The following is a 115,343-nucleotide window of genomic DNA, read 5'->3' as shown; positions in this document are numbered from 1 at the left end:
GGTCTCGCGGCGGATACGGCTTTCGGCGAAGGCGACGTCTTCGGCGATGCTCGGGTCGAGGTGATGGCAGACCATCAGCATGTCCAGGTGTTCGTCGATGGTGTTGCGGGTGAAGGGCCGTGTCGGGTTGGTGGAGCTGGGCAGCACATTCGCAAAGCCGCAGGCCTTGATGATGTCCGGCGCGTGGCCGCCACCGGCGCCTTCGGTGTGGTAGGTGTGGATGGTGCGGCCCTTGAGCGCGGCGAGGGTGGTTTCGACAAAGCCGGACTCGTTGAGGGTGTCGCTGTGGATCGCCACTTGTACGTCGTACTCGTCGGCCACGCTCAGGCAGTTGTCGATGCTGGCGGGGGTGGTGCCCCAGTCTTCGTGCAGCTTCAAGCCGATGGCGCCGGCCTTGACCTGCTCGATCAATGGCTCGGGCAGGCTGGCGTTGCCTTTGCCGGTGAAGCCGATATTCATCGGGAATGAGTCGCTGGCCTGGAGCATGCGCGCCAGGTGCCACGGGCCAGAGGTGCAGGTAGTGGCATTGGTACCGGTGGCGGGGCCTGTGCCGCCGCCGATCAGGGTGGTGACGCCGCTGTTCAGGGCCTCTTCGATCTGCTGCGGGCAGATGAAGTGCACATGGCTGTCGATGCCGCCGGCGGTGAGGATCATGCCTTCACCGGCGATCACTTCGGTACTGGCGCCGATGGCCATGGTCACGCCGGGCTGGATATCCGGGTTGCCGGCCTTGCCGATGGCGTGGATGCGGCCATTTTTCAAGCCCACGTCAGCCTTGACGATGCCCCAGTGATCGATGATCAAGGCATTGGTGATCAGGGTGTCGACCACTTCATGGGCGAGCAACTGGCTTTGGCCCTGGCCATCGCGGATCACTTTACCGCCACCGAATTTCACTTCTTCGCCGTAGACGGTGAAGTCCTGTTCGACCTCGACGAACAGCTCGGTGTCGGCCAGGCGGACCTTGTCACCGACGGTGGGGCCGTACATGTCGGCGTAGGCTTGGCGGCTGATTTTCATGTGGTTGCCCTGAAGATATGTGTTGAATGTGAGATCGCTATCGGGGGCAAGCCCCCTCCCACCTTGATGTGTGAACACGGTCAAAATGTGGGAGGGGGCTTGCCCCCGATAAGGCCCTAAAGATCACCCATGATCCGACCTGCAAACCCGAACACCCGCCGCCCACCGCTCAAATCCACCAACTCGATTTCACGGCTTTGACCAGGTTCAAAGCGTACCGCCGTGCCCGCCGGAATATTCAGGCGCATGCCACGACTCGCCGCCCGGTCAAACGTCAGTGCGTCATTGGTCTCGAAGAAATGGTAGTGCGAGCCCACCTGAATCGGCCGGTCGCCACTGTTGGCCACGCTTAGAGTGACGGTGCGCCGGCCCACGTTGAGTTCGATGTCGCCAGGCTGGATCCGGTATTCGCCAGGAATCATGCAGGTTGCCCCAGTTTCTTGAAGTAAATGGCGGTCGGGCTGTAGCGCCCGTCCGGGCTTTGGCAGTAGTCGGGCAGTTCACCGAGCCTGGTGTAGCGCAGCGACTGGTAGAAGGCTTCGGCCGGTGAACCGGCTTCGGTGTCCAGGTACAGCAGGCCGCGCTGGTGCTGGCGTGCGGCGAGCTCCAGGGTGTGCATCAGTTGCTGGCCCAGGCCATGACGCCGCGCGCTGCTGTGTACCAGCAACTTTTGCACTTCGGCGCGGTTGAGGCCGTTGGCTTTTTGGCACAAGGCCAATTGCACACTGGCGATCACCTGTTCGTCGCGTACCACGACCCAGAGCAACAGGCTGGCGTCTTCAATACTCGCCTGCACAGTGCTCAGGTAAGCACGCGCCTGGGCCTCATCGAAGTCCGCCATGAAGCCGACCGATGCGCCGTGCCTGACGGCATCCAGCAACAACTCGATCAAGCCCGGGCGGTAATGGGCAAAACTTTCTGCATTGACTCGACGCAGGTGCGTGGCGTTCATCGTTTTCACTCCTGGGGCGGTTCGGCGCCCGGGTTCAAGGCCAGTTGCATGAAGGTCAGGTCCAGCCAACGGCCGAACTTGATGCCTACCTGCGGCATTTGCCCGGTGGTCACGAAGCCCAATCGTTCATGCAGGCGCACGGAAGCCAGGTTGCCGCTTTCGATGGCGGCGACCATCACGTATTTACCGCCTTCCCGCGCACGTTCGATAAGCGCTTGCATCAGGCGTGGGCCGAGGCCTTTGCCACGCTGGTCGTGACGCACATACACCGAGTGCTCGACGCTGTAGCGGAAACCTTCGAAAGGGCGCCAGTCGCCGAACGAGGCATAACCGGTGACTTCATCGTTTTCCAGCGAGACCAGGATCGGGTATCCCTGGGCATGCCGCGCACTGAACCAGGCCTGGCGATTGCCCAGGTCCACCGGCTGTTCGTTCCAGATCGCTGTGGTGTTGAGTACCGCATCGTTGTAGATATCGCGGATCGCCGGCAAGTCGTCTTGGGTCGCATCACGAATCATGACCAGGCCTCACGCGATGGGTTGGTGGACGGTGACCAGTTTGGTGCCGTCGGGAAAGGTGGCTTCCACCTGGATGTCCGGAATCATTTCCGGGATGCCTTCCATCACCTGTTCGCGGCTGAGCAACGTGGTGCCGTAGTGCATCAGGTCGGCCACGGTGCGGCCGTCGCGGGCGCCTTCCATCAGCGCGGCGGAGATGTAGGCGATGGTTTCCGGGTAGTTGAGCTTCACTCCGCGCGCCAGCCGGCGCTCGGCCACCAGGCCTGCGGTGAAGATCAGCAGTTTGTCTTTTTCCCGTGGGGTCAGGTCCATGGTTCAGGTACTCCAGATTCGTGGTGAAACGGCTTCCCGGCCGAGCACCGCCGGGCGCAACAAGCGCCATAAATCGATCAGCCATGCCCGCGCCAGCAGTGCTTCACTGGCCAGGCAACGGGCGACCAGCAAGCCGGGCAATTGGGTCAGGTCGCCGCGTACTGCATGGGGCAGGGTGCGGCAGTGTTCCAGTAAGTCTGTGTCGATTTCACCGGTGAGCAGCAGCGTCGCGAACACCGGCTGGCCATCCAGCCCGATGGGCGACTCCAGCAAGCCGTCGGCGCCCACAATGCGCTGGCGTTCATGCCAGAGCAACCGGCCGTCGCGGCGGATATCCAGATGAGACTGGAAATGCCCCAGATCGAAGCGCTCGCCACTGGCCGGGCGACCCAGGGCGACCACGTCCCAGTAAAACAGACGGGCATCGCCCTGCAGGTCGATGCGCGTGGTGAGCTCGGCCTGGGCCGCACTGAACACGATGGTTTCCTGGGGCAGCCATTCCAGGGTGGCGCCGGCTTGCACGGTGAGTTTCAGTTGCTGATAGGCAGGGCCGCTGGCGCGATACCACTTGGCCGCGCCGGGGCTGGTCAATTGCGCCCAGGCGCCTTCGGCGACATGCGCGCGGATATCCAGGCGGTCACCGCCGGCAATCCCGCCGGGCGGGTGCACGATGATGTGCTGGCACACTTCGGGGCCCTCGGCGTACAGGTGCTTCTGCACCCGCAGCGGGCCCAGGTGGCGACGCATCACCGGGCGGGTGGTGTCACCGATACGGGCGTAGCCGAGTTCCAGCTCGGCATGCCAGCTGGGGGTGAACAGGGCGGTGGAGGCGGGCAGGTTCATGGTGAATGCAGGTGGTCTTTTTTTAGGCCGTGCCTGGGTAAAGCAAAGGACGTGCCGGGGGCAAGCCCAACGTCACGGTGGGCAGGCGCAGTGAAGTGCGCCGTATTGGTGCGCCATGCTCGAGCACGGCCCGCTCGCTGAGCCGTTATGGTGCGCGCACATTAGTTATCTAACGCCTGCTCTCTGCGCCCCTCGCCAAGATGGTGGCACTGTAAGGGTGGTGGTCCACCCTTTTATCAAGGAGTGAACTGCATGACCTATTCCGCCCAGACCCTGTTGCACCGCCTGAGCCCACCTTTTGGCGCGTTGAATGATGCCGCACGTTACGCGGCGGCGCAGATCGACAGGACCAAGGGCCGATCCTGCGGCGGGTATATCTTTACCGACGCGCAGGGCTACTGTCGCGCTTCGTACCCTCAAGAAGGGCGGTTGGAGGATTTTCTGTTCAGCGATGTCGAGACCATGGTCCCGGCCTTCGTTCAGATGCGAAACCATGGCTATCAATACGAGGCGTACTACTTCTGTGATATCGACCGTCATGCCCAGATCAGCCGCCTGCGCCCGGGCTGGTCGGCCTCCCGCATTACCCTCACGCAAAGTGTCCCCTGCTTCGAGGCCGTATTGGCGACCAGCTTTTTAAGGGTGTTCTACACCGTTGGGCCGCAAGGCTCCCTGGTCAGGTTCGTGCTCAATGAGGGGCCGATGCCACAGGACTTTGTCCTGCGCATGCGGGCTCGGCTGAAGGGGCAGGCGACACCGGCGCTACCCTTGGACAGCGAGCCGGTCGAAGCCTACATCCAGGAATTGCTGGCGGTCGGCCAAGTATCGGTGGTCGTCAGCTCGCCGGTCTGGGCGGGGTGGCGTGCAGACCTGTCCAGCCAGTGGCGTGCCTACTTGCCCAATCCGAACCCCATTGTCCAAGAGCCTTACCTGGGGCCGATCCTGGACGACCCCGAAAAGGTCATGGCGCTGGTCCATGAGCAACTGCTGCGTAATCCCGACGCGCAGCAAGTCGGATTCATCCTCAAGCACCGCAGCCGCCAGGCATTCATGGCGACCGAGCCGGTAGTGGTGGCTCAGGTGCAGTTCGATCCAGCGGTTGTGTTTCGGTCGGACAACGACGGCAATTTCTTTATCCCGCATATCTGGACACTTGTGGGGGCCTATACATTGTGTGCCGATGTGCCCGCGCCGCCGAAGGTCAGGCAACCGTGGTTGTATGAGCGCTTTATCCAACCGCTGCCGTTGGCCCATGCTATCAATTTGTCCAGGGTGGTCACCGGCGGGCCCGGGTTCGGGTTTTATCTGAGCACTTATGACGGTGCGCAACTCAAGTTGCTGTTCGCCAATGCCCAGGCGCAGTCGCCATTTTTCAATCCAACACCGACGTCGCAGCGCGGCATCGACAACAACCTGAATGCGGGGTTGGTGGCGGGCGTTATGACGCCCCTGGAGTTTGTACGGAAAGTGGCTGCAGCCAGCGAGCTGACGGTGCTGCGCACCAGCCTGTTGTGGGACGTTCCCGGACGCGTCGGTGCGCAGTGGAAACCCTATGCCCGTCATGCCCTGACCTTTGGTCCGGCGTTCGTGATGGCTGATGATGCCGCGCGCTACGCCCACGAGCAAATCGGCAGCCGGCGCGATCACAGCTACATCGGCCTGATTCTGCAGCGTGATGATCACCGCTTCGTCGCGACCGAGCCGTTGGCAAACCCAGGCGGGCGTTTCGACTTGAGCCAGGTCTACCCGCTGGACCGCCATGGCCAGCTCATCTTGCTGCCGAAGGGGCATCGTGTACGGGGTATCTATAGCTCGCGCAGACGCGCCGAGAACGGCGCTTTCAAGTGGTCTGAAGAGGAAGCGGCAATCGCGGGCCAGATGTTTACGGACACGGATTTGCATGCTGTGTTCGGCCTGCAACAGGACGTCCCGCTGGCCTACCTGTCGGGCTCGGCGGACAGCCTGCTGTGCTATGAGCCGTTTGCGCCGGGCATGGCCCATGACCTGCGTGCCCGCGTCGCCCCTGGCCCCGGTGGCAGTGAAGTGCAGCACCAATTGCAGGACGGCACGTTGCAGCCTGGCGACCTGGTGCGCGAAACGGTCTTGGGCGGGTTGCTGCGGGTGGTGGTGGGCAGCCGGGTCTGGGGGCCTGCGGGCAAGGTGGAGAGCGACTGGTCCGGGCCGTTCGAACCCGATGAGTACCGGGTTGCCTCACCACCGGAACTGGGCCCCGTGTTTGCCACTGCCGCCCAGGCCGTGGAGCACGCCTGTGCCCGTGGGCGCACGCGCTACGCCATCGGCGCGAGTGGCCTGGGGTTGGTGATCAAGCATGTGACGCTGGATGAGTTCGCTGCCACTCCCGTCCTGCCGGGGCACTTGCTGGATCGCCTCTATCACGCTGCAGAGTTCGGCGCCCCGGTCCTGATCGATGAGTTTCGAGTGTATGCCGTGTACTACGCCTGCCAGCGCATGGCCCGCGCACTGGTGGGGCAGGAGGCCTGGCTGGCCCGCCATTTCATCGATGCGCAGGCGCTGTATCAGGCCCTCTACGATGAGCGTGGCGTGAGGCGTGGAGGGCTGATGTCACCGTTGCCGCTGTACTGTTCGCCACTCGATGGCGCACTGCTGGAGTTCCACACCCGGCAAGATCCGTTTCCCCTGTTTGTCGACGACTCCGGCCAGGTCGATCCGCAGGTGCTGCCGGCCAAGCTGGCGCTGACATTGACGCCACGCAGCTATGTCCGCCAAATGGCGGCAAGTGGTCAATTGTCTGTGCGGGTGCCCAGTGAATGCTGGGACGTGCCAGGGCGGGTCGGAGCCGACTGGCTGGCGTTCGCGCACATCAGCCGTCGCCTGTTGGGCCCGGTATTCAGTAACGCGGATGACGCCGCGCGTTATGCCCTGGAGCGCCTGGGCGCGCGGCGCGACCAAGTGTACGGCGGGCTGATCCTGCGGCGTACCGACGGCTTGTTCACTGCCACCGAGCCGTTGCCGGTGCAGGTCGAAGACTTCGCGCCGGGTTGGATTCGCCTTGATGAACTGGTGACGCAGGCTATGTTTCTGCACGCCAGTACCTGTGTGGCGCGTTACCACTCGCGGGTGGCGGGTGAGGTGCCCTTTGCGCTTCCCGAGCAGGAGCGCGCGGTGTACTGGAACATGTTTTCCACGGCGTTCCTGGCGGCGATACTCAGCCCTTCGACGGTGCCGTCCAGGCATTCGGTCGGGCCTGAATACCTGTTGTGCGACGACGATGCGCTGTTGTGCTACACGCCCAGCCACAACGCGCTTGAACAGAGCCTGGAGCATAAAGTGTCGGTGCGCGGCCGCGACAAGGATCACCCCGAACGCAACGACATCGAACGCAGCTTTCGCGACGGCACCCTGACCCCCAGCGAGTTCGTCAATCGCGTTGCCCGTGCGGGTGAGCTGCGGGTTGTCCAGGGCAGTGCACTGTGGGGGGCCGCGCGCACGCTCACGCACTGGGTACCCGGTGCTGTCTCGGCCATGACGGGGCCTGTCACGGCGGATACGGAACTGACGCCGGTGTTCGCGCAACGCATTGACCTGCAGGCTTATCTGCACCGCCTGGCTGGCCCGCGTGAGCGTCTGCAGTTCGGCCTGCTGTTGAAGGCCAGGCATGTCGAGCGGTATGTGGCCAGTGTCCCGCTGCCCGGTGACAGTGGGGCATTGAGCCTGGACCGAGTGATGCTCGACGGCCTTGCGCCCCAGGGCTTCGAGCTGCTGGGGCTCTACCTGTGCCCGCCGGCAAGGGCGGACATTCTGGAGCACGACCCGTTGTACAGCCGTTTCGTGTCGCCCCAGGACCTGGCGCGCGCCTGGGGCGTGCGAACGCCGACCCATCATGCCTATTTGCCGATCTATGTGGGGTGTGTGGACGGCGCCTGGCTCAAACTGAACCCCACCAGCGCCACGCCGTTCGCCGCGGGCATGCCTTCGACCGAGATCTGGCGGCAGCTTAAGGCCGGACGCTTGCAGGCCTTGGCGTATGTGCGTCAGTTAGCCGGTGCCCTGGAGATTCAGGTGGAGCAGGTCAGCACCACGTGGAGCGTGCGCGGCAAGGTCGACGCCGACTGGGTTGCCGGCCCCAAGGCCGCAGACTCGCGGCAAAACCGTCCATTACTGTTCGGCCCGCTGTTTTCACACCCGGACGACGCTGCCCGCGCGACCGCCCACCGCATGGGGACATTCCAAAAGGAGCAAGGGCTGGGGGCGATTCTGGTGGATGCTGCGCGGGCTTCGTTCATTGCGGCCGAACCCCTTGAGGACCACGGTATCGAGTCATCGGTGCCGCAACGCCTGTTTCTGTATGAAAGCACGTTGCTGTTTCCCGACCCGCCGACACCGGACTATCCCAAGGGGTACCAACTGCAGGCTTGCCATCTTTTCTACAAGACAATGGGCGAGGGCTCCGGCAATGAAGACCTCGCGGCTCATTTCGTCAGTCGGGACGAGTTGGGGTTTTATCGCAACCTGTTGAAAGTGGGCGGCGTCCAGGGCGCCTTCTGCTACCTGACCACGCGTCAAGGTGCTTTGCTCAAGTACCAACCCAGGTTTACCCCGCGGGAGGAGGAGCTGTTCACTGGCCAGTTGTTTTTCGGCCCTGTCGATTACCAGCCGACTGAATGGCTGTCGCGCCTTGCCACCGATGGGCACCTGTACGTGCTGGAGCCGGATGACTACTGGACACTCAGCGGCTTGTTGCATGTGGATTGGTCGGTGCGCGACGGCCAGCAGCAACCGCACATGGAGGTGCAGCCCCAGCGCCCGGCCAAGGACGAATTCTGACGCCTTGGCGCACCACACATAGTTAAGACCCTGCGGGAAGGACGGGCGCTTTAAATGTCCGTTTCCCAGATCACGCCCGAGGGGGCTTCACGATGGATACCCATGCTTCGCCGCACGCCGATGACAGTCGGCAAACACCTGCCTCAGGCGCTGGCCTGCCGGCACTCAGCCCGCCGTTCATCACCGCGGATGACGCCGCTTATTGGGCCCACCGGCACATCGGCAAGAAACGCGAGGGGGAGTACGGCGGTGCGATTCTCAAGTACACAGAGCGTTACTTCGCGACGGTGCCAAAAAGGGGCGCCGCCAAACAGATTGCCCTCGACAGTGTGATCCCGATCGTGGACGGCAAGCCGATCCTGCCGGCGGGCTATACCTGCTACGGGTTCTACCACTCCCATCCCGATACCGATGACGACTTTCCCGCCAGGCTGTTCCCGCCCCGGGAGCGCACGCTCCTGCGGGGTCTGTATTCGTATCCGGACATGCAGGTCATCGAGCGGTTGAGCGGCCACGTGGCTGCGAGCTACCTGTCCGGGCCGGATGGCACCTTGTTGAAATTTGTAGTGCGCACCCGGGGGAAGCTGCAGGCGTTCCTCTCCCAGCTTGACCCGGTCAACCACCCGAACATCGATTTTTTCAAGGACTACGTGCCGGCGCTGGCCGAGGCGGGTGCACTGTCGGTGCTGGTGGCCAACAGTGCCTGGGGCGGCGTGCGGGGGCGGGTGAGCAAGGCATGGGTACTCAACGACTGGGCCCTGAGTCGGCCCTTGACGGGCGGTGACCGGATGCAGCCGTTCTTCTCTCCGGTCATGCCCAAGCCGCTCGTGTCCGAGTTGATTCCCGCCACCGACAAGGCACTCGACCAGCCCTTTTTCGGGTATCTGCTCAAGGCCACGGGAGAGGACGCCTATGTCTGTACCCTTGGCGAACGGTTGACCCCGGAAGGCGCGCTGCCCCCGCAGGTATTTCCACGGGGCAACGATGGCCAGGCGCAGTTGCCGCCAGGCTTTTTGATCGAGGGTGCCCTGCTGGGCCGGACCTCGGCGAGCCTGCCGGCGATTTCACCGGTGTTCCTGGCGAGCCTGGCCGAGATGCTGGCATCGGCGCCGGCGCTGTTCGACCCACAGAGGTCGCCGACCCTGTATCAGCGGCTCATTGATAAAAGCCTGATGAGCTATACCCTCTCGGGGACGCATGCCGAGCGTTCGTTTCTGGGGGCGGATGGGGCGGCGGCACAACCGCAACTCGAGGACGGTACGCTGACCGAATACCGTTATGTCGACCGCTTGGCGAGCATGGGCGAGTTGAACGTCCGCGAGGGCGGAACGATCTGGCGCAGCCTCGGGAAAGTCCAGCCCTGGTTTGAACGGCAGCAGGCTGACCTGAGCCCGGCCTTCTTCAGGGCCGATGACGCGGCCCGTTATCTCTATGAGCGCGTGCGTCAGCGCGACATCCTGCAACTGGGGTTTATCCTGCAGCGCAGCGACGGCAGGTTCGTGTCGACGGCGCCTATTGGCGACACCGAGCTGCTCGCGCAAATGGGCCTGTCATTCGGTACCGTGCTCGATGCCATGGCCTTGCCACCGGATTACCGCTACCACGGCTTTTTCATCGCCGTGGACACCGACGCGGAAAAAATACGCAAGATATTGGCCGCTGGCTCGGATTATGACGATGAATGGACGCTGGACGAACGACTGCTGTTGACCCTCAATGTCCCTTTGCGGACGTATGTCGCCAGTTTCACCAGGCGTGGGCAACCCATTCCCAGCCTCTACTATTCGGGCACGGCGGGTTCGCTGATCAAATATGTACGCAGTGGCAGTGCGCTGGAACTTGATCTTCATGACGCGCTGCAGGAAATCCAGCGCACCGGTACCATCAAGCCGCGGCTTGACCGGTTCCGCGGCGCGCCCCCGCATGTCCTCGATAAGATGGTGCGCGCGGGCGAGTTTCATGTCATCGAGACAAACCCGGTGTTCGGCAATTCCCGGGGCCGGGTGCCTGTCACATGGCAACCCTTTGAGCCGTTTGTAGCGGTGACTCCGGTGGAGCCGGCGTATACCTGGGTCGTGTCTCACCCGGAACTGGCGGCTGAAGTGGTGCACGCCCGGTTCAACCTCAAGCCGGGAGTGAGGCAGGTCGCGTTCATTCTCAAAGACACCCAGGCCCCAGCGTATTTCGCCACGTTGCCCCTACCCTTGACCGAGGCGGTCGGCAGGTCGTTGTTTTCGCCTGCATCGGTGTTCGCACGCGATGCCAAGGGCGAGCCAGTGATACCCGAGGGGCATGAACTGCACGGCATTTGCTATCAGTCGCTCCCAGCCCTTGGGATGAATACTCGAGAGCATTGGCTGTACGAGAGCTTTGTGGCGCCCGAGGACCTCGGCGCGGCGATCGCCCAGGCACGGGCAGCGGACCGGACGCTGCGTTCGTTTTACCTGAGCACCCGAGATGGCGCGCAACTGCAATACCGGTTCAGCGGGACCGGCCTCGAGAGCCAGTTGTATGGGGTCACGCCTACCGGTCGCGTCACCGATAACGGTCACCAGGCCAGCCTGCTCTCCGGTGCGGTAACGCCCACTGAGTACGTGCTGCGGGTTGCGGCGGCAGGGGCGCTGTCGGTGCAGGTGGCCGGCCGGCTCTGGGACGTGACCGGGCGCGTGGAGCAAACCTGGAAACCCTTCGCCCGGTATCGGACGCCGGTGTTCAGCGCACCGTTCCTGCATGCCGATGATGCGGCGCGGTTTGCCCATGAACAGGTGAATGCCGCTCGGTACGCGCAGTACTGCGGCTGCATCCTCAGGACGCCGGACCAGCGGTTTATCGCCACCTTGCCGATTGCTTGCACCGACGCCGGGCGCTTTGCCCTCGAGACAGTATTCCCCGTGGATCATGCCGGCGTGCTGTTGGTCCCCGAACCCTACACGCTGCATGGACAGTACGCCTCATGCCGTTCGCTGGCGCGCCTGGATCGGGGGCATATGCAGCGCCAGGGCTGGACGCGGGAAGAGGCCAGCGTGGATTGGCAACGGTTCAGCGATGCCGACCTGCACAGCCTGATCGGCAATCGACACTGGGTCTCCACCGGGTATCTCTCCTGTGATGAAGATGGCCTGATCGCCTTTGATCTCACGGGGGCCAAGGAACAATTAGCGCTGATGGCCGAGGTGGCGCCCGGTAGTGGGTTTGAGGCACGCGAGCCGCTGGCCATGGTGCGACACGTATCCGCCCTGGGCCTGCGCATTGTGCTCGGCAGCCCATTGTGGGGACCGCCGGGCAATGTCTTGGCAACCTGGCGCCCGTACCCGGCCTCGGCACCTTTTGCAAGACCGCAACAGGTGGCTTTCGGCGCGATATTTTCCACTGCCCGGGATGCCGTCACGGACGCCCACCGACGCCTGCGACGGGGCTATCACCCGGCCCAGACGGCGTTTGCGTTTTTGCTCAAGCACGCCGACAAGGATGAGTACGTGGTGAGCGAATTTGTCCCCGCAGACGCGGCCAACCCGTTGTTCACCCAGGCAAGTCTGTTTGCCGCCCAGGAGGACGGGGCGTTCATCTACCCCGCGCCGTTCGAGTTGCACGGTTTGGTGTACGCGCGCCGGTGGATGCCCGAGGCACTGCAGAATCCACAGCGCTGGCTGGCCAGGCACTTCCTGTCCTCGGCTGACTTGTACAGCGCCTTCCTGGCCGCCAGGCGTTGGCGGGATACCGGCAGCGAGGTGACCCTGCCTGTGTTCATTTCCACTCTGGATAATGCCTTGCTCGAGTACCAGGCAGACATTTCGACGCGGCTCTTCGACCCGGTCAAACAATCGTCCGGTATTTTTGAGGACGTACACACCCGACTGAGTTCGGGTCAGTTGTCAGCCCAGGCCTTTATCAGGAATGTCATCGCCACCAGCTGGCTTGGCGTGTTGGTGACCAGCGAATGCTGGGACGAGGAAAGCAACAGGCTGGGAGCGGACTGGCTGCCCTATGCGGACTTCAGTCGCAGAGCGTTGAGCCCGGCGTTCTTTGATCAGAACGACGCCGTGCGCTATGCACACGAACGAGTGGGTGAACGTCGTGACAAGATCTACGCAGGCTTGCTGCTCAAGCGTGTCGATGGCCTGTTTGTCGCCACCGAGCCGTTGCCCGTGGCGACGGAGAATTTCGATCCCAAGTGGATCCTGCCGGATGAGGATGTGCGTGCCGACTGGCTGGCTCCTGGCCTGACGCTGGTGGGGCGCTACCGTTCGCGCCGCGATGTATTGCCCGGCTTCATCCTGGATGAGGACGGCGAGGCGGTTTACCGGGCGATGTTTTCCACCGAGGTGCTGGCCACGGCACTCACCTGCCAGCACCTGTGGAGCCATGAGTATCTGTTCGGGCTCGACGGTTCGGTAGTCGGGTTCAGTTGCAAAAACGCATTGGGCACGACGCAGCAAGGCCGGCTGGCAGACGACCTTGAGGCACTCAGGCAAGCCGTGGCACCGGCCGGGCGGACACCCCACGACCCACTGAGCAATCAGCTGGAGCAACAGATGCGCGATGGCCGCCTGACGCCTGTCGAATACGTCAACCGGGTACTTAACGTCGCGTCCCTGTCGGTGGTGCAGGGCAGTGCGTTGTGGGGCAATGCACAGGCCCTGGGCAGCGCCTGGCTGCCTGCCCGTGGGTTCCTGAGCCCGGATCGGTTCATCCACGCCACGGCGGACCGTGCCATGGGGCCGGTGTTCAGCCATATCGACGACGCCGCACGCGATGCCCATGAGCGGGCGGGCGGGCACGAGCGCCTGACCTACGGATTTATCTTCAAACTGGCCAACGGGCATTGGATGGCCAGCCTGCCGGTGGAGGGTGAAGACAAGAGGTTCCCCTATGATCGGGTGCTGCTGGGCGGGCGCTTGCCGGTGGGCTGTACGGTGGCGGCACTGTACCTGTACGCCCCGGCCCGGCAGCCGCAAGAATTGCGAGCGTCCCCGGTGTATCACGCGTTCATCCCGCCGAGTGTGCTGCGCGCCGCGTTGGGGGTGGTGCGTACGAGAAAAAATGCCGGCGCAGCGGCCTTTCTGCCGCTGTACCTGTCCTGCGCCGACAGCGCCTTGCTCAAATACCAGGCCACGCGGCTGGACGATGATTGGGATGCCGAGCCGCAGTTGCAGGCATACATCAAGCGGTTGAATGGGGACTTCAACCCCCGTGAATACATCCTCCAGGTCGCCCGTGCGGGGCAGCTCGATGTGCTGGTGACGGGTGATATCTGGGCCGGCAAGGGCCCCGTCCTGCAAACCTGGAGCGAGCGTTCCGGCTCTACGGCCGCTGAGGCGCTGGATGCCAGGGTTGCCCTCGGGCCGTTGTTCTCCCATCCGGACGACGCCGCGCGCGATCTGTGGCGCCGCTACCCGGCCGCTCCAGGCAAGGCGTGGATGGCCGCCATCCTGCAAAACCCGGCAGGCAACAGTTACCTGGCCAGTGAACCGGTGGACGACAGCGGGCCCAGTGTCTATGTGGGACTGCGCAGCGGCACGCGTGCCTACCAGCGCCTGTTTGGCGGGGTGATGAACCTGGACCCACGCACCACGCCGCGCCCCAAGTACCCGGCGGGTTATCGCGTGATGGGCGTGCAGCAACTGCACAAGTGGGAGGTCGGTCTGGAGCAATCGGCGGATCGGTATGAACAGGCCATCGCCGACAACTTCATCTCACAAAAAGAGTGTCGGTTCGTGGTCGATATGCTGAGGCAGGATAACGTGGTGGGTGCCCGTTACTACTTCACCCCCAGGGCGGGCGCGCTGTTGGTCTATGCGCCCAGCTTCGAGCGTGCCGAGCACGACTTGTTGCTGTTCGGCTGGGTCGATCCCGAATCGGACAAACCCAGGGTCAGCACCCGCGAGGCCCTCACGACGCTGTTCAATTCCGGCAGGTTGTATGTGCTGGAGCCCGATTCATTCTGGCAGCCGAGGGGGCATGTCGCGTCGCGGTTCTTGATGGAGCTGCGCAAAGTGCCGCACGGTTGAGCGTTGAAGGGGGGCGGCTCAGATCGTCACCAGGCCGCGCACGCCCTCGCTTTCCATCTGGTCTCCGCGCCCCTGCTGCACGATCTCGCCCCGGGACATCACCAGGTACTGGTCGGCCAGCTCGGCGGCGAAATCGTAGAACTGCTCCACCAGCAGGATCGCCATGTCACCGCGTGCGGCGAGCTTCTGGATCACCGCGCCGATTTCCTTGATCACCGAAGGCTGGATGCCTTCGGTGGGCTCATCGAGGATCAACAGGCGCGGCCGGCTGGCCAGGGCCCGGCCGATGGCCAATTGTTGTTGCTGGCCACCGGACAAGTCGCCGCCGCGCCGGTGTTTCATTTGCAGCAACACCGGGAACAATTCGTAGATAAAGGCCGGCACCTCCCTGGCCTCCTTCGCGCCAAAACGCGACAGCCCCATCAGCAGGTTTTCTTCCACCGTCAGCCGGCCAAAGATTTCCCGGCCCTGGGGTACGTAGGCGATACCGGCGTGCACCCGCTGGTGCGGCTTGAACGCCGTGATGGCCCGGCCTTCCCAGGTCACCGCGCCTTCCTTGGCCGGCAACAGGCCCATCAGGCACTTGAGCAAGGTGGTCTTGCCCACGCCGTTGCGCCCGAGCAGGCAGGTGACTTCGCCGACCTTCACATCAAAGGACAGCCCGCGCAGGATGTGGCTACCGCCGTAGTATTGGTGCAGCTTGTCGACTTGCAGCATTCTCAAACCTCCTTAGATCCCACATAAAGCAAGCCAGTGTCCTGGTCAGCGACCGAGGTAAACCTCGATCACCCGCTCGTTTTCCTGCACCTGCTCCAGCGACCCTTCGGCCAGCACGCTGCCCTGGTGCAACACCGTCACGTGGTCGGCAATCGAGCCGACAAAACCCATGTCGTGCTCCACCACCATCAGCGAATGCTTGCCCGCCAGGCGCTTGAACAGTTCGGCGGTGAACTCGGTCTCGGCGTCGGTCATCCCCGCCACCGGTTCGTCCAGCAGCAACAGTTGCGGGTCCTGCATCAGCAGCATGCCGATTTCCAGGAACTGCTTCTGGCCGTGAGACAGCAACCCGGCCTGGCGCGGTGCGCAGGCGGTCAGGCGGATGGTGTCGAGCACTTCATCGATGCGGTCTTTCTGTTCGCCGCTCAGGCGTGCGCGCAGGCTGGCCCACACCGATTTGTCGGTCTTCTGCGCCAGCTCCAGGTTTTCGAACACGCTCAAGGCCTCGAACACCGTGGGTTTCTGGAACTTGCGACCGATGCCTGCCTGGGCGATCTGCACTTCGCTCATGCCGGTCAGGTCGAGGTTTTCGCCAAACCAGGCGGTGCCGTGGCTGGGGCGGGTCTTGCCGGTGATCACGTCCATCAGCGTGGTCTTGCCCGCACCGTTGGGGCCGATGATGCAGCGCAGTTCGCCGACGCCGATGTACAGGTTCAGGTCGTTGAGGGCCTTGAAGCCATCAAAGCTCACGCTGATGTCTTCCAGGGTCAGGATGGTGCCGTGGCGGGTGTTCAGGCCCTTGCCGGCTGCCTGGCCAAGGCCGATGGCATCGCGGCCGCTGCCCGCATCGAAAATGGGTTCCAGCATGACGTTCCTCATTTCTTCAACAGGCCGATAACGCCCTTGGGCAGGTACAGGGTGACGAGGATGAACAGCGCCCCGAGGAAGAACAGCCAGTACTCCGGGAAGGCCACGGTGAACCAGCTCTTCATGCCATTGACCACGCCAGCGCCGAGCAATGGGCCGATCAGCGTGCCGCGCCCGCCCAGGGCCACCCACACGGCGGCTTCGATGGAGTTGGTCGGCGACATTTCGCTGGGGTTGATAATGCCCACCTGCGGCACATACAGCGCCCCGGCCAAACCACACAACACCGCGCTCAACACCCACACGAACAGCTTGAAACCACGCGGGTCGTAGCCGCAGAACATCAGGCGGTTCTCGGCATCGCGCAGCGCGGTCAGCACCCGGCCGAACTTGCTCTGCGCCAGGCGCCAGCCGATGTACAGGCTGGCCACCAGCAAGGCGACGGTGGCGACAAACAGCACCGCCCGCGTGCCCGGCTCGGTAATGCCAAACCCGAGGATGCTGCGGAAATTGGTGAAGCCGTTGTTGCCGCCAAAGCCGGTCTCGTTGCGGAAAAACAGCAGCATGCCGGCGAAGGTCAGGGCCTGGGTCATGATCGAGAAGTACACGCCCTTGATCCGCGAACGGAAGGCGAAGAAGCCGAACACCAGCGCCAGCAACCCCGGCGCGAGCACCACCAGGCACAAGGCCCAGAGGAAGTGTTCGGTGCCCACCCAGTACCACGGCAGTTCGGTCCACGACAGGAAGGTCATGAACGCCGGTAGCTCATCGCCGGCGGCCTGGCGCATCAGGTACATGCCCATGGCATAACCGCCCAGCGCAAAGAACAGGCCGTGGCCGAGGGACAGCATGCCCGCGTAGCCCCACACCAGGTCGAGGGCGAGGGCGACGATGGCGTAGCAGAGGATCTTGCCCACCAGGGTCAAGGTATAGGCCGAGACATGAAAGAGATTGTCCGGCGGCAACAGCGACAGCAGCGGCAGCGCGAGCAGCACCGCGAGGATCATCGCGCCGAGGGCAATCGTCAGCTTGGGGCCGGCCTTTTGCGTGGCCGTGAGCATCAATGGCTGGTTCATCAGTCGATCACCCGTCCTTTCAGTGCGAAGAGTCCCTGCGGGCGTTTCTGGATAAACAGAATGATCAGCGCGAGGATCAGGATCTTGCCGAGCACGGCACCGATCTGCGGTTCCAGGATTTTGTTGGCGATGCCCAGGCCGAACGCCGCCGTGACGCTGCCGGCCAACTGACCGACGCCGCCAAGCACCACCACCAGGAACGAGTCGATGATGTAGCTCTGGCCCAGGTCCGGGCCGACGTTGCCGATCTGGCTCAGAGCGACCCCGCCCAGACCTGCAATACCCGAACCCAGGCCAAACGCGAGCATGTCCACGCGCCCGGTGGGCACGCCGCAGCAGGCGGCCATGTTGCGGTTCTGGGTGACCGCCCGCACGTTGAGGCCCAGGCGGGTCTTGTTCAGCAGCAACCAGGTCAGCAGTACCACGCATAGCGCAAAGGCGATGATCACGATGCGGTTGTACGGCAGCACCAGGTTGGGCAGCACCTGGATACCACCGGACAACCACGCCGGGTTGGACACCTCGACGTTCTGCGCGCCGAACACCAGGCGCACCAGTTGGATCAGCATCAGGCTGATGCCCCAGGTCGCCAGCAGGGTTTCCAGGGGCCGCCCGTAGAGGTGACGGATCACCGTGCGCTCCAGGGCCATGCCGATGGCGGCGGTGACGAAGAACGCCACCGGCAGCGCGACCAATGGGTAGAACTCGATGGCCGCCGGTACGTAGCGTTGCATCAGCAGTTGCACCACGTAGGTGGAGTAGGCACCCAGCATCAGCATCTCGCCGTGGGCCATATTGATCACGCCCAGCAGGCCGAAGGTGATCGCCAGGCCCAGGGCCGCGAGCAGCAGGATCGAACCCAGGGACATGCCGCTGAAGGCTTGCCCGAGCAGTTCGCCGATCATCAATTTGCGCTTGACCTGGGCCAGGCTGGTTTCGGCGGCGGTATGCACGGCGGCATCGCTTTCAACGCCCGGCGCAAGCAGGGCTTCCAGGCGCGTGCGGGCCAGCGGGTCGCCGGTACTGCCGAGCAAACGCACGGCATTCAGGCGAATGGCCGGGTCGGTGTCGACCAGTTGCAGGTTGGCCAGTGCCAGGCTGAGGGCGCTGTGCACCTGCTCATCGGTTTCCGTGGCGACTTGCTGGTCGAGGAATTTCAACTGCGCGGGTTGCGCGCTTTTCTGCAAGGTCTTCGCGGCGGCCAGACGCACCTTGGGGTCGGCGGCGAGCAGTTGCTGGCTGGCCTGCACGTTATCGATCAGGCCGCGCAGGCGGTTGTTCAGGCGTACGGTCCTGGTCTCACCGTTGACGGTGAGCTGACCTTGTTGCAGGGCGTCCACCAGCTCGATGCGCGCCGGGTCAGGCTGGGCGGCCCAGTCCTGGAGCAGTTTGGCTTGTTGGGTGGGGTTGGCGGACAGGAAGTCTTCGGCGTCGCTGGCGTGTGCGGCCAAAGGCAGCAACAGCAGCAAAGCCAGTAAACAGCGGTAGAGGGCAGTGGGCATAAACAAATGTCCTGATCACGCGCGGACAAGCTTGATGTGGGAGGGGGCTTGCCCCCGATGGCGGTGGGTCAGTCAGCACATGCAGAGCCTGACACTCAGCTATCGGGGGCAAGCCCCCTCCCACATTGTTATCTGCGCTTGGGGCTTAGTTACTTTTCACCGCATAGTCCGGCTTCTTGTCATTGCCGGGGATGTACGGGCTCCACGGTTGTGCGCGGATCGGCTCCTGGGTCTGCCACACCACCGAGAACTGCCCATCGGCCTGGATCTCGCCGATCATCACCGGCTTGTGCAGGTGGTGGTTGGTCTTGTCCATGGTCAGGGTAAAGCCCGATGGCGCGGCAAAGGTCTGGCCGGCCAGGGCTTCGCGCACTTTGTCGACATCGGTGGACTTGGCTTTCTCGGCAGCCTGCGCCCACATGTGGATGCCCACGTAGGTGGCTTCCATCGGGTCGTTGGTCACGGCTTTATCCGCGCCCGGCAGGTTGTGTTTCTTGGCGTAGGCTTTCCAGTCGGCCACGAACTTCTTGTTCACCGGGTTCTCCACTGACTGGAAGTAGTTCCAGGCCGCCAGGTTGCCCACCAGGGGCTTGGTGTCGATACCACGCAATTCTTCTTCGCCCACCGAGAACGCCACCACCGGTACATCGGTGGCTTTCAGCCCCTGGTTGGCCAGCTCTTTGTAGAACGGCACGTTGGAGTCGCCGTTCACGGTGGAGATCACCGCGGTCTTGCCGCCGGCGGAGAACTTCTTGATGTTGGCGACGATGGTCTGGTAGTCGCTGTGCCCGAACGGGGTGTAGACCTCTTCGATGTCCTTATCCGCGACGCCCTTGGAGTGCAGGAACGAGCGCAGGATCTTGTTGGTGGTGCGCGGGTACACGTAGTCGGTGCCCAGCAGGAAGAAGCGCTTGGCCGCACCGCCTTCTTCGCTCATCAGGTACTCCACCGCCGGGATCGCCTGCTGGTTGGGCGCCGCGCCGGTATAGAACACGTTCGGCGACATCTCTTCGCCTTCGTATTGCACCGGGTAGAACAGCAGGCCGTTGAGTTCTTCGAACACCGGCAACACCGATTTGCGCGACACCGAAGTCCAGCAGCCGAACACCACGGCGACCTTGTCCTGGGTCAGCAACTGGCGGCCCTTCTCGGCGAACAGCGGCCAGTTGGACGCCGGGTCGACCACCACCGGTTCGAGCATCTTGCCGTTCACGCCGCCCTTGGCGTTGATCTCGTCGATGGTCATCAGCGCCATGTCTTTGAGCGAGGTTTCGGAGATCGCCATGGTGCCGGACAACGAGTGCAGGATGCCGACCTTGATGGTCTCGGCGGCCTGGATCGTCCAGGTCATGCCCATGGCGGCAATGGACGCCGAAAGAGTGAAAGCCTTGATCAAGCTACGACGCTTCATGGTGCGATCTCCGTGAACTCAAGATTGTTATGAGAGGGACAAAGTCGAGGAGGTGATTGCAAGCGCTGTGCCTAGTCGGGAAAAGGCATGAAATAGTCGCCTGGCCGCGTGTTGCGCTCGGGTTGCGCACCATCAAATGGCAGGGCTGCGTGCCAGGTGCATCGCTATGCGCTACAACGGGGCGCGGTCAGCGCTTGCGCATCAGCCCGATGAAAAACACCCCGCCAATCGCCGCCGTGGCCACGCCGATGGGCAGGTCTTCAGGGGCGATCAGCGTGCGGGCGGCCACGTCGACCCAGACCAGGAACAGACTGCCCAGCAGCACGCAGATCGGCAGCAGGCGGCGATGCTCGGCACCGACGAGACGCCGGGCGATGTGCGGCACCATCAGCCCTACAAAACCGATGGAACCGCTGATGGACACCAGCACACCGGTCATCAATGAGGCCACCAGGAACACCTTCAGCCGCACGGTGCGGGCGTTCAGGCCGAGGGTCACGGCGGTCTGTTCGCCGGCCATCAGCGCGTTCAACGGGCGTGCCATGCCCAGCAGCACCAGAAGTCCCAGCAGTACCGTCAGCGCCGGAATCGCCAGCAGCTCCCAGCGCGCCAGGCCGAGGCCGCCGAGCATCCAGAACATCACCGCCGAGGCGGCGCGATGGTCGCCCATGAACAGCAGCAGATTGGCCGCCGCCATCATCACAAAGGACACCGCCACACCGCACAGCAACAGACGATCGCTTTCCAGGCTACCGTTGCGACTGGCCACGGCCAACACCACCAGCATGCTCGCCAAAGCTCCGACAAACGCGGCGATGGGCAAGGTCAGCAGGCCGATGACTTCGCCCACATGCAGCACCACGATCACCGCGCCCAGGGTGGCGCCGGACGTGACACCAAGCAGGTGCGGATCGGCCAGCGGGTTGCGCGTGACTGCCTGCAACACCGCGCCGATCAACGCCAGCCCGGCGCCCACCAGCGCGCCGAGCAGCATGCGCGGCACACGGATCAGCCACACGATATGTTCCTGCCCGGCCGGCCAATTCGCTTGACCGATGCCGAGCGCTTTGTACATCAGGATGCGCCACACGACGTCCACTGGCACCCGTGCCGGGCCGAAGCCCAGCGAGAGCACGCAGGAGACCAGCAGCACCGCGCCAAGCGCGGCGAGCAGCAGCCCATAGCGACGGGTGATCATTCGCCGTGGAACCCCTTGGCCAGGGTTTCCACCGCCAGCACGTTGTCGATACCCGGCGTGGCCTGCACGTAAGGGATCACGATAAAGCGCTGGTTGCGGATCGCATCCACCGCTTGCAGCGCCGGGTTGTTGAGCAGGAATTGCTCCTTCTGCTCCGCAGTGACTTCGCTGTAGTCGACGATCACGATCACCTGCGGGTTGCGCTCCACCACGGTCTCCCAGTTGACGCGGGTCCAACTGGCGTCGATGTCATCGAGAATGTTGCGCCCGCCCGCCGCGTCGATCAGCGCCTGGGGCATGCCCAGGCGGCCGGAGGTCATGGCGCGGTCTTCACCGCTGTCGTATAGGAACACCCGGGGCTTGTCGGCGGGCAGGTCCTGTTGCACCTCGGCGACCTGCGCCTGCATCTGCGCGATCAAGGCATTGGCGCGTTCCTGCACATCGAAAATCCTGCCCAGGTTGCGCAGGTCGTTATAGGTGTCTTCCAGGGTCGCGGCCGGGCGCTTCATCACGAAGGCGCAGGATTCGGTCAGCTCATACACGTTGATGCCCAAGGGTTGCAGCGTGCTTGGCGTGAGGTCGCCGCCCACGCGCATGCCGTAGTCCCAGCCGGCGAAGAAGAAATCCACATTGGCGTTGAGCAGGGTTTCCACCGAGGGATACTTGCTCGCCAGCTCCGGCAGGCCGTCGAGCAGCCCGGCCATTTCCGGCGTGACCGACTTCCAGCCGGTAACGCCGCTGTAACCGGCCATGCTCGGTTTGAGGCCGAGGGCGAGCATCATCTGGGTCATGTTGATGTCGTGGCTGACCGCGTGTTTCGGCGCTTCCTGGAAGGTCACGTCGCGGTTGCAGCTCTTGATGGTCACCGGGTAGTGGGTCGCTTCGGCGAGTGCCCCGGTGGCATTGAACAACAAGGTAGTGGCAAGCAGCGAACGCAGGATCATGGTTGGGTTATCCAGGTGATTCGGGGGTAGCCGGACAGCGGGTGGGGATCGATCAACGCTTCGACGCCAAACACATCGCGCAGCAGTTCGCGGGTCAGCACCTCATGGGGCGTGCCGCTGGCGACGATGCGCCCGTGGTTGATCACATACAGGCGATCGCAGAAGGCGGCGGCCAGGTTGAGGTCGTGAATGCTCGCCAGGGTGCCGATGTGCAGGCGCTTGACCAGCCGCAGCAGCTCCAGTTGGTAGCGCGGGTCGAGGTGGTTGGTCGGCTCGTCGAGGATCAGCAACTGCGGTTGCTGGGCCAGGGCGCGGGCCAGGATCACACGTTGCTTTTCACCCCCTGACAGGGTGGCGAAAGCGTGATCCTCGAAGCCGTGCATGCCGACTGACGCCAGTACCTGGTGGATCAACTGCCGGTCGTGCAGCGTGTCGCCGTCGAACAGGCCCTTGTGCGGCGTACGGCCCATGGCGACCACTTCATCGACGCGCAGGCCGAACGCATCCGGGAACTCCTGCAGCACCACGGCAATGCGTTGCGCGCACCACTTCGAACTCTGTTTCCACACGTTCTGATGGTCGAGCAACACGTCGCCGCACGCTGGTTTGCTGAACCGGTAGGCGCAGCGCAACAGGCTGGTCTTGCCGCTGCCGTTAGGCCCGATCAGGCCGACGAACTCTCCCGCACCGACTTGCAGGCTGGCGTCACGCAGTTGGAACTGGTGATGACAATGGTCATGCCCCGGCGGGGTCCAGGCCAGGTCGCTGAGGGTGAGTGCGGTCATCAGAAGGTGTAGTCCGCCGTGACAAAAAACGAGCGTGGTTCGCCGAGGATCCACTGCTGGCCGTCGTTGTATTGGCTGACGGCGTAGGTGCGGTCGAACAGGTTGTTCAACTGCAGGCCCAGGGTGGTGTTGCGCAGGGCTTTCCACGACACGGTGGCATCGACCACGGTGTAGCTGGGCAACTCATTCTGGTTGGCCATGTCGGCATAACGTGCATCCACATAACGCACACCGGCACCGGCGCGGATATCGTCGGTCACCGCCTTGCTCAGCCACAGGTTGGCGGTGCGACGTGGTACGTCCACCGGGCGGTTGCCGTCGCGGGACACTTGCACGCCGTTGACGTCCTGTTTGAAGTCGTCGTACTGCGCATGCACGATGGCCGCGTTGGCTTGCAGTTGCCAGGCGTGGGGCAGTTGCAGGTCGAGGCTGGCTTCCAGGCCACGGGAGGATTGTTGGCCGACTTGCTGCTGCAGGCTCGGATTGCCCGGCACGTCGGTGAGCAGTTTCTTTTTGACGATGTGATACGCCGCCAATGTCCATTCGCCGCGCTGATCCCAGAAGGCCTGTTTGATGCCGATCTCGGTCTGCCTGGCCGTGGACAGGTCGAACTGCTGCTGGCCCGGGCTCAGGGAAATCAGGCCACCGACGCCGTCGGTGCTGGTGGCGTACTGGCCATAGACCGAGGTGTCGGGCGTGATCGCGTAGACCAGGCCCGCCTTCCAGTTATTGCCGGTAAGGGTCTTGTCGGACTGGCTGCCGGTGCGCAGGTCATCACGGTCGATGTGCGCGTAGTCGCGGCGGATGCCGGTGATCAGCGACAGTTGGTCGGTGAGCTGCAGGCGGTTTTCCGCGAAGCCGGCGACGGTTTTGGTGGTGCTGGCGAACAGCGGCTTGAACGGGTCGTTGCTGGCGAACTGGCCCGGCGCGGGGTGGTTCACGTCGATGGGTTGGCCGCTGGCAAACGTGTCGGTAAACGGCGAGTTACTGGCCAGGCGGAAGCGGATACGGTTGTATTCCACGCCGGTCACGGTCTGGCTGTCGAGGCCGAACAGGCTGTGCTTGAAGGTGAAGGTCTGGCGGTCGCCCAGCTGTTCCTGGTTGTGCTTGATGCCATAGTTGCCGCTGCGGGTCAGTTGGCCGCCGATGAAGTTGTAGTTCTCCGCGTTCTGCCAGCGACGCTGGTTTTTCAGGTAATACAGCTCGTTGGTGGCGCTGACGCTGTCGTTGATCTGCCACTCGCTGGTCAGGCGTGTCCACTGGTCGTTGTAGTGCTGGGTGTCGTTGCTGACGTTGTAGTTCTTGTCGCGCAGGCCCTTGTGCAACTGGCCGTTGATCAGCGGCGTGCCGAAGTAGTTCTGCGGGCGCTGGTCGCCGTAGTCGCTGGCGAAAGTGAAGCTCAGGTTGTCTGCCGCCTGCCAGCGCAGGGCACCGCTGACGAAGTCGCTGCTGGAGTCGCCGCGGTCGATGAATCCGTTGCTGCGCAGGCGATTGAGGTTCAGGCGGTAGCTCAGGGTGTCGGTCAGCGAGCCGCCGCTGTCCAGGGCTTGTTGCTGGCGATCATACGAGCCGTAGCCGAGGCGGATGTGGTTTTCGATCTCGCCCTCGAAAGGCTTTTTCGGCACGGTGTTGATCACCGCACCGGTGGCGCCTTCGCCGTACAGCACCGAGGCCGGGCCGCGCAGTACGTCGACGCGCTCCACCGACCAGGTGTCCACCGGGAAGGTCGAGGTGCCCATGCCCATGTACATGCGGTTGCCGTCATACAACTGCATCACCGAGCCCTGGCCGGTAAAACCCCGGGCCGACAACGAGGTGCCGCCGTCGCCCGGCGTGCCGGTGCGGCTGATGCCGGTGGCGCGGGAAATCGCGTCCTGCACACTGGCGTCGCCGCGTTCGCGGATCTGCACGCCCGTCTGGCTCTCGACGCTGCCGGGGGTTTGCAGGGCGCTGAGGTTCAGGCGCGAACCGGCGGTGGTCGGGGTCTTGAGGTCGACGTGGTCATCGTCCACGGCAGGTGCAGTGACGGGGCTGGCGGGCAGGGTCAGGGCCTGGGCGCTGGTATGCAGGGCGAGCAGGCACAGGCCGGACGCGAGGTACTTGTTCATCGGACGAAAAAGTCTTCTTGAAGGCAGTGCTCGCCGCTGGGCGCGGCGAGCTGGAGTAAGCAGTAAGTGTTATAAGTTAACACTTACTGCGGCGTGGGCGAAAGCCCGCGTAAGACTACATAACGCCTCTATGTAGGGCATCTCGCCGACTTCATGTCGAACCTGAGGCAGATTCACGTTGTGCGAACAGCCGCGCCAACACCAGGCGGTCCAGCACCCACACCACGATCAACGACGCACCCACCAGCGGGAAAATGATCGCCAGCCCGAACATGATCACCATCGCGGTTTTCCACTTCGGCAGGTCGTGGCGCAGCGGCGGCACGCCCAGCCCGCCCACCGGACGACGCTTCCACCAGATCACCACGCCGCTGACCGCGCTCAGCAGGATCATCAGGCAGATCAGCAGCACGATCAGCTGATTGACCCAGCCGAACATCTTGCCTTCGTGCAGCATCACGCCGGTCTCGGTGGCGCGCGCCACCAGGTTGTAATGCTCCCAGCGCACATCGGCGAGGACCTTGCCGGTGTACTGGTCGACGTGCAGGGTAGCGTCGTTGCGTGGGTCGTTGGCGAACACCGCGACGGTGAACACACCTTCGGCGGTGGTGGGGAAGGTGACGCTGTAGCCTGGCTCGACGTGGCGTGCGTTGGCTAGGTCGACCACCTGTTGCAGGTGCACCGTGGGTGCAGCGGGACCGGCGTGCATGGCGCCGTGGTTCATGTGCTCGGCGTGGTCGCCGGACATCGGCATCGGCGTGTTCTCCATGGCCCAGGGCACGGTCTGTTGGCTGGCGGTATTGAGGCTGCGCGCCTGCTGGTCGGACTGCGGCACGTTGTTCCACATCGCCGCTGGAAAGCGATTCCATAGCTCGGCGTACTGCTTGCCCCAGAAGCCGGTCCAGGTCATGCCGCTGAGCAGCATCACCAGCAACAGCGAGGCGCCCCAGAAACCGGTGACCGCATGCAGGTCGCGCCAGAACACCCGGCCACGGGTGGTGAAGCGTGGCCATAGAACACCGGCTGATGATTTGCCGCGCGGCCACCACAGGTACAGGCCCGACACCACCAGCATAACGCCCCAACCGGCGGCGAGTTCTACAAGACGGTCGCCGACCGTGCCGATCATCAGCTCGCCGTGCAGGGCGCGGGCGATGGCTTGCAGGTTGTATTTGGCATCCTGCTCGCCGAGGACCGTGCCGCGATAGGGGTCGACAAAGACCGTCACTTCGCGGCCGTCCTGATGCGTCACGAATTGCGCGCTGCTGGTGGCGTCGGCGGGGGGCAGGTATTTGCTGATCGCGGCCTTGGGGTAGGCCGCCTGGGCGCGTTGCAGTTGCTCGTCGGCGCTCAGGGCGTGCGCGGCGCTCTGCACCTTGAGCAGGTCGCCGTACATCAGCGGGTCGAGCTGGGGTTTGAACAGGTAGATGATGCCGGTCAGGGCCAGCAGCACCATGAAAGGGGCGACGAAGAGGCCGGCGTAGAAGTGCCAGCGCCAGGCCAGGTTGTAGAAGGATATTTTTTGAGTGCTCATCATTGGGCTCCGCAAGGCTTTGAATTTTTTGTGTCTGGTCGGCCGTCATCGGGGGCAAGCCCCCTCCCACATTTGATGGTGTTCACAACATCAAAAGTGTGGGAGGGCGCTTGCCCGCGATGCTCTTAGAAGCTCATGTCGACTTTGGTCCAGAGTGTTCGGCCTGGCTCCTTGATGGCTTGCGGGTCACTCGCCGGGTAGCCGAACCCGGCGTTACCGGCCAGGTTCAGGTGCTCGGCATAGGCCTTGCCGAACAGGTTGTCGACGCCGGTGCTGACCTTGAAATGCTTGTTGATGCGGTACGCCGCATTCAGCGAGAACACGCCAAAGCCGCCGCTCTTGTCGAAGTCCTTGCCGACCACATTGCCTTTGTTCTGGTCGATGCGGTTCTGCGCCGCGACCACGCGCCACAACGCACCGGCGCTCCAGTCGTCTTCGCTGTAGGTCAGGCCCAGTCGTGCATCCAGCGGCGGCATCTGCGGCAGCGCCTTGCCGTCGCTGCTGTTTTTGCCCCAGGCATAGGCGAGGGTGGCGTCGGCTTTCCAGTTGCGGGTGAGCTTGTAGGCCGCGCCCAATTCGCCGCCCACGATGCGCGCGTCGACGTTGCGGGCCTGGGAGGTGGTGCCCATCATGCCGGGCCTGTAGTCGAACAGGATGAAGTCCTGCACCCGGCCGATGTAACCCGAGGCCCAGGCTTCAAGGGCGTCGGCTTTGTATTGCGCGCCGAAGTCGAGCTGGGTGGTTTTCTCCGGCTTCACGCCGTCGAAGGCATTCACCGAACCGACCGCGCCGGTGTTGGGGGAAAACAGCTCCCAGTAATCCGGGAAGCGCTCCGAGTGGCCCAGGCCGGCGTAGAGGGTGGTGGGGCTGTCGGCCAGGTCGTGTTCATACCGCACGAAGCCCGAGGGCAACGTGTCGGCGCGGGTGTCGTCGGCGGTCGGGTTGGGGCGGGTCATCATCCCCGAGCCGCTGGTCTGGCGCAGATCCTTGGCCGAAACGCGGTCCAGCCGCGCACCGGTGATCAGGCGATCGCGGTCGGCGGCGTACCAGGTCAGTTCGCCGAACGCGCCGTAGTTGTGGAAGTTGGCGTCCTTGACCCGGGGCAAGTCCTTGTAGGTGTCGATGCCCATGCTGCTGCGCTGGCGGTGTTCGTTGGTCTGCGCGTCCAGGCCGCCGATCAGTTGCACATCGGCCCAGCGCCAGGTGGCCTTGATACGTGCGCCGAGGGTGCGCCGGTCGACGTTGGACGCCATGGGCCCCGCCATCATGCCGGTGCCGGATGGCGTGCGCAGGCTGTAGTTGTCCATCACGTGGTCGGCGTAGTTGTAATAGACCTGGGCCTCGACCTTATCCAGCACCTCGCCGATGTTGGACTTTTCAAAGCGCAGCCCCAGGCTCTCGCGCAGGAACTGCGAACCGTCCATACCGCGCCCGGCATAACGCGCCTCGCCATCGCCACGGCCGGCGGTGAGTTCCAGCAGGGTGTCGGCGTCGGGGGTGAAGCCGACCGCCACATCGCCATTCCATTTGTCATAGCGCGAGGCGACGGTGTCGTTGTTGCCGTCCTTGTAGTCATCGGCGTGGGCCTGGTTGCCGATCACCCGCACGTAGCCCAGTGGCCCGCCGGCAGCAGCGTCGATGACCTTGTCGAAGCGCCCGTTGGAACCGGCCAGCACACTGGCGTTGAGACGTGTGCCGAGTTCGCCGAACTGCTCCGGCTCGCGCTCGAACAGAATGGTGCCGGCCGATGCGCCCGGGCCCCAGAGCACGGTTTGCGGGCCTTTGATCACGGTGAGCTTGTCGTAGGTCTCGGGCGAGATGTACGAGGTGGGGGCGTCCATGCGGCCGGGGCAGGCGCCGAGCATCATGCTGCCGTTGGTGAGGATGTTCAGGCGTGAGCCGAACATGCCGCGCAGCACCAGGTCGCCATTGGTGCCGCCATTGCGCACCAGGGCGAAGCCGGGGATGGTCTTGAGGTAGTCGCCGCCATCGCTGGCGGGCACCGGTTGGCGTGGGTCTTTCGGGTTGGTGATAACGGTCAGCGGTGAGCTGGGGGCGATCGCCGTGATCACGGTGGGCGTCAGCTCATGTTCGGCGTGGTCATCGGCCTGAGCGTGAGGGGCAAGCAGCGCGCCGCACAGGGCAGCGAGCACAGGGGTATATCCCATACGGGAGTCAGCAGGAAACCTGGACATGACACATTCCATCTAGCAATCGTAAACAACACGGCCAGCAGCCTGCGGCTGTCTGTCTAAAGTCGGCCGGTGTGAAGTAACGGTGTTAAGTGCCTACGAAGCGATGGGCGGCGCGCGGCTGCGGGCGCCGGGGAAGATGCTCTGCCGGGCATGGCCCAGGCGTGTGGCGGGGGTGAGGGCGCTGGCGGGCGGCGGGCTGCTCAGGGTGAAGATTGAAACGCCGCCGGGCAGGGCGGGGCAGCTATAGAGCAGGTCGCAATAGCCGCACTTGGACCAGAGGGCGTGGTGTTCGTCAGGCGCCTTGGGGTGATGGGAGGCGCCGTGGTCCATCGGCATGTCCATCGACATACCGGCGTGATGGTCCATCGGCATCGCTTGGGAAATCAGCGGACCGATAAAGATCATCAGCATGGCGAACAGGCTGATCCAACTGCCGCGCTTCATACGCGAATGTGGAGACAACCTGGCGCGAGGGGCGCCCATCGAGTGTCAGCCTATTGGGCGTGCTTGTGCTCGTGGGTGGCCATCGGCGGCACTTTCTGCACCGACACTTCCACCTCGACCTTGCCGGCTTTTTCGAAGGTGAGGGTCAGCGGGAATTGCTTGCCGTCGGCCAGCAGGCTGCGGTCCTTGAGGCCCAGCAGCATCACGTGATACGCCATGGGCGCGAAGGTCAGCTCGCCCTTGGCCGGTACGGCGACGCTGGGCACCTGCTGCATCTTCATCAGGTCGCCCTGCATTACATGCTCATGCAGCTCGGCCTTGTCCGCCACGGGGGTGTCGACACTGAGCAGGCGGTCCGGGCTTTCTCCGGTGTTGTGAATCACAAAGTACGCCGCGACGGTTGGCGCATTCGGTGGCAATTCCTGGGACCAGGGATCGCTGACCAGCAGGTCGCCGGCCTTGTAGTCATCGGCATTGGCAGCACTGAACACCGGCAGCAACAACGCAGCCAGAAGCAGGGAAGATTTGAGCATGGCAGTTCTCCAGAACGGTTCTAAACGCAGTTCACTTGCGAAGAAGATCAAGCCGTTGGAGAGGCGCGGGGGTTGAGGCTTGGCCATTGCTGACGCGGGGGCGGGCTGTGCAGCCGGGGCGGCGGCAAGCGCTGTGAAGTATTGAATTGGGTGAGATACAACTGCGGCACATGCCCCGGCAACGCCACCAACGGTGCCGAGCCCGAGCAACACCAGCAATGCTGCATGGTGGAATGATCGTCCTGCTGCGGCGCCGGGATCTCCAGCTTGCCTAGGGCGATGGTCTTGAGGCTTGCGCCATTTGAGGAACAGAAACTGCCCCACAGCAATTGCCGGACCGGATCGCTGGACTGCTGCATCGCGCTGGCCATCGGCATGGCAAAGGCATTGAACAGCACTGCAAGGCAGGCGATCCAGGCAATTGCAAAGCGTTGACGGGCCATGGCGGACAATCCGTAGGGTTAAACGATCAGGCGGGTATTTAGCCTGATCGGTGGGGATAAGTAAAAAGGGGCGGTGTGGTTTGGTGTCGCAGTGACTGGTTTGAGGATAGACGGGGAATCGAGTGTATGCCGATCTTCAAAGCTGCACAGTTCAAATGTGGGAGGGCTGGTGCAACGATTCACTTGCCACCGCTAGCGCCAGCCCAGCCAACAAACCAGTGGCTGACACGCCGCCATCGGGGGCAAGCCCCCTCCCACATTTTGCCAGTGTTCGGCTATCGCTTGGTGTTGAGCCTGCGGGTTGCGCGAGCAATGTCGTCTCTCCCTATTTTGATCAAAGAACCATCGCCTGGGTCCTCTTCGATGCAGGCTTCGAGGAAAGCATCCATATCTTCTTGCGTTAGGAGATAGTCAGCGGCGTCGAAACGAGTGAATCCTGTCTTTCTGTCAGGGAGGTATTGGGCCTTTTCCAGCCATTGGTTTAATCGCGCTGCTACTTCAGGTTCATCCGATTTCAGGGCTTCGGCTTCAACGCTGAGTGCGTCCGCAAACTCGGAATTTGCGATCATGTGTTCGATAATCGTCTGTTCGGCAGGTCGAGTTGAGGGTGGCTTACAGATCTTGTCAGTAATGGCGAGCCCTCAGGGATGGACCCGTCCGGCTTTTCACCGTGTCCGATGGAATCAGCAGTGAAGACCTTTTGGTCAACCTCAGCGAAACCCTGGCCTCAGCCAATGCGCTGAGTTGTGACATTGCCTTCAACCTGGAAGGCGCGCCACGCGAAGCATTGCTCGGCGTCGCGCAGTTGATTGAGCTGACGCAGTTGCTTGCGGGGCGTGTACACGATGCTGCCGGGCAAACGAAAAGCGCTGCATGATGATGCCGTTCTAAATGTGGGAGGGGGCTTGCCCCCGATGGCGATGGACCCGTCACAGATGTTTAGACTGATACACCGTAATCGGGGCAAGCCCCCTCCCACACTGAATCGATGGTGTTTAGAGAGTGGCGATTGCCTGTAGTACCGCAGGCACAGTAGTGAATTCTCGATCTACCATCGCCAACACCGGCCGCTTCAACACCAACACCGGCACGCCGCGCTCCCGTGCCACCTCCAACTTCGGCTCCGTTGCCGTGCTCCCGCTGTTCTTGCTGATCAGCACATCAATGCCGCGCCGCTCGAACAACGCACGCTCATCCGCAATCAAAAACGGCCCGCGCGCGCCAATCACTTCACACTGCGCATTCCCCGGATACACATCCAGTGCGCGCAGCGTCCAGAACTGCTCCGGCGGGATTTCATCCAGATGCTGCAACGGCTCGCGGCCCAAGGTGAACAGCGGGCGTTTGAAGGGCTTCAACGCTTCAATCAACGAAGCCCAATCACTCACCTCACGCCAGTCATCCCCCATCTGCGGCTGCCACGCCGGTCGGCGCAATGCCCAGCAAGGCACGCCGCACGCGCGCGCAGCTTCGGCGGCATTGCGGCTGATCTGCGCGGCATATGGATGGGTCGCGTCGACAATCAGCCCAATCCCTTCATCCCGAACAAATCGCGCCAAGCCCTCGGCACCACCATAACCACCGACTCGCACCTGACAGGTCAGGTCGGTGGGCACACGTCCAACCCCGGCCAGGCTGTAGATATGTTCCGGGCCCAGCGTACGAGCAATGGCCAGCGCTTCAGTCACGCCACCCAACAGCAGGATGCGTTTCATAGCGGCTTGACCACTTCCAGCAAGGTAATCGGCAACGCCTGGCGCCACGTATCGAATTCCCCCAACGGCTGCGCCTGCGCCACGTGGATGCGCGTCAGTTCGCCGCCATGCTGGGCACGCCAGTTCATCAGGGTCATTTCGCTTTGCAGGGTCACGGCATTGGCCACCAGCCGACCACCGGGGCGCAGGTGTTGCCAGCAGGTATCGAGCACGCCGCTGCGGGTGACGCCGCCGCCGATGAAGATGGCGTCCGGGGCTTCCAGGCCGCTCAACGCCTCGGGCGCCTTGCCGCGAACCAGTTGCAGCCCGGGCACGCCAAGGGCGTCGCGGTTGTGTTCGATCAGGCCTTGGCGGCCTTCATCGGCTTCAATCGCCAACGCGCGGCAGCTCGGGTGCGTACGCATCCACTCGATACCGATGGAACCGCTGCCCGCGCCCACGTCCCACAGCAATTCACCGGGCATGGGGGCGAGGCGGGCGAGGGTCATGGCGCGCACATCGCGCTTGGTCAGTTGGCCGTCGTGCTTGAAGGCTGAGTCGGGCAGGCCTGCCAGGCGCGACAGGCGCGGTGTTGCCCCAGAAGCGACGCAGTCGATGGCGAGCAGATTCAAATCGGCGACGCAGGCGTGCTGCCACTCATCCGCCAAACCTTCGATACGCCGCTCATCCGTGCCGCCCAAGTGCTCGAACACGCTCAACCGGCTCTGGCCGAAACCGGACTGCGCCAATAACGAGGCAATCAAGCCAGGACTGCGACCGTCATTGCTCAGCACCAACAAGCGCACGCCACTGGCCAGGTGCGCATTGATCGCGGCCAACGGTCGGGCCACCACGGACAACGTCACCACGTCCTGCAAAGGCCAGCCCAACCGCGCCGCCGCGAGGGACACCGACGAGGGCGCCGGTAAAATCAGCAACTCTTCAGCGGGCACCTGCCGCGCCAGGCTGGCCCCCACGCCATAGAACATCGGATCGCCGCTGGCCAGCACGCACACCGGCTCGCCGCGCCGCGCCAGCACCGGTTTCAGGGAAAACGGGCTCGGCCACACCTGGCGCTCGCCACGGATACACACCGGCAACAGGTCCAACTGGCGCTGGCCGCCAATAATCCGCGTGGCGTGCAACAGGGCATGCCGGGCGTTCCTGCCCAGTCCCTTGAAGCCGTCTTCTCCGATGCCTACAACCGTCAGCCAGGGCGACATATGAATTCCTTGAACGACATCCGACGGGCAGGCTTTTCATGCCGCCGGACAAAGCAGGCATAATACCGCGCCTTTACCCACCAACCGGTAGCCCCGTGAACCCAACGCCCGCTGTGAATACCTTGCGCCCCTCGGCTTGTCCGGGGTTGCTGCGCATTGTCCAGGCGTTGGACGGCGGCATTTGCCGGATCAAGTTGGCCGGTGGTTCGATCAGCGCTACACAAGCCCATGCCGTGGCGGACGCGGCCCAGGCCCATGCGGGCGGGGTGATCGAGGCGACCAACCGGGCCAACCTGCAGATTCGCGGGATCGGTACCCAAGAGCAGGCATTGATCGCCCTGCTACTGGCCGCAGGCCTGGGTCCCGACAATGCCGCCGGCGACGATGTACGCAACCTGATGCTCAGCCCCAGCGCCGGGATCGACCGGCAGATGCTGTTCGACACCCGCCCGTTGGCTGAGCAGATTCTCGCCACCCTGCAAAACCATCCCCGTTTCCATGAACTGTCGGCCAAGTTCGCCGTACAACTGGATGGCGGCGAAGCCCTGGCGATGCTCGAACATCACCACGACCTGTGGCTGTCGGCCTTTATTCGCAATGGCCAGACGCTCCTCGCCTTTGGCCTGGCCGGTTGCCCGGGGCTGGATGCGCCGCTGGCCGCCGTGCCGCTCGAGCAGGGTCATGCGCTGGTGGTGGCCGTGCTGGAGGCGTTCCTCGAACTGGCCGGCCCGGAACAAACCCGCATGCGGCATCTGGCTGTGGATAACTTGCTGGGGCATCTGCGCCTGCCATTGCTGTCGGCTGAAGGCTTCAGACGCCCGCCCAACGGGGCTTTGCTGCACCTCGGCACTTATCCACAGGTTCAAAAGAATCAGTTCTACGTCGCCGTCATCGCACCCTTGGGGCGCCTGGACGCGACGATGCTCAAAGGCGCCGCACACCTGGCCAGTGAGTACGGCGACGGCACCTTGCGCTTCACCCCTTGGCAAGGCGTGCTGTTGCCCAACATCGAAAAACCGCACGCCGTGACCGAGCGCCTGGCGCAACTGGGCTTCCTTTGCTCCATCGACCAACCCCTGGCGCGCATGACCGCCTGCACGGGTTCCAGCGGTTGCGGCAAGGCCCTGGCCGACACCAAGGCTGACGCCGTGCAACTGGCTGCGCTGAACCCCGGCCATGACGTGCACCTGTCCGGCTGCCCCCGTTCCTGTGCCGCCGCGCATGTCGCGCCGGTCACCTTGCTGGCGGTGAGCCCCGGCCACTACGACCTCTATTTCCGCGAGGCAGCCCAGTCCGGTTTCGGCCGGCTGCACGCGCGCACCCTTTCCATTGAAGCGGCGGGCGCCCTGTTGCGCGCTCGTCCACGGAGCAACACCGATGATTGATTACATCCGCGACGGTCAGGAGATCTATCGCAACTCCTTCGCCATTATTCGCGCGGAAGCCAGGTTGGAGCGCATTCCGGCCGACCTGGAGAAACTCGCGGTGCGGGTGATTCATGCGTGCGGCATGGTCGAGGCCATCGACGGCCTGCAGTTTTCCGAAGGCGCGGGCAAGGCCGGGCGCGATGCGTTGGCCGCTGGCGCGCCGATCCTGTGTGATGCGCGGATGGTTTCCGAAGGTGTGACCCGTGCGCGCCTGCCGGCCAATAACCCGGTGATCTGCACCCTGCGCGACGACAGCGTACCGGAGCTGGCGCGTGGACTGGGCAACACCCGTTCCGCCGCCGCGCTGGAGCTGTGGCGCCCGCATCTGGAAGGCAGCGTAGTAGTGATCGGCAATGCGCCGACCGCGTTGTTCTACCTGCTGGAAATGCTCGATGCCGGTGCGCCTAAACCTGCCTTGATCCTTGGCTTCCCGGTCGGGTTTGTCGGCGCCGCCGAATCCAAGGCGATGCTGGCGGCGGACAGCCGTGGCGTGCCGTTCGTGATCATGCAGGGCCGTCTGGGCGGCAGTGCGATGGCCGCCGCTGCGGTGAATGCCCTGGCCACGGAGGTCGAATAATGCCGGCACGCGGACGTTTGATCGGCCTGGGCGTAGGCCCCGGTGACCCGGAACTGATCACCCTCAAGGCCCTGCGCCTGCTGCGCGAATCGCCAGTGGTGGCGTACTTCGTGGCCAAGGGCAAGAAGGGCAATGCCTTCGGCATCATCGAAGATCACCTGGTGCCGCAACAGACCTTGATGCCGCTGGTGTACCCGGTGACTACCGAGGTACTGCCGGCGCCGATGTCCTATGAGCAGGTGATCAGCGATTTCTACGACGCTGCCAGTGTCGACGTTGCCGCGCACCTGGATGCCGGTCGCGATGTGGCGGTGATCTGCGAAGGTGACCCGTTCTTCTACGGTTCCTACATGTATCTGCATGACCGACTTGCCGAACGCTATGAAGCGCAAGTCATCCCCGGCGTGTGCTCGATGCTCGGCGGCGCCTCGGTGTTGGGGGCGCCGCTGGTGTATCGCAACCAGAGCCTGTCGGTGCTTTCGGGCGTGTTGCCCCATGAGGACCTCAAGCGCCGCCTGGCGGACGCCGACGCGGCGGTGATCATGAAGCTGGGGCGCAACTTCCCGAAAGTGCGCCTGGTGCTCGAAGAACTCGGCCTGGCCGAGCGTGCCCTCTATGTGGAGCGCGCCACGATGGCCAACCAGAAGATCGTGCCGCTGGATCAGGTCGACCCGGCGTCTTCGCCCTATTTCTCGCTGATCATCGTGCCGGGTGAAAGGTGGCAAGGTTGATGAGCCCGGCGATTGTCATTCTGGGCCAGGGCAGCCTGGCCACCGCGCGCAGGATCCAACAGGTTTATCCCGAGGCGCTGATCCACGGTCTTGCCGGCCGCGTTGAAGGTGCTGACCAGGCCTACAGCGAGTTCGGCACGACCCTGCGCCAGTTGTACCAGCAGGGCACGCCGCTGATTGCGCTGTGCGCGGCCGGTATCGTGATCCGCACCCTGGCGCCGCTGCTGCTGGAAAAAGGCGAAGAGCCGGCCGTGCTGGCCGTGGCTGAAGACGGCAGCGCCGTAGTGCCGTTGCTGGGGGGCCTTGGCGGTGTGAACGTCATGGCGCGCGAAATTGCTGCTGCGTTGAATGTGGCCGCTGCGATCACCACCAGTGGCGAACTGCGTTTTGGCACCTGCCTGCTCAACCCGCCGCAGGGCTACGAGCTGGCCGACCTGGAGTTGGGCAAGCGTTTCGTGTCCGACTTGCTGGCCGGTGAAAACGTGCGCATCGAAGGCGCAGCGCCTTGGCTGGACCAAGCCAATTTGCCGCAGGACCCACAAGCGCGCCTGGCGATTCATGTCGGCAGTGCCGAGCGCCAACCCACCGCCAATGAGTTGCTGATCTACCCGAAGACCGTCAGTGTGACCTGCAAACCCGGCGCGCAATTGGCCGAGCGTGTACGCACGGCGTTGCATGAAGCGGGTCTGGCCGTGCAATCCCTGGCGTGCCTGCTGGCCAGCGAAACGCAGATGGCCGAAGCGTCGCTGCATGAGGCGGCGTTGGCGCTGGGTGTGCCGTTGCGTTTTACCAGCGTTTGCCAGGACGCCGATATCGTGGTCAGCGTGGCTGAACAGCCGCTGGAGTTGTCGCAGATTGGTCGTGTTCGTGGCCGCCTTGCCGTGATCGGCCTTGGCCCCGGTGCCGCCGAGTTGATGGTGCCTGCGGTGAAGGCTGAGTTGGCGCGTTGCACCGATGTGCTGGGTTACGAAACCTATGTGCGCATGGCCGGCCCGTTCCGCGATGATCAAGTGCAACACTGCACCGATAACCGCGAAGAAATGCAGCGGGCCCGCCACGCCTTCGAGCTGGCGGCCCAAGGTCGCTCGGTGGTGGTGGTGTCCTCCGGTGACCCGGGGGTATTCGCTATGGCGGCTGCGGTGATCGAAGCGCTGCACGAATCCAGCGATCCGGCCTGGCATCAGGTCGACCTGGAAATCCTGCCCGGGGTCTCGGCCAGCCTGGCCACTGCCGCCCAGGCGGGCGCACCGCTGGGCCATGACTTCTGCGTGATGTCGCTGTCGGATAACCTCAAACCCTGGTCGATCATCGAAAAACGCCTGGACCTCGCGTCCCAGGCCGACCTGGCCTTGGCGTTCTACAACCCGATCTCGCGTGCGCGGCCGTGGCAACTGGGGCGCGCCCTGGAAATCGTCGCCCTGCATCGCACGCCGCAAACGCCGGTGGTGCTGGGCCGCGATATAGGTCGCCCGGGGCAGACCCTGCGTGTCACCACGCTGGGGCAACTGACGCCGGATCAAGTGGACATGCGCACCATGGTGTTGATCGGCTCGTCCACTACCTGCACATTTCCCCGTGCCGATGGTGGCGAATGGGTCTACACACCACGATGGTACGGTGAAAAACCCGCTTCCTGAAAACGGCCTGTCGGTTGCCTGAAAGCGCCGAATAGCCCAGGGATTTTTCTGGCGTTATTCGGCGTTTTTTCTTTTTTTTACAACGAAATATGGAGGCACGCCGGTCATGCCGCGTTATTGCTGGGCGTTACGGTTTAACGCCTTGCGCCAAGGGATGTTTATCGCCTGGAAAGCCCATCGGCCGGTGAACTAGGGTGGACACAAGCCCCACTTTGGGGTGCTTGTGGAGAATCAAAATGGAGCGACATCACAGACGGATCAACACGACAAAAAGGCGCAAGTTGATTGCCGCCTACAAATTACCGGGCGCGTCAGGCAAGCACGCAGCTGTACCGCTGGACACCGAAGATGACTTCAACGCAGCCGTGGTCAACAACGGCGTGATTTCGTTTGCCGAAGGCCTGTCGGGTCTGAAGCGAGAATATGTCCGTAAGAGTTATTTGCTGGCCAGCAGTTACGTCAGCGATGTATTGAAAATACACCGCGGTACCGAGGACTGGTACGACGAATTCATCAAGGTGATGGTCAGCCTGGGGTGGCTCCCGGTGCGCAGCAGCTTCGAACGGGTCTCACGTTCGGGCAAGGGGCTGACCGTGCAGCTGGCGGCGCTGAATCTTATTGCCACGCTGTTGGCTTCCACGTCCTTGTCTGCGCCGCTGCTGGGCATGCTGCCGAAACTGGCGGCCAATGCATTGGAGGCGTTGAAGCAGACGCCGGCGTCTTTTGAATTGTTCAAACGCAACAGCTCGGTGCACCAGGGCGGTGATTTCGGCCTGGCCTCTTGTGCCGAAATCGATGGCGAATTGACGATGGTGCTGGTGACCTACAGCACTCACGGCGTGAGCAAACAGACAGGGCTGCCCTTCTTGGAGTGGGACAGCTCTTCCTTCGAGGCCTTCAGCGGGCAGACGTGCCTGGTGCTCAATACCTCGGTGATCAATGAAAAGACGATCCAACTGATGCGCGAAAGCGCGGGGGACAAGGTACAACTGGCAATTGCCAAATACCGGATCTAGGGCACCAGGTAGCCGCGCACGCCGGTAAAGATGATTTGTGCGGCCAGGGCACACACGAACAATCCCATCAGCCGACTGACAATCTGCAAGCCCTGGTCACCGAGGATGCGTTCGATACGGTTGGACAGGTACAGCACCACGCCCACCGTGAGGCTGGCCAGGGCGATGCTGAGGATGGCGGTGAGCTTGTCATCCCAGTGCGGTTGGCTGACGCCCATCACCAGCAGCGCCCCGATGGTGCCGGGGCCGACCGTGAGGGGGATGGTCAGCGGCACGATGGTCACGTCCTGCTGCACGTTGTCGGTCTGCACCGCCGACTTGCCCTGGGCCATGCCCAGGGCGGAAATGAACAGCACACTGCCGGCGCCGATGCGGAAGGCGTCGACGGTGATGCCGAACACACTGAAAATCACCCGGCCGAACAGGTAGAGCAACACGCTCGAGACCAGGGTCGCCAGCGCCACTTTCCACGCCAGGCGCCGCCGCTCTTTGCTGGAATAACCACGGGTCAGGCTGATAAAGCAGGACAGCACGAAGAACGGGCTGTAGAGCACCAGCATTTTCAGGTAGACGCTGAATAACACGTGGAGCATGGGGGCGGCTCGCAGGAGGAAAGTGTGGAGAGTCTATCAGGCGAAAGAGATCAAAGGCGGGAGGGGCGGTGCGACGATTCGACTTGCCCCTCCCACATTTGACTGCATTTCAAGTTCAGGAAGGTGCGTGTTCTGGGCGCTGTTGCCGCTGGGCGACCCAGAATTCCACCAGCTCGCGCAACTGCGACAACTCCACCGGCTTGGCCATATGCCCATCCATTCCGGCCTGGCGCGCACGTTCCTTGTGTTCCGACAGAATGTGCGCCGTCAACGCCACCACCGGCGTGCGGATGCGCTGGTGGCTGACTTCCCACGCGCGCAGTTGCTGGGTCGCCGAGAAACCATCGAGGATCGGCATTTCACAGTCCATCAACACCAGGTCATAACGCTGGGCCTTCATCGCCTCCAGCGCTTCCTCGCCGTTGCTGGCGGTGTCCGGGTCGAGGTTGAGCTTGCCGAGCATGCCGCGGATCACCTTGGTGGAGATGCTGTTGTCTTCGGCTACCAGGATGCGGAAATCCGCCGGCACGGTGATGGCGGCCGGAGTGCTGAGGACCGGACGTGGCGGCACGTTGCCTTTGCTGCGCTGAGTCAGTTCGTCGGCCAGGGTGGTCTTGAGCGTATAGCCGGCCACCGGTTTGGCGAGGATGCGCTTGATCCCGCAATTGCGCGCAATGATCTTGCTCGGCGCATTGCTGATGCCGGTAAGCATGATCAGCAGGATGTCGTGGTTCAGGCTCGGGTCTTCCTTGATCTTCGCCGCCAGTTGCATGCCGGTCATGCCGGGCATGTTCTGGTCCAGCAGCACCACGTCGAAGTAGTCGCGCAGGTGCGCCTTGGTGCGCAGCAACGCCAGGGCTTCCTTGCCCGAGGGCACGGCGCTGACGTTGAGGCCCCAGGCGGAACATTGTTGCACCAGCACTTTGCGGCAGGTGTCGTTGTCGTCCACCACTAGCACGCGCGCGCCTTTGAGCGGGCCGTCGAGGTCGGAGGTCGGGTGTTCCAGGCGCTCCGGGTCCAGCGGCAGGGTCAGCCACAGGGTGCTGCCCTGGTGGCTGCCGCTCTTGATGCCGAACTCGCCGTTCATCAACAGGATCAACTGGCGGGCGATGACCAGGCCCAGGTGGCCATTGAGGCGGGTGGCCGAGAAGAAATTCTTGCTGTGCAGCTCACTGTGCAGCAGGGCGTCGCGCTCCGAGGCTTCCATGGGCAGGCCGCTGTCCTGCACGGCAATGCGCAGGCGTGGCTTGGTGCTGCGGTCGTCCAGTGCCACCACGATCAGCACTTCGCCTTCGTCGGTCTTTTGCAGGGCGTTTTCCAGCAGGCTCAACATGGCCTGGCGCAGGCGCGTCGGGTCGCCGCTGATCACGCGGGGCACCTGGGGCTGGATAAAGCTGATCAGTTCGACATTCTGCTGCTCGGCCTTGGCGCGGAAGATACTCAGGCAGTCTTCGATCAGCGCATTGAGGTCGAATTGCACATCGTCCAGTTCGATCTGGCCGGATTCGAGCTTGGAGATATCGAGGATTTCATTGATCAGCGTAAGCAGTTCGTTGCCGGCGCTGTGGATGGTCTGCACGTAGTCGCGCTGTTTCACCGACAGCGGCGTACCCAACAGCAGTTCGGTCATGCCCAGCACACCGTTCATGGGGGTGCGGATTTCGTGGCTGATCTTGGCCAGGAACTCGGCCTTGGCCGCGATTTCGGCATTGCTCGCCGCCAGGTCGCGGCTGAGGCTGAAACGCGCCTCGACAATCGCACGCTGGCGTTCGCCCAACGCCAGGCTCATCAGCAGGCCGCTCAGGCAGATAAACGCCAGCAGCGTGACGATCAGGCCCTGGGGCGAGACCATCGTCAGGCCCAGCAACGCTGGCAGGATGATCAGCGTACCGATGTTGAACACCACCATCGCCACCACGAACAGACGTGCCGGGCGGTAGCCTTTCTGCCAGTGATAGGCCGAGACAAACAACATGCTCAAGCCGGCCAGGGCCACCAGGGCGTAGGTGATGATGTTCAGCGGCAGGGTGTTGACGAACAACAACAGCAGGCCGCACAGCACGATGAACAGGATGTCCGCCATCAACAGCTTGTTCAGCGGGTGCGGGCCCAGGGGCATGAAGAACCGGTAGGCAAACATCAGCCCGCACGGCGCGGTGAGCAATAGCGCCAGGTAGGCGCCGGGCGTCTGGATCGCATGCCAGTTCGGCAGCCATGGGCCCACCAGGTTGAGTAGCAGCGCCAGGCTGAGCATCAGCAGCACTTCGCAGGCCGCCAGCCACAGGCTGCTGCGCGAGCGGTGGTAGGCGAAGCGCGTGAGGTTGTGCAGGATCAGCATCAACAGGCAGCCGAACAGCAGGCCGTAGATCAGCGTCTGGGTCTGGTCGGCGGCGGCGAGCACGGCCGGTTCCAGGGTGATGTAGGGCCGCAGTTCGTGTTCCGAGACCAGGCGCAGGTAGACCTCGAGGGGGTTCTGGCTCTGGGGCATCGGCAGCATGAAGTCACTGCTGGGCAACGGCCGTTCAGCCTGGGGCTGGCGTGTACCGGTGCTCTGTTGTTCCACCAGGGTGTCGCCGTCCAGCACGTAGAGGCTCAGGTGCGACAGGTCCGGGGCGAATACCCGCAGCACTTGTTCGTGCTTGCCGGGTTGCAGCTTGAAACGTACCCACAACGCACCGTCCGGTTCCGCGGCGGTAATGCGGTCCAGGTCGATGGGGCTGAATTGGTTGGTGTAGCGCGAGGAACGGATGTCGCTCAGTTGCAGGTCGGCCTGTTCATCAAGCAATACTGCCCAGCCACTGCCTTGCGCGGCGGCCTGGGCCGGGAACAAGCAGAGCAGTGTCAGCAGACTGACAGTGAAACCTATGGCGATCCTGAGCCAGCGCACGGCGAAATCCCTTCGTAGGTTGATGCACGGTTAACTATGCGCGGGTAGGCCTGCATACGGCAAGGGCCAGCGGCCCCTGCCTAGCCGAACGGATAGCTGCTTACTGGTTCTCGCCACGCTCCCGCGCAATGGCGCGATAGCCGATGTCCTTGCGGTAGAAGCAGCCTTTCCAGTCGATCTTCGCGGCCAGCTTGTACGCCTGTTGCTGCGCGGCGTCGACGCTGGCGCCCATGGCGGTGGCGCATAGCACACGGCCACCGGCCGTCACGACCTGGCCATCCTTGAGCGCGGTGCCCGCATGGAACACCTTGCCTTCCAGCGTAGCAGCCGCGTCCAGGCCTTCAATCACATCGCCCTTGGCGTAGTCGGCAGGGTAGCCACCGGCCGCCAGCACGATGCCGACGCTCGGACGTGGATCCCACTGCGCTTCAACCTTGTCCAGGGCCTGGGCCAATGCCGCCTCGACCAACAGCACCAGGCTCGATTGCAGGCGCAGCATCACCGGTTGGGTTTCCGGGTCGCCGAAGCGGCAGTTGAACTCGATGACTTTCGGGTTACCGGCTTTGTCAATCATCAGGCCGGCATACAGGAAACCGGTGTACACATTGCCTTCGTCGGCCATGCCGCGCACGGTCGGCCAGATCACCAGGTCCATGACGCGCTGGTGCACATCGGCCGTGACCACCGGGGCAGGGGAGTAGGCACCCATTCCACCGGTGTTCGGGCCGGTGTCGCCGTCGCCGACGCGCTTGTGGTCCTGGCTGGTGGCCATCGGCAAGACGTTCTTGCCGTCGACCATCACGATGAAGCTGGCTTCTTCGCCGTCGAGGAACTCCTCGATGACCACGCGGGAACCTGCGTCACCGAAAGCGTTGCCGGCGAGCATATCGCGCACGGCGTCTTCGGCTTCCTGCAGGGTCATGGCGACGATCACGCCTTTACCAGCAGCGAGGCCATCGGCCTTGATCACGATTGGCGCACCTTTTTCGCGCAGGTAAGCCAGGGCCGGCTCGATCTCGGTGAAGTTCTGGTAGTCGGCAGTCGGGATCTTGTGGCGGGCCAGGAAATCCTTGGTGAAGGCTTTGGAACCTTCCAACTGGGCCGCACCGGCGGTAGGGCCGAAGCAGTCCAGGCCACGGCTGCGGAACAGGTCCACGACACCGGCCACCAGCGGCACTTCCGGGCCGACGATGGTCAGGGACACATTTTTCTCGGCAAAGTCCGCCAGTTGCTCAAGTGCCAGCACGTCGATGGCAACGTTTTCGCACTTGGCTTCAATGGCGGTGCCAGCGTTGCCGGGAGCGACGAAGACTTTCTGGACACGCGGGTCCTGGGCAACTTTCCAGGCCAGGGCGTGTTCACGGCCACCGCTGCCAATGATCAAAACATTCATGTCAAAAACCTCAAATTCTGTAGGCGCTCAGGGTGCGCTTCAATGTGGAGCCGAACTCATGTGGCAAGCCCGATCGCCACACAAGCCCGCTCCCACATTTCGATCGAGTTGAATCAGTGACGGAAGTGACGCATGCCGGTGAAGACCATGGCGATGCCAGCTTCATCCGCGGCGGCGATCACTTCGGCATCACGCATCGAACCACCCGGTTGGATCACGGCGGTTACACCGGCTTTCGCGGCGTTGTCCAGGCCGTCACGGAACGGGAAGAACGCATCGGAAGCCATCACCGACCCCACCACCTGCAAACCGGCGTGCTCGGCCTTGATCGCGGCGATACGCGCCGAGTTCACACGGCTCATCTGGCCGGCGCCGACCCCGATGGTCTGGCGGTTCTTGGCGTAGACGATGGCGTTGGATTTAACGTACTTGGCCACCTTCCAGGCGAAGATCAGGTCGTTGATCTCCTGCTCGGTCGGGGCGCGCTTGGTCACGACTTTCAGGTCTTCGCTGCCGATCATGCCGATGTCGCGGCTCTGTACCAGCAAGCCACCGTTGACGCGCTTGTAGTCCCAGGCCGCTGCACGCTCGGCCGACCACTCTCCGCAGGCCAGCAGGCGCACATTGGCTTTGGCTGCCACGATGGCGCGGGCTTCTTCGCTGACGCTTGGGGCGATGATCACTTCAACGAACTGACGCTCGACGATCGCCTTGGCGGTCTCGGCATCCAGTTCGCGGTTGAACGCAATGATGCCGCCGAAGGCCGATTCGGTATCGGTGGCGTAGGCCAGTTCGTACGCCTGGCGGATACCGCCTTCAGCATCCGGGCTCACGGCCACGCCGCATGGGTTGGCGTGCTTGACGATCACACAGGCCGGCTTGACGAAGCTCTTCACGCATTCCAGCGCGGCGTCGGTGTCGGCCACGTTGTTGTAGGACAACTCCTTGCCTTGCAGTTGGGTCGCCGTGGCGATGCCGACTTCGGCAGGCTTGGCTTCCACGTAGAACGCCGCGCTCTGGTGCGGGTTCTCGCCGTAGCGCATTTCCTGGGCCTTGATGAACTGGCTGTTGAAGGTGCGCGGGAACTGGCTGCGGCCTTCGGTGCTGAGGGTTTCAGCGGCCTGGTTCACGGTGCCCATGTAGTTGGCGATCATGCCGTCGTAGGCGGCGGTGTGTTCGAACGCCTTGAGCATCAGGTCGAAACGCTGGGCGTAGGTCAGGCCACCGGCTTTCAGGCTTTCCAATACGTTGGCGTAATCACTGGCGTTGACCACGATGGCCACGTCTTTGTGGTTCTTGGCCGCCGAACGCACCATGGTCGGGCCGCCGATATCGATGTTTTCGATGGCGGTCGGCAGGTCGCAGCCTGGCTTGTTGATGGTGGCTTCGAATGGGTAGAGGTTGACGGCCACCAGGTCGATCGGCTTGATGCCGTGCTCGGCCATGATCGCGTCGTCGGTGCCACGACGGCCGAGGATACCGCCGTGGATTTTCGGGTGCAGGGTCTTGACCCGACCGTCCATCATTTCTGCGAAGCCGGTGTAGTCCGCCACTTCCACTGCGGCCACGCCATTGTCCCGCAGCAGTTTGAAGGTCCCGCCCGTGGAGAGGATTTCCACGCCCAGGGCTTCCAGCTCCCGGGCAAATTCGAGGATCCCGGTCTTGTCGGAGACACTGATCAAGGCGCGGCGGATCGGCAGGCGGGTAGTCTGGTCGGTCATTTCAATTTCCATCAAAAGCAAAGGAGTCAGCAAAAAAGGCGACCGGTTTTACGCGGGCGCCTTTCTGGTTTGATTGAATGCTTACAGCAAATCGTATTGCTTGAGCTTTTTGCGCAAGGTGCCACGGTTGAGGCCCAGCAGCTCACTGGCTTTGGTCTGGTTGCCCTTGACGTAGTTCATCACGCTTTCGAGCAAGGGCGCCTCGACTTCGGAGAGCACCAGGTTGTACACGTCCGTGACGGAAGCGCCCTCAAGGTGGGCGAAATAATTGTGCAGCGCCTTCTCGACACTCCCGCGAAGGGTCTGGCCTTCTTCGCTCGGCGTGTTGAGGTGCTGTTTCAAATTGACGTTGTCGCTCACGGGTGTTGTTCCACTCACTAAAGTCTCGGTCATCATCGTCATGCGGCCACCCCCTCTCCGTCCCCTGTCCCCAGGCTCTTTTCACGCTCGCTGAAGTACTCTCGAACGGTGGCGACCTGTGCTTGCGTATCATCCAAACGATTGAAGTGGGCGCGAAACTCCCTGGCGCCCGGCAGGGTTGCGAGATACCAGCCGACATGCTTGCGAGCAATGCGTACTCCCATCACGTCCCCATAGAAGGCGTGCAGGGCGGCCAGATGCTCTAGCAGAATACGTTCCACTTCGATCAGCCCCGGTGCCGGCAACACTTCGCCGGTACGCAGAAAATGATCGATCTCACGAAAAATCCACGGACGCCCCTGGGCGGCCCGGCCAATCAACAAGCCATCGGCACCGGTGGCATGCAGCACGCGCCTTGCCTTCTCGGCGGAGTCGATGTCGCCATTGGCGAATACCGGCATCGATACCGCCTGCTTGATCGCAGCAATGGTGTCGTACTCGGCTTCACCGGTGTAAAGGTCGGCGCGGGTACGGCCATGCACCGCCAGCGCTGTAATGCCTGCCTGTTCAGCGATCTTCGCCACTGTCAGGCCGTTCTTGTTGTCCCGGTCCCAACCGGTACGGATCTTCAGGGTAACCGGCACATCCACTGCGGCGACAACGGCCTGCAGGATCTCGGCCACCAACTGCTCATCTTTCAACAGGGCCGAACCGGCGGCCTTGTTACAGACCTTCTTGGCCGGGCAGCCCATGTTGATGTCGATGATCTGCGCCCCCAACTCCACGTTGGCCCGGGCCGCATCCGCCAGCATCTGTGCATCTCCACCGGCGATCTGTACCGAGCGGGGCTCGGGATCACCTTCGTGGATCATGCGCATCCGCGATTTGCGGGTGTTCCACAAGCTCATGTCGCTGGTGACCATTTCCGAGACTACTAGACCCGCGCCCAAACGCTTGCACAGCTGACGAAAGGGCTGGTCGGTGACGCCCGCCATCGGGGCGAGGATCAAGCCGTTCTGCAATGTGTATGGGCCGATGCGTACCGCCGACATAGGACTTCCCTGTTGTGGGGCCGGATCATTAGAGTTCGAAAAAGGGTTGGCATGATACCCGCTCTCGATGACTGGATAAAGGCTGAATTGGATAAAATCTGAACAGTTATTTCTTTATCGCCAGCGGTTTGGTTACGCAGGGGAAAGTCAATAACCTGCCGTCAAACTTCAACGCGTGAACCGATTCACTCGGGCGAATGGAAGCTCAGGCTGTAATTCACGGCTTTGTTGCCCGGATCGAGGATATCCAGTGAGATATGGATCGGGGTTTGCGATGGCATTTCGCTAACGCCGGCCAGCTCACCGCTGAGGTATTCGGCGGGTTTGAAGCGACGGCTGGCAATCAGGTTGCCGTTCAGGTCGGCAAAACGCAGCTCCAGCAGCGGGAAGGGCTGGGAGAAGGTGGCGCGGTTGTAGATGATCGCGTCCACCACCAGCGCCCCGGCGAAATCCGGGTGGCTGCGCACTACCAGGTTACTGCTCTTGATATGGGCAATATCGACCCGCGATGGCACGGTGCAACCCAGGGTGGGGCACAGTTGCTGGAACCACGGGCGATAGGCGTCCTGGCGGGCCAGGTCGTCGAATTGGTAGGCGATGTATTGGCCTGCGAGGCCGGCGGCGGCGATCAGCACCAGCAGCAGCCAGACCAGGCGACGGCCCAGGCCTGTCGGGCGTTTTTGTGCGTAGAGGTGCAGTGGATCGTCTTCCAGGTCCTGCAGCAGGTCGTCATGGGCGCTGGTTTCAGCGCGTGGGCGCTTGCGGCGGGGGGGCAGGCGATCGTCGGGTTCGGCCGCTTTGGTCAGCGGTGTAAACGGTGGGTCGATGTCGTCATCGTCTGGTGTTGAACGCAGGGGGGGCTCATCGTCGCGATGGTCGGTGTGGAACGACATGGACGGTTCGGTACGCTGCCTGGTCGCAGGTTCTGGCTGGTCTTCGGTGACGTGGAGGCGCTCTTCAGGCGGCTCGCTGAACAGGCTTGCCGCCCATTTTTCTTCTTCGGCCTTGACCGTGTCGCGGCTGGCGCTGAAGGACTCATCCTTTTGGCGGCGGTCGGTGCCGGGCTGGCGACGATCTGCGCCAACAGGCTGCGTGTGCTGAATCTCGCGGCGTTCCAGCTTGGCCAGTTCTTCATCCAGGTCCAGGTTGTCCAGGTCCAGCTCTTCGGCGCTCCACTGTTTCTGGCTGATGGCGCGCGGCGCCTCGGGAGTCGCCTCGGGCTGCGGTGTCGGCGCCTGGGCGCGTTGCTCCAGCAGCTGGCGAGCCGCATTGAACACTTGCAGGCACGAGCCGCAGCGCACCACGCCACGGGCCACGCTCAATTGAGCGTGGTTGACGCGAAAGCGTGCTTGGCAATGCGGGCACTGGGTGACGAAACTGTCGGTCATGCGGCCATCCGATTCAGGCAAGCGCTCATTCTAGCGCCGACGACCGCTGATGCGTACCCAGCCATCGCGGTTGGCGATCGGGTCCAGCTCGAAATCCTTGGCGTAGGCAGCGGCGACGTCTTCGCCCTGCTCGGCCAGGATGCCCGACAGCGCCAGGCGGCCGCCCGGCTTGACCAGGCTCGACAACTGCGGCGCCAACGACACCAGCGGGCCGGCGAGGATGTTGGCCACCAGCACGTCGGCCTGTACCTGGGGCAATTGCTCCGGCAGGTAGAGTGGGAATTTGCCTTCAGGAATGTTGTTGCGCCCGGCGTTATCGCGAGAGGCTTCCAGGGCTTGCACGTCGATGTCGGTGCCCACGGCTTCCTTGGCGCCGAGCAACAGGGCGGCAATCGCCAGGATCCCCGAGCCGCAGCCGAAGTCCAGCACGTGGCTGTCGGTCAGGTCCTGGCCGTCCAGCCATTCCAGGCACAGCGCGGTGGTCGGGTGGGTGCCGGTGCCGAACGCCAGGCCCGGATCCAGCAGCAGGTTGACGGCGTCGGGCTCGGGCGCGGCATGCCAGCTCGGTACAATCCACAGGCGCTGACCAAAACGCATCGGCTGGAAGTTGTCCATCCAGCTGCGTTCCCAGTCCTGGTCTTCGATGACTTCGCTGTGGTGCTCTGGCAGCGGGCCGCCGGTGAGCAGCTCCATATGGGCCAGGACGCTGGCGGCATCGGTGCCGTCTTCGAACAGGGCCAGCAAATGGGTGTGGGACCACAGCGGCGTGGTGTTGAGTTCGGGTTCGAAGATCGGCTGGTCTTCGGCGTCCATGAACGTTACGGAGACAGCGCCTACTTCGAGGAAAGCGTCTTCATAGGTTTCGGCTTGTTCTGGGCTGATGGCGAGACGGACTTGCAGCCAAGGCATGGCGGGCACCTTTGAAAAAATGAGTGTGCAGCGCGGTGGGGCTGCGAAAGGGCGCAAGTTTACGCGAGCAGCGGTCAGAAGACGACTGTGCTGGCGATTTGCAGTATTCAAAATATACACAGGACAACTGTGGGAGGGGGCAAGCTCTTTGCCACATTGGACCCTGTACATCCAGGAAATCCGGGGCCCGTAAACAACAAAGCCGCCCGGAGGCGGCTGTGTCGTTTGGCGCACTTACTGGTTGGCCAGCTTGTGTTCCAGGTAGTGGATGTTCACACCACCTTCGCAGAAGCCTTCATCACGGACCAGGTCCCGATGCAGCGGGATGTTGGTCTTGATGCCGTCGACCACGATTTCGTCCAGGGCGTTGCGCATACGGGCCATGGCCTCGTCGCGGGTAGCGCCCCAGGTGATCAGCTTGCCGATCAGCGAGTCGTAGTTGGACGGCACCTTGTAGCCGCTGTACAGGTGCGAATCCACACGTACGCCGTTGCCGCCGGGCGCGTGGAAATGCTTGACCAGGCCAGGGCTTGGGATAAAGGTTTTCGGGTCTTCGGCGTTGATGCGGCACTCCAGGGAGTGGCCGTGCATCTTCACGTCGTCCTGGGTGAAGGACAGCGGGTTGCCGGCGGCGATGCTGAGCATCTCCTTGACGATGTCGATACCGGTGACCATCTCCGACACCGGATGCTCTACCTGCACACGAGTGTTCATCTCGATGAAGTAGAAACGACCGTTCTCGTACAGGAACTCGAAAGTACCCGCGCCACGGTAGTTGATGTCGATGCACGCCTTGACGCAACGAGCCAGTACTTCCTGGCGCGCTTTTTCATCCAGACCCGGTGCTGGCGCTTCTTCCAGGACCTTCTGGTGACGACGTTGCAGCGAGCAGTCGCGGTCGCCCAGGTGGATGGCGTGGCCTTGGCCGTCGGACAGTACTTGCACTTCCACGTGACGTGGGTTGGTCAGGTACTTCTCCAGGTAGACCATCGGGTTGCCGAACCAGGCGCCCGCTTCGGAGCGAGTCTGCTTGGCAGCTTCGATCAGGTCTTCTTCCTTATGCACCACGCGCATGCCGCGACCACCACCGCCACCGGCGGCCTTGATGATCACCGGGTAGCCGACTTCGCGACCAATGCGCAGCGCGGTTTCCTCGTCTTCCGGCAGCGGGCCGTCGGAGCCTGGAACGGTTGGCACGCCGGCCGCGATCATGGCGTCCTTGGCCGACACCTTGTCACCCATCAGGCGAATGGTTTCGGCTTTCGGGCCGATGAAGGCAAACCCGGACTTTTCCACCTGTTCGGCGAAATCGGCGTTTTCCGCGAGGAAGCCGTAGCCAGGGTGGATGCCATCAGCGCCGGTCACTTCCGCGGCCGCGATGATGTTCGAGACTTTCAAGTACGAGTTCGTGGCCAGTGGCGGGCCGATGCAGATGCTTTCGTCCGCCAGTTTCACGTGCATCAATTCGGTATCGGCCGTCGAGTAAACAGCGACGGTCTTGATGCCCTCTTCCTTACAGGCGCGCAGGATACGCAGCGCGATCTCGCCGCGGTTGGCGATCAGGACTTTTTGCAGTTTCTTCGCAGGTTTCAACATCGAAGGCGCTCCGCGGTTCAAACGATGGTGAACAGCGGCTGGTCGTACTCAACCGGCTGACCGTTTTCTACCAGGATGGATTCGATGACGCCGGCTTTTTCAGCGGTGATGTGGTTCATCATCTTCATCGCTTCAACGATGCAGATGGTGTCGCCCACTTTCACGGTAGCGCCGACTTCAACGAAGGCTGGCGAAGTCGGTGCCGGGGTGCGGTAGAACGTACCGACCATTGGCGACTTGACCACGAAGCCGTTCAGCGCCGGAGCGGCTGGGGCGGCAGGTGCAGCGGCAGCAGCAGGCGCGGCGGCCGGAGCAGCAGCGGCCGGAGCCGGCGCTTGCATCTGTGGTGCATAGAACTGCTGGGCCGGGGTCTTGCTGTGGCGGCTGATCCGTACGGACTCTTCGCCTTCCTTGATTTCCAGCTCGTCGATACCGGATTCTTCCAGCAGTTCGATCAGTTTCTTAACTTTACGGATATCCATGAATCATCAACTCCCAAGGGTCGGTCAGGGGCGCTTGGCCGGTTGTTCAAGTTGTTCCAGGGCGGCCTCCAGGGCCAGTCGGTAACCGCTGGCGCCAAGGCCGCAGATCACACCTACCGCTACATCGGAGAAGTAGGAGTGATGGCGGAAAGCTTCGCGTTTGTGCACGTTCGACAAATGCACTTCGATGAATGGGATGCTCACCGCCAGCAGCGCGTCACGTAATGCAACACTTGTATGCGTAAAAGCGGCGGGATTGATCAGGATGAAATCCACGCCTTCGCCGCGCGCGGCATGGATGCGATCAATCAATTCGTACTCGGCATTGCTTTGCAGGTAGAGCAGATGGTGGCCGGCTTCACGCGCCCTGCGTTCGAGATCAAGGTTGATCTGGTCCAGGGTGACTGCCCCGTAGACGCCCGGTTCACGGGTGCCGAGCAGGTTCAGGTTGGGTCCGTGAAGAACCAGTAAGGTCGCCATCGGCTGTTCCTTGTTATTGATGGGGGTACGGCAGAACCCGGCGACTATGCCGCAAAGCCTTTGTGACTGTCCAGTTCTATGCAGTAGGCGGCACGATTAGCGAGGATAGCGCGAAATTTGTGACTGTGGCCGGTGATCCGGTCATGGGTAATACGCTACTGAATGCCATGAAGGTCAAATGTGGGAGGGGGCTTGCCCCCGATAGCGCTGGGTCAGTTACAGACACTGAGGCTGACACACTGCAATCGGGGGCAAGCCCCCTCCCACATTTGATCTCTATAAGGTTGAAGATCGTGTCAGACGCGGAAGGCTTGAACGGCAGTGTTGAGCTGCCCACCTAGCACCAGCAAGTGCTCACCCTGGCTGCGGCCCTGGCCGATTCGCAGCAAGTTGTCCTCACCCAACTGATGAATCCGCTCACTGTTGTCGCGAATCTCGCTGACGGCACCACTCTGCTGCGCGGTCACATCGGCGATGCGCACGGCGGTGTCGGAAATGGTCTGGATCGCGCCGACAATCTCATCCAGCGCACCGTCCGCCGCCTGGGCTTGCTGGGCGGTGGCTTCGGCGTGTTCGACCTGGGCCCGCATGCCTTGCACCGATTGGTGGGCGGCGCTCTGCAGCCCGGCGATCAAGGTCTGGATTTCTGCGGTGGCGCCAGCGGTGCGTTGGGCCAGCGAGCGCACCTCGTCGGCCACCACGGCAAAACCGCGTCCGGCTTCACCGGCACGGGCGGCCTCGATGGCAGCGTTGAGGGCCAGCAGGTTGGTCTGGTCGGCAATCGAGCGGATCACCGTGAGCACGCCGCCGATGGTGGCGGATTCCTCAGCCAGTTTTTCGATCATCTGCGCGTTTTGCTGCACTTCGCCCACCAGGGCACGCAGGCCGGTGAGGCTCAGGCCGATCACGCGCTGGCCTTGTTCCACGGCCTGGCCGGCACTGCGACTGGCGCCGGCAGCCTGGCTGGCATCACCGGCGACTTGCTGGATCGTCGCCTCCAGTTCACCCAATGAATCTCGGATTTGCGCAGTATCCCCTGCCTGGCGTTCGGCGCCGTCGTGCAGGCCGCTGCTCAGTTCGGCGAGGGTACGGCTGCTGCTGGCAACTTCTTCGGCGTTGCCGCGAATGGTGCCGACCAAGTCCACCAGGTAGGTGCGCAGGCGGTTCAGAGACGCTTCGATATCGTGCAGTTCGCGATTGGTCTTGCCCAGGGCAATCGGCTGGCTGAAGTCACCCTCGGCCCAAGTCGACAGGGCCGGCGCCAGATTGGTCAGCACCCGCGCCAGCTTGCGTTGCAAGGTGTCGATCAGCAGCGCGATCAACAGGATCAGGCCAATCATCAGCCCTTGCATCAGGCGCACTTCACCCTGGATTTGGCCATGTTGCGCGCGCACCACCGGTTCCAGTGCGGCGATGGCTTGCTGAACGGAGTTGATTTTCTGGTGGGTCTTGGCGGCCAGTTCGGTGCGTTGCTGGATCTGGTCGCGGGTGCGCTTGAGTTCGGCGGGGTAGCGGGTCAGCAGGCTATTGAGTTCACGCTTGAGGTCGACGCCGGTGTCCTGGGCTTCGGTTTTTTCGCTGTTCTGCAGCCCCATCAGCGCGGAAAAGTCATCGGCGCTGGATTCGGCGCTGGCCTTGACGCCGAGCAACGGCAGTTGCTCCAACAGGTCGGCCTGGCTGCGGATAGCGCCGACTTCGCGTTCCACATCGTCGGCCAGTTCCGCACGCCCGCTGCTCACCAGTTTGTCGCGGGCCAGGGATAACTTGCCCAGGTGCTGGGAGGCGGCCAGCAACGGCGGCAGATAGCGCGCGGCTTCGGGAGAGTTCACGCCGATGGCGTACTGGCTCAGTTGTTCCAGGTTCGCGCCCAATTCACGTTCGGCCTGTAGCAGCAAGGCTTGCGGGTCGCCTGCCAGCTTACCGGCCGCCAGCAACTCAGTCTTGCTGAACGCATCCAGGTCCACCAGGCTCGGGCGCAGGTTCTGCGCAAGGTCCGCAGGCAACTCGTCCAGATGCTGCAACAGGCTCTCCAGGCTCTGGCCCGCGCTGCTCAAGCGCAGGGCGTCGCCGCTGGCCAGGTAATCGTCGATATTGCGTGCGGCTTCATTCTGGAACGTCTGCGACAGGCCCAGGTAGCGCTCCATCAGCAAATAGGGTCGCTCCAGCGCCCGTTGCGACCACCACAACGTCGCCCCCAGCGCCAGGCACACGGCCACCAGAAGAAGGGTATTGAGATTGGTCAGCAGCTTCAGGCGCATGCGGGGTTTCAACCGACAGCAAAAGATAAGTGCCTGAAGTTATTGCGTTTCCATTACAGCGTTATGACGGATTCAGTGGATTCCGGTGAAAAGATGGCACTTTGCTTTGATGCGCGTGCGGGTTGTACGCGATTGCGTCCGGCGTCCTTGGCGCGGTACAGCGCCTCGTCGGCCTGGGCGGCCATCATCAGGCTGTCGGAGCCGTCGCACAGCTCCACCACCCCGGCGCTGAAGGTGCACCACAAATCCTGGGGTTGGGCCGGGTAATGGATTTCGGCAAAGCGCCCACGGATTTCATCCAGTACTTTGCAGGCGGCTTCCAAATCGGTGTCAGGCATCACAATGGCGAATTCTTCACCGCCGTAGCGCCCTATGTAGTCGGTCTTGCGCAGGCGCTGCTTGAGAAACAGCGCCAGGCTCTTGATCACGCGGTCGCCCATGGGGTGGCCGTGGCTGTCGTTGACCCGCTTGAAGTGGTCGATGTCGAGCATGGCGAAGCTCAGCGGCTTGTTCTCGCGGCGTGCGCGGAAGCTGCAGTCTTCGAGCAGTTGCAGGATATGGGTGTGGTTGTACAGGCCGGTCAGGCTGTCGCGCACCATCCGCGCCTTGAGGTTGCGCGCCCGCGCCGCACGGTTGCGCACGGTGGTGATCAGGTGGCGCGGTTTGATCGGCTTGGTGAGGAAGTCATCGCCGCCTTCGCTCATGGCGTCCAGTTGCTTGTCCAGGTCGTCTTCGGCCGACAGGTAAATGATCGGCACGCTGACGTAACGGTCGTTATGGCGGATGACCTTGGCCAGTTCGGTGCCGGTACAGGCGGGCATATACATGTCGAGGATGATCAGGTCGGGCTGGAAGTCCGCCAGCTCGGCCATTGCCTGGATCGGCTCGATCAAGGTGCGGGTGACGATACCGGCGCTGTTGAGCAGCCGTTCGGTGTGCAGCGCCTGGGCCCGCGAGTCGTCGATGATCAGCACTTTATACGGCTCGTACTGGGCGACGCAGGTCAGCACTTCGATCTTTTCCAGCAAGCTGGAGGCTTCCAGCGTACCGGTGAGGAATTCCTGGCCTCCGGCGCGCACGGCGGCGAGGCGGGTCGGGGTGTCGGTTTCGTGCAGGCTGAAAAACAGCAGTGGCAGCTTCTGCTCCAGGCCTTCCTGGGCCTCGGCGGCGAGCTTGAGGCCCAGGCCGGCACCGCAGAAGTCCACGTCCATCACAATCGCCGACGGCAGGCGCTCGGCCATCGACGCGCGAAACGCCGCGACACTGTCCAGGGACTGGGCGCTCATGCCAAAGAACTCCAACTGCTTGGCCAGGCGCTCGGCACGGTCGTGATCAGCCAGCATCACGTAGATCGGCTTGCGCATCGGCGGCAGGAAGGTTTGCTCAAGCTGGTCGCCCTGGCGCAGCCCGGTGCGGGACAGGCGTTGCATCAGGCGGTTGAGTTCGGTGATCAGTTGGCTGCTCAGGCGCCCGCGGTTTTCGTCCACGGCCTTGAGGGATTCGCCGATGTGCTGCGCCAACTGGCTGTGTTCCGGCTGTTCGAAGCGTTCGGCAAAGCGCAGCAGGCGCAGATTGGCCTCGCTGAGTTCGGAAAGGTCGGTGCCGGACCACTCGCTGCGTTGCAGGCGCTGCCAGATCTCAAGAATTTGACGTGCCTGATGAATTACCCGCTGGGCAAAATGCTGCTTTAGGCGCTCACGGCTGGGGTCTTCTGGCTCGGTCATATCCTGACTACTAGTGAGGGTGCATGCTGAGGTCGACTGATGGCTCTATGCTAGCACCTCTTTCCCGTGGGATGAGTGTCATACGTCAATAAACTGTACGTGCGGAGTATTCAGTTGCTGACCCGCTGGTCGCGCGGCGTAAAAAGCGTGCATTCTTTATAGTCGAACAGCCTCTGTGCGCCAGTTTGGCGAAAAGCCCCGCACGGGCGGGCACGATGGGGTAGGGTTGTGGTCGGAGTGTTTGAACGCACGCCATCAATTCAAGTGCATGAACTCAAGTGATTGAAAGGATATCGCCATGCTGGACTGGAAAAACCGTGCAGGCAGCGCCAAAGGCCCCGCCCCTGAGCCCAAGTCGGCCAACCGCAGCTATTTTCGTACCCTGCTGATGAGCCGCGCCGTGCTCAGTGTGCTCGGCCTGTACCTGTTGGTCACAGGCGCCTTGGGCTGGTACTGGAGCGAAGAGCCGGCGCTGTTCCCGGTCCAGCAGAACGCGCAGATTGCCGCCGAAAAAGACGGCAAGCAGATGGTGGTGGGCTTTACCACCGTCGAAACCCTCAAGACGGTGGTTGGCACCTTGCTGAACAAGCCGGGTGGCTACATTTCCAACGACCGCTTCCCGCCAGGCCTGTGGATGGACAACATGCCGAGCTGGGAATACGGCGTGCTGGTGCAGGTACGCGACTTGACCCGCGCCCTGCGTAAGGATTTCGCCCGCTCGCAGTCGCAGTCGGCCGAAGACGCCGACTTGGCCAAGGCCGAGCCGCGCTTCAACTTCGATAACAAGAGCTGGGTGCTGCCATCCAGCGAGTCCGAATACCAGGAAGGCATCAACTCCCTGAGCCGCTATGAAGCGCGCCTGTCCGACCCTAACCAGAAAGGCGCGTTGTTCTATGCGCGGGCCGACAACCTGAACAACTGGCTGGGCGATGTCGCCACCCGCCTGGGCTCGCTGTCGCAACGCCTGTCGGCCAGTGTGGGCCGCGTGAAGCTGAACACTGCGCTGAAAACCGAAGCGCTGGCGCCGGGTGAAGTGCCGCAGGTCGATGAAGAAGTGGTGGAAACTCCATGGATGCAGATCGACAACGTGTTCTACGAAGCCCGTGGCCAGGCCTGGGCCTTGTCCCACCTGTTGCGCGCCATCGAAGTGGACTTTGCCGACGTACTGGCCAAGAAAAACGCCACCGTCAGCGTGCGCCAGATCATTCGTGAGCTGGAAGCCTCGCAGGAACCGGTGTGGAGTCCTATGATTCTTAATGGCAGTGGCTTCGGCGTACTGGCGAACCATTCGCTGGTGATGGCCAATTACATTTCCCGGGCAAACGCTGCAGTGATCGACTTGCGTCAGCTCCTCAACCAGGGTTGATGATGGACGCTACTCAAAAGGAGGCCGCCCACCGTGCGGCTTCCGACGCTGAACTGATCTGCTGGGTCGATGAGCATGACAACCTGCTCGGCGACCTTGTCAGGTCCGACCTGCGCCAGCGCGGCCTGATCGGCCGTTGCACCTTTATCTTTCTTTTCAATAGTGCCGGTGAGTTGTGTGTGCATCGGCGCACCTTGAGCAAAGCCCTGTATCCCGGTTACTGGGACACGGCGGCAGGCGGGATGGTGGCGGCGGGTGAGTCCTATGCCGTGTCGGCAGCCCGTGAGCTGGAAGAAGAGCTTGGGGTCAGTGGGGTGGCGTTGGTCGAACATGACCACTTCTACTTCGAAGATGGCGATAGCCGGCTCTGGTGCAAATCCTACTCAGCCGTGTGGGACGGGCCGCTGCGCCTGCAGCCGGAAGAGGTCATGGAAGCGCGCTTTTTACCTATCGACACCGTCCTGCAGGAGGCTGAGCAAAAGCCGTACTGCCCGGACGCCCAGGAAGGCTTGCGCCGCTATCTGGCCTCACGTCGCTAAAGTTGCATAAATTGGCGCCATTTGGCTCTTAGCAAGTCGGCTTTTTGTGGTTACACTGCGCGACTTTTCACCCGAACCGCCTTGGCGGTTCGGTAGCGCTGCCCCTGCCTGAGTGGGGCTTCGCGGTCGGTCAGTCTGATCGATCAGTCTTCATCCTCCCAAGAGGATTGCCGGTGGCCAAAAAAGCCGCATCCTTCGCCGCCCTTGGTGGCCTGGTATTTTCCACCGACGCAGGTCGACACTGCCCGGACTGTCGTCAGCCCGTGGACGCTTGCACCTGCAAACAGACCCTGATTCCCGAAGGCGACGGCATTGCCCGCGTGCGACGCGAGAGCAAAGGCCGTGGCGGCAAGACGGTGACCACCATCACCGGCGTGCCGCTGGCCGAAGACGCGCTGAAGGAGCTCGCCACCACGCTGAAAAAGCGCTGTGGCACCGGTGGCGCGTTGAAAGACGGCGTTATCGAGATTCAGGGCGATCACGTCGAGTTGCTGTTGGCCGAGCTGATCAAGCTCGGGTACAAGGCCAAGAAGTCCGGCGGCTGAAAGCCTCTTCCCGACCTGTGTCTAAACTCTGTCCTGCGCGCGGGGTCCTACCTTGCACGCAGGCAAATCGTCATTTTCATTCTTTAGACTGCGCCAGCCTCAACCAGAGGCGGCGCTTTCGCCTTCATTTATAGGGGACTTCGATGTCCGTACGACGCACACGCAAAGACGATGGCAGCCAATGGACAGTTGCGGACAGCCGCAGCGTTTACGGGATCCGCCATTGGGGGGCCGGGTATTTCGCGATCAATGAAGCCGGTCGCGTTGAAGTTCGTCCGAACGGCCCGAACAGCACGCCCGTCGACCTGTACGAGCAAGTCGACGAGCTGCGCAAGAGCGGCCTGTCGTTGCCGTTGCTGGTGCGCTTCCCCGACATCCTGCAAGACCGTGTACGCCAACTGACCGGCGCTTTCGATTCGAACATCGAACGCCTGGAATACCAGAGCAAGTACACCGCGCTGTACCCGATCAAGGTGAACCAGCAGGAAGCGGTGATCGAGAACATCATCGCCACCCAGAACGTGTCCATCGGCCTGGAAGCCGGCTCCAAGCCCGAGCTGCTGGCCGTGCTGGCCCTGGCGCCGAAGGGCGGCACCATCGTCTGCAACGGTTACAAGGACCGCGAATTCATCCGCCTCGCGCTGATGGGCCAGAAGCTCGGCCACAACGTGTTCATCGTGATCGAGAAAGAATCCGAAGTTGAGCTGGTGATCGAAGAAGCCGCCAGCCTCAAGGTCAAGCCACAGGTTGGCCTGCGTGTGCGTTTGTCTTCCCTGGCGTCGAGCAAGTGGGCGGACACCGGTGGCGAGAAATCCAAATTCGGTCTGTCGGCGGCGCAACTGCTGTCCGTGGTCGAGCGCTTCCGTGCGGCCGGCCTGGACCAGGGCATCCGCCTGTTGCACTTCCATATGGGCTCGCAGATCGCCAACCTGGCCGACTACCAGCACGGTTTCAAGGAAGCCATCCGTTACTACGGCGAGCTGCGCAACCTCGGCCTGCCGGTGGACCACATCGACGTGGGCGGCGGCCTGGGCGTGGACTACGACGGCACGCACTCGCGTAACGCCAGTTCGATCAACTACGACATGGATGACTACGCCGGCGTGGTCGTGGGCATGCTCAAGGAATTCTGCGACGCGCAGAGCCTGCCGCACCCGAATATTTTCTCCGAAAGCGGCCGTTCCCTGACCGCCCACCACGCCATGCTGGTGGTGCAGGTCACTGACGTCGAGAAACACAACGACGAAATCCCGACCATCGAAAACAAGGAAGCCCTGCCGGAAACCGTGCAATGGCTGGTGGACCTGCTCGGTCCGACCGACATCGAGATGGTCACCGAAACCTACTGGCGCGCCACCCACTACATGAGCGACGTGGCCACGCAGTACGCCGACGGCAAGCTGACCCTGGCCGAAAAAGCCCTGGCCGAGCAGTGCTACTTCGCCGTGTGCCGCCGCCTGCACAACTCGCTCAAGGCCCGTCAGCGCTCGCACCGCCAGGTGCTGGATGAGCTCAACGACAAATTGGCCGACAAGTACATCTGCAACTTCTCGGTGTTCCAGAGCCTGCCGGACACCTGGGCCATTGGCCAGGTATTGCCGATCCTGCCGCTGCACCGCCTTGACGAAGAGCCGCTGCGTCGCGCCGTACTGCAAGACCTGACCTGCGACTCCGACGGCAAGATCAAGCAGTACGTCGATGAGCAGAGCATCGAGACCAGCCTGCCGGTTCACGGCTTGAACGAAGGTGAGGACTACTTGCTGGGGATCTTCCTGGTAGGCGCTTACCAGGAAATTCTCGGCGACATGCACAACCTGTTCGGTGACACCGATTCGGTGAACATCTACCAGCGTGAAGACGGTTCGGTGTACAGCGCCGGTATCGAGACCCACGACACCATCGAAGACATGCTGCGCTATGTGCACTTGTCGCCGGAGGAGTTGATGACGCACTACCGTGACAAGTGTGCGAGCGCGAAGATCAGCGCCAGTGAGCGCACGCAGTTCCTGGATGCACTACGGTTAGGGCTGACGCGGTCGTCGTATCTTTCGTCGTAAGCTATGAGAGGGTAGGAGCGAGCACATTCGCCCCTACCCTGCTGTGGGGCTTGAGCGCCGAGTACGGGTCTTCATTTGAGCTATGTCACCTCGCCGGATGGGGCAGGTCAATCTACCCTGACGCATTGAGCGTACACACAGTTGCCTGGGTTATATCCAGCTCAATAGCTTGTCCCGGCGCCAGATTGCGTATCTGAGTTCCTTGCGTTACGGCCAATATGACCGGGATGCCAAACGAGGGTCGAACCATCCATTCGCCCGATTGATTCGCCTGGCGATGACCCAAAGCAACAGACTGCGCACCGACATGAACACCAGGAAGGTAATCCACAGCCCGTGGTTGCCCAGGCCCTGCAATGCCCAGGCAACCGGTAGCACTGAAACCACGGTCAACAGCATCCCATTGCGCATTTCCCGCGCCCGTGTCGCACCAATAAACAAGCCGTCGAGCAAATAGCTCCACACCGCAATCAAGGGCAATACGGCCAGGTAGGGCAGGTAGATATCTGCCGTTTCGCGCACGCTGGGGATATCGGTTTGCATGGCGATAAACAGGTGGCCGCAGACCGTGAACAGCAGGGCAAAGCCGACGCTGGCAATCAGCGACCAACCGCCAGCGACGACCAGTGAACGTCGCATGGCCTGGCGGTCGTGGGCGCCGATGGCGTGGCCGCACAAGGCTTCCACCGCATGGGCCAAGCCGTCCAGCGCATGGGCTGTCAACAACAGGCCGTTGAGCAGCAGTGCATTGGCCGCCACGGTGGCATCGCCCAGGCGTGCACCTTGCACCGTGATCATGAAAAACACCGATTGCAGCGCAAGGCTGCGGATGAAGATGTCGCGGTTCACCGCCAGCAGCGGGCGCCAGCTTTCCCACTGTTTCAGCGCCGCCCAGGCGATATGGCCGGGGTAGGCGCGCAGGGCTTTTTGCGTCATCGCCAGGCCCAGCAAGGCGCCGGTCCATTCGGCAATCACGGACGCCCGCGCCGAACCGACCACCCCCCAATCCAGGCCCAGCACAAACCACAGGTTCAGCGCGATGTTGACCAGGTTGGTGGTCAGCAGGATCGCCAAGGGCGCGCGTGCGTTCTGCGTGCCGAGGAACCAGCCGACCAGTGCGTAGCTGGCAAGGGCGGCAGGCAGGCCGAACAGGCGCGTGTGGAAAAAGTCCTGGGTCAGTTGATTGAGTTCGGGGGAGGGTTGCATCCATTCCAATGCCAGATGGCTGAACGGAATGCCCACGCTGCCCAGCAGCATGGCCAACCCCAACGCCAGTAGCAGGCCCTGCAGGAGGATTTGTCGCAGCGCGGCCCCATCATTGCGCCCGGAAGCCTGTGCGGCAAAACCGGTTGAGCCCATGCGCAGGAAACCCATGGCCCAGGCCAGAAAGGTATACAGACTGGCGCCGACCGCCACGGCCCCCAGTTGATGGGCGTGGGGCAGGTGGCCGATGACCATGCTGTCGACCAGGGCCACGAGAGGCACCGAGATATTCGACAGGATCATCGGCGCGGCCAGGGCCCAGACGCGGCGGTGGGTAGGGCGGTGGCGCCAGTCGGTGAGTAGGGTGGGCATGGAGGCTCCTTGGGGGAGCGGCATTGTAACGGGCCCTTAATCTCACTGCAGAACCAATGTGGGAGGTGGCTTGCCCCCGATAGCGGTCTGTCAGCTGGAAATGTATCGGCTGACATACTGCCATCGGGGGCAAGCCCCCTCTCACATTTGGATCTCCAGCGTTTGTGGGATTTGGCTCCGTTCGCGTTCCTTCAAGAACCAAACCACCCTCCGTCGGTCAATGTGACCAGCACCACATCGGCCCCCTGCGGGCTGATATATAGTTCACCCCTCGGACCCCTCTCACAACGAGTGCCCCATGCTTAACAAAGGACTGTTCCTTGCTTGTGCGCTGGCCCTGCTGAGCGCCTGCGATTCCTCCGATAAACCGGCTGCCCCGACCGCTCCAGCAGCGGCGACGGTTGCACCCAAACCGGCCAAGGCGGCGGTGGACGTGGCGGCGCTGAAGCAGCGTTATGCCGGCCGTGAGTTGAGTGTGGTGGATGTGTCCGAAGTGCAGCTCGATGGGGCCAGCACCCTGTCCGTGAGCTTTTCCATTCCGCTGGATCCCGATCAGAAGTTCGCCGACAAACTCCACCTGGTGGACAGCAAGTCCGGCAAGGTCGATGGCGCCTGGGAAATCTCCGACAACCTCATGGAATTGCGCCTGCGTCACCTGGAGCCACAGCGCAAACTGGTGCTCACGGTGGATGCCGGGGTGAAGGCGGTCAACGGCAATACACTCGCCGCCGAGTACAGCGCCCGCCTGGAAACCCGCGACCTGCAAGCCACCGTCGGCTTCGCCAGCCGTGGCACCTTGCTGCCGACGCGTCTGGCTGAAGGGTTGCCGGTGATCGCGCTGAACGTCGACAAGATCGACGTCGAATTCTTCCGCATCAAGCCCGAATCCCTGCCGACTTTTCTCGCGCAGTGGGGGCGCAACACCAGCCTGCAGAGCTATGAGTCCCGCGAACTGCTGCCACTGGCAGACCTGGTCTACGGCGGCCGTTTCGACCTGAACCCGGCGCGCAACACCCGCGAAACCCTGTTGCTGCCGATCGCCGGCCTCAAGCAACTGCAGCAGCCGGGCGTGTACCTGGCGGTGATGCGCGCCTCCGGCACCTACAACTATTCCCAACCGGCCACGTTGTTTACCTTGAGCGATATCGGCCTGTCGGTGCACCGCTATGCCAATCGCCTGGATGTGTTCACCCAGGCGTTGGATGGCGGCAAGGCGCTGGACGGTGTAGACCTCGAGGTGCTCGACGCCGAGGGGCGTGTGGTCGGCCAGGGCAAGACCGAGAAGGGCGGCCACGCCGAGTTGCCGTTGCCGAAAAAGGCCCAGGTGTTGCTGGCCAAGCAGGGCGAGCAGACCAGCATGCTGCGCCTGGACAGTGCCGCATTGGACCTGGCCGAGTTCGATATCGGCGGGCAACCGTCCCACCCCTTGCAGTTTTTCGTCTTTGGCCCGCGTGACCTGTATCGCCCCGGCGAAACCGTGCTGCTCAACGCCCTGCTGCGCGACAAGGATGGCAATGCCGTCAAACCGCAACCGGTCAGCGTCGAAGTGCGTCGCCCGGATGAGCAGGTGAGCCGCAAATTCGTGTGGGATGCCGACGCCTCCGGTCTCTATCAATATCAACTGCAATTGGCTGGCGAAGCGCCAACCGGGCGCTGGCAGCTGGTGTTCGACCTGGGCGACGGCAAGCCGCAGCTGTATGAATTTCTCGTCGAAGACTTCCTGCCCGAGCGCCTGGCGCTGGAACTCAAGGGCAGCGATACCGCATTGAGCCCGGCGGATAACCCGGTGATTCAAGTCACCGGGCGCTATCTCTACGGTGCGCCGGCATCGGGCAACCGGGTCAGCGGGCAGGTTTATGTGCGGCCGTTGCGCGAAGCGGTCAAGTCGCTGCCGGGCTATCAGTTCGGCTCTGTCACCGAAGAAGAGCTGAGCCAGGATTTCGAACTGGACGAAAGCGTGCTCGATGCCAAGGGCCAGGAAGCGTTGACCCTGGAAAGCAAGTGGGCCGAGGCCAAGTCGCCGCTGCAACTGATCGTGCAAGCCAGCCTGCACGAGTCGGGCGGGCGGCCGATCACTCGGCGCCTGGTACAGCCGATCTGGCCGGCCGAGCAACTGCCGGGCCTGCGCGGCTTGTTTGACGGCAAGGAAACCAATGGCGATGGCCCGGCGGAATTCGAAGTGCTGCTGGCCAACCAGGACGGGCAGAAGCTCGCCGCGCAGAACCTCAAGGTGCGCCTGGTGCGCGAGCGCCGTGACTACTACTGGAACTACTCCGAGAACGACGGCTGGAGCTACCACTTCAACGAGAAATTCCTCAACCTCGACGAGCAGACCCTGAACATCAAGGCCGGCGATACGGCCAAGGTCAGCTTCCAGGTGGAGTGGGGCCCGTACCGCGTCGAAGTGGAAGACCCGCAGACCGGCCTGGTCAGCAGCTTGCGCTTCTGGGCCGGCTACCAGGCCCAGGACAACACCGAAGGCGGCGCCGTACGCCCCGACCAGGTCAAGCTGGCGCTGGACAAACCGGCCTATGGCGACGGCGATACCGCCAACGTCACCGTCACTCCGCCCGCTGCCGGCAAAGGCTACCTGCTGGTGGAGTCCGCCGAAGGGCCGCTGTGGTGGCAGGAAATCGATGTGCCGGCCGAGGGCAAAAGCTTTGCCGTGAAGCTTGACCCGAAGTGGTCGCGCCATGACCTGTACGTCAGTGCCCTGGTGATTCGCCCTGGCGAGCGCAAAGCCAACATCACGCCCAAACGTGCCGTGGGCCTGCTGCACCTGCCGTTGGATCGCACCCAGCGTAAACTCGGCGTGACCCTGGCCGCGCCGGAAAAAATGCGTCCCAAACAGCCGGTGACGGTGAAAGTCGCTGCGAAAAACGCCGATGGCAGCGTGCCGAAACAGGTGCACGTGCTGGTGGCAGCGGTGGACGTGGGCATCTTGAACATTACCGAATACCCGACGCCGGACCCTTACTCCAGCCTGTTCGGCCGCAAGGCTTATGGCGTGGACCAGTTCGACATCTACGGCCAGTTGATCGAAGCCGGGCAGGGGCGCTTGGCCAGCCTGGCATTCGGCGGTGACGCCGCGCTGGCCAAGGGCGGCAAGCGCCCGGACACCAGCGTGACCATCGTCGCCCTGCAAAGTGCGCCGGTGACCCTGAACGAGCAGGGCGAGGGCGAAGTCAGCGTCAATATCCCGGACTTCAACGGCGAACTGCGCCTGATGGCCCAGGCCTGGAGCGACGACCGCTACGGCATGGCCGAAGCCAAGACGGTGATCGCCGCGCCTTTGATTGCCGAGCTGTCGGCGCCGCGTTTCCTGGCCGGTGGTGACCAGACCACCTTGGCGCTGGACCTGTCCAACCTGTCGGGCAAGGCCCAGAAGCTGGATGTGCAACTGAGCGCCGAAGGGCAGTTGGAGTTGGTCAACGCTGGCGCGCAGACCGTCGAGTTGAAACAAGGCCAGCGCACCACCCTGCGCATCCCGGTGAAGGCCTGGGGTGGTTTGGGGCAGGGCAAGGTCAAGGTCACCGTGAACGGGCTGGACTTGCCGGGTGAAAACCTGCCACCGTTCACTCGCGAATGGACATTGGGCGTGCGCCCGGCGTACCCGGCACTGCTCAAGCATTACCGCGCGGTGCTCAAGGATCAGCCGTGGAGCCTGCCGGCGGGCACGCTCGATCAGTTCGATTCATCGGGGCGCCAGGCACTGTTGAGCCTGTCGAGCCGGCCGCCGCTGAACCTGGGTGCTCAGATCAGCGCACTCAAGGCCTACCCCTATGGTTGCCTGGAACAGACCGCGAGCGGCCTGTACCCGTCGCTGTATGCCGACGATGCGCTGCTCAAGCGCCTGTCGATCAAGGGTGAGTCGGACAGTGAGCGTAAACGCAAGATCGAGTTGGGCATCGAGCGCCTGCTGGGCATGCAGCGCTACAACGGCAGCTTCGGGTTGTGGGGCGCCGATGGCGAAGAAGAATACTGGCTGACGGCCTACGTCACCGACTTCCTGCTGCGTGCCCGCGACCAGGGTTTTGCCGTGCCGCCTGAAGCGTTGAAGAAAGCCAGCGAGCGCCTGTTGCGCTACGTGCAGGAACGCAATCTGATCGACGTCGACTACAGCGATAACGCCGACCATACGCGCTTTGCCGTACAGGCCTACGCTGGCATGGTGCTGGCGCGCAGTCAGCAGGCGCCGTTGGGGGCGCTGCGCAGTATCTTCGATCGACGCAGCGATGCGCGCTCCGGTTTGCCGCTGGTGCAGTTGGCTATCGCGCTGCAGAAGATGGGCGACCAGCCGCGTGCGGACCAGGCCTTGCTCGCTGGGCTGGCGACGCAGCGTAACGCCAATGAGTGGCTGGCCGACTACGGCAGCCCATTGCGCGACCAGGCTATGATCCTGGCCTTGCTGGAAGAGAACGACCTGGCCAAAGGCAAGCGTGAGGAGCGTTTGTTTACGCTGTCGGATCAACTGGCGGCCAGCCCGTATCTGTCGACCCAGGAGCGCAACTCGCTGTTCCTGGCGGGGCGCCTCGGGTTTGCCAGGCCGGATGCGAACTGGCAGGTGTCGCTCACTGGCAGTGGCGGCGTGCAGGAGTTGAACAATCAGCAATCGACGCTGGAGCTGGAAGGCAAGCTGCTGTCCAGCGATTTGACCTTGAGCAATCAGGGCGAGACGCCGGTGTACCAGCAATTGACGATCTCGGGTTATCCACAGGTGCCCCCGGCTGCCAGCGGCGACAACCTGAGCATCCGCCGCGAATACCTGGGCATGAACGGCCAGCCGCTGAACCTGCGCAACCTCAACAGCGGTGAGCTGGTCCTGGTGCACCTGGCGGTCAGCGCCAAGCAGCGTGTGCCGGATGCCCTGGTGGTAGATTTGCTGCCGGCCGGCCTGGAACTGGAAAACCAGAACCTGGCGCAAAGCGCCGCCAGCCTGGAAAACGCCAGCAGCCAGGTGAAGGAATGGCGTGAGTCGATGCAGAACGCCTCGCTCAAGCATCAGGAGTTCCGTGACGACCGCTATGTGGCAGCGATCAACCTGGACGGTTCCGGTACCACGCACCTGCTGTACCTGGCGCGGGCGGTGACGCCGGGGACTTATCGTGTGCCGCCGCCGCAGGTGGAGTCGATGTACCGGCCGAACTGGCAGGCGGTGGGGGAGACGCCGACCGATCTGGTGATCAAGGGGCGTTAATGTAAAACGGGGCCTCAATGTGGGAGGGGGCTTGCCCCCGATGGCGGTGGATCAGTCAGCTTATCTGTAGCTGACCCACCGCTATCGGGGGCAAGCCCCCTCCCACAGGTGATTTGCGGTGTTTTGGGGTCAGTGGACGACCCAGCTCAGAAGCCACAGGCCCAGCAGCAACCAGATAATCCCCATGATGATCGACGCCCGCATGAAGGCGCGAACCGCCGAGTACAGCAGCATCAGGCCGATGATCAGGGTGAGGATGCTGATGATCGAGGTATCCATGCCCAAGGTGCGGGACAGGCCATCGATGAAGTTGCCACCGGCATGGGTCAGCGCACCAAACAGGCCGCTGAGCCCGTCGACGATAAAACGGATGACCGAACCGAGCGCCTGGCCCAACCATTCGAAAAAGCTTTCTACCTGCATGTGTGTGTCCTGATGAGAAGGTGGGCGTATCTGTGCCTTTGGTTGTTATTGCAACAGGCTAGTTCCCTACCAGCATAGAGGTTTGCCCGTTTGAGTTTGCGTTTAGTTGCCCGCTGGACCCTGGCCAGCCTTTTGTTGGTGATCGCCCTGCTCTGGCTGGCCGACCGCATCTGGCCGTTGCCCTTGCCCAAGGATGACCTGGCGCGGGTGGTGCTGGCCGAGGATGGCACGCCGTTGTGGCGGTTTGCCGATGCCAACGGTGTGTGGCGCTACCCCGTGCAGACCCGCGAGGTGTCGCCGTATTACCTGGATGCGCTGCTCACCTATGAGGACCGTTGGTTCTACCAGCACCCCGGCGTGAATCCGCTGGCGCTGGTGCGGGCGACCTGGCAGAACCTGACCGGCGCGCGGGTGGTGTCTGGCGGCAGCACCTTGTCGATGCAGGTGGCGCGCTTGCTGGATCCGCATTCGCGCACTTTCCACGGCAAATTGCGTCAGTTGTGGCGCACGGCACAGCTGGAATGGCACCTGTCCAAGGAAGAAATCCTCAACCTCTACCTGAATCGCGCCCCGTTTGGCGGTACGTTGCAGGGCGTGGCCGCCGCCAGTTGGGCGTACTTGGGCAAGTCGCCGTCACAGCTGACCCACGCCGAAGCCGCCTTGCTCGCCGTGCTGCCCCAGGCGCCCAGCCGCTTGCGTCCGGACCGCCACCCCCAACGCGCCCAGGACGCCCGCGACAAAGTGCTGCGCCGCCTCGCCGAATTCCAGGTGTGGCCGCAAGCCGCCGTCGATGAGGCCCTGGAAGAACCGCTGTTGCTCGCGCCGCGCCTGGAACCGAGCCTGGCGCCCTTGCTCGCACGGCGCCTGAACCGCCCCGACAGCCCGTCGCTGATCCGCACCACCCTGGACGCCACCCTGCAACGTCGCCTGGAAGATTTGCTGTTGGGCTGGCGCGCGCGTTTGCCGGAGCACACCTCCGCCGCGATCTTGGTGGTGGAGGAGGAAACCATGGCCGTACGGGCCTACCTCGGTTCGGTGGATATCAACGACGCCAAGCGCTTCGGCCATGTGGACATGATCAGTGCCCTGCGTTCGCCGGGCTCCACGTTAAAGCCGTTTTTGTACGGCATGGCGTTGGACGATGGGCTGATCCACTCCGAATCCCTGCTGCAGGACGTGCCCCGACGGTATGGCGATTACCGGCCGGGCAACTTCTCCATGGGCTTCACCGGTGCAGTGCCGGCCAGTACGGCGCTGTCCAGCTCGCTCAACCTCCCGGCGGTACAGTTGCTGGAAGCCTATGGGCCGAAGCGGTTCGCCGCCGAAATGCGCATCGGCGGCGTGCCGCTGGCATTGCCTGCATTGGCCGAGCCGAACCTGGCGCTGATCCTGGGGGGGGCGGGCAGCCGCCTGGAAGACCTGGTGAGTGGTTACAGCGCCTTCGCCCGGGACGGCAAAAGCGCCACTCTTCGCTTGCAGCCGGACGATACACTCAGGGAACGGCCATTACTGTCGCCAGGGTCCGCCTGGATTGTGCGGCGCATCCTCAGCGGCCAGGCGCGACCCGACCGCGACCCGCGTGCCGAGTTGGTGCAGCGCCCGGTGCTGGCCTGGAAGACTGGCACCAGCTACGGCTTTCGCGATGCCTGGGCGATCGGTGTGGGGCCGCGTTACCTGATCGGCGTGTGGATCGGCCGCCCGGATGGTACGCCGGTGCCGGGCCAGTTCGGCCTGGCTTCGGCCGCACCGCTGATGTTGCAGGTGCACGATGTGCTGACCAACCGCGACAGCCAGCGCGGTATCACTGCACCGGTCAAGCCGGTGCCGGCGAATGTCGGTGTGGCCGCGATCTGTTGGCCGCTGGGCCAGCCGATGAACCGCAGCGATCCCAACTGCCGCCGCCAGCGCTTTGCCTGGACCCTGGACAACACCACGCCACCCACTTTGCAGGCGTTGGACCAACCGTTGAGCGTGGGTTTGATGGAAAGTGTGTGGGTCAATGCCAAGGGCTTGCGGGTGGACGCCCGTTGCCCCGGTGCCGAGCCCAGGAGCATCGCCCTGTGGCCCGCGCCCCTGGAGCCTTGGCTGCCCAGGGCCGAACGCCGCGAAGCGCGCATTCCCGCGGCCGACCCCGATTGCCCGCCACCGGCGCTGGCCGCCTCTTCACCTTTATCCATCGTTGGCGTGCGTGAAGGTGACCAACTGCGCCTGCCCGCCGCCAGCCAACAGGCGCTGCGCCTCAAACTCTCTGCGTTGGGCGGCAGCGGCCGGCGTTGGTGGTTCCTTAACGGCGCGCCCCTGGGCGACAGTGCCAACCAGGACTTTATCAATGCCAGTTTTGAGCAACTGGGGCGCTATCAACTCAGTGTCCTCGACGAAGCCGGGCAGACCGCGCGCGTCGAGTTCAGCGTCGTTGATTAGATCGCTATCGAGGGCAAGCCCAAAGGTTCACTTGCCTTGAAGGCCATTCCCCCCGAAGCTATCCACCTTCAGGAGCCTGCCACATGAACCTCGAACACCTCACCGAACGCCTGCACCGCATCCGCGATACCAACGACTGGAAGCAGTTCCACAGCCCCAAAAACCTGGCCATGGCCGCCAGCGTGGAAATGGCCGAGCTGGTGGAGATCTTCCAATGGCTGACCGAAGACCAGTCGCGCCAGCTGCCGGCCGACAAACTCGCCCATGCCGGGCAGGAAGTCGGCGATATCGTGCTGTACCTGCTGTTGCTGTGCAGTGAGCTGGGCCTGGACATGAACGAAGTGGTGCGCGCCAAACTGGCCGACAGCGAACGGCGGTTTGCCCATGAGTGACCGTCATTTCGACCAGTTGGCCACGCGCTTCGCCGAGAAAATCTACGGCGGTGCCAAAGGCGCGATCCGCCTGGCGGTGCTCCAGGCCGACCTCACCGAAGCCTTGCCAAGGCGCCCGCTGCGTGTGCTGGATATTGGCGCGGGCCTGGGCCATATGTCGTTGTGGCTGGCTGAGCAAGGGCATCAGGTGACCCTGGCCGAACCCGCCGAACCGATGCTCGAAGGCGCCCGCCAACGTTTCGCCGAGGCGGGGCAGACCGCGACGTTTATCCATGCGCCCTGGCAAGACCTGCTCGGCCAGCTCACCGAACCCTACGACCTGGTGCTGTGCCATGCCGTGCTGGAATGGCTGGCCGAGCCCCATGCAATCCTGCCGGTACTGCACCAACTCGCGGCGCCGGGTGGGTGGCTATCCCTGGCGTTCTACAACCGTGATGCGCTGATCTATCGCAACCTGCTCAAAGGCCACTTCCGCAAAATGCGCAAGAATGACATGGCCGGCGAAAAGCAGAGCCTCACGCCGCAACAACCGCTGGACCCACGAGAATTGGCGGCGCAACTCGAAGGCCTTTGGCAGGTCGAAAGCCAAAGTGGCGTGCGGGTGTTCCACGACTATATGCCGGTGGAATTCCAGGCCCGTGCGGATTTGCAGGACCTTGTAGAGATGGAACTCGCTCACCGTCGTCACCCAAGCTTTGCCGGACTTGGGCGTTATTTGCACTGGATCTGCCGTCCGGTTTAAGCGGCCCAGTCTGCGGAGGTCGAAATGCGTCGTCTCTGTTTGATCCTGTTGTCCCTGGGGTTGGGCGCCTGTTCAAGCCCCAATCCTTATGTTGCCGCGTCGGCGCCGATCCCACCGGCGCCGCCCCAGGCCGCCCACACCTTTGATGCCAGTGCCTACCCGGCGCCGGTGCGCGATTACGGTGCCTACCGCAATTGGGCCTGGCGCAACGGCCAGCTTCCGGCGGGCACGGCCTGGGCCGACTCGGCGCAGATCGCCGAGGCGGTCAGCGGCGCCCTCGACCAGCGCGGCCTGCGCCCCTTGCATGACAACCGCCCGGCGGACCTTTTCGTCAGCGCCGACGTGCGCCTGGATAAGCGTCTCAAGCAAGTCCAGGATGACTACGGCTACGGTTATGGCGGCTATAACCGCTACGGCAACGGTTATGGCATGTACAACTCGGTGCCGATCGTGCGCACTTATGAAGTCCAGGTCGTGGTGGTGCGCGTCAACCTGTTCGATGCCCGCACCGGTCAGCCGGTGTGGAGCGCCAGCGCAGAGACGGGCAGCCAGGGAAGCCTCAGTGAACGGGCGGATGCCTTGCGCCAGGCGGTGCAGAAGGCAATGACGGCGTATCCTCCCAGTTAACCGCTATTCTCATCTTTGGCGCGGGTCGCTCTTTGGAGAACAACCATGTTTCGTCGTATCGCTACGCTCGCTTTTGTTGTGCTGCTAGGCGGTTGCCAGACCAGCCAAGTCAACCACGATTTTGACGCCAGCCGGGACTTCGGTGCCTACCGAAGTTGGGCCTGGAAAGACCCGGCCCTGCAATACCGCCCGGATGACCCGCGCATCAAGAGCGACCTCACTGAACAACGCATCCGCCAGGCCGTGGGTGAACAACTCGACCAGCGCGGCCTGCGCCCTGCGGCGCCGGGCAGCAAGGCTGACCTGAACGTGCAGGCCTACCTGATCGTCGAAGACCGCCAGCAGCAGGTCACCACCAACTACGGCGGCGCCTGGGGCGGCCCGTGGAATGGCTATTGGGGCGCGCCGATGTACAACGAAACGCGGAACATCACCTACAAAGTGGCGACCATCCAGATCGACCTGCTCGATGGCAAGGACGGCAAACTGGTCTGGCGCGGCAGCGACGAACAGATGATGGCCACCTCGCCCAACCCTCAGGACCGTGACAAAGCCATCCGCACCACCGTCACCCGCGTCCTCTCCAGCTACCCCCCTCACTAACCTCGGCAGGCGCGGGCTCGCTGTGGCAGGCGGGCTTGTGGAGAGCAGGCTTGCCGTGGCGAGCAGGCTTGCCCTGCGTTGGGCTGCGAAGCGGCCCCTCAACCCCCCAAAACCGATTTATGGCAACGGGCCAGCCCTTGTCTACACTCAAAACCATCTACGGAGAGTAAGCGCTAAGGAGTGCCTGATGTCTCCCCGACTTGGTTACAGGCAGCGTGGTGCGATTGGCCTGATGGCGGCAGCTACCCTGGCCCTGGCCATGGTCTTCATGCTGCTGGCGGTAGACAGCGGCCGTCTCTATCTGGAAAAGCGCAAGCTGCAGTCCGTCGCCGACAGCGCCGCGCTGGAAGCCGCCAGCCGTGGCGGCCTGTGCACACCCGCCACCACCGCCAATGACTACGCCGTGCAGAACGCCACACGCAACGGTTTCAGCGTGGTCGCTGGCGACAGCAGCCGTGGCCTGGCCGTCACCTGCGGCACCTTGACCACCAATGCCGGCAATGTCCGTGTATTCACTGCCGACGCTACCAAGAACGATGCCGTGCGCGTGGTCGCCACGCGCAGCGTAATCACCAGCATCGCCAGTGGGCTGTGGGGCATGTTCAGTGGCGCGCCGGTCTCCACCCAGATGACGCTGAGTGCCACCGCCGTGGCCGCCTATGCACCGCCGGTGGCGCAACTGACGATTCGCAGCAGCCTGGCCTCAGTGAACTCCGGCAACTCCCCGCTATTGAACATGGTCATCGGCAATCTGCTGGGCGGCAGCCTGTCCCTGACCGCTGCGGGCTGGAATGGCTTGCTGACGACGAACGTGAACCTGCTCGGTTACCTGGACCAGTTGGCGGTTCAATTGAACGTCAAGGCGGGGGACTACGACGCGTTGCTGAGCACCGCCGTATCCGCCAGCCAGTTGCTCGACGCAGCGGTGAAGGTTCTGCAAAAAAACGGCGCGGTCGCCACGGCGGTGATCAACGATGTCATTTCAGTGAAAGCCATTGCCCCGAATACCCAGCTTTTGAAGGTGGGCGATCTGTTGAAGGTCGCTACCGGTACACCAGCGGCTGCCTTGAATACCAGTGTGCAGCTGTTTCAGTTGCTGGAGACCGTGGCGCAGCTATCCAGTAGCAAAAGTGCGGTCGGTGCGGCAGCGCAGGTGAATATTCCTCTGGTTGGCACCGTCTCGGTCCAGACCAAAGTCATCGAGCCGCCGCAACTGTCTGCGTTTGGCAATCCGGCCAAGGCCAAGGCTGGGCTTTTGAATAATCCGCCGACGGACCAGATTTTTGTACGAACTGCCCAGGTACGCACGTTGGTCACCATCGATGCGCCGATCATCAAGGTGGTCTCGGGGGTTTCATCGATACTGACCGGGCTGGCGACGCCTGTGTCGAAGGTGGTCGGCGGTTTGCTGAACCTGAACCTGCTCGATGTGGTGGCCGGTGTCGTGTGCATAGTCGGGTGCAATGTGGCTGATGTGGATATCACCACGACTTTATCCATCTATATCGAGGCGGCCAGCGCGGAGAGCCACGTGACAGACTTCAGTTGCGCCACACCGGCCACCAAGTCGTTGACGGTGCAGGCCACCACGTCACTCGCCACCCTGGGCGTCGGCTATGTTGATCCGGTGTCGGCGTTTTCATCGTCTGCGCCTGTCAATGTGCAGCCGGTGCGGCTGATCGACTTTGGCCAACGCTTTTGCCTGCTGACCCTGGTGTGCGGGCCTCGCACGGCCGGCGTTGGCGGTGGCTTGAACCTGAGGGCGTTGTCCACCGTGGGGGCGCAAACCAATACGGTGTTGTTTTCGCCGGTGAATGACGTCAATGCGGCGACGATCTACAAAAGCCCACCCGGCACCGCCAATATCGTTAACAGCCTGGGCGCTACCTTGAACGGCCTGCAGGTCACCTATGTCCCACCTACGGGGAGCACGCCCGCTACGCCGAACAGTACAGTCACCGGTGCACTGGCGACCATCGTCAGCTCGGTGGTCAGCCTGGTCCAGAACGTCCTGGCGCCGATCCTCGACCCTATCGTCAATACGTTGCTCGCAGCGCTGGGCGTCAACCTCGGCAACGCCGAAGTCGGCGCCAACCTCAGTTGCCACATGGGCCGCGCCTATCTGGTGATCTAGCTGATCGGCAGCTCCACACAAAACTTCGCGCCGTGCTCGCCATTGGCGACGCTCAAGCGTCCGCCCATGTTTTCCACAATGCCGTAGCTCACCGACAACCCGAGCCCCGTGCCCACGCCGATCGGCTTGGTGGTAAAGAACGGCTCGAAAATCCGCTCCAGCAACCGTGGGTCAATCCCGCCGCCGTTGTCTTCCACCCAGATCCGCACATGGCGGCTGTCCTGTTCGCAATGCACTGCGATCCAGGGACGAAATTCGGGGTGTTTTCCCCGTTTGCTCAACAGCGCGTCACGGGCATTGACCATCAGGTTGATCAACACCTGTTCAAGCTGATCGACATAGCCTTTGACCTGGACCTGGACGTCCGCCGGGGTGATCCGCAGCTCAACGCCCTTGCCGCGCAGGCTCTCGCCGAGCAGTGACAGCGTGCCTTCCACGGCCTGTGACGGGTCGAAGGGTTGCTGTTCGATTTCCGAGCGGCGGCCGAACACCCGCATATGGTCCACCACCCGCGTGGCGCGCTGCACCTGGGTGTCGATGCGTTGGAGTTTTTCGGTGAGGTAGTCGATCTGCGCATCGCCGTTGCCCAGGCGCTTGAGCACATTGACGACGGCCATGCGCATCACGTTCAGCGGCTGGTTGATTTCATGGGCCAGACCGGTGGCCATTTCGCCCAGGGTGGCCATCTTGGCGCTTTGCGTCAGTTGCTGCTGGGAGCGGCGCACTTCGGTGTTGTCACGGCCCACCGCCTGCACCTCCACCAGCGTACCCTGTTCATCGAACACGCCACGGTCCGACCAGACCCACCAGGCGTGTTCGCGCCCCGGCAGTTCAAGGCTGATTTCGGCGGTGCTGACCGGGAATTCCGCGCTCAATTGGCCGATACGCTGCACAAACGCCTGGCGCTGTTCCTGCGACATCCAGTGGCCCAGGTTCAGCCCTGGCAGCTCTGCGGGCGGGCATTCCAGGTAATTGGCCAGCGGTGTGTTGCCGAAGGTCAGGGTCAGGTCGGGGCGATAGCGGCAGATCATCGCCGGGGAGTCTTCGACCAGGATGCGATAGCGTTCTTCGCTTTGCTTGATCTGTTCGGCGGCCAGGGTCGCCTCGGTGACATCCAGCCACAGGCCGACGGCTTCCACCGGCAGGCCCAAGTCATCGCGCAGCAACTTGGCCTCGTCCAGCAGCCAGTGGTAGTGGCCCTGTTTGTCGCGCAGGCGGTAGCGACTGCGTACGCTGCCTTCGCGAAGCAACTGGCGGCTGCGCTCGAAATACCGGTCGCGGTCTTCGGGGTGGATCAAGGACGCCAGGCTGTCGTGGTTGCACTCGGCCAAGGTCCAGCCCAGCAGCGGTAGCAGGCTGTCGCTGAAAAAAGCCGGATGCAGGGCGCCGTCGACATAGCGCTGCACATAGATCACGGCCGGTGAGCTGGCGATCAGGTTGTCCAGGCGTGCATGGGCGGCGGCGGCTTGCAATTGCTGGTTCTTGATGTCGCTGATGTCGAGCATGAAACCGATCCAGCGGCGGCTGTCACCCACGCCAAGCACCTGGCCCTGCACGCGATACCAGAGCGGGTGGTGCTCGGCGTCGGTGCGTTGCAGGCGCACGCTGGTCAGCAAGGGTTTGCCCAGGGCCAGCAGGTCGTGCAGACGGCTGTCGAGGGCCTGGCGATCGGCGGGGTGAATCAATTCCAGCCATTGGCTCAAAGGTTGTAGGGTCGGACCGTCTTCCAGGCTGAGGCTGTGCAGCAACTGCGGGGCCAGCTGAATTTCGTGGGTGGCCGGCAGCAGCTCCCACCAGCCGGTGCCGAGCAGGCCCTGCAACGCCTCCATGCGGTCGAGCTGCTGGTGATAGCGCTGCTCGCGCAGCCGGCTCAGCAGGGGGGCGGCGAGGGCGGCGGTGAGATTCAGCCAGTCGCGGTCGTTGGTGTGCTGCTGGCCGTTGTATGGGCCACAGAGCAACCAGGCGGCGACGCCCTGACTGTCACGGTAAGGCACCAGAAAACCGTCGGCATCGCCGAAAATACTGTGCAGACGCGGGTTATCGCTGCGCTCCCGGGCCAGGCTCAACGGTACGTTGCCATTGACGCTGTCCAGGCTGATGCCCAGGTGTTGGCCGGCCTGCCACAAGGCGGGGGCGTCGTGGGCGGCGTACTGGCTGTAGATCCGCCAACCCCGGTCTTCATCATCGAGCAGGGCCAGGGCAACGCAGGGGATGTGCCAGCGCTGGGCCAGGCTGCGCAGGTGCTCGTTGAACACCTCGGGCAGGCGGGTCAGGCTGCACACCCGCAACTGCTCGCTCATGTGGCAGGCGAGTTGATGGTTCTGTTCGCGGTGCTGGGCCAGTTGCCGGCCGGCCAGTAAATCACCCACGTCCTGCAGGCGCAGGCTCCATTCATCACCGTCGGGTTCGATCCAGCCGCGAGTGTGCAGCACCTGGCCGGTTGCGCCCTGGAAGTCCAGGTCCAGGTTCTGGTGTTGCCAGTCGGCAGGGCTGCCTTCGATATCCAGGGCACTGTCGGCGCACAGCAGCTCACGCAGTGGCGGCCGACGTTCGCCGATGGCGTGGGTCGCCAGCTGTGAGCGCAGGGTGCCGCGGATACCCAGCACGTGGCCTTGAGCATCCAATTGCACCTGCAGGCCTGGCATGGGCATGCCCGGCATATCGAGGGGCGGCGCGCTGACGCGGCCGAGCAGGCGGCCGAAGAGTTTGTCCCCCGACGTCAAAACTGCAGACTCGAACTGGCGGACAGGTTGGCCGGCAGGCTCGGGACGGTGCCGATCCCCGGCAGCACCAGCGCCGGGAACACGGAATAGAGGTTGGTAGTCGGGTAGTTGATTGCCACGGTCAGCGTGGTCGTGGCGCCGTTATAGGAGCTGCTGATGTAACTGGGGGAGAACTGGAAACTGCTCGGGATCCATTTCAACTGCTCTATCACAGTGGTTTTGGCACGGTCGGTCACCTGCGTGCCGTAAGCGGTGCCGGCGGCTATCGGGTCCACCGACAGGGCCTGGCGCACGGCCTCCGCCGCCGCCTGGTTGAACGACTGCATCAACAGCAACGGCAGGCTATAGCTGATCAACCCGTAGAACACGGCAAAAAAGATCGTGAAGACCAGGGCGAACTCAATCGCCGCCGCACCTTTTTGCTTTCCAGGCAGGCCTGTTTTCATGACTGCGTCTACCCTGACGGCTACTACTTGATATCAGCATAGAATCAATCAGCGAAAAGGGATGTTTTTTACGTGATCCACGGCGTGGTGATACTGCTCTGGCTGGTCCTCTGTGCGTGGCAGGATATCCGCCAGCGGCAGATCGCCAATGGCTTGACCCTGACGGCAGCGCTGTTGGCACTGATCTTCTTGCTGTGGACGGGCACGACCTGGCTCGGAGTGCCCGCCAGCGAGGGCGGTTGGGCGTTTGCCCTGGCCCTGTTGTTGACCTTGCCCGGGTATGCGCTGGACCGCTTTGGTGCGGGAGATGTGAAGCTGCTGGCTGCCCTGGCCCTGGCCAGTACGCTGGACTGTTTGCTGTGGTCGTTGATCGGTGCGGCGCTCTTTCAGGCGTGCTGGGTGCTTGTGAGTCAAAGGCTTGGGGCGCGTCGGGGGAGGGCAGATGCGCAGGTGTCGACCAAACAGCCATTTGCCCCGTTTGTCTTGACAGGATTTGTGCTGTACTGGCTTTGGATCCATTAGTCGAACAACCGCTCTACCGCTATGTACATAGTCGAAAAGTACGTCTACGTTTATGAAGTATCCGTAAGTTGTTTTTTGTCCAAATGGATGGGTTGCCCATTTGCTTGCCAGGCATGGAGTAGCGCGTGAACAAGCTTACCTCGGCAGTAAAAGTGCTCGTGGTCGACGATCAGCCGTTGATCGTGGAAGAGCTCTGCGAATTTCTTGAAGGCAGCGGCTACCGCTGCGTCCCATGTGAGTCCAGTCGACACGCCTTGCAGCGCTTCAGTGAAGACCCCGAGATCGGCCTGGTGCTGTGCGACCTGCATATGCCGGACATGGATGGCATCGAGCTGGTGCAGGCCATGCAGAAGGTCGCGGGCAAGCAGCGCGCGTTCGAGGCCATCATGCTCACCGGGCGTGCCGACAAACAGGACGTGATCAAGGCCCTGCGCGCGGGGATCTCGGATTACTACCAGAAGCCGATCAACCTCGATGAGTTGCTCGAAGGCCTGCAACGCCAGGAAGCGGCGCTGGAGGAGCGGCAAAAGGAGCTGCACCTGGGGCACCTGAACCAGAAGCTGCAATACCTTTCCGAATCCATCAACGATTTGTACCAGGACCTCGACAAAGTGCGGCGCAGCCCTGGCGCCGGCTTGGCGGATGAGGGCGAGCCGGTCGTCGATGATGCCGGGCCGATCGAAATCCCGACCATCTTCAACCAGCTGTCGCCGCGCCAGCTCGATGTTGCGCGCCTGGTGGGCAAGGGCCAGACCAACTACCAGATCGCCTGTGAACTGGGGATCACCGAGAACACCGTCAAGCTGTACGTGTCCCAGGTGCTGCGCCTCACCCATATGCATAACCGTACCCAGCTGGCACTGGCCCTGTCGCCGACTATCTCGGCGCCGCGGCAACGGGTGACGGCGCACTGACGGTTACTGACTCTTCCCACCCTTGGAAGACCCGCCCGATTGCGACTCGAAGAACTCCGGAATCGGATGCTTGTTGCTGTCCAGCCAACGCTGCATGGCCTGTTCCCGTTCTGCGGGCGTGGTTCGTTGCGGCGTGGCGGAAGCTGCGCGCCCATCGACCTGCAAGGCCATCCAGTTTTCCGTCTCCGCCTGATAGGGGGACGACGGGCCCGGCTCGATGGCCAGTGCGCTCAGCGGTAGCAGCGCCAGTGCGATTAAGTAATGTGCTGTCATCTCGCTCTCCTTACTTCAGGGTCACCGGCAGCGCCTGGCTGACTGCCGCGACTTTGCGTGCCGCCACGCCGGTGGCCTTGAGTTTCTCCGCGCGGGCCTGGGCCTCGGTGAACTGCTCGCGGCTCAGGCCCAACTGGCTGACGACCTTGGCCGCTTGCCCCCAGTCGTTCTGGTAGATCAACAGTGTGACCAGGTTGACGGCGGCCAGCGGGTCGCCTTGCTTGAGTTCGATGGCGGTCATGAATTCAAAGCGGGCGTCTTCCACCCGTAATTGGTTGAGGTAGACCACGCCCAAGTCATTGCGGATCTTTTCGTCAGTGGGGGCCAGCTGCGCAGCCCGTTGCAAGTGGGTCATGGCCAGGCCGTTGTCGCCGCTGGCGGCCGCCAACTGCCCGAGGCCGTGCTCGCCTTCGGCCGTCATGCAGGTGCCGAGCAGGCTGCGGTATAGCGGCTCGGCTTCGCTGCGCCCGAGCAGGCGATAAGTGCGGGCCTTGCGCTGGCGCACCTGGGGCAGGGACTCGGGCAGGTTTTGCAGGTTGGCCAGGCTGGCGTGCAGCTTGCCTTCGTTGGCCAGGTCGTCGGACAGGTTCAGCGCCAGCTCCTGGTCCGCGCTCGGCTTGGTGCAACTGCCCGGTGAGGTCAGCGCCGCCCAGGGCGATTGGCCGTTGGTGGCGCAGCCGCCGAGCATCAACAGCGTCAGGCCGGCAATCAATGCTTTCATCAAGGTCTCCTCAAAAGTGGCTCAACGCGCGGGCGATGCCGATAAAGGCCGGGCCGCCGAGCACGATCAACAAAGCGGGGAACAGAAACACCATCATCACCACCGACATTTTTGCCGACATCTTCGAGATGTATTCCTGCAAACGGGTCAGGCGTCGGTCGTCGAGCAGTTGCTTGAGGGCCAGCAGGGACTTCATCGCGCCGCCGCCCTGCTGGATCAATTGCTGGAGGATGATGCAGGTGTCGGTGAACTCATCCACCTCCAGCAGGCGTGCGGTCTTGCCCAGTTCCTCGCCCAGCTCCAGCCCCGAATCGACCCGTGCCAGGATCAGGCGTAGTTCATGCGTCAACGCGGGGAGCAGGCGTTGGGCTTCGTTGCCCACCACCCGCAGCGACTGTTCAATCGCCATGCCGGATTCGAACAGGATGCGCAGCAGTGGAATGAAGGTTGAAATTTCCTTGGCGATGGTCTGCTGGCGATACTTGGCCGCAGCGGCGAGCACGCGTTTGGGCAGCAGGTAGCCGATGCCCACGGCAAACATCGGCGCAATCCATGCGGGGGCCGCGTGCGCAAACAATAGCTGCTGGCCGAGCAGGGTCAGGCCCAGCAGCACAATTGGCGTACCGATCTGGAAGGCGGCGAACAGCGAGCGCTGGCTGGCCTTGCGCCAACCGACCCGGTTGAGGAGAACCTGAGTCTCGTTGTCCAGGCTGACCGAGCGCTGGGCCAGGGCGCTTCCCCCCAGTTGACGCATGAAGCTACCGAGTTTGTGGTCGCTGGCCGTCCGCCCTTGCAAGCGCTCGGCGACCCGTCGATCGCGCCGGCGGTGTTCAAGCACCTGGCCTCCCACCAGTACCGCGGCGGATAGCAACAACAGGGCGCAGGCCAGCAGCACCATCTCAGACACTCCTCAACATGCGCCACATGACGAAGGTACCCGTCAGGTCCATCCCCAGCGCGGCGAACAGCATGATGCGCCCGGTGTCGTCGTTCCACATGGTCATCAAGTAGCCAGGGTTGACGATCATGAAGTAGCCGACGATCAGGATGGGCAGTCCGCCCAGCACATAGGCGGTCATGCGCGTTTCACCGGTCATGGCCTTGAGCTGCCGGGCACCTTGTTCGCGCTCGCGAATCATCTTGATCAGGTTTTCCAGCAGTTCGCTGGCGTTGCCGCCGTAGCGGTGGTTGACCTTCAGGCCGAGGGCGAACAGGCGGAATTCGTCCTGCTCGTAGAACTCGGCAAAGTCGCTTACCGAGTCCGGCAGGCTGACCCCCATGCGCACATTGCGTTGCACGCGGGCCATGGCGTCCTTGAGTGGGTCTTCAACGCCTTCGACGCCTCCAAGTACCGCATCTGCCAGGGTTCTGCCGGACTTGAGGCTGCGTACACTGTGGTCGAGCAACTGCGGCAGTTGCTCGACCATGCGCTGCACGCGCCGTTGATAACGCCAGCTGATGTACAAGCGCAGTACCAGGGGCGGCGCCACGACCATCGCGATCAGCCCCAGACCGCCGGCCAGCAGCCAGCCGAACAGCGCGCCGATCACCCAGGCGCTCAGCCAAAGGCCCAGGCGGTCAGTGGGTTTGCCCAGCCCGGCGCGCTGGAACATGCGCTCAAGAGCGGTCCACTTGGTGTTCGGTTCCTGTGTCTGCGGCTGGCCGTCACCCAGGCGCTCCAGCACGCGGTCCGTCTGGGCTTTGCGCAGGCCATGCTGAAACTGCCAGAACGACAGGCCGATCAACAGCAGGCAGACAAGCAACAACACCGGTCCTGTCATCACGCGCTCCTAGGACTGCAACGCCGATTCGCGGCGCAGTTTGTCGCCGGCCGGGTTGAGGGCTTCGCGCAGGAAGCCAAAGCCGGTACGCCGGTCCAGGCGGAACAGGGTATTGGTGACGTACACGTCATCACGCACACCGACCACTTCCACCACTTCGCTCACGCAGCGACGCCCATCGGGCATGCGCGTCAGTTGGATGATCACGTCCAGTGCGGCGCAGATCATCTGGCGCAGGGTTTTTTCGGCGATTACCCGCCCGGTCAGGCCCACCAGGGTTTCTAGGCGCAGCAATGCATCCTGGGCGTTGTTGGCGTGCACGGTGCTCATGGAGCCGTCGTGACCGGTGTTCATCGCCGTCATCACGTCGAGCACTTCGACACCACGGATCTCGCCAAGGATGATGCGGTCCGGGCGCATCCGCAGGGCGTTGCGGATCAGGTCGCTGGACTTGACTTCGCCGTGGCCCTCGGCGTTGGGTGGACGGGTTTCCAGGCGTACCACGTGGGGGTGGCCCAATTGCAATTCGGCGACGTCCTCGATGGTCACCAGGCGTTCGTGGGGGTTGATCAACTGGCTGAGGATATTCAGCAGCGTGGTCTTGCCGGTGCCGGTGCCGCCGCTGATCAGGATATTGCAGCGCTTGCCCACGGCCTCCTGGAAGAACTCGAAAATGCTCTGGTCGATGGTCTGCATGGCGACCAGGTCGCTGCTCTTGAGCATGTCCTTGCGGAATTTTCGAATCGACAGGCACGGTCCGTCCAGGGCGATCGGCGGGATGATCGCATTGACCCGGCTGCCATCGGGCAGGCGCGCATCCACCATGGGCGAAGACTCATCCAGGCGCCGGCCCAGCGGTGCGAGGATGCGTTGCATCACGCGCTCCACGTGGTGGTCGTCGATGAAGCGCAGGTCGCTCTGGTGCAGCAAACCATCACGTTCGATAAATACTCGATGTGGCCCGTTGACCAGGATTTCGGTCACCGATGGATCGCGCAGCAACACCTCCAGCGGGCCGAAACCAGTGAGTTCGTCAACGATCTCTTCGGCCAGGCGCTCCGTCTCGTAGCGCGAAATCGCCAGGCGCATGCGCGTGATGTACTCGGAGACTTTGTCGGTGACGAATTGCGCCAGGGACTGGCGCGTGCCTTCGAGCAGGTTCTTGCCCGACTCCTCGATGGCGTCGATGATGTAGCGATGCAGCACCAGTTTCAGGCCATCGTGATCGGTGTTGCCACCGGCAGCGCGGGCCGGGCCGCCAAACAGCTTTTCTCCGTTCATCGTCCTGACCCCAGGATGCGTTCAAACCAGCGCATCGAAGGTTTTGCCAAACCCTCGGAGCGTTTTGCCAGGCGCTCGCCCAAGGCGCGCACGGCCTGGGTCAAGGGTTCGCGTGGCGCCAGGGCGAACAGCGTCTGGCCCTGGTTTTTCACATTCAGGCGCAGTTCGGCACTCAGGGGCAGCACGGCGACGCATTCGAGGCCGAAGCTCTTTTCCAGGGCTTCGGTGTCTGGGGCGCAGGCCTTGATGTAGCGGTCCACTACCAGTTTGGCATGCTCAAGCTTCATGCCTTTTTCACGCCAGCGATTGATCACCGCCAGGTTGCGACGGCAGTCCAGCACGTTCTGGTCGGTGCACCACAGCAGTTTGTCGCAGTGGCTGACAAAGGTGCGCAGGGCTTCGCTGTCCGGCTGTCCGGTAATGTTCACGACGATGTGCTGGAAGTGTTGGCGCAAGGCGCTGAGCAACATGTACAGCTCGGCGGCGCTGGTGAGTTTGAGCGGTTCGTCACCGGTGGCGTACGCCAGGATGCGCAGGCCATCCAGGGCGGTGGTGAAGGCGCTGTTGATCAATGTGGTGTCGAGGCGGCGCAAATGCCGCAGCGCATCGCCAAAATTGAACGTGCTCTCCAGGCCCAGCAACGCCAGGCTGTCGCTGCGTGGCAGGCCGAGGTCGAGCAGCAGGGTCTGCTGCCCGCTCTTCTGCACCACCAGCGCCAGGTGGGTGGCCAGCATCGCGCCGTCGGCGTTGCTCTGGGTGCCGAACAGCACGGTCAGGCCGCCCAGTTGTGCGTTGGGGGTCACGGTCGGCAGGCGCTTGCTCAGGCGCCGCACCAGGCCGGCCACTTCGCTGGAGCGTGAGCCGTAGGCCACGAAATCGCGGGCGCCGGCACGCATGGCATTCAGCACAAGCTGGTTGTCCATGCCATCGCCGAGGGCAACCACGGCGAGCATGGGCTTGGCCTCCAGCGCCCCTTCGATCAGTGCGCTCTGGGCCACCAGGTTTTCGCGGTCAAGGCCGATGAACACCAGGTTGGCGAAGGTCACATCGACCAGCGCCAACAGTTCGTCGAGGCTGCCGGTGCCGGCACTCACCACTTGGCCAAGCGGTGCGAGGGCCCCCTGCAGCCACTCAAGGTCAGTGGTGTTGCGGGTGATGGCGAGGAAGGTCTGGCTCAGGCTATCGCTCATTGGGAAAGTCCACTGCGACGGTCGAAGTTGCCGTTTTCCAGGAAGAACAGCCGGTACCAGTTCGGGTCGTAGTTGCGCAGCTTTTCGCCGGGCAAGGAGGGCAGTTGGGCGTTGGCGGCCAACGGTTGCACCAGGTGCGGCGTGACGATCATCAGCAGCTCTTTTTCTTCGCGGCTGATCGTGGAATCGCGGAAAAATGCGCCGAGGATGGGGATATCGCCCAGCCCTGGAAATTTATCGATGGTCGAGCGGTTGTTGGTGCTGATCAGGCCGCTGATCACGAAGCTTTCGCCATCGGCCAGGGACACGCTGGTATCGGTACGGCGTACAGTCAGGGCCGGCACCTGGATGCCTTGAATCTGCACGGCGTTGCTGTAGTCCAGTTCGCTGACTTCCGGTGCCACCTTGAGAGTGATGCGGTTGCGGTCGATCACGGTGGGGGTCAGGGTCAGGCGAATACCGAACTCTTTGTATTCGATGGAGATGGTATCGCTACCGGAGCTGGGTACCGGGACGGGCACTTCACCGCCGGCGAGGAAGGATGCGCTCTGCCCGCTCATGGCCACCAGGCTTGGGCGGGCCAGGGTGTAGGCAAAGCCGCTGCGCTCCAGGGCGTTGATCATGGCCTTGACCCGGCCGCCGCCAAATCCGACGTTGAAACTGTCCGTGCTCACCGGCAGCTTGAATACCCCCTCAGAGGGCGAAAGAAGGCTGGGGCTACCGAGGAAAAAGTTGGTACCCACGCCGAGAAACTTCGTACTGGCTTCCTTGAGCTTGGTACGGCTGACTTCCACAAAGCGGATGTCGGTCTGCACCTGGCTGGGCAGCAACGGGTCTTGCGAGGGCGACAGCGACACGCTGGTCAGCGCCGAGGTGGCCTTGCCCTTGACGAACACCATGCTCTGGCGCGGCGCGCTGGCGCAGGCGGTCCACACCAGCAGGCTGGTGGCGCCGCTGCTGACACCGGTGAGCAGGAAGTTACGGTCACCGTTGACCCGCACGTCGGCGATTTTCGGATCGCCGATGGCCAGGCGCGTAATTGCCACGGGCGATTGCAGTTCCTGTTGCAGGCCTTCTCCCACCTCGACCACGGCGGGCAGCTGGCCCAGGGCACTGCAGTTGCCCGGCGCTGCCAGGGCCATGCCGATCGGCAGGCTCGCCAGCATCAGGGCGCAGGCCAGTTGCGTGAACATGGGTGCGTAGCGATGGCTCATTCAAGGCATCCTTGCTCGATCACGGGGTTTGTGGTGCCGCCTGGGCACCGCGAATCACTTCAATGCCACGCCGTACACCAGGCCCACCGCCAGCCGGCACGACGGGTTTGGGCGGGCCGGTCAACGCCAGTTGAGTGAACTGGTAAAGGTCGCGGTTAGCGCTTTCCAGCTTCTGCGCGGTGTCGTCTTCACCGGCCCAATAGCGGCTGAGCAGTTGTTCCTCGGCACTGCGCACGGCCAGGCGCAAGGTCCCGGCTTGTGCCGCGAGCATCATGCGGCTTAATAAAGGCTCCGGCACGGCCAGCACCACGGTGCGTGCGGTGAGTCGACGTTGTAGGGCCTGGGCGCGTTCTTCGGCGGTAGCCGGGGGTGGCACTGCCGGTTGGCCATCGTTGGCCAGGCCCAATTGGTCGCCGACGCTGAGCAGGCGCATCGCCGGAAGGACGATCTGGGCCGACTGTTCGGCGTTGCCGGCATCCTGGCGCAGGAACAGCAACACATCCACGTAATCGCCGGGGCTCAATTGGCCTGCGGCGCCGACCACCTCGTCCACGGCCACGGCCAGCGCGCGCTCGTTGGGGCGGATCATGCGCGAGAGGGGGCCGCCGGCGTTGAAACTGTCCTCGTTGAGCCAGGTACCGGCGCCGAGGGTTCTCAGAGGTATGCGCCCGATGGCCTGGTCGAGTTGGGTCAGGCTGCCGGCGGGCGCGGTGCGCAGTTTCTCGACGGACAGGTCCGCGGCGGTCAGTGGCGTAAAAGCAGGCACTTCATGCCGCAGGACGACCACCGGCTGGCGGGTTTGGTCTTCAGCGGCGGCGAGGGTTTTTTCAACGGAAACGACAGGTGCGGCAGGCGCTGCGACGGGCTCAGGTGCGCGACTCAACACCAGCCCCCAGTACCCGGCAATCAATGCCCCGATCAGCAACAAGCCGGCCAGGACCATGCTGATGCGACTGTTCATGACGGCTCTCCCTTTCCCGTTGCACTGCACACCCTGTTAATCCAAACGGGTTAATCCGCAACCTGGCTGTGATGAACATCTAACGATTTGGCTATTTGAAGGTAGCTCAGCTAGGACGAAATGCCATTACCGCGGGGAAAAATTATCTGAAGCAGAAAGTTGGCCTTTTAAACTGCGGTGTTGTGGCGTCAACGTTGCGACTAATACTTTGTGATTAATCCGTTCTTACAGTTGTGAGGCCAGGGTTTGTTGACAATGCTCTAATGGCACGCCGCGATCATCTGGTGGTAGAGCCTTTCCGGCTTTCAGTGGCGTTTTAGGGAGAAGTCCAATGTTCCTTGACATGATGTTGAAGCTGTATGTCCAAACCCAACTTTTTTTTCAACGCAAAGACGGTGCGTCCGGGATTGAGTACGCGATCATTGTGGCCATGGTTGCATTGGTGATCGTCGGTGCCGGTTCTGGGCTGGGAACTAAGATCAAATCGATCTTCGACAGCGTCGCCACTAAGATGACCACTTGATAGCGTCTTTTTCCATGTGGAAACGCCTTATCAACGTTCTTCCTGTCCAGGTACAGCCATGAGCGCCTCTTCGACTTCCCGCCAACAAATTCTTTTGGTGGATGACGAAGAGGACGCCCTGATCGAACTCGCCGAATCCCTCGAAAACGAAGGGTTTGTGTGTTTCACCGCCAATTCCGTCACCTTCGCCCTGCAAGAATTGACACTTCACCCCGACATCGCCCTGGTCATCACCGACCTGCGCATGCCTGAGGAAAGTGGCATTTCCTTGATCAAGCGCCTGCGCGAACACACCTCACGCTCGCACTTGCCGGTGATTGTGATGTCGGGTCATGCCGAAATGGATGATGTGAGCGACATGCTGCGCCTGCAGGTGCTGGACCTGTTTCGCAAGCCGATCTACCTGGTGCGGTTGATCGATACGTTGAACAACCTCTTCCCCCTGCCCAAAGCGAAACCTTAGAGCCTGGCCTCTATAGGGGATTACAGTTGGTAGCTGAAGCTCAGTGAGTAGCGCGGCCTGCGGTTGAAGCTGTCCAGCGCAATATCTGACATGGGTTTGGCGGCTTCCAATGCAATGTTGTAGTACTTGTTGTCACCAAAGCGCAGGCCCATCGCCGCAGATGACATATCGCTGGCCCTGACCGGCAGGTTGTTGAACCAGGACTTGGCGCGGTCGAACACGATATAGGGCTGCAGGATCCGCACCCACTCACCGGCGCGGTTGTAGCTGTAGTTGACCTCATACGCCAACCCCCAGCCCTTGTCGCCGGAACCTTGGTCATCGGGGTAGCCACGCCCGAAGTTCTGCCCGCCGAAGGTGGCACGCTCGCTGTCGGGCAGGGTGTCATCACTCCAGTAAAACGCTCCCGACAGCACGCCCTGCCAGTTATCGAAGAACTTGTCGCTCTGGACGCCGGACAGGCGCAGGCGGAAGAAATCCAGGTCTGGTTTGAGTCCTTCGAAATCACTACGGGTCTTGGCACCCATGCCGTCTATCCCCTGGTACAGGCCGGCACTGAGAATGCGTAACTGGCGCGTGTCGGCCTTGCGCCAGTCACCTTCAAAGGCCAGGGCACGCAGGTTGGTTTCGATGTCGAAGCGCTGGGGGTAGCCCACCAGTTGGTAGCGCGTGGCCTGGTCGACTGCGTACAGGCGCGTGCCCAGGGTCAGCGACTCGTTGGGTGAGGCAATCAACGGATGGCTGAGGCCGACGGAATAGCGATCGATGGCCTGGTGCGGCTTGAGCGCGAAGCCGCCGCCCAGTTGCAGGCTGGTGTTGGGATCGGCGCGATAGCGCTCAGCGCCGAGCGCCAGTTGCGTCCCCTCGGCATTCACGAACTGGCTGTAGCCCACGCGGTAGTAATGCTCTTTATCCTTGCCAGGTGGGAGCAGACCGCTGATGTTGAGCTGCTCGCCCATGCTGGTCTGGGCGTTGCTGGTCCCGGTAAGCAGGGCCTGCAGGCCACCACGGCTGTCGTCGGTCATGCTCATGCTGCTGGTGAAGGGTTTGCGGCTTGCGGTGATGTGCATGCTCGTGCCACCGTCAGTGGTACCGGGTGGTGGCACTTGGGCTTGCAACGTGACGCCCGGGATGCGGCCCATGAGCGTGGTGTAGCGCTCGAAGGTCTCGCGGGTCAGGGGGCGTTCGACCAGAAGCTTGTTGGCCAACTTGTCGACGTAGGTCGAGACCGAGCCGATGTCGCCACTTTGCTGGTAATCCTTGATATAGCCCTCCACCAGCACCACGCGCACCAGGCCGTTTTCAAAGTTCTGCTGGGGCAGGAACGCATAGGACAGCAGATAGCCGTCCTGTTGGTAGCGACGTGTGATACCGCGGGTAGCTTCGATCAACTGCGCCAGGTTGGTCTCATGGCCGATCAACGGTTCGTAGGCTTTGGCGCTCTCGGCGAGAGGGTAGACCGTGCCGCCCTCGATCTGCAGTTTGCGAATCGTCACCTTGGTGTCCATCATCAGCGGCTGGCCCTGGGTAGGCGGTGCTTCAGGCACCTGGGTTTGCGGCGTGACCGGTCGATAAGCATCGGCAGGGAGGTTGGGCACTGGCAAGTTGCGGATGGTGTCGTTGCTGTTGAGGAAGCTGGGAAGGGTCTCGGCCTGGGCGTAGGCGCTGAGAGAAAGCAATAACAACGGCGTCAACACGCGCATAGGACACTCCATGGTCAACTGCAGCAGCGTTTCGGGCCCACCGGGTTCTGGGACTCGGTTCGGGAGGAACATGGTGCCAAGCCCCATAAAAAAGACGAGAGACTTATTGGGGGGCTCTCGTCTCAACCAAGCGTAGGCGCTGTAGGTGAGGCCGTCTAATCGGCCAGGTGCATTTCTATTGACCGGTGAGGCCTGTGAGCAAACCGCCTACACCGGTGTTGGTGGTCGCGCCTGCACTGCCATTGGCGGAGGCGCCGACGCTCAAGCCACCGAGCAGGCCGCCACTGCTGCCGGTACCGCCAGTGACCAGGCCCCCGACCGAGCCTACCGTGCCGCCTACGGCACTGACGGTATTGCCCAGCGCGTGAGTGATCGGGTTGGCATTTGCACCGGTCAACGTGGTCCCGACGTTGGTGACTGCGGCGCCCACGTTGGTCACCAGGCCGTTGACCGGAGCACCGACGCCTGTGGTTGTGCCGATGTTTTGCGTGAGGCTGGCCACGCCTGAGGTCACCGGATTGAGGGCTGTGCCGACATTGGTTGCCAGGCCTGCGACGGGTGCCGTTGCCCCCGTGTTGGCCACGCCGGTACCACCGATGACGGTGCCGAGGGAGGCGACGGTGCCGCCCAGCGCGCCACCGGTGACACCTGCTGCGCTGACCGCGCCGTTGGTGTTGCCAGCATTCAGCCCGTTACCGACGTTTGTCACCAGGCCACCCACCAACTCCGGCAAGCCAGGTGCGGAAGCGCCACCCGCTGGAGCGACATAACCCCCTGATTTGTCGAGCACGCCACCGACGCCGGTCAATGCGCCACCCACGATGTCAGTGACGGGGTTACCGGTACCGCCTGCGCTGGCCACCTGGCCACCCAGGCCGGTGACTGCGGCACCGACCTTATCCACCAGGCCGTTTACCGGGTTTCCCAGACCGGTTGCGTTGCCGAGGTTGCCGGTGGTGTTTTCCACCAACGACACCACGGGTACCAGCACTCTTGCGCCGACAGTGCCGGTGATCGAGCCCAGCGGGCCGGTGGTGCTGGCGGTACTCAAGGTATCGCCGAGCATGGTGACGGCCTGGCCAACCTGGTCGACCAGGCCTCCTGCTGCGCCCCCTACACCGCCGGTCAGTCCGCCGACGACTGGAACGCCGCCCAGCGTAGTGGACAAGGATTTGCCGGTGGTCGAAAGGCCGTCGCCCAAGTCGGCGACGCCATTACCTACACCCGCCACGGTGATGCCTAAGGAATTGCTGTTTGTGCCCAGGGAGCCCAGACCTGCAGTGACGCCGGTTCCAATACTGGTGACCGCATTGCCGGTTGCGGTGACCAGGCCTCCTGCGGTGGTGCCGACGATGGGGACGCTGGTCAAAGTGTCGCCCAGATCGCCGACGGCAGCGCCTACGTTACCCACGGTGCCACCCAGGGTACCGGCAATCTGGCCGGTGACCAGAGGTGTGCTGGTCGAGCCTGTGCCGCCACCCGTACCACCGCCTGTGCCGCCACCCGTGCCACCGCCTGTGCCACCGCCTGTGCCACCACCTGTGCCGCCTGTGCCACTGCCATCACCGCCACCCGTGCCACCCCCGGTTCCTGCACCTGCATCCGGGGAGGATGCTGCAACGCTGGATTTGTGCCCACCACCACCGCTGCTGCAGCCGCCGAGTGCCAGTGCTACTGCCAGGGCCAGCGCGGTACTTGCTTTCCAAAACACGACTTGAGTTTTCATGATTGAGTTCCTTGCACCTGTACAACCTTGGTTGTCTTCAAGCGCTCGCTACTTCTGGGGATAGCGATGCGTTTGTCCGTGCGGCTATAACAGCCCCGGCGGTGCGTTCTCTCAATGCTCTACTTGGTATTAACGATTTATATACAGCAGCGATGTACCGGTTAAGCAACTAATACCAAGGGTGTAAAGGGTGGATGTATCAAGATATATATAGGTTATAAATCAATTGGTTAAATAAAAAAGCGGACTTCATAAAGTCCGCTATTACTTAGGGTGTATATATACAATTAATCTGTTTGTTTCAGGCGACCGGTCGCCACTTACCTACCATATGTTCAATATCGCCCGCGCCTTTCAACCGCAACTCTCCGCTGGAACCGGCGGCGCTGGACAATAACGTCACTTCACCGGGCAGGCGCACGGGTTTCCTGAACTCGACGTCGATCTCGATATTGGCGGTGGGCAAGTGTTCGCCGAGCGCGGCAACGGTGTGCGCTTTGTTCCATAACCCATGGGCGATGGCCTGGGGGAAGCCGAACAGCTTGGCGGTCAGGGCGCTGAGGTGGATCGGGTTGTAATCACCGGAGACTCGCGCATAACGACGGCCGATATCGGCGGGGGTTTTCCAGCGGGTCAGCTCGCTGACCTGGTCGGGGGGCGATTGGGCGATATCTTCTGCCGCGCCTTCCAGCTTCACGCCCCGGCACAACATGCGGCTTTCAGCTTCCCACAGCAGGCCGAGGGAGTCTTCAACCGTGGTGATCAGGTCGAAGGTTGCGCCCTTGGCGTGGGGCTTGAGGTTCTGCGCGTGTACAGCCACAGACAGGTCGCTCACACCCCCCAGGGGGCGATGAATGCGGATGCGGTTACTCAGGTGAATCAGCCCCAGCAGCGGGAACGGAAAACTCTTATCGGTGAGCAACTGCATCTGCAAACCGAACGCAAGGATATGCGGATACGTCGCCGGCAGGATCGGACCGTCGGCAAAGCCGCAGACCTTGCGATAGGCCGCTACCCGCTTGGGGTCGATGCTGACCCGGCAGCGCAACCCGTGCTCTGGCAGCGTGCGGCCGGTGATCTTGCGCTTGAGGGCCGCACGCCAATACAGCGGCGGCAGAGACGGTGCACTGTCTAACGTCTTCCATTGCATGGTTACGCCCCCAGCAGACTTTGCCCACACACCCGCAGCGCTTGCCCGCTGACCGCACCGGAACCCGGTTGGCCCAGCCAGGCCACCGCTTCGGCGACGTCCTGCGGCAGGCCGCCCTGGCCCAGCGAACTCATGCGTCGCCCGGCCTCACGCAAGGCGAACGGGATATGCGCGGTCATCTGGGTTTCGATAAACCCCGGCGCCACGGCGTTGATACTGATGCCGCGCTCCTTGAGCAGCGGCGCCCAGGCCTGTGCGAGGCCGATCAAGCCGGCCTTGCTCGCCGCATAGTTGGTTTGCCCACGGTTGCCGGCGATGCCGCTGATCGAAGCCAGCAGCACTACACGGGCGTTGTCGTGCAGGGTGCCGCTGTCGAGCAGCGCCTGGGTCAGTACCTGCGGTGCATTGAGGTTGACCGCCAGCACCGCGTCCCAGTATTCCGGGGTCATGTTTGCCAGGGTTTTGTCACGGGTGATACCCGCGTTATGCACCAGGATGTCGAGGCCTTCGGGCAAGTGTTCGATCAATTGGTTGCCGGCGTCTTCGGCGCAGATATCCAGCGCTACGGTGCGTGCACCCAGGCGTGCGGCCAGGGCGTCGAGGTCGGCCTTGGCCTGGGGCACGTCGAGCAGGATCACCTCGGCACCATCGCGGGCCAGGGTCTCGGCGATGGATGCCCCGATGCCCCGGGCGGCGCCGGTGACCAGCGCCTTGCGCCCGGCCAGCGGCCGTGTCCAATCTTCCACCGGTGTAGTGCAAGCCTCCAGGCGGATCACCTGGCCGGAGATATAGGCGCTTTTCGGCGAGAGGAAGAAGCGCAGGGCGCCTTCCAACTGGTCTTCGGCACCGTCGCCGACATACAGCAATTGCAACACGCCACCGTTGCGCAACTCCTTGGCCAGCGAGCGACTGAAGCCTTCCAGGGCGCGTTGGGCACTGGCGGCGAACGGATCGCTGAGGTTTTCCGGCGCACGGCCGAGGATCACCAGGTGCGCACTGTTATCCAGGTTTTTCAGCAGCGGCTGGAAGAACTCGCGCAGTTGCTTGAGCTGGTCGGTGTGTTGCAAGTCGCTGGCGTCGAACACCACGGCCTTGAGTTTGGGACCGTGCCCGGGAATCCACGTCGACGTTTCAGTCCCGTAGGTGTAAATGGCATCGGTGAGTCTGTTGGCAAACGCCTGCACCTTGCTGACCAGTGCACCGCCGCCCAGCAGCAATGCGCCTTCCACCGGGCGCAGGCGCCCGGCCTGCCAGCGTTCCAGGCGTACCGGCGACGGCAGGCCAATGGCGGCGACCAGACGATGGCCGAGGCTTGAGTTGGCGAAGTCGATATAACGGTCAGACATGGAACGCTCTCCGAAGGCTGGGGTTCAAAGGGTTGACCATCCCAGGGTAGCAGTCGTTCGACTAGGCTCAGTAATCCAGCCCATAACAGACAGAGGGAGCTTTCCATGACTCAATTGCGCCGTGTAGCGATCATTGGCGGTAACCGCATTCCCTTCGCCCGTTCCAATGGCCCCTATGCCACGGCGAGCAACCAGGCAATGCTGACCGCGGCCCTCGAAGGCCTGATCGAACGCTACAACCTGCACGGCCTGCGCCTGGGTGAAGTGGCTGCCGGCGCGGTGCTCAAGCACTCGAGGGATTTCAACTTGACCCGCGAATGTGTGCTTGGCTCGCGCCTGTCCCCGCAAACCCCGGCCTATGACATTCAACAGGCCTGCGGCACCGGCCTGGAAGCGGCGTTGCTGGTGGCCAACAAGATCGCCCTGGGCCAGATCGAATGCGGGATTGCCGGTGGGGTCGACACCACCTCCGACGCACCGATCGGGGTGAACGAAGGGCTGCGCAGGCTTTTGCTGCAAGCCAACCGCAGTAAGTCCATGGCGGATAAATTAAAAGTCCTTTTACAACTTCGTCCCCATCACCTCAAGCCGGAACTGCCGCGCAACGGCGAACCGCGTACCGGTTTGTCCATGGGCCAGCACTGCGAATTGATGGCGCAGACCTGGCAGATCCCCCGCGCCGAGCAGGACCAGTTGGCCCTGGAAAGCCACCAGAAAATGGCCGCCGCCTATGCCGAGGGCTGGCACAACGATCTGCTCACGCCGTTCCTGGGCCTGACCCGCGACAACAACCTGCGTCCCGACCTGACCCTGGAAAAACTCGCCGCCCTTAAACCCGCCTTCGAACGCAGCGCAAAGGGCACGCTCACTGCCGGCAACTCCACGCCGCTCACCGACGGCGCATCGTTGGTGCTCTTGGGCAGTGAAGCGTGGGCCAGGGAGCGCGGCCTGCCGATCCTCGCGTACCTGCGCGATGGCGAAGCGGCGGCGGTGGACTTCGTCAACGGTGCCGAAGGCCTGCTGATGGCGCCGGTGTATGCGGTACCGCGCTTGCTGGCGAGGAACGGTCTGACGCTGCAGGACTTCGATTACTACGAGATCCACGAAGCCTTCGCTGCCCAAGTGTTGTGCACGCTCAAGGCTTGGGAGGATGCGGACTACTGCAAGACGCGCCTTGGACTTGACGCCCCCTTGGGTTCCATCGACCGTAGCCGCTTGAACGTTAAAGGCAGTTCCCTGGCCGCCGGCCATCCGTTTGCCGCCACCGGTGGGCGTATCGTTGCCAATCTGGCCAAGTTGCTGGGCGCGGCGGGCAAGGGGCGTGGGCTGATTTCGATCTGCGCTGCGGGCGGTCAGGGTGTTACGGCGATCATCGAGCGCTGAAACTGGCATATTGGATGCATTCTTAAGTGATCAACGGTCGCTAGCCTCTCCCACCGGCGAGCTGATTGCCGTATAACGAGTGCCATACGCGTGTTTGGTAATACAGGACCCACAATAAAAGCTGATGAAGACTCCTAAACGCATTGAACCCCTGATCGAAGACGGTCTGGTCGACGAAGTGCTGCGCCCACTCATGAGTGGTAAAGAAGCAGCTGTTTATGTGGTGCGCTGCGGCAACGAATTGCGTTGCGCCAAGGTTTACAAGGAGGCGAACAAACGAAGTTTTCGTCAAGCGTCCGAATACCAGGAAGGCCGTAAGGTCCGTAACAGCCGGCAGGCCCGGGCCATGGCCAAGGGCTCCAAGTTCGGCAAGAAAGAAACCGAGGATGCCTGGCAGAACGCCGAAGTGGCTGCATTGTTCCGCCTGGCCGGTGCGGGCGTCCGCGTGCCCCAGCCGTTCGACTTCCTTGAAGGCGTGCTGCTGATGGAACTGGTGGCCGACGAGTACGGCGATGCGGCGCCGCGTCTGAACGACGTGGTGCTGGAACCGGACCAGGCGCGCGAATACCACGCCTTCCTGATTTCCCAGATCGTGCTGATGCTGTGTACCGGCCTGGTGCACGGTGACCTGTCCGAGTTCAACGTACTGCTCACGCCCACTGGCCCTGTAATCATCGACCTGCCCCAGGCGGTGGATGCGGCGGGCAACAACCACGCGTTCAGCATGCTGGAGCGGGACGTGGGCAACATGGCTTCCTATTTCGGGCGCTTTGCCCCGGAGTTGAAGAAGACCAAGTACGCCAAGGAAATGTGGGCGCTGTACGAAGCCGGCACGTTGCACCCTGCCAGCGTGTTGACCGGTGAGTTCGACGAGCCGGAAGAACTGGCAGACGTCGGCGGTGTGATCCGCGAGATCGAAGCGGCGCGGTTGGATGAAGAGCGCCGCCAGGCGATTCGCGCGGCGGACGATGCGCCGCCGAGCAAGGTGCCGGACGAACCGCCGCCGCCGCCTTGGATGCAGTGATTGCCAGATAACTGGAAATCACAATGTGGGAGGGGGCTTGCCCCCGATAGCGGTGGATCAGCCGGCTTATCTGTAGCTGACCCACTGCAATCGGGGGCAAGCCCCCTCCCACATTGGATTTGTGCACATTCGGTCAGGCGCAGCAGCTTCCGGACGCCAACTCCTTGAGAATCGGACAATCCGGCCGATGATCGCCCTGACAGTGCTCCACCAGGTCCTGCAAGGTATCGCGCAGTTGCCCCAGCTCAAGAATCTTCTGGTTCAATGCCTCGATATGCTGGCGCGCCAAGGCTTTTACATCGGCGCTGGCCCGTTGCCGGTCCTGCCACAGGGTCAGTAGCCTGCCGACTTCCTCCAGAGAAAATCCCAGGTCGCGCGAGCGTTTGATAAACGCCAGGGTGTGCAGGTCATCTGCGCCGTATACGCGATAGCCACTGTCGGTGCGGTGGGCTGGCTTCAGCAGGCCGATGGATTCGTAGTAGCGAATCATCTTGGCGCTGAGCCCGGTCTGGCGTGCGGCTTGGCCGATGTTCATGGGCGTCGTTCCTCCAGGTCCTTGGGTTTCCAGGTCTTCAACAGTAAGGCATTGCTGACCACGCTGACACTCGACAAGGCCATTGCCGCGCCGGCCAATACCGGGTTGAGCAGGCCGAATGCGGCCAATGGAATGCCGATCAGGTTATACACAAAGGCCCAGAACAGGTTCTGACGGATCTTGGCGTAGGTCTTGCGGCTGATCTCCAGGGCTGCCGGCACCAGGCGCGGGTCGCCGCGCATCAGGGTGATACCGGCCGCGTGCATGGCCACGTCGGTGCCACCGCCCATGGCAATGCCGATATCGGCGGCGGCCAGGGCCGGGGCGTCGTTGATGCCGTCGCCCACCATGGCCACCACGCCGGTTGTCTTCAGCTCAGTGACAGTTGCGGCTTTATCGGCGGGCAGCACTTCGGCGTGTACATCGTCGATACCCAAAGCCTCGGCGACCACGCGCGCGCTGCCGTGATTATCACCGGTGAGCAAATGGCTGCTGATGTGCCGGGCCTTGAGTTGCCGTACTGCTTCCAGCGCGCCGGGCTTGAGCGTATCGCCAAAAGCGAACAGCCCCAGCACCCGCGGTTGGGCGCCTTGCTCGATCAGCCAGGACAACGTGCGGCCTTCGGCTTCCCAGGCCTTGGCCGAGTCCGCCAGGCCCCCCGCGTTCAAGCCGTTTTCTTCGAGCAGGCGGCGATTGCCCAGGGCCAGCGACTGGCCGTCCAGGGTTGCGGCGATGCCGCGTCCGGTCAGGGATTGGCTGGCCGTCACATCGGCAACTGCCAACCCTTGTTCCTTGCACGCATCCAATACGGCTTTGGCCAAAGGGTGTTCACTGCCGCGTTGCAGTGCGCCGGCGTGTTGCAGCAGCCGCGCTTCGTTGCCATCCACGGCGACCAGGTGGGCGATTTTCGGGGCGCCTGAGGTGAGGGTGCCGGTCTTGTCGAAGACCACGGCGCTCACTTCATGGGCGCGTTCCAGGGCCTCGGCGTCCTTGATCAGGATGCCGTGGCGGGCGGCAATGCCGGTGCCGGCCATGATTGCGGTGGGTGTGGCCAGGCCCAAGGCACAAGGGCAGGCGATCACCAGCACAGCCACGGCATTGATGATCGCGGTCTCCAGCGACGCTCCGTACAGCCACCAGCCCAACAGGGTGATCAACGCCAGCACCAGCACGGCCGGGACAAACACTTGGCTGACTTTATCCACCAGCTTCTGGATCGGTGCCTTGGCGGCCTGGGCGTCTTCCACCAGACGGATGATCCGCGCCAGCACGCTTTCGGCGCCGAGGGCCAGGGTGCGTACCAGCAGGCGGCCTTCGCCGTTGATGGCGCCACCGGTGACTTTGTCGCTAGGTTGCTTTGGCACCGGCAGGCTTTCGCCGCTGATCAACGCTTCGTCGGCGTGGCTCTGACCCTCGACCACTTCACCGTCCACCGGGAAGCGTTCGCCGGGTTTCACCAGCACCAGGTCATTGAGCTTGAGGACGCTGATGGCGACGTCTTCTTCGCGGCCATCCAGTACCCGAATCGCTCGCTCCGGGCGCAGGGCTTCCAGGGCGCGGATGGCGCTGGCGGTCTGGCGTTTGGCGCGGCTCTCCAGGTATTTACCCAGTAGCACCAGGGCGATCACCACGGCCGACGCTTCGAAGTACAGGTGCGGCGTCATGCCTGGGTGAGCGGTGAGCCACTCGTAGATACTCAGGCCGTAACCGGCGCTGGTGCCGATGGCGACCAGCAGGTCCATATTGCCGGCACCGGCCCGCACGGCTTTCCAGGCAGCAATATAAAAGCGTGCGCCGAAGATGAATTGGACCGGCGTGGCCAGGGCGAACTGCGCCCAGGCCGGCAGCATCCAGTGCAGGCCGAAGGGCTCCACCAGCATCGGCAATACCAACGGCAGTGCCAGCAGGATCGCCAGCAGCAACGACCAACGCTCGCGGTGCAGGCGCCGGGCCTGATCGGCATCGGTGGTGGTTTCGCTTTGGGGCAGGCTGGCGGTGTAGCCGGCTTTGTCGACGGCGGCAATCAGCACGCCGGGGTCCATCACACCGAGCACTTCGACATGGGCGCGTTCATTGGCCAGGTTGACGCTGACGCTTTGCACCCCCGGCACCTTGCTCAGCGCGCGCTCGACCCGGCCGGCACAGCTGGCGCAGGTCATGCCGCCGATGGGCAGGTCAAAGGTGGTGGATCCATTCATGGGGCAGTCCTCCAGGAGAAGTTGCCCCTAGCATCAACCTTGACCTGTGGGGAAGGTCAAGCGCCTTCAGTATTCCAATGCGGCGGGCTTGAGGTACATGCCGTCCGGGCCCTGGGCAATGCGCAACTTGCGCACATCACCGACCTTGAGCGTGATGTTCTGCGCAGGCGGTGCCAGCAGGCCCGGCAGGCAACCCGGGGATTGGCCCGGCAGTAACTTCAGGCGCAGTGACAGGTTGCCCGCCGGCAGGTTGAACGAGGTGGCCTGCTCCTGGAACAGCCGGCCCGCCAACTGGTCATTCAGGTACAGACCGATTTCGCAGTTGGTCGGCACCTCCAGGCGTTCCCGGGAAATGATCAGCACCGCATAGTCTTCTGCGGCGAATGCTTGGGGCGCGGCGGCCGACAGGCTCATCAGGCCGGCAAGGGCAAAAAACGACCAGCGCATGGCGTATGCTCCGTGGTGTGAATCGAAGATGAGTGAAGCTTGGCCTTTGAAGCGGCCAAATACCAGCCCGGCAGAAACTTCCGGAACTTGACCTTGCCATCGTGGCAAGGTCGAGACTGGGTCCAACCTCATCAAAGGAGTCATGTCATGCAAGTATTCAGCGTTGAAGGAATGACCTGCGGCCATTGCGTTCGAGCGGTGACCCAGGCGGTGCAGAACCAGGACCCGGCGGCCAGCGTGAAGGTCGACCTGGCTGCAAAAGAGGTGGGCGTCGAGAGCCGCTTGTCTGCCGAGCAAGTGATCGAGGCAATCAAAGACGAGGGCTATAGCGCCAAGCTCGCCTGACGCGGACAAATAGTTAGCGAGCTATCGTGTTCAACGCACCCAAGCGCGGCTAGACTATCGGGCTGCCGACTCACTTGGGTGCCCGATGAACCTCCGCATAATCCTGATCCTGGGTGCCTTGAGCGCCTTCGCGCCGCTGGCGATCGATTTTTACCTGCCGGGCTTCCCGGCCATGGCCAAGGCCTTTGCCACCGATGAAAAACACATCCAGCTGACCCTGGCGGTGTATTTCGGCGGCCTGGCCATCGGCCAGTTGATCTACGGTCCATTGGCTGACCGCTTTGGTCGGCGCGGTCCGCTGCTCAGCGGCGTCACCTTGTTCACCTTGGCCTCCTTCGCCTGCGCCTTTGCGCCTTCACTGGAATGGTTGATTGGCGCGCGTTTCGTGCAGGCCCTGGGCGGCTGCGCGGGCATGGTGATTTCCCGTGCCGTGGTCAGCGACAAATGCGACGCGGTGGGGTCGGCCAAAGTCTTTTCCCAACTGATGCTGGTCACTGGCCTGGCGCCGATCCTCGCGCCGCTGGCCGGTGGGTTGATGGTGGGGCTGTGGGGCTGGCAGTCGATTTTCCTGGCGCTGTCGATATTCAGCGTAATGGCGGCCATCGCGGTCGCCGTCGGGTTGCCGGAAACCTTTCCGGCCCATCAGCCGCGCCAGCCGTTGTCCGGCTCGTTGCGTCGCTATGCGGCCTTGTTGTCGGACCGCGTCTACCTCGGGTATGCCCTCACCGGTGGCATTTCGATTGCCGGGATGTTTGCCTACATCGCCGGTTCACCTTTCGTGTTTATCCAACTCTATGGCGTGCCGGCCGAGCATTACGGCTGGCTGTTCGGCTCCAACGCGGCGGGTTTTATCCTCGTGGCGCAGGTCAATGCGCGGCTGCTGTCCAGGCGCGGCCCGGCGTTCCTGCTGTCGCGCAGTGTGTGGGTCTACCTGTTGGCGGCGTTGACGTTGCTGGGTATCGCGGCATTGCGCACCGATGCATTGTGGCCATTGCTGGTGCCGCTGTTTATCTGCATTGCCAGCCTGGGCTGCATTCTGCCTAACACTTCGGCCTGCGCCATGAGCGGGCAGGGTGCACGGGCCGGTAGCGCTTCGGCGTTGCTCGGCTGCATTCAGTTTGGCGTGGCCGCCGGCGCTGCTTCGTTGGTCGGCGTGTTGCACGACGGCACGGCGATGCCGATGGCCATGGTCATCAGCTTGTGCGGTGTACTGGCGGTGACGATTGCGATGTCGACCCAGCGCCTGCAACGCAAACGGGCCTTGCAGGCGCAGGTCTGAAGAGCGGGTCAGCCAGCGGCAGAACGTTGCTGGCTGATGGGGAAACGGTGGGGGGCCTGGATACGGGCTTGCAGGGTGTCGGCAAAGGCGCGGGCCTCGGCCTCGGTGCGGAAGGTGAAGGCGTCCTGGTCGAGACGCACCTGCCATTTATTGCCTGCGGATTTTGCTAACGCTTTTATCAGGATCTTCATTGCTGACTTCCTCACGTAAAAGAATCGTGGCAAAGGCGGCCAATATAAACCCGAATACGCTCACAAATATGACAAGGATCAACTCTCTGACTAGCGGTGTCGTCCATTACTCACATGAATAATGGACGACGCTGAAAGCCGTTTTTTCAGAACCCTTCCAGCACGATCTTGCCCTTGGCCTTGCCGCTTTCCAGCAGCGCATGGGCACGGCGCAGGTTGGCCGCATTGATCACGCCGAAGTGTTCGCCCACCGTGGTTTTCAGGGTGCCGGCGTCGATCAGTTCGGCCACGCGGTTGAGCAGGTTGTGCTGCTCGATCATGTCCGGCGTTTCGAACATCGAGCGGGTGTACATGAACTCCCAATGCAACGACAGGCTTTTGCGCTTGAGCTTGCTGACGTCCAGCGCCTTGGGATCGTCGATCAGCGCCAGCTTGCCCTGGGGTTGCAGAGCCTCGACCAGCTGGTCCAGATGATGATCGGTCTGGGTCAGGCTGGCGACGTGGGTCACGTGCGGGTGGCCGGCACTTTTCAGCGCTTCGCTCAAGGGTTGGCTGTGGTCGATCACCAGCTCGGCGCCGAGGTCCCTGGCCCATGCCTGGGTTTCCGGGCGCGAAGCGGTGCCGATCACTTTCAAGGCGGTGAGCTGGCTGGCCAATTGGGTCAGGATCGAGCCCACACCACCGGCGGCACCGACGATCAGCAGGCTCTGGCCTTCATCCTGTTTACCCTCACGCACTTGCAGGCGTTCGAACAGCAGCTCCCAGGCGGTGATCGCCGTCAGTGGCAGCGCGGCGGCTTCGGCAAAGCCCAGGCTTTTCGGCATATGGCCGACGATGCGCTCGTCCACGGTGTGCAGTTCGCTGTTGCCGCCTGGGCGCACCAGGGAACCAGCGTAGAACACCTTGTCACCGGTCTTGAACAGCGTCACGTCGCTGCCGACGGCCTTGACCACACCGGCGACGTCCCAGCCCAGCACCTTGGCGGCGCCGTTTTCCGGGGCGACGTTCTGGCGCACCTTGGTGTCCACCGGGTTGACCGAGATGGCTTTGACTTCCACCAGCAGGTCACGCGGGCCGGCGACGGGCGCTGGCAGCTCGATGTCTTGCAAGGCGTTTGGATCGTTGATCGGCAGTGAGGCGTAGTAGGCAATGGCTTTCATGATGGCTCCAGAAAAACGGCGATGATCAGGCGAGAAATTTCAGGCGCTTGAGTTCGAAGTGTTCGATTACATCAGCGGCCTGGGTGCGAAAGCTCTGGATATGCGCGCTCTGGTCGTGGTCGGCGAGCGCCGCTTCGTCGCTCCAGCGTTCGAGCATGTAGAAGGTCTCGGGGTGTTGCAGGTCTTGGTGCAGGTCGTATTGTTCGCAACCGGCCTCCAGGCGCGTGGGTTCCAGCAGGCCGCGCAGCAAGGGTTCCAGGGTGGCTTGTTGGCCGGGTTTGGCGATCAGCGTGGCAATGACGTTAAAGGCGGTGGACATAGTCAACTCCAGACACGTGATGAACGGGATGCACAGATGATTGGCTATTTCCCGCGCAGATAAAAGCGGCTAAAACAGCAGTCTGTTTCAATGAAATTTTGATAATGGGCGGGAACACATGCTGCGCTTTGATGATTTGCAGTTGTTTGTACGGGCGGCGGATCTCGGGAGCCTGTCCGCAGCGGCACGGGTGATGGACCTGTCGCCCGCCGTAGCCAGCGCCGCGCTCAAGCGTATCGAACAGCAACTGGACGCGCGCTTGCTGGCGCGTTCCACCCGCAGCTTGCGCCTGACGGCCGAAGGCGAGGGCTTCCTGGAGTATGCCCGTGCTGCGTTGAGTTCACTGGACGAGGGGCGCCGTTTATTGGCCAGCGGCCAGGACCATGTCAGCGGCGTGCTGCAGCTGTCCGCCCCGTCGGATTTCGGGCGTAACCAGTTGCTGCCGTGGTTGGATGAATTTCAGCGTGAGTATCCGCAACTTACCGTCCGTCTGCTGTTGGGTGATCGGATTGCCGACCTGTTTCGCCAGCCGGTGGATATTGCCCTGCGCTATGGTGAGCCCGAGGATTCGAGCCTTATCGCGCTGCCGGTTGCGCCGGAGAATGTTCGCGTGCTGTGTGCCTCCCCCAGCTACCTCGCCCGTTATGGTCAGCCTCGGCACCTGGAGCAATTGGCCCAGCACAATTGCCTGCTCTATATGCTCGGAAGCCGGGTTCATGACCACTGGACGTTCCACGACGGCAAACGTGAAGTGAGCTTGACCGTCACGGGTGACCGCTTCAGTGACGATGCCGACGTGGTCCGTCGTTGGGCGGTGGCGGGTGTGGGGATTGCCTACAAATCCTGGCTGGATGTCAGCACCGATGTGCTCGCGGGCCGCTTGCGCCTGATCCTGCCGGAGCTGCGTGGTGAGCGCACGCCGCTCAATCTGCTGTGTGCCCATCGTGCGCAACTGAGCAAGCCCATCAACCTGTTGCGGGAAATGCTCGTATCTCGCTGTGCGACGTTGACCGCTCAATGGCCGGAGCGATTGAGCGCGACGTAGCGCCTTCCATCAGAGCAGGAAATTTCACTCAGGTCCTGTCCCTATCCGCGCTGTCAGACGCCGTGGAACCGGTGGTTTGCGCCCCTATACTCTGGCTCCCACATCAGTAGAAAAATAAGCCAACAGGGAGTGAAAAGATGGAAGCAGCACCTTGCATCAGTCAGATCGCCAGCTTGCTCGCCGAGCCCAAGCGCACCGCCATGCTGTGGGCCTTGATGGACGGTTCAGCCAAGTCACCGATAGAGTTGGCGACGTTCGCCGGTTTGTCCACGACCTCCGCCCATGCGCACCTGGCGCGACTGACCGCAGGCGGTTTGCTGCGTGTGGAAGCCAGGCGTGGCAAGCGCCTGTTTCGCGTGGCGGCGCCGGATGTCAGTGCAGCCATCGATGCCCTGGCCAGGACCACCATGGCCTGCGCTGCGCGCAGCGCGCCGGATGCTTTGCCGCCGACCCTGATTGCTCCGCCGTCGTTACGTCATGCCCGTTTGTGCCATGGGCACCTTGGTGGCGAGTTGGGGGCGCAGTTGTATCAACATCTGCTGGACGCAGGCTGGATCGAGCGCTACGAACAGCGTCCCGATGTCACGGTGAAGGGCGCCCAGCACTTGGCAAAACTGGGGATTTTTACCCAGGCATTGGCGTCGCCGCTGGTGTGTAACTGCTTTGACTGGAGCCAGCAGCAGCCGCACCTGGGCGGTGCGTTGGGGGCGGGGTTGTTGCAATTGTTTTTGCAGTCGAACTGGATCTGCGTGAGCAATGAGTCCCAGGCCTTGCAGGTCAGTGCCATCGGGCGCAGGGCGATCAGCCGGTTGGCCGTGCCTGAGTGATGGTCCAGGCATTGACTGTGCAGGAGCCGGCAAGCCGGCTCCCACGGGTATTACGGTTTGACCAGTCGCGCATCCAGGCTGTTTTGCGCCAGGCGTCTGGCCTGGTCCTGGGTCATGCCCAGTGAGCTGTACAACGCGTGGAAGTTCTCGGTGACATAACCGCCGAAGTACGCCGGGTCATCCGAGTTCACGGTCACCTTCACGCCACGCTCGAGCATGTCGAGGATGTTGTGCTGGGCCATGTCGTCGAACACGCACAGCTTGGTGTTGGACAGCGGGCACACGGTCAGCGGGATCTGCTCGTCGATGATGCGCTGCATCAGGCGCTCGTCTTCGATGGCGCGTACGCCATGGTCGATACGCTGGATTTTCAGCAGGTCGATGGCTTCCCAGATGTACTCCGGCGGGCCTTCTTCACCGGCGTGGGCGACGGTGAGGAAGCCTTCGTGGCGGGCACGGTCGAACACACGCTGGAATTTGCTTGGCGGGTGACCCATTTCAGAGCTGTCCAGGCCCACGGCCACGAACGCGTCGCGGAACGGCAGGGCCTGGTCGAGGGTTTTTTCGGCTTCGGCTTCGCTCAGGTGGCGCAGGAAGCTGAGGATCAAGCCGCTGGTGATCCCCAGTTGCTGCTCGCCATCTTTCAGCGCCGCAGCGATGCCGTTGAGTACCACTTCGAACGGTATGCCACGGTCGGTGTGGGTTTGCGGGTCGAAGAAGGGTTCAGTGTGGATCACGTTCTGCGCTTTGCAGCGCAGCAGATAGGCCCAGGTCAGGTCGTAGAAATCCTGGGAAGTGCGCAGCACGTCGGCGCCCTTGTAATACAGGTCGAGGAATTCCTGCAGGTTGTTGAAGGCGTAGGCCTTGCGCAGGGTTTCGACGTCGTTCCACGGCAGCGCAATCTTGTTGCGCTCGGCCAGGGCGAACAGCAACTCCGGCTCCAGCGAGCCTTCCAGATGCAGGTGCAGTTCAGCCTTGGGCAGGGCGTTGAGCCAATCGTACATTTTTCTAAATTCTCATCAGGTGCAATGAAGGCATTCTACAGGCCATGGCTGAAATAATCGGCAAAACCTGACCAGCAGGATTGCTTTCGTTGCATTCACGCAAGGGCGTTGTGAACTAAGGTGTAACGAAACGTTAGCGGCTTGGCGCAGTCTGTACCCCATCAATGACTGATTTGCCGTACTAAAAGGCCCGGAATGCTCACATCCCTCAAGCAAGAAAAATTCATGCTGCTGGCGCTGATTGCCGCCATCGCTGCCTATCCGCTGGAGCACTGGATGCTCCATAGTGGCCAAATCACGGCGCTGCTGGCCGGTGTGGTGCTGATCGGCTTTATCGTGGTGGCGTCGATGCGCGTGGCCCATCACGCCGAGCAGCTCGCGGAAAAAGTCGGCGATCCCTACGGCACCATGATCCTCACCCTCGCCGCCGTGCTGGTGGAAGTGGTGATCCTGGCGATCATGATGAGCAATGAGCCATCGCCCACCCTGGTGCGCGACACCATCTATTCGGCGGTGATGCTCGACATCAACGGGATCCTCGGCCTGGCCGCGCTGATGGGCGGCATCAAGCATGGTGAACAGTCCTACAACGATGACTCGGCACGCACCTACAGCGTGATGATCCTCACCGCCATGGGTGTGTCGATGGTGGTGCCGGAATTTATCCCCGAAGCCGACTGGAAAATCTATTCGGCCTTCACCATTGGCGCGATGGTGGTGTTGTACACCCTGTTCCTGCGTATGCAGGTTGGGCCGCACAGTTACTTCTTCAGCTACAGCTACCCGGAAAAGCGCCGCAAGAAACTGCCGGAAGAACAGGAAGCGCCGGCGGTCAACCTGGCGTTTTCCATTGGCACGCTGGTGTTTGGGGTGATAGTGATCGGTGCACTGGCCGAGGTGATGTCCAAGACCTTGGACCTGGGCCTGGAAGGCACAGGCGCGCCGCCGGTGATCACGGCGATCGTGGTCGCGGCCATTTCGGCGGCACCGGAGATTCTGACCGCGTTGCGGGCGGCGTTGGCGAACCGCATGCAGTCGGTGGTGAATATCGCGCTGGGTGCTTCGCTGTCGACGGTGATCCTGACGGTGCCGGTGATGGAGGCGATGGCGCTCTACACCGGGCAGCCGTTCCAGATGGCGATGACGCCGGTGCAGACCGTGATGGTGTTTATCACGCTGATCGTCAGCGCGATCAACCTCAACGATGGCGAAACCAACGCCATCGAAGGGATGACCCATTTCGTGCTGTTTGCGACCTTTATCATGCTGTCGCTGTTGGGGTTGTAATCAGCCAGCGATCAACTGACGCGCAGCCTGGGTGTGATCGGCGATCAGGCCCTTGAGGTCCAGGCCTTCGACCTGGCCGTCGATCACGCGCCATTTGCCGCCGATCATTACCCGGTCCGCACGGTCGGCGCCGCACAACAGCAACGCCGAAATCGGATCATGGCTACCGGAGAAGCGCAGCTCGTCGAGCTTGAAAAGCGCCAGGTCGGCCTGCTTGCCTACGGCCAACTCACCGATATCCGTACGCCCCAGCAACTGCGCCGAACCCTTGGTCGTCCAACCCAGCACACCTTCCGGGGTGATCTTTTCCGCGCCGTAACGCAGGCGCTGGATGTACAAAGCCTGGCGCGCTTCAAGGATCATATTCGACGCGTCGTTGGACGCGGAACCGTCCACACCCAGGCCGATAGGCGCGCCGGCCGCGAGCAGGTCCAGGGTCGGGCAGATGCCGGACGCCAGGCGCATGTTCGAGCTTGGGCAATGGCAGATGCCGGTGCCGGCAGCGCCCAGGCGCGCGATTTCATCCGGGTTGAAGTGGATGCCATGGGCCAGCCAGGTGCGCGGACCGAGCCAGCCGACGCTGTCCAGGTAATCCACGGTACGCAGGCCGAAACGTTGCAGGCAGAAATCCTCCTCGTCGAGGGTTTCCGCCAGGTGGGTGTGCAGGCGCACATCCAGGCGATTGGCCAGTTCAGCGCTGGCTTCCATGATTTCCGGGGTGACGGAAAACGGCGAGCAGGGCGCCAGTGCAATCTGGATCTGCGCGCCGTCGCCACGCTGGTGGTATTCACGGATCAGGCGCTGGCTGTCTTCGAGGATGACCTGGCCCTGTTGCACCGTCTGTTGCGGCGGCAGGCCACCGTCGGCCTCGCCCAGGCTCATGGAACCGCGGGTGAGCATGGCGCGCATGCCCAATTCGCGCACGCTTTGCACTTGCACGTCGATAGCGTTTTCCAGGCCCTCGGGGAACAGGTAGTGGTGGTCTGCCGCTGTGGTGCAGCCCGAGAGCAGCAGTTCGGCCAATGCAACTTTACTGGCCAGTGCGAGTTTTTCCGGGGTGAGCCGTGCCCAGACCGGGTACAGGGTCTTCAACCAGGGAAACAAGGGCTGATTGACCACCGGCGCCCAGGCGCGGGTGAGGGTTTGATAGAAATGATGGTGGGTGTTGATCAGCCCGGGCAGGACCACATGTTCACGGGCGTCGAACACCTGCGCGCAGGGCTGCGCGGGTTCTTGGCCCTGGGCCAGTACTTCGGTGATCACACCGTCTTGCAGCACCAGGCCGCCACGGGCATCGAGGCCATTGGCCGTGAAAATCGCGAGGGGTTTTTTTAACCAGATACGGGTCGCAGGCATTGGCCGGCTCCTCTGAATGATGGGTTCAGGTTTGCCAGCTCAGTGTTGCCCTGTCTGCTGATCCAGGGTCGCCGGTGAAGGCGAGGGGGCAGTCTACGCGCGGATTGTTATCGACGGCAATCGGTCGATAACAATCCCGCACCGCTTACCAGGCGATGGCGTCGCCTTTGTAGTCGATGAAGTGATGGCCGCCTTTGCCGGTGTAGGCGTTCACCTGGTCAACCAGGCCGCGCACGCTGGTGTCGACATCGATATGGGCGTTTTCGCCGCCCATGTCAGTCTTCACCCAGCCCGGATGCAGCGACAATACGGTCAGCTTGTGATCACCCAGCTGAGTGATAAAGCTGTTGGTCATGGAGTTGAGTGCCGCCTTGCTGGCTTTGTATAGCGCCAGGTCCGAGCCGTCGGGGATGGTCACGCTGCCCAGCACCGAACTCATGAACGCCAGCACGCCAGTGTCCTTGCGGATCTGCCCGACGAAACGCTGGGCCAGGTTGATCGGCGCTACGGCATTGGTGAAAAACAGTTGGCCGACTTCGGCCAGGGTGGCGTGGCCCGGCTCCTGGTTGGCAGGGCCCTTGACGCCGGCGTTGACGAACAGCAGGTCGAAGGTGCTGGCCTTGAGGCGTTGGCTCAGGGCGATCACGGCTTGCTGATCGTCCATGTCGAGCTTCTCGATCTGTACCGGCCCAACGGCTTTCAGCGCATCGGCCTTGCTCGGGTCACGCACGGTGGCAGTCACGTCCCAGCCGTCCTGAAGCAGTTGCTTGACCAGGCCGAGGCCCAGGCCGCGGGAGGCGCCGATGATCAGTGCGGTTTTTGGCGTAGACATGAAAAGCTTCCTTTAGCGTCGCGGTTCACGGAGTTCAGCGTTGTAGCAGGATACGCCCACGGCTGAGGTCGGCGAGTTGAATTTGCAGGGTGTCGATATGCGCTTGGCCCAAGGCCAGTTGCAGCTCGACGCCATTGGCGGTGAAGGTTTCTTCGACCACCAGCCCACCCAGTTCGGCGACGCGCAGTTTCACCAGGTTCAACTCGGCGAAGCCACAAGCGCAACTCAAGGGGACACGGCTGATCAGTTCGATGCGATCGGCGGCTTGCAGGCATTTGTTCGCTCCACCGCCATAGGCCCGGGCCAGACCGCCGGTGCCCAGCTGGATGCCGCCGTACCAGCGAATCACCAGCACCGCCACCTGATCGAAGCCCTGTGCCTCGATGGCCGCCAGGATCGGCCGCCCGGCGGTGCCGCCGGGTTCGCCATCGTCGTTGCTGCGGTATTGATCGGCCAGTTTCCAGGCCCAGCAGTTGTGCGTGGCGTTCAAGTCGCTGTGTTGCTCGAAAAACGCCTGGGCGTCCTGCGGGCTGGTGATCGGTGCGGCGAGGGTGATAAAGCGGCTTTTGCGTATTTCTTCGCGAAACTCGCAAAGGCCGGTGAGCGTGAAAGGCATAAGTCGCTTCGTTTAATAGGCGGGCTTGATGCCGCAGCCCTTGAGGATGATATGGATCAGGTTAGTGCCGGCGTCTTCCATGTCCTGCTTGGTCAGCTTGGTGCGACCGGTGACGCGGCAGATCTGGGTGGCGAAGTCGGCGTAGTGCTGGGTGCTGCCCCACAGCAGGAAGATCAGGTGCACGGGGTCTATCGGGTCCATCTTGCCAGCGTCGATCCAGGCCTGGAACACGGCTGCCCGGCCGCTGAACCAGGCGCGGTAGTCCTGGCTGAAATATTCGGTGAGGCATTCGCCGCCGCTGATGATCTCCATCGCGAAGATTCGCGAAGCCTGGGGCTGGCGACGCGAGAACTCCATCTTGGTGCGGATGTAGCGGGTGAGCGCCACGGCCGGGTCATCTTCGGCGGTCAGCGTGTTGAAGGTGCTGTCCCACAGCTCGAGGATATTGCTGAGCACCGCGATATACAGGCCCAGCTTGTTGGTGAAGTAGTAATGCAAGTTGGCCTTGGGCAGCCCGGCACTGGCCGCGATGGTGTTCATGCTGGTGCCTTTGTAGCCATGGCGCGCGAACTCGTCTTCAGCCGCCTGCAGAATCGCTTGTTCGTTCTTTTGCCGAATGCGGCTGGCGGGCTTACCGGCGTGGGTGCTGTGGGCAGGAACTTCGAGGCTCATGGAGGTTTCCGTGCTGATCGATTGAGACGACGTGTGCACAGATAACCCACCCTCAAGCCTCAGACAAGTCCTGATGCAATAAAACCGTCAAAGCGGTTCCAGGCTGTCGCTTTCCGGTGCTTTGTTTGCGGCAGCGCTGGGGGCCTTGCTTTCGGGCAGCAACAGGCACAACACGATGGCCGTCAGCCCGCCGCTGGTGATGGCGGAGTCAAACAGGTTCTGCACCAGCGTCGGCATCAGATGCAGCAGGTTCGGTTGGGCGGCGATGCCCAGGCCGACGCCAAACGAAGTGGCGATGATCAGCATGCTGCGCCGGTCCAGCGGTGCCTGGGCGAGGATGCGCACGCCAGCAGCGGCCACACTGCCGAACATCACCAGGGTGGCGCCGCCCAACACCGGCTTGGGGATTTGTTGCAGCACGGCGCCAATCATTGGAAACAGACCGAGACAAAACAGCACCGCGCCGATGTAGAGGCCAACGTAGCGGCTGGCCACGCCGGTGAGTTGGATTACACCATTGTTCTGCGCGAAGGTGGTGTTGGGGAAGGCGCTGAAGGTGGCGGCGATCATGCAGCTCACGCCATCACCGAGTACGCCGCCCTTGAGTCTGCCTATATAAGAAGGGCCGCTGATGGGTTGGCGGGCAATCATGCAGTTGGCGGTGAGGTCACCAACGGTTTCGATGCTGCTGATCAGATAAATAAGCGCGATCGGTAGGAAAGCGCTCCAGTCGAAGTTGAAACCAAAGCGGAACGGGATCGGCAGGCTGACCAGCGGCAGATCTGGCAGGGCTTGAGGCACCAGTTTGCCACTGAACCAGGCGGCCAGGCTGCCGAGGGCGAGGCCGATGATGATGGCCGAGAGGCGCACCCAAGGTGTATTCGAGCGGTTGAGCAGAATGATCGTCAACACCACGAACAGGCCCAGCGCCAGGTTGGTCGGCGCGCCGAAGTCGGCGGCATTGAAGCCGCCGCCGAGGTCGGTGATACCGACTTTGATCAAGCTGATGCCGATCAGGGTGATGACGATTCCGGTGACCAGAGGCGTGATGACTCGGCGCAGCTGCCCGATGAAGCGGCTTAATACGATCTGCACCACGGCGCCGAAAAAGCACACGCCGAAGATCATCGCCATGATGTCTTCCGGGCTGCCGCCGCGTTGTTTTACCAGGAAACCTGCCGACAGCACCGCGCCGAGAAACGCGAAGCTGGTGCCTTGCAGGCAGATCATCCCGGCGCCTATACCGAAGGGCCTGCGCGCCTGGATGAAGGTGCCGACACCGGAGACCATCAGCGCCATGCTGATCAGGTAGGGCAGATGGGCGGTGAGCCCCAGGGCGGAGCCGATGATCAGCGGCGGGGTGATGATGCCGACAAATGCAGCAAGTACATGTTGCAGGGCGGCGAGTAAGGCAGGTCCGGGTTTCGGGCGGTCGTTGAGCCCGTAGATAAGATCGCTGCTGTTGGACGTTTCTGGTGACATGGCGGGCAAACTCAAGGTCTATGTCCTTGGGCTGTTGCAAAAAGCTGTCCAACTGCTCAGCTTTTAGCTGCGAGGCCGAGTTAGCGGGTTGCCGCGAGACTTTCCAGGAAGCTTTCCAGCACCAAATGGGGGCGCCGGCCTTTGCGCGTGACCGATGCGAGGCTTAAATCGTAAAAACGCGTGGCCGGTTTCAGCGCACGCAGTCGGCCTTGCTGTACCCAAAGGCTCGCGTAGTGGTCGGGCAGGTAACCGATATAACGGCCGGTGAGGATCAGGAACGCCATGCCTTCGCGGTCGGAGGCGCTGGCCGTGCAGTTGAGCGCCTGGTAATGGGCCTGGATTTCGGCGGGCAGGCGGAAGGTCGGGGCGATGGCGTCCTGGGCGTCAATGCGTGCATCTTCCAGTTGCCTGTTGTCGGCATAGAACAACGGGTGGCCGACCGCGCAGTAGAGCAATGAACGTTCACTGTACAGCGGCTGGTATTCCAACCCCGACAAGGCGCTGGCCTGCGGCACCACGCCCACATGCAAGCGGCCATCGAGCACGCCTTGTTCGACTTCGTTGGGGGCGATCATACGGATCTGGATCTGCACGTCCGGCCCGCGCTCCTTCAGTTGTGCGAGCGCGTGGGTGATGCGCATGTGGGGCAGGGTGACGAGGTTGTCGGTGAGGCCGATGATCAACTCGCCACGCAAGTGCTGGTGCAGGCCGTTGACCTCGGTGCGAAAGCTTTCCAGGGCACTCAGCAGTTGCAGGGCCGACTGGTAGACCTCGCGGCCCTCTTCGGTCAGGGAGAAGCCGGCGCGGCCGCGTTGGCACAGTCTCAATCCGAGGCGTTGCTCCAGGTCGCTCATTTGCTGGCTGATCGCCGAACGCCCGATGCCCAGCACGGTTTCCGCCGCGGAGAAGCCGCCGCACTCCACCACGCTGCGAAAGATGCGCAGCAGGCGGATATCGAAGTCGCTGACTTGGGCCAGGGGGTCGGGTCGACGGCTGCTCATAGTTTAGTGAAGGCCTGACTGAAGGTTAGAAGAGTTGGATTTCACCGACTTTATCGTCGTGGCAATTTAGCTGCAACAACGCTTTTTCAATCCCGACGCTGCCTTTTGCCCTGCGAGGTTTTGCTGATGAACATGCCCGAAAATGCCCCATCGTCCCTGGCCAGCCAATTGAAGCTGGACGCGCACTGGATGCCATACACCGCCAACCGAAACTTCCAGCGTGACCCGCGCCTGATCGTGGCCGCCGAAGGGAGCTGGTTGACCGATGACAAGGGCCGCAAGGTGTATGACTCGTTGTCGGGCCTGTGGACCTGTGGTGCCGGGCATACGCGCAAGGAAATCCAGGAAGCGGTCGCCAAGCAGCTGGGCACGTTGGACTACTCGCCGGGCTTCCAGTACGGTCATCCATTGTCCTTCCAGTTGGCGGAAAAGATTACCGACCTGACCCCAGGCAACCTGAACCATGTGTTCTTCACTGACTCTGGCTCCGAGTGTGCCGATACGGCGGTTAAGATGGTGCGTGCGTACTGGCGCCTGAAGGGCCAGGCCACCAAGACCAAGATGATCGGTCGCGCCCGTGGTTATCACGGTGTGAACATTGCCGGTACCAGCCTGGGGGGCGTCAACGGCAACCGTAAGCTGTTTGGCCAGGGCTTGATGGACGTTGACCATTTGCCGCATACCTTGCTGGCAAGCAATGCCTTCTCCCGTGGCATGCCGGAGCAGGGCGGTATCGCGCTGGCAGACGAACTGCTCAAGCTGATCGAATTGCACGACGCGTCGAACATCGCTGCAGTGTTTGTCGAACCTATGGCCGGCTCCGCTGGCGTGCTGGTGCCGCCACAGGGTTATCTCAAGCGTCTGCGTGAGATCTGTGACCAGCACAATATCCTGCTGGTGTTCGATGAAGTGATCACCGGTTTCGGCCGTACCGGCTCGATGTTCGGTGCCGACAGCTTCGGCGTGACCCCGGACCTGATGTGCATCGCCAAGCAAGTCACCAACGGCGCGATCCCGATGGGCGCAGTGATTGCCAGCAGCGAGATCTACCAGACCTTCATGAACCAGGCGACGCCGGAGTACGCGGTGGAATTCCCCCACGGCTACACCTACTCGGCGCACCCGGTGGCCTGCGCGGCGGGCCTGGCGGCATTGGACCTGTTGCAGAAGGAAAACCTGGTGCAGAGCGTCGCTGAAGTCGCCCCGCACTTTGAGAATGCGCTGCATGGCTTGAAGGGCAGCAAGAACGTGATCGATATTCGCAACTACGGCCTGGCCGGCGCGATCCAGATTGCCCCGCGTGATGGTGATGCCATCGTGCGTCCATTCGAGGCCGGCATGGCTTTGTGGAAAGCGGGTTTCTACGTGCGCTTTGGCGGTGACACCCTGCAGTTCGGGCCAACCTTCAACAGCAAGCCGCAGGACCTGGATCGCCTGTTCGATGCGGTCGGCGAAGTGCTGAACAAGATCGACTGATTTCTCCTTCTATATAGAACAACTTTTCAGGAGCCCCGCATGAGCCTTATCCAGCATTTGATCAACGGTGAGTTGGTCAGTGATTCCGGCCGTAGTGCCGACGTGTACAACCCGTCGACCGGCCAAGTGATTCATCAAGTGCCGTTGGCCAGCCGTGAAACCATCCAGCAGGCGATCGACGCAGCCAAGGCGGCGTTCCCGGCCTGGCGTAATACTCCGCCGGCCAAGCGTGCCCAGGTGATGTTTCGTTTCAAGCAATTGCTGGAACAGAACGAAGCGCGCATTTCGCAACTGATCAGCGAAGAGCATGGCAAGACGCTGGAAGATGCCGCCGGTGAGTTGAAGCGTGGCATCGAGAACGTTGAGTACGCGTGTTCGGCACCAGAGATTCTGAAGGGCGAGTACAGCCGTAATGTAGGACCAAATATTGATGCATGGTCGGATTTCCAGCCGCTGGGCGTAGTGGCCGGTATTACCCCGTTCAACTTCCCGGCAATGGTGCCGCTGTGGATGTATCCGCTGGCGATCGTCTGCGGTAACTGTTTCATCCTGAAACCATCGGAGCGTGATCCGAGCTCGACATTGCTGATTGCACAACTGTTGCAGGAAGCCGGGCTGCCCAAAGGCGTGCTCAGCGTGGTGCACGGTGACAAGGGCGCGGTGGACGCGCTGATCGAGGCGCCGGAAGTGAAGGCGCTTAGCTTCGTGGGCTCGACGCCGATTGCCGAATACATCTACTCCGAGGCAACCAAGCGTGGCAAGCGCGTACAGGCATTGGGTGGGGCGAAGAACCACGCGGTGCTGATGCCGGATGCGGATCTGGATAACGCCGTCAGCGCTCTGATGGGTGCAGCATACGGTTCCTGCGGTGAGCGTTGCATGGCGATCTCGGTGGCGGTGTGCGTGGGCGACCAAGTGGCGGATGCGTTGATCGCCAAGCTGGTGCCGCAGGTCAAGGCACTGAAGATCGGGGCGGGGACGTCTTGTGGCCTGGATATGGGGCCGCTGGTGACTGGCCAGGCGCGGGATAAGGTCAGTGGCTATATAGAAGACGGTGTTTCTTCGGGTGCCAGGTTGGTGGTTGATGGGCGCGGACTGAGTGTTGCGGGCCATGAAGAAGGTTTCTTCCTGGGCGGTAGTCTGTTTGATCATGTGACGCCTGAAATGCGTATCTACAAAGAAGAGATCTTTGGGCCGGTGTTGTGTGTTGTGCGGGTGGATAGCCTGGAAGCGGCCATGCAACTGATCAACGACCATGAATACGGTAACGGTACGTGTATCTTCACCCGTGACGGTGAAGCGGCGCGTCTGTTCTGTGACGAGATTGAAGTGGGTATGGTGGGGGTGAATGTTCCATTGCCTGTGCCGGTGGCGTATCACAGTTTTGGTGGCTGGAAGCGTTCGCTGTTTGGCGATCTGCATGCCTACGGGCCGGATGGGGTGCGTTTCTATACTCGTCGCAAGGCGATTACCCAGCGTTGGCCGCAGCGGGCCAGTCATGAAGCCTCGCAATTTGCTTTCCCTAGTTTGTAAGTAGTGCAGAAAGCCGGCCCCTCGGGGCCGGCTTTTGCGTTTCTGGGAGTTTTTTGACCTGTGTGACAGAAATATGAAAAAAGGTGTTGACGGCAGATTCTGGAAGTCTATAATTCGCCCCACTTCCGGCGCAGTCGAAACGGAAAACTCCTTGGTAAACAAAGAGTTACGCAGAATTCGACAGCGACTTGCTTCAGTTCATCGAAGCCCAGAAGCAGTTGATAGGGCAGTGTTGTCTGGCTCTATTAACGTTTCGATCTTCTCGGTCGAAAGCGGAGAAAAAGAGGTGTTGACAGCGGCGTGTAACGCTGTAGAATTCGCCTCCCGCTAACGAGAGATCGGAAGCGCAAGTGGTTGAAGTTGTTGAAGAAATCTTCGAAAACTTCTGAAAATAATCACTTGACAGCAA

Annotated in this window: 97 protein-coding genes (1 of these 97 running past the window's edge); 32 read left to right on the top strand and 65 right to left on the bottom strand. The window is 62.6% G+C overall.

Features of this window, described 5'->3' with window-relative positions:
- From ureC to BM026_RS26760, 6 genes are all read right to left on the bottom strand, one after another.
- Nucleotides 1-1,020, bottom strand: partial view of an urease subunit alpha gene (ureC, locus tag BM026_RS26785; RefSeq protein WP_071491633.1) — the 5' portion only. It extends 681 nt beyond the left edge of the window; the window shows 1,020 of its 1,701 coding nt (coding positions 1-1,020); it begins with the start codon at nt 1,018-1,020; its stop codon lies off the left edge, out of view.
- A gap of 116 nt (nt 1,021-1,136) precedes the next feature.
- Complete coding sequence (locus BM026_RS26780; protein ID WP_092249868.1) at nt 1,137-1,442, bottom strand: urease subunit beta; 306 nt, start codon at nt 1,440-1,442, stop codon at nt 1,137-1,139.
- The gene (locus tag BM026_RS26775) at nt 1,439-1,972 is read right to left on the bottom strand and encodes a GNAT family N-acetyltransferase (protein ID WP_071491632.1); all 534 of its coding nucleotides are present in this window, start codon (nt 1,970-1,972) and stop codon (nt 1,439-1,441) included. Before BM026_RS26775 ends, BM026_RS26780 begins: the two co-directional genes overlap by 4 nt.
- 5 nt (nt 1,973-1,977) lie before the next feature.
- Nucleotides 1,978-2,490 (bottom strand): GNAT family N-acetyltransferase, encoded by a 513-nt coding sequence (locus BM026_RS26770; RefSeq protein WP_092249871.1) that lies wholly within the window; start codon nt 2,488-2,490, stop codon nt 1,978-1,980.
- A 9-nt stretch (nt 2,491-2,499) separates the two neighbouring features.
- Nucleotides 2,500-2,802: an urease subunit gamma gene (gene ureA / locus BM026_RS26765; RefSeq protein WP_003171437.1), complete on the bottom strand. Its 303-nt coding sequence runs from the start codon at nt 2,800-2,802 to the stop codon at nt 2,500-2,502.
- A gap of 3 nt (nt 2,803-2,805) precedes the next feature.
- Complete coding sequence (locus tag BM026_RS26760; RefSeq protein ID WP_093128426.1) at nt 2,806-3,645, bottom strand: urease accessory protein UreD; 840 nt, start codon at nt 3,643-3,645, stop codon at nt 2,806-2,808.
- 252 nt (nt 3,646-3,897) lie between these two features.
- On the opposite strand from BM026_RS26760, the gene BM026_RS26755 reads away from it, so the two are divergent.
- Together BM026_RS26755 and BM026_RS26750 are read left to right on the top strand one after the other, a co-directional pair.
- Entirely contained in the window at nt 3,898-8,451 is a 4,554-nt protein-coding gene (locus tag BM026_RS26755; RefSeq protein ID WP_093530655.1) for a hypothetical protein, read from the top strand.
- Between the two features lie 92 nt (nt 8,452-8,543).
- Nucleotides 8,544-14,459 carry a DUF4329 domain-containing protein gene (locus BM026_RS26750; RefSeq protein ID WP_093530653.1) on the top strand — a complete coding sequence of 1,972 codons (5,916 nt, stop codon included), beginning with the start codon at nt 8,544-8,546 and terminating at the stop codon, nt 14,457-14,459.
- Between the two features lie 18 nt (nt 14,460-14,477).
- Here the strand turns inward: BM026_RS26750 and urtE are convergent, their stop codons facing one another.
- From urtE to BM026_RS29055, 15 genes are all read right to left on the bottom strand, one after another.
- Nucleotides 14,478-15,176, bottom strand: a complete 699-nt coding sequence (urtE, locus tag BM026_RS26745) for an urea ABC transporter ATP-binding subunit UrtE (protein WP_071491627.1) — start codon at nt 15,174-15,176, stop codon at nt 14,478-14,480.
- A 45-nt stretch (nt 15,177-15,221) separates the two neighbouring features.
- Complete coding sequence (gene urtD, locus BM026_RS26740; RefSeq protein WP_170856122.1) at nt 15,222-16,055, bottom strand: urea ABC transporter ATP-binding protein UrtD; 834 nt, start codon at nt 16,053-16,055, stop codon at nt 15,222-15,224.
- Nucleotides 16,052-17,119, bottom strand: coding sequence for an urea ABC transporter permease subunit UrtC (urtC, locus tag BM026_RS26735; RefSeq protein ID WP_092249886.1), 1,068 nt, complete (start codon nt 17,117-17,119; stop codon nt 16,052-16,054). The genes urtD and urtC overlap by 4 nt, the downstream gene beginning before the upstream one ends.
- Nucleotides 17,119-18,621 carry an urea ABC transporter permease subunit UrtB gene (gene urtB, locus BM026_RS26730; RefSeq protein WP_093514634.1) on the bottom strand — a complete coding sequence of 501 codons (1,503 nt, stop codon included), beginning with the start codon at nt 18,619-18,621 and terminating at the stop codon, nt 17,119-17,121. Before urtB ends, urtC begins: the two co-directional genes overlap by 1 nt.
- A 145-nt stretch (nt 18,622-18,766) precedes the next feature.
- Complete coding sequence (gene urtA, locus BM026_RS26725) at nt 18,767-20,032, bottom strand: urea ABC transporter substrate-binding protein (RefSeq protein WP_093128435.1); 1,266 nt, start codon at nt 20,030-20,032, stop codon at nt 18,767-18,769.
- Nucleotides 20,033-20,219: 187 nt separating this feature from the next.
- Nucleotides 20,220-21,230, bottom strand: coding sequence for a FecCD family ABC transporter permease (locus tag BM026_RS26720; RefSeq protein ID WP_093530650.1), 1,011 nt, complete (start codon nt 21,228-21,230; stop codon nt 20,220-20,222).
- Nucleotides 21,227-22,174 carry an ABC transporter substrate-binding protein gene (locus BM026_RS26715; RefSeq protein ID WP_092249898.1) on the bottom strand — a complete coding sequence of 316 codons (948 nt, stop codon included), beginning with the start codon at nt 22,172-22,174 and terminating at the stop codon, nt 21,227-21,229. Before BM026_RS26715 ends, BM026_RS26720 begins: the two co-directional genes overlap by 4 nt.
- A complete protein-coding gene (locus BM026_RS26710; protein WP_093530648.1) occupies nt 22,171-22,959 on the bottom strand; it encodes an ABC transporter ATP-binding protein in 789 nt (262 codons plus the stop codon). Before BM026_RS26710 ends, BM026_RS26715 begins: the two co-directional genes overlap by 4 nt.
- Nucleotides 22,959-25,067, bottom strand: a complete 2,109-nt coding sequence (locus BM026_RS26705) for a TonB-dependent receptor (protein WP_093530646.1) — start codon at nt 25,065-25,067, stop codon at nt 22,959-22,961. The genes BM026_RS26710 and BM026_RS26705 overlap by 1 nt, the downstream gene beginning before the upstream one ends.
- Nucleotides 25,068-25,218: 151 nt before the next feature.
- Nucleotides 25,219-26,601, bottom strand: coding sequence for a PepSY-associated TM helix domain-containing protein (locus tag BM026_RS26700; protein WP_093530663.1), 1,383 nt, complete (start codon nt 26,599-26,601; stop codon nt 25,219-25,221).
- Between the two features lie 125 nt (nt 26,602-26,726).
- Nucleotides 26,727-28,796, bottom strand: a complete 2,070-nt coding sequence (locus BM026_RS26695) for a TonB-dependent copper receptor (protein ID WP_093530644.1) — start codon at nt 28,794-28,796, stop codon at nt 26,727-26,729.
- Nucleotides 28,797-28,889: 93 nt separating this feature from the next.
- Nucleotides 28,890-29,279, bottom strand: coding sequence for a DUF2946 domain-containing protein (locus BM026_RS26690; RefSeq protein ID WP_071491616.1), 390 nt, complete (start codon nt 29,277-29,279; stop codon nt 28,890-28,892).
- Between the two features lie 11 nt (nt 29,280-29,290).
- Complete coding sequence (locus BM026_RS26685) at nt 29,291-29,773, bottom strand: copper chaperone PCu(A)C (RefSeq protein WP_092249915.1); 483 nt, start codon at nt 29,771-29,773, stop codon at nt 29,291-29,293.
- Between the two features lie 47 nt (nt 29,774-29,820).
- Nucleotides 29,821-30,216 (bottom strand): DUF2946 domain-containing protein, encoded by a 396-nt coding sequence (locus BM026_RS26680; RefSeq protein WP_071491614.1) that lies wholly within the window; start codon nt 30,214-30,216, stop codon nt 29,821-29,823.
- 275 nt (nt 30,217-30,491) lie between these two features.
- Nucleotides 30,492-30,785, bottom strand: coding sequence for a helix-turn-helix domain-containing protein (locus tag BM026_RS29055; protein ID WP_071491613.1), 294 nt, complete (start codon nt 30,783-30,785; stop codon nt 30,492-30,494).
- 101 nt (nt 30,786-30,886) lie between these two features.
- Between BM026_RS29055 and BM026_RS26670 the strand changes: the two genes are divergently transcribed.
- Entirely contained in the window at nt 30,887-31,093 is a 207-nt protein-coding gene (locus BM026_RS26670) for a DUF6124 family protein (RefSeq protein ID WP_093530642.1), read from the top strand.
- Between the two features lie 118 nt (nt 31,094-31,211).
- Here BM026_RS26670 and BM026_RS26665 read toward each other — a convergent pair whose 3' ends face one another.
- Nucleotides 31,212-31,931, bottom strand: coding sequence for a cobalt-precorrin-6A reductase (locus BM026_RS26665; RefSeq protein WP_093530640.1), 720 nt, complete (start codon nt 31,929-31,931; stop codon nt 31,212-31,214).
- A complete protein-coding gene (cbiE, locus tag BM026_RS26660; protein WP_093530638.1) occupies nt 31,928-33,133 on the bottom strand; it encodes a precorrin-6y C5,15-methyltransferase (decarboxylating) subunit CbiE in 1,206 nt (401 codons plus the stop codon). Before cbiE ends, BM026_RS26665 begins: the two co-directional genes overlap by 4 nt.
- Before the next feature lie 38 nt (nt 33,134-33,171).
- Between cbiE and cobG the strand changes: the two genes are divergently transcribed.
- The 5 genes from cobG to BM026_RS26635 all read left to right on the top strand — a co-directional run bounded on the left by cobG (nt 33,172) and on the right by BM026_RS26635 (nt 38,521).
- Nucleotides 33,172-34,518 (top strand): precorrin-3B synthase, encoded by a 1,347-nt coding sequence (gene cobG / locus BM026_RS26655; protein WP_092249930.1) that lies wholly within the window; start codon nt 33,172-33,174, stop codon nt 34,516-34,518.
- Nucleotides 34,511-35,137 carry a precorrin-8X methylmutase gene (locus BM026_RS26650; RefSeq protein WP_093128465.1) on the top strand — a complete coding sequence of 209 codons (627 nt, stop codon included), beginning with the start codon at nt 34,511-34,513 and terminating at the stop codon, nt 35,135-35,137. The genes cobG and BM026_RS26650 overlap by 8 nt, the downstream gene beginning before the upstream one ends.
- The gene (locus BM026_RS26645; RefSeq protein ID WP_071491607.1) at nt 35,137-35,868 is read left to right on the top strand and encodes a precorrin-2 C(20)-methyltransferase; all 732 of its coding nucleotides are present in this window, start codon (nt 35,137-35,139) and stop codon (nt 35,866-35,868) included. The genes BM026_RS26650 and BM026_RS26645 overlap by 1 nt, the downstream gene beginning before the upstream one ends.
- The gene (cobJ, locus tag BM026_RS26640; protein WP_092249933.1) at nt 35,868-37,505 is read left to right on the top strand and encodes a precorrin-3B C(17)-methyltransferase; all 1,638 of its coding nucleotides are present in this window, start codon (nt 35,868-35,870) and stop codon (nt 37,503-37,505) included. Before BM026_RS26645 ends, cobJ begins: the two co-directional genes overlap by 1 nt.
- A 236-nt stretch (nt 37,506-37,741) precedes the next feature.
- Entirely contained in the window at nt 37,742-38,521 is a 780-nt protein-coding gene (locus tag BM026_RS26635) for a hypothetical protein (RefSeq protein WP_093530636.1), read from the top strand.
- Here BM026_RS26635 and BM026_RS26630 read toward each other — a convergent pair.
- The 13 genes from BM026_RS26630 to BM026_RS26570 all read right to left on the bottom strand — a co-directional run bounded on the left by BM026_RS26630 (nt 38,518) and on the right by BM026_RS26570 (nt 55,364).
- Nucleotides 38,518-39,114 (bottom strand): MarC family protein, encoded by a 597-nt coding sequence (locus BM026_RS26630; RefSeq protein WP_003171467.1) that lies wholly within the window; start codon nt 39,112-39,114, stop codon nt 38,518-38,520. The genes BM026_RS26635 and BM026_RS26630 overlap by 4 nt on opposite strands.
- Before the next feature lie 115 nt (nt 39,115-39,229).
- Nucleotides 39,230-42,001 (bottom strand): hybrid sensor histidine kinase/response regulator, encoded by a 2,772-nt coding sequence (locus BM026_RS26625; RefSeq protein WP_092249939.1) that lies wholly within the window; start codon nt 41,999-42,001, stop codon nt 39,230-39,232.
- Nucleotides 42,002-42,101: 100 nt separating this feature from the next.
- Nucleotides 42,102-43,394: a phosphoribosylamine--glycine ligase gene (purD, locus tag BM026_RS26620; RefSeq protein WP_071493000.1), complete on the bottom strand. Its 1,293-nt coding sequence runs from the start codon at nt 43,392-43,394 to the stop codon at nt 42,102-42,104.
- Nucleotides 43,395-43,507: 113 nt separating this feature from the next.
- Entirely contained in the window at nt 43,508-45,115 is a 1,608-nt protein-coding gene (gene purH / locus BM026_RS26615; RefSeq protein WP_092249942.1) for a bifunctional phosphoribosylaminoimidazolecarboxamide formyltransferase/IMP cyclohydrolase, read from the bottom strand.
- An 81-nt stretch (nt 45,116-45,196) separates the two neighbouring features.
- Nucleotides 45,197-45,517: a DNA-binding transcriptional regulator Fis gene (gene fis, locus BM026_RS26610; protein WP_002555375.1), complete on the bottom strand. Its 321-nt coding sequence runs from the start codon at nt 45,515-45,517 to the stop codon at nt 45,197-45,199.
- Complete coding sequence (dusB, locus tag BM026_RS26605; protein WP_092249945.1) at nt 45,514-46,527, bottom strand: tRNA dihydrouridine synthase DusB; 1,014 nt, start codon at nt 46,525-46,527, stop codon at nt 45,514-45,516. Before dusB ends, fis begins: the two co-directional genes overlap by 4 nt.
- Nucleotides 46,528-46,712: 185 nt before the next feature.
- A complete protein-coding gene (locus BM026_RS26600) occupies nt 46,713-47,915 on the bottom strand; it encodes a DUF3426 domain-containing protein (RefSeq protein ID WP_093530634.1) in 1,203 nt (400 codons plus the stop codon).
- 30 nt (nt 47,916-47,945) lie between these two features.
- The gene (gene prmA, locus BM026_RS26595) at nt 47,946-48,824 is read right to left on the bottom strand and encodes a 50S ribosomal protein L11 methyltransferase (protein ID WP_071491599.1); all 879 of its coding nucleotides are present in this window, start codon (nt 48,822-48,824) and stop codon (nt 47,946-47,948) included.
- Nucleotides 48,825-49,058: 234 nt separating this feature from the next.
- Nucleotides 49,059-50,420, bottom strand: a complete 1,362-nt coding sequence (accC, locus tag BM026_RS26590) for an acetyl-CoA carboxylase biotin carboxylase subunit (protein WP_010213490.1) — start codon at nt 50,418-50,420, stop codon at nt 49,059-49,061.
- A gap of 17 nt (nt 50,421-50,437) precedes the next feature.
- A complete protein-coding gene (gene accB, locus BM026_RS26585; RefSeq protein WP_010213489.1) occupies nt 50,438-50,902 on the bottom strand; it encodes an acetyl-CoA carboxylase biotin carboxyl carrier protein in 465 nt (154 codons plus the stop codon).
- A gap of 24 nt (nt 50,903-50,926) precedes the next feature.
- Nucleotides 50,927-51,382, bottom strand: coding sequence for a type II 3-dehydroquinate dehydratase (gene aroQ / locus BM026_RS26580; protein WP_010213488.1), 456 nt, complete (start codon nt 51,380-51,382; stop codon nt 50,927-50,929).
- A 296-nt stretch (nt 51,383-51,678) separates the two neighbouring features.
- Nucleotides 51,679-52,722: a methyl-accepting chemotaxis protein gene (locus BM026_RS29715; RefSeq protein ID WP_371914422.1), complete on the bottom strand. Its 1,044-nt coding sequence runs from the start codon at nt 52,720-52,722 to the stop codon at nt 51,679-51,681.
- A gap of 971 nt (nt 52,723-53,693) precedes the next feature.
- Entirely contained in the window at nt 53,694-55,364 is a 1,671-nt protein-coding gene (locus BM026_RS26570; protein WP_093128480.1) for a response regulator, read from the bottom strand.
- A gap of 388 nt (nt 55,365-55,752) precedes the next feature.
- On the opposite strand from BM026_RS26570, the gene BM026_RS26565 reads away from it, so the two are divergent.
- The 4 genes from BM026_RS26565 (at nt 55,753) to speA (ending at nt 59,871) form a co-directional block, all read left to right on the top strand.
- Entirely contained in the window at nt 55,753-56,730 is a 978-nt protein-coding gene (locus BM026_RS26565; RefSeq protein WP_371322043.1) for a DUF2333 family protein, read from the top strand.
- A gap of 2 nt (nt 56,731-56,732) precedes the next feature.
- A complete protein-coding gene (locus BM026_RS26560) occupies nt 56,733-57,269 on the top strand; it encodes an NUDIX hydrolase (protein ID WP_092249960.1) in 537 nt (178 codons plus the stop codon).
- A gap of 173 nt (nt 57,270-57,442) precedes the next feature.
- The gene (locus BM026_RS26555) at nt 57,443-57,814 is read left to right on the top strand and encodes a translation initiation factor Sui1 (RefSeq protein WP_017849660.1); all 372 of its coding nucleotides are present in this window, start codon (nt 57,443-57,445) and stop codon (nt 57,812-57,814) included.
- A gap of 143 nt (nt 57,815-57,957) precedes the next feature.
- Nucleotides 57,958-59,871 (top strand): arginine decarboxylase, encoded by a 1,914-nt coding sequence (speA, locus tag BM026_RS26550; protein ID WP_071491593.1) that lies wholly within the window; start codon nt 57,958-57,960, stop codon nt 59,869-59,871.
- Between the two features lie 207 nt (nt 59,872-60,078).
- Here speA and BM026_RS26545 read toward each other — a convergent pair whose 3' ends face one another.
- Entirely contained in the window at nt 60,079-61,446 is a 1,368-nt protein-coding gene (locus tag BM026_RS26545; RefSeq protein ID WP_092249963.1) for an MATE family efflux transporter, read from the bottom strand.
- 298 nt (nt 61,447-61,744) lie between these two features.
- On the opposite strand from BM026_RS26545, the gene BM026_RS26540 reads away from it, so the two are divergent.
- Complete coding sequence (locus BM026_RS26540; protein ID WP_093530632.1) at nt 61,745-66,643, top strand: alpha-2-macroglobulin family protein; 4,899 nt, start codon at nt 61,745-61,747, stop codon at nt 66,641-66,643.
- Nucleotides 66,644-66,772: 129 nt separating this feature from the next.
- Here the strand turns inward: BM026_RS26540 and BM026_RS26535 are convergent, their stop codons facing one another.
- Entirely contained in the window at nt 66,773-67,066 is a 294-nt protein-coding gene (locus BM026_RS26535) for a hypothetical protein (RefSeq protein ID WP_071491590.1), read from the bottom strand.
- A 90-nt stretch (nt 67,067-67,156) separates the two neighbouring features.
- Between BM026_RS26535 and pbpC the strand changes: the two genes are divergently transcribed.
- From pbpC to BM026_RS26505, 6 genes are all read left to right on the top strand, one after another.
- Entirely contained in the window at nt 67,157-69,487 is a 2,331-nt protein-coding gene (pbpC, locus tag BM026_RS26530) for a peptidoglycan glycosyltransferase PbpC (protein WP_093530630.1), read from the top strand.
- An 83-nt stretch (nt 69,488-69,570) separates the two neighbouring features.
- Entirely contained in the window at nt 69,571-69,879 is a 309-nt protein-coding gene (locus tag BM026_RS26525) for a MazG-like family protein (RefSeq protein ID WP_003188211.1), read from the top strand.
- Nucleotides 69,872-70,621, top strand: coding sequence for a methyltransferase (locus BM026_RS26520; RefSeq protein WP_071491589.1), 750 nt, complete (start codon nt 69,872-69,874; stop codon nt 70,619-70,621). Before BM026_RS26525 ends, BM026_RS26520 begins: the two co-directional genes overlap by 8 nt.
- A 24-nt stretch (nt 70,622-70,645) precedes the next feature.
- Nucleotides 70,646-71,248: a DUF4136 domain-containing protein gene (locus BM026_RS26515; RefSeq protein WP_093530628.1), complete on the top strand. Its 603-nt coding sequence runs from the start codon at nt 70,646-70,648 to the stop codon at nt 71,246-71,248.
- Between the two features lie 45 nt (nt 71,249-71,293).
- Complete coding sequence (locus BM026_RS26510; protein ID WP_093530626.1) at nt 71,294-71,851, top strand: DUF4136 domain-containing protein; 558 nt, start codon at nt 71,294-71,296, stop codon at nt 71,849-71,851.
- Between the two features lie 187 nt (nt 71,852-72,038).
- Nucleotides 72,039-73,985 (top strand): pilus assembly protein TadG-related protein, encoded by a 1,947-nt coding sequence (locus BM026_RS26505; protein ID WP_093530624.1) that lies wholly within the window; start codon nt 72,039-72,041, stop codon nt 73,983-73,985.
- On the opposite strand, the gene BM026_RS26500 is transcribed toward BM026_RS26505, so the two are convergent.
- Together BM026_RS26500 and BM026_RS26495 are read right to left on the bottom strand one after the other, a co-directional pair.
- Complete coding sequence (locus BM026_RS26500) at nt 73,982-76,708, bottom strand: PAS domain-containing protein (protein WP_092249981.1); 2,727 nt, start codon at nt 76,706-76,708, stop codon at nt 73,982-73,984. The two genes, BM026_RS26505 and BM026_RS26500, sit on opposite strands and share 4 nt — an antisense overlap.
- On the bottom strand, nt 76,705-77,154 hold the full coding sequence (locus BM026_RS26495; RefSeq protein WP_092249984.1) for a TadE/TadG family type IV pilus assembly protein: 450 nt from the start codon (nt 77,152-77,154) through the stop codon (nt 76,705-76,707). The genes BM026_RS26500 and BM026_RS26495 overlap by 4 nt, the downstream gene beginning before the upstream one ends.
- Nucleotides 77,155-77,226: 72 nt before the next feature.
- Between BM026_RS26495 and BM026_RS26490 the strand changes: the two genes are divergently transcribed.
- Complete coding sequence (locus tag BM026_RS26490; RefSeq protein WP_093530622.1) at nt 77,227-77,676, top strand: prepilin peptidase; 450 nt, start codon at nt 77,227-77,229, stop codon at nt 77,674-77,676.
- 125 nt (nt 77,677-77,801) lie between these two features.
- On the top strand, nt 77,802-78,590 hold the full coding sequence (locus BM026_RS26485) for a response regulator transcription factor (RefSeq protein ID WP_093514659.1): 789 nt from the start codon (nt 77,802-77,804) through the stop codon (nt 78,588-78,590).
- A 3-nt stretch (nt 78,591-78,593) separates the two neighbouring features.
- On the opposite strand, the gene BM026_RS26480 is transcribed toward BM026_RS26485, so the two are convergent.
- From BM026_RS26480 to cpaB, 8 genes are read right to left on the bottom strand one after another with little or no spacing between them, the layout of a single operon-like run.
- A complete protein-coding gene (locus BM026_RS26480; protein ID WP_092249993.1) occupies nt 78,594-78,863 on the bottom strand; it encodes a DUF3613 domain-containing protein in 270 nt (89 codons plus the stop codon).
- 10 nt (nt 78,864-78,873) lie between these two features.
- Nucleotides 78,874-79,584, bottom strand: coding sequence for a tetratricopeptide repeat protein (locus BM026_RS26475; RefSeq protein WP_092249996.1), 711 nt, complete (start codon nt 79,582-79,584; stop codon nt 78,874-78,876).
- A 10-nt stretch (nt 79,585-79,594) separates the two neighbouring features.
- Nucleotides 79,595-80,482, bottom strand: coding sequence for a type II secretion system F family protein (locus BM026_RS26470; protein ID WP_093514660.1), 888 nt, complete (start codon nt 80,480-80,482; stop codon nt 79,595-79,597).
- A 1-nt stretch (nt 80,483) separates the two neighbouring features.
- Nucleotides 80,484-81,365 (bottom strand): type II secretion system F family protein, encoded by an 882-nt coding sequence (locus BM026_RS26465; protein WP_093530620.1) that lies wholly within the window; start codon nt 81,363-81,365, stop codon nt 80,484-80,486.
- 9 nt (nt 81,366-81,374) lie between these two features.
- Nucleotides 81,375-82,646 carry a TadA family conjugal transfer-associated ATPase gene (locus tag BM026_RS26460; protein ID WP_092250005.1) on the bottom strand — a complete coding sequence of 424 codons (1,272 nt, stop codon included), beginning with the start codon at nt 82,644-82,646 and terminating at the stop codon, nt 81,375-81,377.
- The gene (locus BM026_RS26455) at nt 82,643-83,836 is read right to left on the bottom strand and encodes a CpaE/TadZ family protein (protein WP_071491576.1); all 1,194 of its coding nucleotides are present in this window, start codon (nt 83,834-83,836) and stop codon (nt 82,643-82,645) included. Before BM026_RS26455 ends, BM026_RS26460 begins: the two co-directional genes overlap by 4 nt.
- Nucleotides 83,833-85,050, bottom strand: coding sequence for a type II and III secretion system protein family protein (locus BM026_RS26450; RefSeq protein WP_092250008.1), 1,218 nt, complete (start codon nt 85,048-85,050; stop codon nt 83,833-83,835). Before BM026_RS26450 ends, BM026_RS26455 begins: the two co-directional genes overlap by 4 nt.
- A gap of 19 nt (nt 85,051-85,069) precedes the next feature.
- On the bottom strand, nt 85,070-86,011 hold the full coding sequence (gene cpaB / locus BM026_RS26445) for a Flp pilus assembly protein CpaB (protein WP_093128527.1): 942 nt from the start codon (nt 86,009-86,011) through the stop codon (nt 85,070-85,072).
- 331 nt (nt 86,012-86,342) lie between these two features.
- Here cpaB and BM026_RS26440 point away from each other — a divergent pair, with 331 nt between their 5' ends.
- Together BM026_RS26440 and BM026_RS26435 are read left to right on the top strand one after the other, a co-directional pair.
- The gene (locus tag BM026_RS26440) at nt 86,343-86,534 is read left to right on the top strand and encodes a Flp family type IVb pilin (RefSeq protein ID WP_058423609.1); all 192 of its coding nucleotides are present in this window, start codon (nt 86,343-86,345) and stop codon (nt 86,532-86,534) included.
- Between the two features lie 58 nt (nt 86,535-86,592).
- Nucleotides 86,593-86,997 carry a response regulator gene (locus BM026_RS26435; protein WP_071491573.1) on the top strand — a complete coding sequence of 135 codons (405 nt, stop codon included), beginning with the start codon at nt 86,593-86,595 and terminating at the stop codon, nt 86,995-86,997.
- A 20-nt stretch (nt 86,998-87,017) separates the two neighbouring features.
- On the opposite strand, the gene BM026_RS26430 is transcribed toward BM026_RS26435, so the two are convergent.
- The 4 genes from BM026_RS26430 to BM026_RS26415 form a co-directional block, all read right to left on the bottom strand.
- The gene (locus BM026_RS26430) at nt 87,018-88,700 is read right to left on the bottom strand and encodes a ShlB/FhaC/HecB family hemolysin secretion/activation protein (protein WP_093530618.1); all 1,683 of its coding nucleotides are present in this window, start codon (nt 88,698-88,700) and stop codon (nt 87,018-87,020) included.
- Nucleotides 88,701-88,875: 175 nt separating this feature from the next.
- Entirely contained in the window at nt 88,876-90,426 is a 1,551-nt protein-coding gene (locus BM026_RS26425; protein WP_175507980.1) for a collagen-like triple helix repeat-containing protein, read from the bottom strand.
- A gap of 301 nt (nt 90,427-90,727) precedes the next feature.
- Nucleotides 90,728-91,576: a MaoC family dehydratase gene (locus tag BM026_RS26420; RefSeq protein ID WP_093530616.1), complete on the bottom strand. Its 849-nt coding sequence runs from the start codon at nt 91,574-91,576 to the stop codon at nt 90,728-90,730.
- 2 nt (nt 91,577-91,578) lie between these two features.
- Nucleotides 91,579-92,922, bottom strand: coding sequence for a 3-oxoacyl-ACP reductase (locus BM026_RS26415; RefSeq protein WP_071491569.1), 1,344 nt, complete (start codon nt 92,920-92,922; stop codon nt 91,579-91,581).
- Nucleotides 92,923-93,027: 105 nt separating this feature from the next.
- Here BM026_RS26415 and BM026_RS26410 point away from each other — a divergent pair, with 105 nt between their 5' ends.
- Both BM026_RS26410 and BM026_RS26405 read left to right on the top strand, forming a co-directional pair.
- Entirely contained in the window at nt 93,028-94,305 is a 1,278-nt protein-coding gene (locus BM026_RS26410; protein ID WP_093530614.1) for an acetyl-CoA C-acetyltransferase, read from the top strand.
- 124 nt (nt 94,306-94,429) lie between these two features.
- On the top strand, nt 94,430-95,329 hold the full coding sequence (locus tag BM026_RS26405; RefSeq protein ID WP_014716761.1) for a PA4780 family RIO1-like protein kinase: 900 nt from the start codon (nt 94,430-94,432) through the stop codon (nt 95,327-95,329).
- Nucleotides 95,330-95,462: 133 nt separating this feature from the next.
- Here the strand turns inward: BM026_RS26405 and cueR are convergent, their stop codons facing one another.
- The 3 genes from cueR to BM026_RS26390 all read right to left on the bottom strand — a co-directional run bounded on the left by cueR (nt 95,463) and on the right by BM026_RS26390 (nt 98,509).
- Nucleotides 95,463-95,864, bottom strand: a complete 402-nt coding sequence (gene cueR, locus BM026_RS26400; RefSeq protein ID WP_092250025.1) for a Cu(I)-responsive transcriptional regulator — start codon at nt 95,862-95,864, stop codon at nt 95,463-95,465.
- Nucleotides 95,861-98,062, bottom strand: a complete 2,202-nt coding sequence (locus tag BM026_RS26395) for a heavy metal translocating P-type ATPase (protein ID WP_093530612.1) — start codon at nt 98,060-98,062, stop codon at nt 95,861-95,863. The genes cueR and BM026_RS26395 overlap by 4 nt, the downstream gene beginning before the upstream one ends.
- 66 nt (nt 98,063-98,128) lie before the next feature.
- Complete coding sequence (locus tag BM026_RS26390; protein ID WP_071491565.1) at nt 98,129-98,509, bottom strand: hypothetical protein; 381 nt, start codon at nt 98,507-98,509, stop codon at nt 98,129-98,131.
- A 147-nt stretch (nt 98,510-98,656) separates the two neighbouring features.
- Between BM026_RS26390 and BM026_RS26385 the strand changes: the two genes are divergently transcribed.
- Together BM026_RS26385 and BM026_RS26380 are read left to right on the top strand one after the other, a co-directional pair.
- Nucleotides 98,657-98,854, top strand: a complete 198-nt coding sequence (locus BM026_RS26385; RefSeq protein ID WP_092250031.1) for a heavy-metal-associated domain-containing protein — start codon at nt 98,657-98,659, stop codon at nt 98,852-98,854.
- Nucleotides 98,855-98,939: 85 nt separating this feature from the next.
- Nucleotides 98,940-100,133 (top strand): Bcr/CflA family multidrug efflux MFS transporter, encoded by a 1,194-nt coding sequence (locus tag BM026_RS26380; protein WP_093530611.1) that lies wholly within the window; start codon nt 98,940-98,942, stop codon nt 100,131-100,133.
- A gap of 8 nt (nt 100,134-100,141) precedes the next feature.
- On the opposite strand, the gene BM026_RS26375 is transcribed toward BM026_RS26380, so the two are convergent.
- The 3 genes from BM026_RS26375 to BM026_RS26365 all read right to left on the bottom strand — a co-directional run bounded on the left by BM026_RS26375 (nt 100,142) and on the right by BM026_RS26365 (nt 101,803).
- The gene (locus BM026_RS26375; protein ID WP_071491563.1) at nt 100,142-100,324 is read right to left on the bottom strand and encodes a hypothetical protein; all 183 of its coding nucleotides are present in this window, start codon (nt 100,322-100,324) and stop codon (nt 100,142-100,144) included.
- A gap of 146 nt (nt 100,325-100,470) precedes the next feature.
- Nucleotides 100,471-101,484: a zinc-binding alcohol dehydrogenase family protein gene (locus BM026_RS26370; RefSeq protein WP_092250037.1), complete on the bottom strand. Its 1,014-nt coding sequence runs from the start codon at nt 101,482-101,484 to the stop codon at nt 100,471-100,473.
- 25 nt (nt 101,485-101,509) lie between these two features.
- Nucleotides 101,510-101,803: a putative quinol monooxygenase gene (locus BM026_RS26365; RefSeq protein WP_092250040.1), complete on the bottom strand. Its 294-nt coding sequence runs from the start codon at nt 101,801-101,803 to the stop codon at nt 101,510-101,512.
- Nucleotides 101,804-101,921: 118 nt separating this feature from the next.
- Here BM026_RS26365 and BM026_RS26360 point away from each other — a divergent pair, with 118 nt between their 5' ends.
- Both BM026_RS26360 and BM026_RS26355 read left to right on the top strand, forming a co-directional pair.
- The gene (locus BM026_RS26360; protein ID WP_071491560.1) at nt 101,922-102,848 is read left to right on the top strand and encodes a LysR family transcriptional regulator; all 927 of its coding nucleotides are present in this window, start codon (nt 101,922-101,924) and stop codon (nt 102,846-102,848) included.
- A gap of 137 nt (nt 102,849-102,985) precedes the next feature.
- Nucleotides 102,986-103,675 carry an ArsR/SmtB family transcription factor gene (locus BM026_RS26355; RefSeq protein ID WP_092250044.1) on the top strand — a complete coding sequence of 230 codons (690 nt, stop codon included), beginning with the start codon at nt 102,986-102,988 and terminating at the stop codon, nt 103,673-103,675.
- A gap of 50 nt (nt 103,676-103,725) precedes the next feature.
- Here the strand turns inward: BM026_RS26355 and BM026_RS26350 are convergent, their stop codons facing one another.
- On the bottom strand, nt 103,726-104,679 hold the full coding sequence (locus BM026_RS26350; RefSeq protein WP_092250047.1) for an adenosine deaminase: 954 nt from the start codon (nt 104,677-104,679) through the stop codon (nt 103,726-103,728).
- 195 nt (nt 104,680-104,874) lie between these two features.
- On the opposite strand from BM026_RS26350, the gene BM026_RS26345 reads away from it, so the two are divergent.
- Entirely contained in the window at nt 104,875-105,966 is a 1,092-nt protein-coding gene (locus tag BM026_RS26345; RefSeq protein WP_093514668.1) for a calcium:cation antiporter, read from the top strand.
- Here the strand turns inward: BM026_RS26345 and BM026_RS26340 are convergent, their stop codons facing one another.
- The 6 genes from BM026_RS26340 to BM026_RS26315 all read right to left on the bottom strand — a co-directional run bounded on the left by BM026_RS26340 (nt 105,967) and on the right by BM026_RS26315 (nt 111,925).
- Nucleotides 105,967-107,322: an 8-oxoguanine deaminase gene (locus tag BM026_RS26340; RefSeq protein WP_093530609.1), complete on the bottom strand. Its 1,356-nt coding sequence runs from the start codon at nt 107,320-107,322 to the stop codon at nt 105,967-105,969. It abuts the gene before it with no gap.
- 145 nt (nt 107,323-107,467) lie between these two features.
- Nucleotides 107,468-108,154 (bottom strand): SDR family oxidoreductase, encoded by a 687-nt coding sequence (locus tag BM026_RS26335; protein ID WP_093530607.1) that lies wholly within the window; start codon nt 108,152-108,154, stop codon nt 107,468-107,470.
- Nucleotides 108,155-108,188: 34 nt separating this feature from the next.
- Nucleotides 108,189-108,770, bottom strand: a complete 582-nt coding sequence (locus BM026_RS26330; protein ID WP_093514670.1) for an IMPACT family protein — start codon at nt 108,768-108,770, stop codon at nt 108,189-108,191.
- A gap of 12 nt (nt 108,771-108,782) precedes the next feature.
- The gene (locus BM026_RS26325) at nt 108,783-109,442 is read right to left on the bottom strand and encodes a TetR/AcrR family transcriptional regulator (protein WP_058423630.1); all 660 of its coding nucleotides are present in this window, start codon (nt 109,440-109,442) and stop codon (nt 108,783-108,785) included.
- Nucleotides 109,443-109,529: 87 nt separating this feature from the next.
- Nucleotides 109,530-110,924, bottom strand: coding sequence for a uracil-xanthine permease family protein (locus BM026_RS26320; RefSeq protein WP_071491554.1), 1,395 nt, complete (start codon nt 110,922-110,924; stop codon nt 109,530-109,532).
- An 80-nt stretch (nt 110,925-111,004) separates the two neighbouring features.
- Complete coding sequence (locus BM026_RS26315) at nt 111,005-111,925, bottom strand: LysR family transcriptional regulator (protein WP_092250063.1); 921 nt, start codon at nt 111,923-111,925, stop codon at nt 111,005-111,007.
- Nucleotides 111,926-112,051: 126 nt separating this feature from the next.
- Here BM026_RS26315 and BM026_RS26310 point away from each other — a divergent pair, with 126 nt between their 5' ends.
- Together BM026_RS26310 and BM026_RS26305 are read left to right on the top strand one after the other, a co-directional pair.
- Nucleotides 112,052-113,401, top strand: a complete 1,350-nt coding sequence (locus BM026_RS26310) for an omega-aminotransferase AptA (RefSeq protein ID WP_065900385.1) — start codon at nt 112,052-112,054, stop codon at nt 113,399-113,401.
- A 39-nt stretch (nt 113,402-113,440) separates the two neighbouring features.
- Nucleotides 113,441-114,934 carry a CoA-acylating methylmalonate-semialdehyde dehydrogenase gene (locus BM026_RS26305; protein ID WP_093530605.1) on the top strand — a complete coding sequence of 498 codons (1,494 nt, stop codon included), beginning with the start codon at nt 113,441-113,443 and terminating at the stop codon, nt 114,932-114,934.
- Nucleotides 114,935-115,343 lie beyond the last annotated feature (409 nt).

This window comes from Pseudomonas sp. NFPP24 (assembly GCF_900112095.1).
Lineage (GTDB): Bacteria > Pseudomonadota > Gammaproteobacteria > Pseudomonadales > Pseudomonadaceae > Aquipseudomonas > Aquipseudomonas extremorientalis.
The sequence above is the reverse complement of the archived record's forward strand: the minus strand, read 5'-3'. Positions and strand labels throughout refer to the sequence as shown.

Bases quoted from the DNA above. Each gene is read 5' to 3' on its own strand.
- BM026_RS26770 (WP_092249871.1), bottom strand. From the start codon at position 2,490: ATGATTCGTGATGCGACCCAAGACGACTTGCCGGCGATCCGCGATATC.
- BM026_RS26690 (WP_071491616.1), bottom strand. From the start codon at position 29,279: ATGGGCGCCCCTCGCGCCAGGTTGTCTCCACATTCGCGTATGAAGCGC.
- BM026_RS26750 (WP_093530653.1), top strand. From the start codon at position 8,544: ATGGATACCCATGCTTCGCCGCACGCCGATGACAGTCGGCAAACACCT.
- BM026_RS26720 (WP_093530650.1), bottom strand. From the start codon at position 21,230: ATGATCACCCGTCGCTATGGGCTGCTGCTCGCCGCGCTTGGCGCGGTG.
- cobJ (WP_092249933.1), top strand. From the start codon at position 35,868: ATGAGCCCGGCGATTGTCATTCTGGGCCAGGGCAGCCTGGCCACCGCG.
- BM026_RS26560 (WP_092249960.1), top strand. From the start codon at position 56,733: ATGGACGCTACTCAAAAGGAGGCCGCCCACCGTGCGGCTTCCGACGCT.
- BM026_RS26360 (WP_071491560.1), top strand. From the start codon at position 101,922: ATGCTGCGCTTTGATGATTTGCAGTTGTTTGTACGGGCGGCGGATCTC.
- purD (WP_071493000.1), bottom strand. From the start codon at position 43,394: ATGAATGTTTTGATCATTGGCAGCGGTGGCCGTGAACACGCCCTGGCC.
- aroQ (WP_010213488.1), bottom strand. From the start codon at position 51,382: ATGGCGACCTTACTGGTTCTTCACGGACCCAACCTGAACCTGCTCGGC.
- BM026_RS26510 (WP_093530626.1), top strand. From the start codon at position 71,294: ATGTTTCGTCGTATCGCTACGCTCGCTTTTGTTGTGCTGCTAGGCGGT.
- urtC (WP_092249886.1), bottom strand. From the start codon at position 17,119: ATGAACCAGCCATTGATGCTCACGGCCACGCAAAAGGCCGGCCCCAAG.
- BM026_RS26760 (WP_093128426.1), bottom strand. From the start codon at position 3,645: ATGAACCTGCCCGCCTCCACCGCCCTGTTCACCCCCAGCTGGCATGCC.
- BM026_RS26695 (WP_093530644.1), bottom strand. From the start codon at position 28,796: ATGTCCAGGTTTCCTGCTGACTCCCGTATGGGATATACCCCTGTGCTC.
- BM026_RS26710 (WP_093530648.1), bottom strand. From the start codon at position 22,959: ATGACCGCACTCACCCTCAGCGACCTGGCCTGGACCCCGCCGGGGCAT.
- BM026_RS26480 (WP_092249993.1), bottom strand. From the start codon at position 78,863: ATGACAGCACATTACTTAATCGCACTGGCGCTGCTACCGCTGAGCGCA.
- BM026_RS26650 (WP_093128465.1), top strand. From the start codon at position 34,511: ATGATTGATTACATCCGCGACGGTCAGGAGATCTATCGCAACTCCTTC.
- BM026_RS26385 (WP_092250031.1), top strand. From the start codon at position 98,657: ATGCAAGTATTCAGCGTTGAAGGAATGACCTGCGGCCATTGCGTTCGA.
- accC (WP_010213490.1), bottom strand. From the start codon at position 50,420: ATGTTGAAACCTGCGAAGAAACTGCAAAAAGTCCTGATCGCCAACCGC.
- BM026_RS26370 (WP_092250037.1), bottom strand. From the start codon at position 101,484: ATGAAAGCCATTGCCTACTACGCCTCACTGCCGATCAACGATCCAAAC.
- ureA (WP_003171437.1), bottom strand. From the start codon at position 2,802: ATGGACCTGACCCCACGGGAAAAAGACAAACTGCTGATCTTCACCGCA.
- BM026_RS26515 (WP_093530628.1), top strand. From the start codon at position 70,646: ATGCGTCGTCTCTGTTTGATCCTGTTGTCCCTGGGGTTGGGCGCCTGT.
- BM026_RS26630 (WP_003171467.1), bottom strand. From the start codon at position 39,114: ATGCTCCACGTGTTATTCAGCGTCTACCTGAAAATGCTGGTGCTCTAC.
- BM026_RS26410 (WP_093530614.1), top strand. From the start codon at position 93,028: ATGACTCAATTGCGCCGTGTAGCGATCATTGGCGGTAACCGCATTCCC.
- prmA (WP_071491599.1), bottom strand. From the start codon at position 48,824: ATGCCTTGGCTGCAAGTCCGTCTCGCCATCAGCCCAGAACAAGCCGAA.
- BM026_RS26505 (WP_093530624.1), top strand. From the start codon at position 72,039: ATGTCTCCCCGACTTGGTTACAGGCAGCGTGGTGCGATTGGCCTGATG.
- urtE (WP_071491627.1), bottom strand. From the start codon at position 15,176: ATGCTGCAAGTCGACAAGCTGCACCAATACTACGGCGGTAGCCACATC.
- BM026_RS26465 (WP_093530620.1), bottom strand. From the start codon at position 81,365: ATGACAGGACCGGTGTTGTTGCTTGTCTGCCTGCTGTTGATCGGCCTG.
- BM026_RS26330 (WP_093514670.1), bottom strand. From the start codon at position 108,770: ATGCCTTTCACGCTCACCGGCCTTTGCGAGTTTCGCGAAGAAATACGC.
- BM026_RS26420 (WP_093530616.1), bottom strand. From the start codon at position 91,576: ATGCAATGGAAGACGTTAGACAGTGCACCGTCTCTGCCGCCGCTGTAT.
- BM026_RS26315 (WP_092250063.1), bottom strand. From the start codon at position 111,925: ATGAGCAGCCGTCGACCCGACCCCCTGGCCCAAGTCAGCGACTTCGAT.
- BM026_RS26430 (WP_093530618.1), bottom strand. From the start codon at position 88,700: ATGCGCGTGTTGACGCCGTTGTTATTGCTTTCTCTCAGCGCCTACGCC.
- BM026_RS26435 (WP_071491573.1), top strand. From the start codon at position 86,593: ATGAGCGCCTCTTCGACTTCCCGCCAACAAATTCTTTTGGTGGATGAC.
- BM026_RS26565 (WP_371322043.1), top strand. From the start codon at position 55,753: ATGAGCCGCGCCGTGCTCAGTGTGCTCGGCCTGTACCTGTTGGTCACA.
- BM026_RS26715 (WP_092249898.1), bottom strand. From the start codon at position 22,174: ATGATCCTGCGTTCGCTGCTTGCCACTACCTTGTTGTTCAATGCCACC.
- BM026_RS26305 (WP_093530605.1), top strand. From the start codon at position 113,441: ATGAGCCTTATCCAGCATTTGATCAACGGTGAGTTGGTCAGTGATTCC.
- BM026_RS26645 (WP_071491607.1), top strand. From the start codon at position 35,137: ATGCCGGCACGCGGACGTTTGATCGGCCTGGGCGTAGGCCCCGGTGAC.
- BM026_RS26540 (WP_093530632.1), top strand. From the start codon at position 61,745: ATGCTTAACAAAGGACTGTTCCTTGCTTGTGCGCTGGCCCTGCTGAGC.
- accB (WP_010213489.1), bottom strand. From the start codon at position 50,902: ATGGATATCCGTAAAGTTAAGAAACTGATCGAACTGCTGGAAGAATCC.
- BM026_RS26425 (WP_175507980.1), bottom strand. From the start codon at position 90,426: ATGAAAACTCAAGTCGTGTTTTGGAAAGCAAGTACCGCGCTGGCCCTG.
- BM026_RS26375 (WP_071491563.1), bottom strand. From the start codon at position 100,324: ATGAAGATCCTGATAAAAGCGTTAGCAAAATCCGCAGGCAATAAATGG.
- purH (WP_092249942.1), bottom strand. From the start codon at position 45,115: ATGACCGACCAGACTACCCGCCTGCCGATCCGCCGCGCCTTGATCAGT.
- BM026_RS26350 (WP_092250047.1), bottom strand. From the start codon at position 104,679: ATGTACGATTGGCTCAACGCCCTGCCCAAGGCTGAACTGCACCTGCAT.
- BM026_RS26680 (WP_071491614.1), bottom strand. From the start codon at position 30,216: ATGGCCCGTCAACGCTTTGCAATTGCCTGGATCGCCTGCCTTGCAGTG.
- BM026_RS26325 (WP_058423630.1), bottom strand. From the start codon at position 109,442: ATGAGCCTCGAAGTTCCTGCCCACAGCACCCACGCCGGTAAGCCCGCC.
- speA (WP_071491593.1), top strand. From the start codon at position 57,958: ATGTCCGTACGACGCACACGCAAAGACGATGGCAGCCAATGGACAGTT.
- BM026_RS29715 (WP_371914422.1), bottom strand. From the start codon at position 52,722: ATGATTGGCCTGATCCTGTTGATCGCGCTGCTGATCGACACCTTGCAA.
- BM026_RS26470 (WP_093514660.1), bottom strand. From the start codon at position 80,482: ATGGTGCTGCTGGCCTGCGCCCTGTTGTTGCTATCCGCCGCGGTACTG.
- cpaB (WP_093128527.1), bottom strand. From the start codon at position 86,011: ATGAACAGTCGCATCAGCATGGTCCTGGCCGGCTTGTTGCTGATCGGG.
- BM026_RS26455 (WP_071491576.1), bottom strand. From the start codon at position 83,836: ATGAGCGATAGCCTGAGCCAGACCTTCCTCGCCATCACCCGCAACACC.
- BM026_RS26700 (WP_093530663.1), bottom strand. From the start codon at position 26,601: ATGAGCACTCAAAAAATATCCTTCTACAACCTGGCCTGGCGCTGGCAC.
- urtA (WP_093128435.1), bottom strand. From the start codon at position 20,032: ATGAAGCGTCGTAGCTTGATCAAGGCTTTCACTCTTTCGGCGTCCATT.
- BM026_RS26685 (WP_092249915.1), bottom strand. From the start codon at position 29,773: ATGCTCAAATCTTCCCTGCTTCTGGCTGCGTTGTTGCTGCCGGTGTTC.
- BM026_RS26355 (WP_092250044.1), top strand. From the start codon at position 102,986: ATGGAAGCAGCACCTTGCATCAGTCAGATCGCCAGCTTGCTCGCCGAG.
- BM026_RS29055 (WP_071491613.1), bottom strand. From the start codon at position 30,785: ATGATCGCAAATTCCGAGTTTGCGGACGCACTCAGCGTTGAAGCCGAA.
- BM026_RS26520 (WP_071491589.1), top strand. From the start codon at position 69,872: ATGAGTGACCGTCATTTCGACCAGTTGGCCACGCGCTTCGCCGAGAAA.
- BM026_RS26415 (WP_071491569.1), bottom strand. From the start codon at position 92,922: ATGTCTGACCGTTATATCGACTTCGCCAACTCAAGCCTCGGCCATCGT.
- BM026_RS26450 (WP_092250008.1), bottom strand. From the start codon at position 85,050: ATGAGCCATCGCTACGCACCCATGTTCACGCAACTGGCCTGCGCCCTG.
- BM026_RS26600 (WP_093530634.1), bottom strand. From the start codon at position 47,915: ATGACCGACAGTTTCGTCACCCAGTGCCCGCATTGCCAAGCACGCTTT.
- urtD (WP_170856122.1), bottom strand. From the start codon at position 16,055: ATGAGGAACGTCATGCTGGAACCCATTTTCGATGCGGGCAGCGGCCGC.
- BM026_RS26535 (WP_071491590.1), bottom strand. From the start codon at position 67,066: ATGCAGGTAGAAAGCTTTTTCGAATGGTTGGGCCAGGCGCTCGGTTCG.
- BM026_RS26525 (WP_003188211.1), top strand. From the start codon at position 69,571: ATGAACCTCGAACACCTCACCGAACGCCTGCACCGCATCCGCGATACC.
- BM026_RS26390 (WP_071491565.1), bottom strand. From the start codon at position 98,509: ATGCGCTGGTCGTTTTTTGCCCTTGCCGGCCTGATGAGCCTGTCGGCC.
- cobG (WP_092249930.1), top strand. From the start codon at position 33,172: ATGCCGCCGGACAAAGCAGGCATAATACCGCGCCTTTACCCACCAACC.
- cbiE (WP_093530638.1), bottom strand. From the start codon at position 33,133: ATGTCGCCCTGGCTGACGGTTGTAGGCATCGGAGAAGACGGCTTCAAG.
- cueR (WP_092250025.1), bottom strand. From the start codon at position 95,864: ATGAACATCGGCCAAGCCGCACGCCAGACCGGGCTCAGCGCCAAGATG.
- BM026_RS26380 (WP_093530611.1), top strand. From the start codon at position 98,940: ATGAACCTCCGCATAATCCTGATCCTGGGTGCCTTGAGCGCCTTCGCG.
- BM026_RS26405 (WP_014716761.1), top strand. From the start codon at position 94,430: ATGAAGACTCCTAAACGCATTGAACCCCTGATCGAAGACGGTCTGGTC.
- BM026_RS26310 (WP_065900385.1), top strand. From the start codon at position 112,052: ATGAACATGCCCGAAAATGCCCCATCGTCCCTGGCCAGCCAATTGAAG.
- BM026_RS26440 (WP_058423609.1), top strand. From the start codon at position 86,343: ATGTTCCTTGACATGATGTTGAAGCTGTATGTCCAAACCCAACTTTTT.
- urtB (WP_093514634.1), bottom strand. From the start codon at position 18,621: ATGCCCACTGCCCTCTACCGCTGTTTACTGGCTTTGCTGCTGTTGCTG.
- BM026_RS26780 (WP_092249868.1), bottom strand. From the start codon at position 1,442: ATGATTCCTGGCGAATACCGGATCCAGCCTGGCGACATCGAACTCAAC.
- dusB (WP_092249945.1), bottom strand. From the start codon at position 46,527: ATGTCGGCGGTACGCATCGGCCCATACACATTGCAGAACGGCTTGATC.
- BM026_RS26395 (WP_093530612.1), bottom strand. From the start codon at position 98,062: ATGAATGGATCCACCACCTTTGACCTGCCCATCGGCGGCATGACCTGC.
- BM026_RS26775 (WP_071491632.1), bottom strand. From the start codon at position 1,972: ATGAACGCCACGCACCTGCGTCGAGTCAATGCAGAAAGTTTTGCCCAT.
- BM026_RS26475 (WP_092249996.1), bottom strand. From the start codon at position 79,584: ATGAAAGCATTGATTGCCGGCCTGACGCTGTTGATGCTCGGCGGCTGC.
- BM026_RS26340 (WP_093530609.1), bottom strand. From the start codon at position 107,322: ATGCCTGCGACCCGTATCTGGTTAAAAAAACCCCTCGCGATTTTCACG.
- BM026_RS26365 (WP_092250040.1), bottom strand. From the start codon at position 101,803: ATGTCCACCGCCTTTAACGTCATTGCCACGCTGATCGCCAAACCCGGC.
- BM026_RS26495 (WP_092249984.1), bottom strand. From the start codon at position 77,154: ATGAAAACAGGCCTGCCTGGAAAGCAAAAAGGTGCGGCGGCGATTGAG.
- BM026_RS26755 (WP_093530655.1), top strand. From the start codon at position 3,898: ATGACCTATTCCGCCCAGACCCTGTTGCACCGCCTGAGCCCACCTTTT.
- BM026_RS26545 (WP_092249963.1), bottom strand. From the start codon at position 61,446: ATGCCCACCCTACTCACCGACTGGCGCCACCGCCCTACCCACCGCCGC.
- BM026_RS26335 (WP_093530607.1), bottom strand. From the start codon at position 108,154: ATGTCTACGCCAAAAACCGCACTGATCATCGGCGCCTCCCGCGGCCTG.
- BM026_RS26665 (WP_093530640.1), bottom strand. From the start codon at position 31,931: ATGAAACGCATCCTGCTGTTGGGTGGCGTGACTGAAGCGCTGGCCATT.
- BM026_RS26635 (WP_093530636.1), top strand. From the start codon at position 37,742: ATGGAGCGACATCACAGACGGATCAACACGACAAAAAGGCGCAAGTTG.
- BM026_RS26570 (WP_093128480.1), bottom strand. From the start codon at position 55,364: ATGACCGAGCCAGAAGACCCCAGCCGTGAGCGCCTAAAGCAGCATTTT.
- BM026_RS26320 (WP_071491554.1), bottom strand. From the start codon at position 110,924: ATGTCACCAGAAACGTCCAACAGCAGCGATCTTATCTACGGGCTCAAC.
- BM026_RS26345 (WP_093514668.1), top strand. From the start codon at position 104,875: ATGCTCACATCCCTCAAGCAAGAAAAATTCATGCTGCTGGCGCTGATT.
- BM026_RS26705 (WP_093530646.1), bottom strand. From the start codon at position 25,067: ATGAACAAGTACCTCGCGTCCGGCCTGTGCCTGCTCGCCCTGCATACC.
- BM026_RS26460 (WP_092250005.1), bottom strand. From the start codon at position 82,646: ATGAACGGAGAAAAGCTGTTTGGCGGCCCGGCCCGCGCTGCCGGTGGC.
- fis (WP_002555375.1), bottom strand. From the start codon at position 45,517: ATGACGATGATGACCGAGACTTTAGTGAGTGGAACAACACCCGTGAGC.